Raw genomic sequence first — 100,391 nt, forward strand, 5'->3', positions numbered from 1 at the left:
AGCGGGCGCCCTCGTAGGCGGCGATGCCCTTGCGCATGAGCGCGCGGGCCTCGGCGCCGGGCTGGCCCTGCCCGCGAGCGGCGTGCGCGGAGGGGACGGCGAGGAGGAGGAGGAGCAGGGGAATCATTCGATCACCTTGGGGACCTTGAAGTACGGGCCGTCGCGCTCGGGCGCGGCGGCGAGGAGCTCCTCGGAGAGGCCCGAGGGCTTCGGGTCATCGGCGCGGAAGACGTCCTCGAGCTCGAGGGCGTGCGCGGTCGGCTCCACGCGGGAAAGGTCGAGGGAGCGCAGGGCGTCCACGTGCGCCAGGATGCGCTCGAGCTCCGACGCGCGGCGCGCGGCCTCGCCGGGCTCGAGCGCGAGGCGGGCGAGGGCGGCGGCCTTGAGCACGTCTTCTTCGGTGATCATGCGGGGCTCAGGGGCGCGTAGCGCAGGAGGAGCTTCTTGGTGACGCCGCTGTCGAAGCGGACGGTGACCTTGAGCATCTCTCCGGCGCCGCTCTTCTCGACGATCTCGCCTCGCCCGAACTCGGGGTGCTTCACCCGCAGGCCCACGCGCACGCGCAGGGCGGGCTTGGGCGCCGCGGCCGGGACCGGGGGCGGCGCGGAGCCGTCGGCCGGGACGGCGGCCGGCTCCTCGCGGCGGCCGAGGAGGCCCGCCTCGAAGACGAAGCGCGAGGGCAGGTTCGAGTAGAGGCGGCCGAAGAGGTGGCGCGTCGCCGCATGGGTGAGCACGAGGCGCTCGCGCGCCCGCGTCATGCCGACGTAGCAGAGGCGGCGCTCCTCCTCGAGCGAGTCGGGGTCGCCGTCGCTGGAGGTGATGGGGAAGAGGCCTTCCTCGAGGCCGGTCAGGAAGACGGCCGGGAACTCGAGCCCCTTGGCCAGGTGCACGGTCATCAGCGTCACGGAAGGGCGGTCGGCGTCGTAGCCGTCGGCGCCGGTCTGCAGCGCGGCGCTCTCGAGGAAGTCGGTGAGGCGGGGCGCGGACGGAGCGGCGCCTTCCGCGGCGGGCGGCGGGGCGGCGTGCTCCTCGAACTCGCGGACGGCGTTGAGGAGCTCCTGGACGTTGTCGAGCCGCGCGGCCTCCTCGGGGTCGTTCTCCGCCTCGGCCTCGAGCCACGCCCAGTAGCCGCTGCGGCGGATGACCTGCTCGACGGCCTCGGTCGGCCCGAGGTTCTGGAAGTCGCGGTGGAGCGCTTCGATGAGCGCGACGAGCTCGGCGGCGGCGCGGCGCGCGGAGGGCTTGAGCTTCTCGATGCGCGCGGCGCCGCGGAAGGCCTCGAAGAGCGAGCATTCGCCCAGGCGCGCGTGCTCTTTGAAGAGCTCCACGCTGGCGTCGCCGAGTCCCCGCGGAGGCAGGTTCAGGATGCGCCCGAAGGAGATCGAGTCGTCGGGGTTGATCGCGACCCGCGCGTAGGCGAGCACGTCCTTGACCTCGCGGCGCTCGTAGAAGCGCACGGCCCCGACGACGCGGTGCGGGACCTGTGAGAGGGTCAGCGCCTCCTCGAAGGAGCGGCTCTGGGCGTTGGTGCGGTAGAAGACGGCGACATCCTTCGGCGAGAGCCCCGCGGAGAGCAGGCGCACGATGCGCCGGGTCACGACGCGGGCCTCCTCGCGCTCGTCGGGGGCCTCCTCCACCTCGACCGGGAGCCCCGAGGGCTTCTGGGGGAGCAGGTTCTTCTCGTAGCGCTGGCGGTTATGGACGATGACGCAGGAGGCGGCCTTCAGGATCTCCGGGGTGGAGCGGTAATTGCGCTCGAGGCGCACCGTCTTCGCCCCGGAGAAGTCCGTCTCGAACTCCATGATGTTGCGCATGTGCGCGCCGCGCCAGGAGTAGACGAGCTGGTCGGGGTCGCCCACGACGCAGAGCTCGCGGTGCTTCGCCGCCAGCGCCTTCGTCATCATGTACTGCGCGTGGTTGGTGTCCTGGTACTCGTCGACGAGGACGTGGAGGAAGCGCTCCTGGTAGTAGGTCCGCACGTCCTCGTGGTCGCGCAGGAGCTCGACGCCCTTCATGAGCAGGTCGCCGAAGTCGAGCGCGCCGGCCACGTCGAGCTTGCGCTGGTAGCCCTCGTAGACCCGGGCCGCGGTCTCGCGGTGCGGGTCGCGCTGGGCCATCGCGTAGATCCCGTAGGAGCCGGGGTCGAGGAGGTCGTCCTTCGCCCGGGAGATGCGGTTGACGTAGATCGAGGCCTTGTTCTTCTCCTTCTCGAGCCCGAGCTCCTTGAGGACCTCGACGACGAGCTTCTTCTGGTCGTCGGAGTCGTAGATGGTGAAGTGCTTCGGAAGCTTGAGCTTCTCGGCGTGGATGCGCAGGAGCTTGGCCGAGAAGGCGTGGAAGGTGTGAGCCCAGACGCGGCCGCCGCTGCCGGGGGCGAGGAGGTCGATGCGCCGGCGCATCTCGTCGGCGGCCTTGTTCGTGAAGGTGACCGCGAGGATGCGCTCGGGCGGCACGCCGTCGCGGATGAGCGCGGCCACGCGGTGCACGATGACGCGGGTCTTGCCGGTTCCGGCGCCGGCGAGGACGAGCAGGGGACCGCCGCGGTGGGCGACGGCTTCCTGCTGTTCGGGGTTGAGGGTGTCGACTTCGGACATGCTCGGCGCGTCGAACGCGTACTCAGGATTCTAACACAAAGGTCGTGGACCCGCCATAGGCCCCCTATCCCCCCCTCCCTCTCGAGAGTGCGCCCGATTGACGGCCCCCCGCGGACTTGATAACTTATGCCCATACGACGTCCCGCAGGGGGCCCTCATGGCGAAACTTCTTCTCGTCGACGACGACCTGGACGTGATGACCCAATACAAGGCCGCGCTCGCGAACACCGGGCACGAGCTCACCATCGCCGCCTCGGCCACAGAGGCCCGCGGCCTCCTCAAGAACTTCATCCCCGACCTCGCGGTCGTGGACATCATGATGGAGGACGGCATCCCGGGCTTCGACCTCGCCCGCGAGATCCATCAGAAGGCGCCCGACTGTCCCATCCTCATGGTCTCCAGCCTCAACCAGGAGCTCAAGAGCCCGGCGGACATGACGCCCGACGAGAAGCTCCCCATCCACAAGTTCCTCGACAAGCCGCTCACCGGGAAGATCCTCGTCCAGGAGATCGAGAAGGCCCTCGCCTCCCGCAAGAAGAAATAAAAAGAGGAGCCCCCCGGTCCCTCACGGGACCGGGGGGCTCTTTTTTTGTGTCTAGAGGACGGAGTCCGAGACCGCGCGGCCCCGGCGCGAGCCGGGGCCTGTCCCGGGGACGCGGCCGAGGCTCCGGATGCGCTGGAGCAGACAGGCGTGGCAGGAATCGGCGGTCTCGTAGACGCAGGCCTTGGCGGGGTAGATCTCGTAGAGCGGCCGGCAGCGCACGGGCGTGAGGTTGGGCATGACCACGTTGGCGCCCCGGCGCAGGCCGTGCTCTCGCCCTCCGGCGCGGTTGAGCGTCGCGAGCGCGGTGGTGCTCGGGATGTTGGCGTCCGGGCGCAGGAGCCGGGCCAGCGCGACGACCTTGTACGTCATGAGCTCCGTCGCCGGGACCTGCTCGCGCGCGGAGATATCCCGCGGCAGGACTCCGCGGCCCAGCGGGGTGCCGGGGTGCGCGAGGTAGGGGCCGACGCCGATCATGTCGAGGTCGAGTTCCCGGAAGAGCAGGAGGTCGTCGGCGACGCTCGCGAAGGTCTGTCCGGGGAGGCCGAGCATGACGCCGCTGCCGGTCTCGTAGCCGAGGCCCTTGAGGACGCGCAGCAGAGCGATGCGGTCGCTCGGGCGGCCCGGCAAGGACGGATGGACGAGGCGGTAGAGCTCGGGGTCCGAGGTCTCGAAGCGCAGAAGGTAGCGGTCCGCTCCGGCCGCGCGCCAGGCCGCGAGGTCCCCCTCGTCGCGCTCCCCCAGAGAGAGCGTCACGGCCAGCGGGGTCTCGGCCTTGATGCGCCGCACGAGGGTCTCCACGTCGGCGCGGTCCAGGGAAGGATCCTCGCCGGCCTGCAGGACGAGCGTCCCGTAGCCGTAGGCGACGGCCTCTCGCGCGCAGGAGAGCACCTCGTCCTCGCTCAAGCGGTAGCGCTCGACGGAGGCGCCGGCGCGGATGCCGCAGTAGCCGCAGGAGCGCACGCAGCGATTGGAGAGCTCGACGAGTCCGCGGAGGTGGACCTCGTCGCCCGCGTGCGCGCGGCGCGCCTCGTCGGCGCGCGCCCAGAGCTCCTCGAGGCGCCCGGGATCCTCCTCTCTCAGCCAGCTCAGGACGCGGCTTCGTTCCATGTCGGGCTCAGAGGTAGAGGTCCCGCTCGCCGTTGCGCACGCGGCGCAGCAGCTCGCCGACCTTCACGCGCAGGGGCTCGCTGACGACCTCGCGCTCGAGCATGACCCGGATGACGTCGAAGCCCTTCTGGCTCAGGTCGGGGTCGGCGAAGTCGTAGAGGTACTCGGCGAAGGTCAGCATCGCGTTGGGAAGGCAGTGCTGCTTGATGAGGCCGGGCTTGGCGAGGTCCATGAAGTCCTTGCCCACGCGCCCGCGACGGTAGCAGCCCGTGCAGAAGGACGGGATGTGCCCCATCTTCAGCACGTCGTAGACGACCTCGTTGAGCGGCCGCGTGTCGCCGAGGGAGAACTGCGCTCCGCTCCCCCCCTCCCCGTAGCCGCCGGGAGCCGTGCGCGAGCCCGCCGAGATCTGCGAGACCCCCAGGTCGAGCGCCGCCCGCCGCATGGGGATGCTCTCCCGCGTGCTGAGGATGATCCCCGTATAGGGCACGGCCATGCGGAAGATGGCGATGATCTTCTTGAACTCCGCGTCGGTGACCGCGTAGGGCGGCCGCGCGCTCAGCGCCGAGCCCTCGGCGGGCTCGATGCGCGGCACCGAGATCGTGTGCGGCCCCAGGCCGTGGCTCTTCTCGAGCGCGCGCACGTGACCCAGCAGCGCGAGGACCTCGTAGCGCCAGTCGTAGAGCCCGAAGAGCACGCCGACGCCCACGTCGGCGATCCCCGCCTCGAAGGCGCGGCCCACCGTCTCCAGACGATACCGGTAGTCGGCCTTCGGCCCGCGCGGGTGCAGGCCGCGGTAGCTCACCTCGTGGTAGGTCTCCTGGAAGATCTGATAGGTGCCGATCTTGTGCTCGTTGAGCCGCTGGAACTCGGGGAGCGTGAGGGGCGCGATGTTGACGTTGACGCGGCGGATGCTCCCCTTCGGGGTGCGCACGGAATAGATCGCGTCGATCGCGTCGAAGACGTACTGGAGCCCGCCTTCCGGGTAGTCCTCGCCCGAGACGAGGAGCACGCGCTTGTGCCCCTGCTCGATGAGCGACTCGGTCTCGCGCAGGATCTCGTCCTTGCTCAGGGCCTTGCGCTTGAGGCCGCGGTTCTCGGCGCGGAAGGCGCAGTAGGCGCAGTCGTTCTTGCAGAGGTTCGAGACGTAGAGCGGGGCGAAGTAGACGATGCGGTTGCCGTAGATCTCGCGCTTGACGAAGCGCGCGGTCTCGTAGCAGGCGTGCACGAGCTCCCGGTCGGTCGTGCGCATGAGGACGGCGACGTCGGGAAGGTCGAGCCCCTTGAGCTCGCGCGCCTTCGCCAGGACCTCGCGGACCCGCGCGGGGTCCGGCTTCGAGGTCTCCTTCAGTTCCTCCACGATCCGCCCGTGGTCGATGCTCATCTCCGGCCTCCCGCGTCCGCCCGAGCCGACGCGAACCCCTCTTCCTGCTCGTACGCCCGCCGCGCCTGCGGGAACGGCTCCAGCACCCGGCGCGCGACGCCCTGGAGCGCCGCGATGGCCACTCCGTAGTTCGTGACGCTCGTCCCCGCGCTGCGCGCGGCCTCCACGCGGGAGAGCATCTCCCGGCGGTTCAAGGTGCAGCCGCCGCAGTGGATGACCGCCCGATAGCCGCCCAGCTCCGCGGGGAAGTCCTTCCCGCTGACGACGTCGACGAGGACCTCTCCGCCCGCCGCCTCGCGCAGCCAGCGCGGGAGCTTCACGCGGCCGATGTCGCCGTCGACGGCGTGGTGCGTGCAGCCCTCGGCGATGAGCACGCGCTCGCCCGGCCGGATGAAGCGCAGGCGCGCGCCGCCGCGGGCGGCCTCGACGAGGTCGCCCTTCGCCCGCGCGAAGAGGATGGAGAAGGTCGTGGCGGCGACCCCGGGAGGGGTGTCGTCGAGGACCTGGCGCACCGCCTGCGAGTCGCAGACCACGAGGTCCGGCCGGCGCGAGAAGGAGGCGAAGGCGGCCTTCAGGCCGCTCTCCTTGACGGTCAGGCACATCGCGTCGGCGTCGAGCGCCTCGCGGATGCTCTGCACCTGGGGAAGGATGAGCCGTCCCTTGGGCGCCTCGAGGTCGATGGGGACGACGAAGACGACGAGGCCGCCCGCGGCGACGAGGTCGGAGAGCAGAGGCGGCGGCTGGACGAAGTCGGCCGGGACGAGGTCGATGAGCGCCCCCTTGAAAGCGTGCAGGAAGGCGTCGCGGCCGCCCTTCCCGACGCTCGAGACCGTCAGCACCTTCGCCGCCTTCGCGCGCACGGCCTCCAGGAAGGCGGGCTCCGGCGGCCGCAGGTCGGTCTTGTTCACCACGGCGACCAGCGGCAGCTTCCGCCCGGCGCAGGCGCGCACGACCTCCTCCTCGGGCTCCCCCCAGACGCCGCTCTCGACGACGAGCACGGCGAGGTGGGCGCGCGAGAAGATCCGGGCCGTGCGCTCGACGCGGCGCGCGGCGAGCTCGGAGCGGTCGTCGACGCCGGCGGTGTCGAGCAGGAGCACGGGGCCCAGCGGCAGGAGCTCCATGGCTTTCTCGACGACGTCGGTGGTCGTGCCGGGGACCTCGGAGACGATGGAGACGTCCTGGCCGGCGATGAGGTTGAGCAGGCTCGATTTCCCGGCGTTGACGCGGCCGAAGAGGCCGAGCGCGAGGCGGTCGCCCTTGGGGGTCTCCCTCACGGGCGCCTCCCGGGCAGGGCGCGCGGGGCGGACATGGGACGGACGGGGGACACCCGCCCCCTCCCCGCGCGCGCGACAGTACGGCGTTTCACGGCTCCTCCAAGAGGCGTACGGCCGGCCTCTCACGGCATCCGACGGACGACGGCGGCTACTTCGCGGTGAACTTTCGGACCAGCTCGAGCAGGCGCTCCTTCTTGACCGGCTTCTCGATGAACTCGCTGACCGGGAGCCAGGACGGGTCGACGTCCGCGCCGCTGAAGCCGAGCTTCCCGTGCTCGTTGACCGAGGTGACCATGACGATCGGAAGCTTCTCGTACTTCGAATGGATGTCCCGCGCCAGCTCGAAGCCGGCGGTGTCGTTGCCGGGGAACATCACGTCGAGCACGACGACGTCGGGCTTCACCTGCCCGACGCGCTCGACGGCTTTCTTCTCGTTGAGCTCGATCTCGGCCTTGTGGCCGCCCGCCTCGAGCATCATCGCCGTGGCCTTTGCGATGTCCTGATCGTCGTCAATGACGAGTACTCGCGCCATGAGCGTCCCCCCGTGCGGCGGTTTCGGCCGTGCTTTCGGCCGGAGCGTCTTTCAAGATGACGGTGAAGGTGCTGCCCTCGCCGGGACGGCTCTCCACGGTCGCGTCGCCTCCGTACATTCTAGCGAGTTTTCGCACCGTGGATAAGCCGAGACCGCTGCCGAGGATGCGGGCGGTGTGCTCGTTGCGGATCCGCGTGAACTCCTTGAAGAGCTTCGCGGCGTCCTCCGGCGAGAGCCCGATGCCGGTGTCGCGCACGGAGAAGGTCAGCGCGTCGCCCGAGCGCTTGAGGACGATGTCGACGCGCCCGCCGTCGCGGTTGTACTTGACGGCGTTGGAGACGAGGTTGTTGGCGACGATCTCCAGCTCGCTCGCGTCGGCGATGAGCGCCGTCCCGGGGCCGGCGTCGAGGTGGAGGACGATGCCGCGCCCCTGCGCCTCGCGCTCGACGGCCTCCATCGCGTTCTTCACGACCTCGGCGAGGTCGACGGTCTTGAGGTCGCGCTTCTTGTGGCCCGACTCGATGCGGGTCATGTCGAGCAGGTCGTAGATGAGCTTCTTCATCCCGGAGAGCCGCGTGAGGCTGCGCTCGACCATGAAGAGCTCGTCGCCCTTCGTGCGCTCCTTGAGGATCTCCATGTAGCCTTCGACCGCGTTGAGCGGAGCCTTGAGCTCGTGGGAGAGCACGGAGATGAACTCGAAGCGGATCTTGCGCTTCTCGGCCTCGAGCACCCGGGCCTTGCGGCTCAGGACGACGTGCGTCGTCGCCTTGCGCAGGGCGTAGCGCAGCTCGTCGGGCGTGAAGGGCTTGGCGAGGAAGTCGTAGGCGCCGAGCTTCGTGGCGCGCACCGCGGTCTCCAGCGACGCGTAGGCGGTCGCCATGATGACGAGGATGTCCTTCTGCGCCGGCGTCGCGCGGTGAAGGATGTCGAGCCCGGTCATGTCGGGGAGCTTGTAGTCGAGCACGAGCACGTCGGGGCGGTCGGCCTCCAGCGCCTTGAGGCACTCCGCCCCGTTGCCGACGGTCTTCACCTCGAAGGTCGCCTCGACGCCGGCATCCTTCACCTCGATCTTCAGGGGCTCGAGGATGCGCCGAACGCCGGTGCAGAGCACCGCCTCGTCGTCGACCACCAGGACCTTCAGCCGCTCGCTCGTCACGACTTCGCCTGCCGCTTGCGCGCGAGCAGCATCTCGACCTCGCGCCGGAGCTGCTCGAAGCGCACCGGCTTGGCCAGCACCTTGTCCACCTTGAGCCAGGCCTTCTCGTCGGGCCCCGCGACGTCGAAGACGAGGCCCGTCTCCCGGGTGACGCCGGTGACGAGGATGACGGGGCGCTCGGGGCGCGCCTTCTTGAACTCGTGCGCGAGCACGATCCCCGCGTCCATCTGCCCCATCATGAGGTCCACGAGCACGAGGTCGGGGTCGACCTCGAGGATCATCGCCCGGCCTTTGTCCGGCCCCTCGGCCGCGTGCACCTCGTAGCCGGCCGCCTCGAAGCGGATGCGCTGCTGGGCGAGGAAGTCCACGTCGTCGTCGATGAGGAGGATGCGCGCCTTCTTGTCGCTCATAATCCGTCTCCTTGCTACGGCTCCCGTCTCGGCAGGGTGATCGTGAACGTCGTCCCCGTCGGTCCGGCCGCGGGGTTCGCGTTGGAGTCCGCCCGGATCTGTCCGCAGTGCATCTTCACGATGCCGTGGCACATCGCCAGGCCGAGGCCGGTCCCCTTGCCCACCTGCTTGGTCGTGAAGAAGGGCTCGAAGACCTTCTTCATGTTCTCCTTGGGGATCCCGACGCCGGTGTCGGCGACCGCGAGCTCGACGTTCGCGGCGTCGCCCGCCGCGCGCAGGGTCAGCGTCCCCCCTCCCGGCATCGCGGCCACGGCGTTGGAGATCATGTTCGTGAGCACCTGCATCATCTGGTCGGGGTCGAGGTCCGCCGAAGGGTCCTCGGCGTCGGTGCGCAGGACGACGCGGATGCTCTCGGGGACCTGGACCGAGCCGACGGCCTTCTCGAGGAGGCGGCCGACGTCCGTCGGCTGCCGGAAGACCTTGTTCTGGCGCGCGAAGTTGAGCAGGCCGGCGACGATCTTCTTGCAGCGCTCGGCGTGCTCGACGATGAGGGAGAGGTCCTCCTTCATGTCGACGCGCTCGGAGCACTTCTCGAGGAGGAGGTTCGTATAGAGGAGCACGACGCCGAGGGGGTTGTTGACCTCGTGGGCGATGCCGGCGGCGACCTGCCCCATGCTGGCGAGCTTCTCGCTCTGAGTCAGCGCCTCCTTGGCGGCGCTGAGGTCCTGGTGCGAGCGCTCGAGCGCCTGCACCGTCGTGCGCAGGTGCTCGATGGCGTAGGGCAGGCACATCTCGACCTCCGCGAGGCCGCGGTAGACCGCGGTCGCGTGCTTGCGGCAGGTGGCGTAGCCGCAGGCGCCGCAGTTGAGCTCGTCCTCGGGCTTCGTCTTGCCCATGAGCGCGAGGATGCAGGCCATCTCGGTGTCGGAGGGGCGCTCGATGCGCTGGTCGAAGGCCGTGAAGCCGCGGCGCAGCGAGATATCGCCGTGGAGGCGCAGGTCCTCGGCGTAGCGCGCCTTGTCGAGGACCGCCTGCCCCTTCTTCACCGCCTGCGTGACGCGGTGGCGGCGCTCGAGGATGGGCTCCTCGCGGCTGAAGCCGGGGCCCATGATGCAGCCGTGGCAGGAGAGGACCTCCATGAGCCGGACGTCGCCCGGGTCCTTGCGGAACTCCCGGATGGCGGCCCAGAAGTTCACCTTCCCGTCGACGACCATGAGGTCGCCGCGCAGCAGGTCCTCCTCCATCCGTGCGGCCTGGAGCAGGCCGCGCGAGACCGGGAAGAGTCCGCCGAGCCCCCCGTGCGGGGGGTCGAAGGCTCCGCGCTCGACGCGGGAGGAGTCGACGGCATGCTCGACGATCATCTGGCGCAGCTCGCCGAAGGTCAGCGCCGCGTGGACCTCGCCGGCGACCTCCTCGTCGACGGCCTCCCCCTTCTTGGCGATGCAGGGGCCGACGAAGACGACGGAGACGTCCCCTCCCCGCAGGCGGCGCACGACGCGGGCGGTGGCGATCATGGGCGAGACCACGGGGATCATCGCCGGCAGGAGGTCGGGGACGTACTTCTCGATGTAGGAGACCACCGCCGGGCAGGTCGTCGCGATGTAGCGGCCGTCGGTCTCCGAGAGCAGGCGCGAGTACTCCTTCGCGACGAGGTCCGCGCCGAAGGAGACCTCGTGGACGCCGGCGAAGCCGAGCGCGCGCAGGGTCCCGGCGAAGGCCTCGTCGTCGAGCTCGGAGAACTCGGCCGGCCAGCTCGGGGCGACGATCGCCACCGTGGGACGGCCGCCGCGCAGGAGGAGCTCCGCCCCCTCGATGGAGGAGTAGACCTTCTTCGCCTTCTGCCCGCAGACCCGGATGCAGTTGCCGCAGCCGATGCAGCGCTGCGCCACGATGCTGGCCTGGCCGTAGGCGACCTGGATGGCCTTGGCGGGGCACTCCCGGACGCAGGTGTAGCACATCCGGCACTTCTCCTTGATCGTGCTGACCAGCGGGGCGTCGCCGATGCGCATGGGAGTCTCTCGTTCCTCTCTAGACCGCCGCCGTCCGCGGCGCGTAGGTCGTGTGGAGCAGCTCGTGGCTCCTGTGCCCGAGCGGCTCTCCCAGGAACTCCTTGTAGACCCGCTGCACCATCGGATTGCGGTGCGAGACGCGCAGGGTCTCCTTGCGGTCGATCTCGTAGAGCGCGGCCGCGCGCGCCTTCACGCGCTCGGGGTTCGTGAAGTAGGGCTGGCCTCCGCCCGCGATGCAGCCGCCGGGGCAGGTCATGACCTCGATGAAGTGGTAGTGGCGCAGGCCCTTCTCCATGTCCTCGAGCAGCCGGCGGGCGTTGCCCAGGCCGCTGGCGACCGCGGCGCGGACGGTCAGCTCGCCGATGCGCAGCGTCGCCTCCTTGATCCCCTCCAGGCCGCGGACCTCCTTGACCTCGAGCTGCGCCATCTCCTCGCCGGTGAGCATCCAGTGGGCGGTGCGCAGCGCGGCCTCCATGACCCCGCCGGAGGCGCCGAAGATCTTGCCGGCCGAGCTGCGGGCGCCGAGCAGGGTGTCGGCCGTCTCGGGCTCGAGGGAGTCGAAGTCGAGGCCCTGCGTCCGGATCATCCGCGCGAGCTCGCGCGTCGTGAGCACCGCGTCCACGTCGGGCATCCCCTCGCGCAGCATCTGCTCGCGGGAGGCCTCCCCCTTCTTCGCCGTGCAGGGCATGACGCTGACGCTGAAGATCGTCTCGGGAGCGATCTTCTCCCGTTCGGCGTAGAAGGTCTTGATGAGCGCGCCCAGCATCTGCTGCGGGCTCTTGCAGGAGGAGAGGTTGGGCAGGTACTTCGGGAAGAAGGCCTCGACGAAGTTGATCCAGCCCGGCGAGCAGCTCGTCATCATGGGCAGGGGCTTCTTCTTCGTCACCCGGTCGACGAGCTCGGAGGCCTCCTCCATGATCGTGAGGTCGGCGGCGAAGCCGGTGTCGAAGACGCGGGCGAAGCCCATGCGCCGCAGCGCGGCGACGAGGAGACCGTCGACGTCCTTGCCGGGCTTCACGCCGAAGTACTCGCCGAGGGTCACCGAGACGCTGGGAGCGTGCTGGACGACGACGTGCTTCGCGGGGTCGCCGAGCGCGGCGAGGACCGCCTTGAGATGGTCCTGCTCGCGCAGCGCGCCGGTGGGGCAGACCACGACGCACTGCCCGCAGCTCACGCACTTGGAGAGGTTGAGGCCGGAATCGAAGGCGGAGGCCACGCGCGCGCGGCTGCCGCGCGCGACGAAGTCGATCGCCGAGACCCCCATGACTTCCTCGCAGACGCGCACGCAGCGCCCGCAGAGGATGCACTTCGACTGCTCGCGCACGATGGCCTCGCTCGAGTTGTCGATCTCGGGCTCGCGCACCGGCTTCGCGTAGCGGCGCTGGCGCACGCCGTTCTCCTCGGCGAGGGCCTGGAGCTCGCAGTCGTTGTTGCGCACGCAGTAGAGGCAGTCGTCGGGATGGCTGGCGAGCAGGAGCTCGACGATGGTCTGGCGCGCGCGGAGCACGCGCGGGGAGTGGGTCTTCACCTTCATGCCGTCGGCGGCGGGGAACGCGCAGCTCGGCACGAGGTTCGCCTGGCCCTCGCACTCGACGACGCACATCCGGCAGGCGCCGCTCGGGAAGCGGTCGCGCAGGTTGCACAGCGTCGGGACCTTCACCCCGGCGCGCTCGAGCGTCTTGAGGAGCATCTCTCCGGGCTTCGCCTCGACCGTCTTTCCGTTGACCGTGATCGTCGCCATGATCCTCTCCCTATGCGACCAGGACCGCGTCCTTCCTGCAGGCGTCCAGACAGCCGCCGCATCCGATGCACTTCTCGGCCACGACGTAGTGCGGGGACTTCAGCGCCCCCTTGATGGCCCCGGCCGGGCACTTCTTGGCGCAGAGGGTGCACCCGATGCACTTCGCCTCGTCGATGCGGAAGGTCAGCAGGTCCTTGCACACCTTCGAAGGGCAGCGCCGCTCGTAGACGTGGGCCTCGTACTCGTCCATGAACCAGCGCAGGGTGCTCAGCACGGGGTTGGGGGCCGTCTGCCCGAGTCCGCAGAGGCTCGTCTCCTTGATGACCTCGGCGAGCCGATGCAGGGCCATGACGCTCTGCATGCGGCTCAGGGCGTCGGTGCCGTGCTCCTGGCGGGGCCCGCGGGTGATCTGCTTGAGGGTCTCGAGCATCTGCTTGGTGCCCTCGCGGCAGCTGATGCACTTGCCGCAGCTCTCGCGCTGGGTGAAGTCCATGAAGAACTTCGCCACGTCCACCATGCAGGTGTCCTCGTCCATGACCACCATGCCGCCGGAGCCCATGATGGCCCCGACCTTCTTGAGCGACTCGTAGTCGATCTCGATGTCGAGATGCTGTTCGGCGATGCAGCCGCCCGAGGGGCCGCCCATCTGCACGGCCTTGAAGCGCTTGCCGCCGATGCAGCCGCCGCCCACGGTATGGATGATCTCGCGCACCTTCGTGCCCATCGCGACCTCGACGAGGCCGGTGTTGACGATCTTCCCCGAGAGCGCGAAGACCTTGGTGCCCTTGCTCGTCGCCGTGCCGACCGAGGAGTACCAGGCCGCGCCGCGGGTCAGGATGGAGGGCAGGTTCGCGAGGGTCTCGACGTTGTTGATGACCGTCGGCTTCCCGAAGAGCCCGCTGACCGCCGGGAAAGGCGGGCGCGGGCGCGGCATGCCGCGGCGCCCCTCGATGCTGTGCATGAGCGCCGTCTCCTCGCCGCAGACGAAGGCGCCGGCGCCCTGCTTGATGACGACCTTGAGGCTGAAGCCGCTGTCGAAGACGTTCTTGCCGAGGAGGCCCCAGCGCCCGGCGTCGGCGATGGCCTTCTTGAGGTGCGCGATGGCCAGCGGGTACTCGGCGCGGATGTAGACGTAGGCGGTCGAGGCGCCGATGGCGTAGGCGCCGATGGCGAGGCCTTCGAGCACCCGGTGCGGGTCGCCCTCGATGACCGCCCGGTCCATGAAGGCGCCCGGGTCGCCCTCGTCGGCGTTGCAGATGAAGTACTTCTGGTCGGCGGGGGTGTTCAGCGCGAACTTCCACTTCTTCCCCGTCGGGAAGCCGCCGCCCCCGCGGCCGCGCACCCCGCTCTTCTCCACCTCGTCGCAGACCTCTTCGCGCGTCATCGAGCCGACGGCCTTGGCGAGCGCCCGGTAGCCGCCGCGCGCGAGATACTCCTCGAGGTTCTTCGGGTCCAGGAGGCCGCAGTTCTCGAGGACCCAGCGCATCTGCGGCTTGAAGAAGGGGTGCTCGTCGAGAAGGCGCCGCACCCCCGGCCAGGCCTCGGCGCCGGCGACGGGGAGCTGCCCGAGGACGTCCTCCGCCTGCGCGACCTTCCCGGCGAGCGCCGCGTCCAGCAGCGCGGGGACCGCCTCCGGCTGGACGTTCTTATAGGAGACGCGCCAGCGGCCGGGAAGCTGGACGTCCACGATGGGCTCGGCGACGCAGTAGCCGATGCAGCCGACCTCGACGACGTCGGCCTCGACCCCCTTCGCCTTCAGATGCCCGCGCACGGCGTCCAGCACCTTGCCGGCGCCCGCGCCGAGACCGCAGGTCCCGGCGCCGACGTAGACGACGGGCCGCGAGAGCCCCTCGCGCCGGTTCGCGGCGACGAAGCGCTCGCGCTTCGCGCGGCACTCGGCGCTCGGATGGCAGAGCGGTCCCTCGGTGATGCAGGCCGCGTACTTGGGGCAGGGCTTCTCGTCGCCGTGCCAGCACTTCTCGCAGCAGAGCTCCCGGAGCGGGGTGTTCATTGGACGGCCCTCTTGCGGTACTCGTCGATGAGCCGGGGGAGGCGGGCCTTCGTCATCGCCGCGTGGAACTCCCCGTTGACGGCGACGACGGGCGCCAGGCCGCAGGCGCCGATGCAGGCGACGACCTCGATGCTGAAGAGTCCGTCGCGGGTCGTCTGCCCGGGCTCGATCTTGAGCTCGCGCTGCAGCGCCTCGAGCAGGGGCAGCGAGCCCTTCACGTGGCAGGCCGTGCCGCGGCAGAGCTGGACGAGGTACTTGCCCGGCTTGTAGAAGCGGAACTGGTTGTAGAAGCTCGCGACGCCGTAGACCTTGGCCGACGAGATGTTGAGGTGCCGCGCGATGCGCTCCATGTTCGCCCGGGAGAGGTAGCCTTCGACCTCCTGCACCTCCTGGAGCAGCGGGATGAGCGCGTCGCGTCCCGCCTTGGGATGCGCCTCGAGAACCTGCTCGACCGTCCGAGCCATAGACCCTCCCGGATTACGACTTCACGCGCAGGCGCGAGAAGAACGAGACCTTCTCGATGGCCAGCGCGATATCGATGTCTTCGACGAAGACCTTCGGCGGCACGCGCAGACGCGCGGGCGCCATGTTCATGAGCCCGCGCACCCCGGCGGCCACGAGGAGGTCCGCCACGGCCTGCGCCTCGGCCGCGGGCACGGCGATGATGCCGACCTGCACCGGCGCGGCCGCGAGCACCGCGGGGAGCTCGGAGACGGCGTGACAGCGCACGCCGTTGATGGTGCGGCCCGTCTTCCCCGGGTCCCGGTCGAACGCCGCGTTCACGGAGATGTGGTCCTTGCCGCCCGAGAAGTAGCCGAGGATGGCGCGCCCGAGATTGCCGATGCCGACGAGCGCCATCGGGATGCCGGCGGGCATGCCGAAGTAGCCGTCGAGCTGGCGCAGGAGCACGTCCACCTCGTAGCCGTGGCGCGGGTGCCCGAGCGTGCCGACTTCCATGAGGTCCCGGCGCACCTGAACGGGGCTGGCGCAGGAGGCGGCGGCGATCTCATGGGAGAAGATGGTCTTCTTTCCGTCGTCGCGCGCGTAGCCCAGGAGGCGCCGGTAGAGGGCCAGACGCTCGACGCTTTTCTCGGGGGCGCTCGCCCCCTCCGCGTCCTGCTCCAGCTGGTTTCCTGCCTCGGTATTCATTTTTTATGTTTAGCTGTTATACTATTAACGCTGTTACTTATTTCACAACTGAAGTAATGATACAGGCAATCCGATGTTTTGTCAAGGCCTATTCCTTCTTTTTATTGAAACCGAGGGATTCGCCGAGGAAGTGGCCGATGATCCCGCCGACGAGGCCGCCGATGATGCTTCCGATGGGTCCGCCCAGGAGGCTTCCCGCGATGCTGCCGATTGCGGTCCCGAGCGCCCCGCCGTAGTCGCCTTTGACCATCAAGTAGGCGGCTCCGAGACCGATGGCTCCCCAGATGATGCCGCCCATCATGCCGTCATCGGCGAAGCCGATGAGGCCGGAGAGGACCCCGCCCCCGACGACCTTGGCGGTGTCGCCTTTGGTCCACCCGCTCCCGCTCTTCTTTCCGGGTGCGGGAACCGCGTCCGTCTTCACCTTCTTCTCGCCTTCCGCGGCGGGCGCGAGCCGCGGACGGCCCGAGGAGTCTCGCCCTTCGACGACGGCTCCGTCGGCCCGCCCGTTGTCGACGGTCTGCCCGGCCAGCGCGGCGGAGTCCTCGATGCGCCCGGAGGAACGGGCGCTCTGTCCCTGACTCTCGACGGCGGCCGCCTGTCCGAACGCGGCGCTGCCTCCGATGGGGAGCTCGGCCCGGGCAGGAGGACTGCCCGCGAGCACGCTCAGGAGGAAGAGGACCGTCGCCGCCTTTGCCGTCATGTTTAAAGGATACCAGACCCCCCCGCCCACGCATAGGTGCGAATGGGGCATGATAAGGTAGGCCCTTGGGCCCAATCGGAGCCTAAAGAGCGTTTAAACGCGTTTATTCGGAGAGGACTTCTTCTTTGGGAAAGGTCCAGCGTTCGAAGCGCAGCAGCATGAGCAGGGCGGGGATGCCGGTGAAGACGCAGAGCAGGAAGAAGTTCTCCCAGCCGAGCCCTTTGACCAGGAAGCCGGAGGGCGCGCTGCCCGCGTAGCGCGAGAGAGCCATGAAGCTCGTGATGAGCGCGAACTGGGTCGCGGTGTAGCGCTTGTCGCAGAGACTCATCAGGAGCGCGGTCAGCGCGGCGTTGGCCATGCCGCCGCAGAGGTTCTCCAGCGTGATGGCCGTCACCATCATCGGGTAGCTGTGTCCGATGTGGGCGAGCCAGGTATAGGCGAGGCCCGTGGCCGCCTGCGCGACCCCGAAGGACACGAGCGCCCGCTTGAGGCCGATGCGCAGCATCAGCACGCCGCCGAGCAGGCCGCCCGCGATGGTGGCGGCCATGCCGATGCCCTTGGTCACGACGCCCACGTCCGTCTTCGTGAAGCCGGCGTCGAGCACGAAGGGCGTCGTCATGTTCCAGATCATGTTGTAGTCGACGCGGTAGAGGACGATGAAGAGCAGGATCTCCCAGGCGCCGGGACGCCGGAAGAACTCGGCGAGCGGGGCGACGATGGCCTCGGAGAGCGCGGCCGGCGGCTTCACGGAGAGCCGGGGCTCCGGCGCGAGAAAGGAGGCGGCGACCCCGAAGAGCATCGCGGCCGCCATGAGGAGGTAGACGACCTTCCAGGGCAGGTGGTCGGCGAGGATGAGCGCGAGCGAGCCCGAGACCACCATGGCGACCCGGTAGCCGGTCGCGTACACCGTCGAACCCAGGCCGTACTCCGAGCGGTGCAGGAGCTCGGTGTTGTAGGCGTCGACCGCGACGTCCTGGCTCGCGCTGAAGAACGCCACGGCCAGCACGAGCGCCGCGACGGCCGAGGGCCGCGCGGCGGGGTCGCTGAAGCCGACCGCCGCGATGGCCGCCATGAGCGCGAGCTGGGCCGTCAGCATCCAGCCGCGCCGGCGCCCGAGGAAGGGCGGCACGAAGCGGTCCATGAGCGGCGCCCAGAGGAACTTGAGGGTGTAGGGCAGTCCGACCAGCGAGAAGAGGCCGATGACCGTGATGTCCACCTTCGCGTCGACCATCCACGCCTGCAGCGTGGAGGCGGTGAGCAGGAGCGGCAGGCCGCTGGAGAAGCCGAAGGAGAAGACGGCGGCGAAGCGGGTGAAGGCCTTCCGGGGGCTAGCGTCGTTCGTCATAGGCGGTAGACGAAGATGGAGCCTCCGACGACGTCGACGAGGCGGGCGTCCTTCAGGAAGCGCGCCCACTCGGCGCGCAGCTCCGGTGAGAGGTAGACGCCCTGCAGGTGCGTCGCGCTGACGGCGAGGTAGCCCGGACGCGGCGCCCGGTCGAAGCCCTTCTGCTCCTCGAAAGGATAACCGCAGGGGAGATTGACGTGCGCGATGCGATGCCAGCGCGGGTCCGCCATGCCGAAATAGCAGAGGCCGATCGGCTCCGTGACGCCGCGCGCCTCGAGCCAGCGGCCGAGCCCGCCGAGGTCCTGGCCCCAGTCGAGGTTCGAGTCCACGAGGACCTTCCAACCGCGGCGCGGGCCTCCGGCCAGCTCGTTGAAGTAGGAGAGGAAGTGCGGAGCGACGACGGCCGGTCGCCACGGAGGCGCGAAGACGACCGACGAGGACAGCGCGACGAGCGCGAGAGCCGCGGCGGCCGTCGGGCGGCGCAGCGCCGGCCGCCAGCGCGACCACGGCTCCGCCAAAGCCCCCGCCGCGACGTGGAGGAACGGATAGACCGGGAGGATGTGGCGGAGTCCGATGTTCAGGTGAGAAGACATCGCCGCCGCCATGTAGACGAGGATCGGCCCCAGCAGGAACGTAAGAGCCGGTCTGCGGGCGAGCAGGAGGAGTCCCGCCGCCGCCGCGAGCATCGCAAGGAGCGGCGTCTTGAAGAGGAAGGCCGCGGGGAAGTAGTACCACCAGCCGCGCTCGGAGCGTCTCCCGAGCAGGAAGGCGCCTCGCGCGCCGGCGCTGCGGTCCGCATACGCCATCCCGTAGAGGTAGGCCTCGGGGAGGAGCCGCCGCGCGCTCGCCCAGCGCGCCGCGCGCGCCTTCAATGACGAGACGGCGAGCACGGCGCGCAGGCCGGTCTCCTCTCGCGCCGCACTTGCGCCGCTCGGGCCCGGCGCAAGTACCGATTCGAGCGGGAGCGGTTCGCTCCCGGGGCCCTTCATCGCCGAGAAGCGGAAGCCGTAGGCGGCCCAGAGCGCGGCGTACGCGCAGAGGGCCCCGGCGAGGAGGAGTCCCAGCAGGACCAGCGCCTTGCGGCCGCGGCCCGCGAACGCCCGCGCGCCCGCCCCGACGGGCCAGGGCTCGGCCGAAAGGACGCGGCCGGCGCCGGCGGCGGCGCACAGCAGCGGCAGGAGCACGGCGGTGTGCTTCGTCGCGAAGGAGAGGGCGAAGCAGGCGAGGAAGCCGGCAACGGAGGGGAGGTCGAGGCGCCGGGCGCTCCGCCAGAAGAAGTAGAGCGCGCCGAAGAGGAACGCGGCGGCCCCGGCGTCCGTGGTCGCCAGCGCGCCGTGCGCGAGGAGGTTCGGGTCGAAGGCGGCGAGCGCGAGGGCGAACACCCCCCCTGCCCCGCCGTGGAGCTCGCGCGCCCAAAGAAAGACGAAGAGGACGAGCAGGAGCCAGAACGCCGAGCACGCGAGCCGGGCGCGCAGGAGCATCCGGTCCGGGTCGTTGAGGAAGTCCCCCTTCTCCAGCCGCCGGGTCGTCGGGATGTCCGCGACGCGCTCCACGCCGAGGCGGCGAAGGGCCTCGGGGCGGAGCCCATAGAGGAAGTGATGGCCGAAGAGACACTGAGCCTGGACGTCCGTCTTCGCCGCGAGCCAGGCCCGCTTGAGCGCCGCGACGCTCCCCGGCGCCTCCGTGCGCTCGCCCGGACCGAACGCGGGACTTTCGGGGAGGAGCCCCATGGAGAGCAGCGGCAGCGCCGCCAGGAGCTTCGTGAGCGGAGGATGCTCCGGGTTCAGCCGGCGGTCGCCCCAGCGCAGGTAGCTGTAGCCCGCGGGAAGGTAGCCGGTCTCGTCGTAGACCGCCGAGGAGGAGCGCATCCCGGAGACGAGCAGACCGTAGCCCGCGGCGCAGAGGAGGCCGGCGAGGAGGAGCGTCCAGGAGGTCGTCTTCGGTCGGTCCGCGGCGGGAGGGGCGTCCGTCGTCATGCCCCGGGACCGTTCAGAACGTGCGTCGCAGGAGCGCCACGCTCTCGACGTGGTCGGTGTGCGGGAAGAGGTCCACGGCCTCGACGCGGAGGATGTCGTAGATCTCCTGGAGGCGGCCGATGTCCTCGCACTGCGACTTCGGGTTGCAGGAGACGTAGAGCACGTGCTTGGGCGCGAGCTCCTTGAGCGCCTTCACCGCGGCGGGGTGCAGGCCGGCGCGCGAGGGGTCGGTGACGACGGTGTCCACGTCGATGCCCTGCGCGGCGAGGCCGGGGAGGAACTCCTCGACCTTCGCGGCGAGGAACTGCGCGTTGCGCACGCCGTTGAGCTCGGCGTTGTGGCGCGCGTCCGTGACGGCGGACTCGACGACCTCGACGCCCATGACCTGCTCGCAGGAGGAGGCGGCCGAGAGCGCGATGCCGCCGCAGCCCGAGTAGAGGTCGAGGAGGTTCTTCGCCCCGAGGTCCTGGAGCCACTCGACGAGCAGGCCGTAGAGCAGCTCCGCGCCGCGGGTGTTCGTCTGCATGAAGGAGTAGGGCGAGACGCGGAAGCGCTTGCCGAGCAGCGAGTCGTGGATGAAGCCGGGCCCGTAGAGGAGCTCGACGTTCTGCGACTGCGCGGTATCGGACTTCCCGCCGTTGATCCCGCGCAGGATCGTCGTCGCGGGATAGCAGGCGCGCACGGCCTCGACGAAGGACTGCGCCGGGAAGGCCCCGGGGGAGGTGACGAGCATGACGAGCCGCTCGCCGGTGTTCTTGCCCTCGCGCACGACGAGGTGGCGCAGGAAGCCGGTGTGCTTGTGCAGGTTGAAGGGGTCGAGGTTCTCGCGCCGCGCCCAGCCGTGGACGCCGGCGAGGAGCTCGTTGGACTCCGGGGAGAGCAGGAAGCACTCCTGCAGCGTCATCACCTTGTCCCACCGGTTCTTGCGCTTGAGCCCGAGCAGGACGCGGTCCTCGCCGGGCGGCGGCGGCGGGAAGACGTCCTGGAAGGAGTACTCCATCTTGTTGCGGTAGAAGAAGGTCTCGGGGGAGGGGTGCACCGGGATGGCCTGCGTCCAGCCGCGCGGCTCGAAGAGGCGCTGGAGTTCGGCGCCCTTCTTCGCGCGCTGGTCGTCGTAGGCGAGGTCCTGGATGCGGCAGCCGCCGCAGTCGCCGAAATGGCGGCAGCGCGGCTTCACCAGCTCCACGGCCGGCGGAGCGCTAGGAGCTGAACTTGAAGAAACAGACGTCGCCGTCTTGGACGACATACTCCTTCCCCTCCGAGCGGATCAGTCCCCGCGCGCGCAGTTCGGCCTCCGAGGCGTACTTGTCGATGTCCCCGTAGGAATAGACCTCGGCGCGGATGAAGCCCTTCTCGAAATCGGTGTGGATGACCCCGGCCGCCTGGGGAGCGCGGGAGCCGGAGACGACGGTCCAGGCGCGCACCTCGTCCTCGCCGCCGGTGAAGAAGCTCTGCAGGCCGAGCAGCTTGTAGGCCGAGAGGATGACGCGCTCGAGGCCCGTCTGCGCGAGCCCGAGGTCCGCGAGGAACGGTCCGCGGTCCTCCTCGGAGAGCTGGGCGATCTCGGCCTCGAGCTTGCCGCAGAGGGTCAGGCAGGGCACCCCGCGCGCCTTCGCGGCCGCCTCGAAGCGGGCGATGTCCTCGGCCCTCGGCTTCTCGTCGGTGTTGCCCACGAAGATCAGCGGCTTGGCGGTGAGCAGGAAGAGCTCGCGCAGGTCGGCCTCGGGGAGGCCGAGCGCGGAGGCGGGCTTGCCCGCCTCGAGCCCCTTCTTCACCTTCTCCAGGGCGACCAGCGCGAGCGCCGCCTTCTTGTCGCCGGTGCGGGCCTTTCCCTGGACCTTGTCGAACTGACGCTCGAGGCTGGCGAGGTCGGCGAGGATGAGCTCGGTCTCGATGACCTCGATGTCGCGCACCGGGTCGACGCCGCCCATCGTGTGCACGACGTCGGGGTCCTGGAAGAGCCGCACGAGGTGGGCGATGGCGTCCACCTCGCGGATGTGGGAGAGGAACTGGTTCCCGAGCCCCTCGCCCTGAGAGGCCCCCTTCACGAGCCCGGCGATGTCCACGAAGCGGACGTAGGCGGGCGTCGTCTTCTTGGGCTTGAAGATCTCGGTGAGCCGCGCGAGGCGCGCGTCGGGGACCTGGACGACCCCGACGTTGGGGTCGATGGTGGTGAAGGGATAGTTGGAACTGGCGGCGTGGCCGGAGGTGAGGGCGTTGAAAAGGGTGGACTTCCCGACGTTCGGCAAACCGACGATGCCAATCTGCATTTGCCCCTGCCGCCGAGGCCCCGTTTCGGCGAATCCGGGGCCCGCGAACAGGGGCCATCATATCATATCGCCCGGCCCTCCTCCGGGGGCGTATGATAGAATGCGCGCTCCCGTGAACGACCGACGCCCTTCCGTCGAACGCACCGCGCTCCTCCTGATGCTCTTCTCGGGAGCGGCCGCCCTCGTCTTCGAGACCGTCTGGCTGCGGGGACTGGAGCGGACCTTCGGCGTCACCGTCCACGCGGTCAGCGCGCTCGTCGCCCTCTACATGGCGGGGCTGGTGCTGGGCTCGTTGGCCGGCGCCCGCTGGGCGCGGGGCCGGCACGACTGGCTGCGCCTCTACGCGCTCCTCGAGCTCGCCGCCTGCGCCGCGGCGCTCGCCGGGAGCTTCGCGATGCGCCGCATGCCCGCCGTCGTCGCCGCGTTCGGCGGAGCGGAGACGCCGGACCTCCTGCTCGAGACCCTGCTGCGTCTCTCGCTCGCCGGACCGCCGCTGCTCCTGCCGACCTTCTTCCTCGGCGCGACCCTCCCGGTGCTCTGCCAGGCCGCGCCCGGCCGCGTCGGCCGGCTCTACGCGGCGAACACGCTCGGCGCGGCCCTCGGCGCCCTGGGGACGGCCTTCTGGATGCTCGGAGAATGGGGTGAGACCGCGACGCTCGCCTTCGGCGCGGCCCTGCAGGTCGCGGCGGCGGCGCTCGCCCTCGCCGCCTCGCGGCGGCCGGCGGAGAACGCGGCTCCGGCGCCGACGGCTCCCGTCCCCCCGAGCCCGATCTACCCCCTCTTCGCGCTCTCCGGCTTCGCGGCCCTCGGCTACGAGGTCCTCTGGTCCCGCCAGCTCATCCCCCTGCTCGGCAACTCGGTCTACGCGTTCAGCCTCCTGCTCGTCGCCTATCTCGTCGGCATCGCGGCGGGCTCGGCGCTCGAGGAGCGTCTGAAGGAGGAGGACCCCTGGCGCTCCTTCGCCCGGCTCGAGCTCCTGCTCGCCGCCGCCGCCTTCCTGAGTCTCTGGAGCACGGACGTCCTCTCGCTCCTGCTCGACTCCCCGGACTACCTCTATTCGCCGCTGACCCGCCTGGGGGATTTCCCGGCGCTCGCCGGACGGGCGCTGCTCGCGGTGTTCCCGGCGGCCTTCGTCATGGGGCTCCTCTTCCCCGCCGCCGCGCGGGTCGTGAGTCCGGCCGGCGCGGGCGGACCGGTCGGCGTGCTCTACGCCGCGAACACCGCCGGAGGGATCCTGGGCTCGCTGGTCGCCGGCTTCGCCCTCATCCGCCTCTTCGGCTGCCACGGCGCCTTCTGGGGACTCTCGGCCCTCTCCGCTTTCGTCGGCCTGCTCGCGCTCGCGCGCGCCCGGGGACCGCGCCTGCGCCGCGCGGAGCTCCTCCTCCTGCTCGCCGTCGCCGCCGCCGGCGCCGGCGCCTGGCGCGACCGCGGCCCGCAGGCCCTGCTCCAGCGCCTGCGTCATGCCGTCGGCCCCTCGTCCCTCCTCTTCCACGACGAGTCCCCCGCCGGGACCGCGACCGGCGTCGACGCCCGCGGCGAGCGCTACCTGCTCATCAACGGGATCCTGACCTCGGGGGTGGGGCTCAACGGGGCGCTCATGGCCGTGCTGCCGGACGTGATGCTCGAGCGCCCGCGCGCGGTCCTCGTCATCTGCCTGGGGACCGGGACGACGCTGCGCGCCGCCCTGCGCCTGGGCGCCGAGACGGTGCACGCCGTCGAGCTCGTGGACGCCGTGGCCCGCAACGTCGTCCGCTTCCAGCCCGACCTCCCCTCCCTGCTCGCCGGACCGGGCCGGAAGGTCTTCGTCGAGGACGGGCGGAGCTTCCTCCTGCGCGCCGGACGCCGCTACGACGTCATCATCGTGGACGCCTCGCCGCCCCTCTACAGCGCGGGCGCCGTCAACCTCTACAGCCGCGACTTCATGGAGATGGCCCGCGGGCGCCTCTCCGAGGAGGGCGTCTTCACGCTCTGGCTCCCCCTCTTCTCCTTCGAGGAGGACTACTGGCGCATCCTGAGCGCCGCGGCCGCCTCCTTCCCGCACATCGCGGTCTGGAACCATCCGAACATCCGCGGCGTGCTGGTCTTCGGCTCGCGGCGCCCCTTCGAGTGGCCGAAAGGCGCGATCGACCGCCGCCTGAAGGCGCGCGTGGAGGGCCGGGTGTTCGGGGGGCTGTCGGAGGCGGACGTGCGCTCGGGCTTCCGGGTGAGCGAGGCCGAGCTCCGGGACTACCTGAAGCGCTGGCCGCCGGTCACCGACGAACGGCCGTCCGTCGAGTTCCCCCTGCGCCGCTTCCTGCGTAGGGAGCCCTTCCAAAAGAGCACCGACTTCCTTTTGAAGGCGTCCGAAAAGGCGCGCTAAGCTCGGCCCCGAATCGAGCGGTGCCTACAAGATGCGGCGGCATGGCCCGCCGCACCTTAGTGGAGGGTGACAGCCGTCCTGGGACGCGTAGGCGGCCCGACGGCGCCAGAGGGTAGGGGAGGGGCCGGCGGCCCCTCCCACTACGGTGCCGTGGCCGGTCGGGTGGGGTCCGGGAACCCCCCATGGGGAGCACCCGAGCGAGCAACCTTCCTCTCTCGCGAGGGCTTCAGCCCCGCACTCGTGAGTGCGGGGTGCGACAGACGGGTGTGCCGGGTGTCACACCTTCGGCAGGCCTTAGCGCCGAAGGTGCGGCGCGAGAGGAGAACATCACGCGCGCCGGGCACCGAGAGGACGGGGCCGAGCCTTCTTCCCCTTAGCCTTCTTCTGCGCGGGGATCCGGACGATCGCGCGGCGGAACTCCTCGGCGCAGCCGAAGACCTGCGCGGCGAGGGCCCCCACCTCGGTGAGTCCTTCCCCGGTCCCCGGGACCAGCCCGCCGAGGTCCGCGCCGGCGCCGATGCGCTCGGCCAGCAGCGGCAGCGGCTCGTTGTTGTGGTAGCCGTAGTCGGAGCCGTGGAGCATGCCGTGGTCGGCGGTGATCATCAGCAGGTCCCCGGGCTTCAGCGCCCGCTCGAAGAGCGGCAGGATGCGGTCGAACTCCGCCAGGCAGCGCAGGGAGCCCTCGACGTCGCGGGTGTGCCCGTAGAGGCTGTCGGTGTCGACGAGGTTGGCGAAGACGAAGGTCCCCTCGGGGCGGTAGGCGGCGCGCGCGCAGGCGAGCGCGTTGAGGATCCCCTGCACGGTGAAGGGGTTGGTGTCCTTGCGCTTGGGGTGCGTGAAGCGCAGCCCGAGCGCGGGGTCCACGAAGGCCGGGTCGGTGATCTTGATCTTCTCGTGGTACGCGGTGTTCACGAGGTCGCTGGTCTTGCCGACCGCGGCGGTCCACACCCGGCGCTCGCGCAGGATGTCGATGAGCGTCCGGCCCTCCAGCGGCAGCACCGTGTCGTGGCGGTTCGCCGTGCGCACGACCTCCCCGTCCGCTCCCCGCACGTAGGCGCGCGCGATGGCGCGCGTCACGGGGATCCCCATCTCGCCGGCGAGCGCGAAGGCCGCGTCGGCGATGCGGTGCTGCTCGGGCACGGAGATGACCGACTCGTTCATCGCGATCTGGATGAGCGGGTCGCACTTGCTCGCGTAGACGATGGGCCGGCCGCTGCGCTCGTGCTCCTCCGCGTTGAGCTCGATGGCCTCCAGCCCTCCGGCCATGCGGTTGAAGATCGTCCGGCGCCCGATGCGCTCCTCGAGGGCCGCGATGTAGTCCGCCCGGAAGCCTTCGGGGAAGAGGCTGTAGGTCCGCGCGTCGATGACGCCGCACATCTCGCGGTGCCCGATGACGCTGTCGGCGGAGGCCGAGGCCTGCTCCAGGCGCGCGGCGTACGCGTTCCCCTGCGCCGGCCCCACGCGCCCCCGATGCCGGGGGTCGAGCAGGGGCCCGAGGCCGAGGCGCGCGAGGTTGGGCAGCGCCACCGGGCCGGGGAAGCGGTCGAAGAGACCCTCGAGCGTCGAGACGCCGACGGCGTCGACGACGAGAAGGAGGACGGTCGGCTTCTCCGGAGAGGACCTCATCGCCGGTCTCCGCTCAGAGCTTGCCGACCAGCGGCGGAGGGACGGCGAAGGCGCGGGTCCCTGCGTCCTTGTCGAAGAGGAAGAGCGCGCTGCCCTCGCCGATGCGCCGGAGCTGGGCGAGCATGTTCTGCGCCGTGGCCTCCTCCTCGACCTGCTCCTTCACGAACCACTCGAGGAACTGCCTCGTCGCGTGGTCGTTCTCCTTGATCGCGACGTCGACGAGGCCGTGGATGGCGGCGGAGACCTCGCGCTCGTGGGCGAGGGTCTTCTCGAAGACCTCGACCGGCGACTTGAAGTCGGCGGGCGGCGCCGCCACGACTCCGAGGACGAGCTTCCCTCCCTGGTCGACGACGTAGTTGAAGAAGATGAGGGAGTGGCAGCTCTCCTCCTGCGCCTGCACGCGCATCCACTTCGAGAGTCCGGGGAGGTCCTGGCGGCCCAACCAGGCGCACATGGACATGTAGAGGTAGGCGGAATAGGACTCCCGCGTGATGTGCTTGTTGAGCGCGTCGAGCATCTTCTCGTTGATCATGGATCCTCCCTGTTCAGTCCTTCTTCTCCAGCGTCGCGAACGGCAGGCGTGCGGAGAACTCGGCCCACGCCCCCGGCTCCGAGGCGGCGGTCAGCGCCCCGCCGTGCTTCTGGCAGATCCACCAGCAGAGGTAGAGGCCGAGGCCGCTGCCTTTGCGGTCCTCGACGCCCTTCTGCATGAGCCGCGAGAAGCGCTTGAAGAGCTTCCCCGCCTGCTCCTCCGTGAAGCCCACGCCGGCGTTGCGCACGGCGATCGTGGCGCGGCCGCCCTCGACGGAGACCCGGACGAGGACCTCGATGCCGTCGAAGCCGTATTTGACGGCGTTGTCGACGAGGTTCGCGAAAAGGATGCGCAGCAGCTCGGGGTCGCCGCGCAGGACGGTCTGCGCGGCGGGCCCCTCGACGCGGACGCTGGAGCCGCGCTGAGCGGCCCAGACGGCGGAGTTCTCGACGGCGAACCCGAGGAGCTCCGAGAGCCGCTGCCCTTCTTTGGGCTCATAGCGCAGCTCGCCGTTCTCGAGCCGGGTGAGGTCGAGGTAGTCGCGCACCATGTTCGACATGTAGCCGGCGATGCGCACGACGCTTCCCAGCGTCTCTCCGGCCTTGGGGTCGACCGGGCCGAGGTAGCCGCCGAGATAGGTCTCCGCGCGCGCGACGATGGCCGCCAGCGGGCTCTTCATCTCATGGGCGATGAAGCCGAGCATGGAGAAGTACGCCTCTTTGGACTCGGAGAGGCGCTTGAGCAGCCAGGCCTTCTCGACGGCCTGGGAGAGACGGTTGCGGACCGCCAGGAGGAGGCGCGCGTGAGCGTCATCGAAGGCGCCGGGGCGGCGCGAGGAGAGGAAGAGGAAGCCCACCGACCGTTCCCCGACCAGGAGCGGCAGCGTGAGGTTGCTGCGTACCCCTTCCTTGAGGAGGAGCCGGGTGGAAATGGAGTCGGGGCGGCGGCGGAGGTAGTCCTCGAGGTCGGCGATGACGCGGGCCCGACCGGTCTCGAGGATGGGGGCCAGGCTCGAGCCCGCGAGGCCCGCCGAGTAGCCGAGGCGCAGCGCCACGAGAGGGTAGTCGGCGTGCTCCCAGCGCGAGACGACCCGCGCCCCGTCCTCGTCGAGGAAGGCGAGGCCGATGCGGTCGCGGGGCAGGAGGGCGGCCGTCTCCTTCCAGACGAAGGTCATCGTCTCCTCGAGCGAGCGGCCGGCCCCGACCTCCTCGAGGATGCGGGAAAGGGCGACGCGCGTCCCCGCGGGGAGGTCCCCCTCCTCGGCAGACAGGTCGATGTAGCGCACGCCGGGCACGGACTCCATCCCAGGCACTCTCAGATGATACCAATTGCCCGGGGGAGCGAATAAGTGTTAAAATGGCTTTCCGCTTCGACGGAGGGTCGTACGAGTCCGGGGAGGCGTGGCGCGTTCGTCTAGCGGCCTAGGACGCTGCCCTCTCAAGGCAGAGATCACGGGTTCAAATCCCGTACGCGCCACCCCTCCCCGGAACATTTTCATGGTGAAGACAGCCCCCCTCGCCGTCGGCCTCCTGCTCCTCCTCGGCTGCGCGCAGGCCTTCGCGCCCGCCCGGCTCCGCTGGCCGAAGCCCTCCGAAGAAGCGCGCTTCCTCCTCTCCGGCGACATGCTGCAGATCACCGGCGTCGCCCGCGCCGACCTCGAGCTCAAGACCGAGACCCAGCGGCGCTCCGACGCGCGCGACCGCGCTCTCATCGACGCCTGGTCGCGCCTGCGCGCCTACGTCGAGGCCCTGCCGGTCGGAGATTCGACCGTCGGGGAGCTCTCCGAGAAAGACCCCGCGCTCAAGGACCGCCTCGAGCGGCTCGTCTACTCCGCCCGCCCCGTTCACACCCGCTTCGACGAAGGCGGGCTCGCCGCCGCGTCCGTCGAACTCGAGCGGGCCGCGATCAACAAGGCCCTCGGCACGGACTTTCGTTGAGCGCGCCGGTCCCCCTCGAACTCCTCTTCGGCAACCCCGAGAAGAGCTCCCCGCGCGTCTCGCCCGACGGGCGCCGTCTCGCCTTCCTCGCTCCGGAGGAGGGCGTCCTCAACCTCTGGGTCGCCGACGGCCTCGACCCCTCCCGCGCCCGGCCCGTCACGCGCGACCGGCGACGCGGCGTGCGCAGCTGGTTCTGGGCCTGCGACTCCCGGACCCTCCTCTACCTCCAGGACAAGGACGGCGACGAGGACTGGCATCTCTGGCGCGCCGACGCCGACACGGGCGCCGCCGCCGACCTCACCCCCTTCCCGAAGGTCCAGGCCCAGCCGCTCGCCACCGACCCCCGCCGCCCCCACGAGGTCCTCGTCGCGCTCAACCGGCGCGACCCGCGCCTGCACGACGTCCACCGATTGGATCTGCGCGCGGGGACCTGCGTCCTCGAGGAGGAGAACCCGGGCGACGCCGTCGGCTGGCTCGCCGACCCGGAGCTCCGCGTGCGCGCCCACAGGGCCGCCACGCCCGACGGCGGCGGAGCGCTGCGCGTGCGCGAGCCGGGCGGCCCCTGGCGGGAGCTCCTGCGCTGGGGCCCCGACGAGGCCGTCGGCGCGGTCGGCTTCACCCCGGACGGGCGCGGGCTCTACCTGGAGTCCTCGCTCGGCTCCGACGCGACGCGGCTCGTGGAGCAGCCGCTCGACGGGTCGAGCCCGCGCGTCCTCGCCGCCGACTCCGCCGCCGACTGCGGGCCCGTCCTGCTCCATCCGACCGACTACCGCCTCCAGGCCGTCGGCTTCGAGACCGACCGCCTGCGCTGGACCGTCCTCGACGAGGACCTCCGCGCGGACTTCTCCGCGCTCGAGGCGCTCGGAGAGGGCGACGCGCGCGTCTACAGCCGCGACGACGCCGACCGGATCTGGACCGTGCTTTTCACGCGCGACCGGCGGCCGCCGGCCTACTGGCTCTACGAGCGAGGGCCCCGCAAGGCGCGCTTCCTCTTCAGCACCCAACCCGCGCTCGACGCGCGGCCGCTGGCCGCGATGCGCCCGGTCACGGTCCCTGCGCGCGACGGACTGCGCCTGCCCTGCTACCTGACGCTCCCCGAGGGCGTCGAACCGAAGGACCTTCCCCTCGTCCTGCGCGTCCACGGCGGGCCCTGGGCGCGGGACTCCTGGTGCTTCCACAACGAGGTGCAGTGGCTCGCGGACCGCGGCTACGCGGTGCTCCAGGCCAACTATCGCGGCTCCAGCGGCTTCGGCAAGCGCTTCCTGCACGCCGGCGACCGGGAATGGGGCGGGAAGATGCAGGACGACCTGACCGACGCCGCGCGCTGGGCCGTGCGGGAAGGCATCGCCGACCCGCGCCGTCTCGCGATCTTCGGCGGCTCCTTCGGCGGCTACGCCGCGCTCTGCGGCGCCGCCTTCACGCCGGACCTCTACGCCTGCGCGGTGGACCTCGTCGGACCCTCGAACATCCTCACCCTCATCCGCTCCATCCCCCCCTACTGGGAACCCCTTCTGCGCTCCTTCGCCGTGCGCGTCGGGGACCCCGACGCCGAGCCGGAGTTCCTGCTCGAGCGCTCGCCGCTCACGCGCGCGCGCGACATCCGCATCCCCCTGCTCATCGCGCAGGGCGCCAACGACCCGAGGGTCAAGCGCGCGGAGAGCGAGCAGATCGTCGCCGCCCTCCGGGAGAGCGGCCGCCCGGTGGAGTATCTGCTCTTCGAGGACGAGGGGCACGGACTGACGCGGCCGGAGAACCGCCTGAAGTTCTACGCCGCCGCCGAGCGCTTCCTCGCGAAGCACCTGGGCGGACGCGCGTCGTCCTGATCTATTTCTTGGTGAGCAGGTAGCCGGCGGCCGCTCCGACGAGCAGGCCGGCGAGGAGCCCGAACGGTCCGCCGAGGAAGAAGCCCGCCAGCCCGCCGAGAACGGCCCCCGCGGCGGCGGGGACGATCCTCTCCATGATGACCTTCCCCGGGCTCGATCGGACGACGCTGTCGCGGCTCGCGAACGGAGTCGGAGGGGCGTTGACCACGAAGCCGCCGCCCTGCGAGGCGCCCGGTTCCGGCGCGGCGAGCAGACCGGCGTTGGGGAGCGGCCTCGCGAGCCCCATCGAGGCGTCGGTCGGGGCCGCGACGCTCCCTCCCATCGGAGCGGCGCCGCCGAAGGCCTTCCCGGCCTGGCGCGACGCGGTCTCGGCCTCGCTCGCGGCGGAAGCCGCCCGGGCCTCGGCCTCGGCCCGGCGGAGCTCCTCGAGCGCGGCCGCGTCGACGGCCGGCGGCTCGGGCTCCGTCCCGGCCCGGACCTCCGGCTTAGCGGCCGGCTTGGGCGGGGGCTTGGCCGCGACCACCGGCGGCTTCTCCGCGACGACGGGCGGCTTGACGGTCTCCGGCGGCTTGGGCGGCGGCGGCACGTAGGCGAGCGCCTCGCGCGCCGGCGCGGTGAGAAGGTACTTCCCGATCGTCTGGGCGGCGGCCTTGCGCTTCGCCCGCACCCTCTTCTCCACCGTGCCGCGGAAGAGGCCCAGGACCGCGTTCCCGTCGGCGATGTCCTTGAGCGCCGCTTCCTGGACCGCCTTGGGCTGGGCCATCAGCCAGTGGTTGGTGACGTTGAACTCGTACTCCGTGATCATCTTCTCCACGCTGGGAGCGTCGGGCAGGATGTCGTGGGTCGTGAGGTGGCGATGGTACTGCTCGGCGAAACCGACGAGCTTCTTGCGCCAGCGCAGCTCGAAATCGCGCTGGGCGGCCTCGTCGCCCCGGGACGCGGCGCCTCCCTCCTTCACGAACGCCTGGAGCTGGCGCCCGTCGCTGAGGATGGCGTCGAGCATCCAGGATTCGTCCTCGCCGGCGAAGCGGCGTCGCAGGGCCGACTCGAGTTCGTCGGCCGCGAGCAGGGGCGCGGGCAGGACGAGCGGGACGAGGGCGAGGAGCGTCAGGAAGAGCCGCGGCACGGCGATAGTATGGACGAGGCGCATCTTCCGGAAAAGCGTCCGGCGGCCCATCCGCCTATGGGTCCTTCGGACCGATGACGCCCAAAGGAGGCGCGGGAGGGGCGGCGCGCACCGGGGAGGATTCCTCCCCGTTCTCGTCGAGCCGGAGGACCGTGGACGGGGAGAGCGCGGAGAGCGCGGGGAGGATCCCCTGGCCGTCGCCGACCACCGTCAGAAGCAGCCGGTCGGGGTGGAGGTAGGCCTTCGCGGCGGCGAGAGCGTCCTCCGCCGTCACCGCCTCGATGCGCTGGACGTAGGCGTCGAGGCGGTCCTCGGGAAGGTCGAGCGCCCAGTCCTGCGCGAGTGCGTCCGCGAGGCCCGCCTGGGTCTCGAAACCGCGCACGAAGCCGCCGATCAGGGTGTTCTTCGCCTGCTCGAGCTCCTGCGCCGTGACCGGCTCCCGGCGCAGGCGTTCGACGTGCTCGAGGACCGCCTTCAGCGCGTCGCCGGTGACCTCCCCGCGCACCTGAGTGCGCACGACGAAGGCGCCGGCGCTGCGGGCCGAGTGCAGCGAGGAGTAGATCCCGTAGGTGTAGCCGCGCTTCTCGCGCAGGTCGCTCATGAGGCGCGAGGCGAAGGACCCGCCGAGCACCTGGTTGGCGACGAGCAGCTTGTAGTGGTCGGGGTGGCTGTCGGGGACCGCGAGGTTGCCGAGCATCAGCATGGACTGGGCCGAACCGGGGCGGTCCACGAGGGCGACGCGCCGGGCGCGGAGGGGACCCTCCTGCGGCGCGGGCAGGGGAGGGCGGGCGGCCTCGACGACGGGCGCCCACGACGCGAACGCCCGCTCGAGTTCCGCCTCGAGCGGCGCGCGCTCGACGTCGCCGACGACGACGAGCAGGGCGTTGCCGGGAGTGAAGAGGGAGCGGTGGAAGGCCTGGAGCTTCTCTCGGTCGATGCGCGCGATGGAATCCTCGGTCGGGGCGACCACCGCATAGGGGTGTCGTCCGTAAAGCTGCTTGAAGAAGGCGACCGAGGCCAGGAACGCCGGCTGGGAGCGCTCGACCTTGAGCTCGGAGAGCATGTTCTTCCTGCGCAGCTCGACCTCCTCGGGAGGGAAGGAGGGGTCGCGCGCGGCTTCGGCGAGCAGCGCGAACATCCGCGCGGCGCGGTCGCTGAGCGCGTAGGCCGAGAGCTCGACGTAGTCCTTGTGCGCCGACGCCGACAGGGCCCCGCCGAAGGCGTCGGCCTCGAAGGAGATCTCCCGCGCGCTGTGAACGGAGGTCCCGGCGCTCAGGAGCTCGGCCATCGCGTCCACGATCCCCGCGTCGCGCCGTCCGGCGAGCGCCGCGCCGCCGCGGACGACGAGGCGCGCGCTGACGAGCGGCGAGCGGGCGTCGCGCGCGAAGAGGACGGCGAGGCCGTTGGAGAGGGTGAAGCGTTCGCGCTTCGGCGGGCGATAGGACGGTGCGGGACCGAGGACCGGCGGCTTGGACATGTCCGGCTTGCCCGGGAGGACCGCGGCGGCCGGCTTCCGGTCCGCGGCCTTCCTCGAGGCGGGGCGCTTCGCCTCGGCGGCGTGGACGCAGAACAGGAGGGCGAGGAGGAGGGCGGCCGGCTTCACTTGCGGGCCTCCGCGAGCTTCAGCTCGAAGACGTTCGCCGCCCCGCGCACGAGGTACTTCGCGGCGGCTGCGCGGACGTCGGCCGGGGTCACGGCCATGAAGCGCTCGAGTTCGCCCTGCGCGGCGGCGGGGTCGCCGTCGAGCACGGCGGCGCGCAGGAGGGCGGCGGCGCGTCCGCGCGAGGTCTCGCGCTCGAGGACCCAGTCCGAGCGGAACTTGGTCTTCACGCGCTCGAGCTCCTCCTCGGAGACTCCGGCGGAGGCGATGCGCTCGACCTCGGCGTAGACGAGGTCGCGCACCTCGGAGGCCTTCGCCTCCGCCTTGTGGAGGACGAAGCCGCCGAAGAGCCCCGGCGCCTTGTACTCCTCCGGGTCGGAGAGCGGGAAGCCGAGCCCTCCCCCCTCGATGGAGACCGCGACCTTCCGCTCCTTGACGAGGAGCTGGTAGAGCCGCGCGCTCTTGCCTTGGAAGAGCAGGCGGCCGAGCAGACCGAGCGCGTAGTAGTCGGGCTGGGCGCGGCGCGCGGGAAGGTTGTTCCAGACCAGCGCGACGCCGGGCACCTGCGCGTGCGGGTCGGCGACGGAGTGGACGCGCTCCCGCTCCTGGCGGGGCTCGTCGTCGTCCGGGAAGACCGGCTCGCCGCGGTTGGGGATCCAGGCGAAGTAGCGCTCGAGCAGGCGCTTCACCGCCGCGGGGTCGAAGTCGCCGACGACCGCCATCCAGGCGTTCTTCGGCGCGTAGTAGTCCTGGAAGAAGCCGCGCACGTCCTTGAGCGTGGCCGCCTCGAGATCCTCGAAGGAGCCGATCACGGGATGCGCGTTCGTGAAGTTGGAGAAGGTGCGGGAAGCGATCTCGACCCAGAGCAGGGGCGCGTAGGCCTCGTTGTCCACCCGCATGCGCTTCTCCTCCTTGACGACGGAGACCTGGGTGCGCAGGCTCTCGGCGCTCACGTCGAGCGCGCTCAGGCGGTCGGCGTCGAGCCAGACCGCCAGCGGGAGGGCGTTGGAGGGCAGGACCTCGTAGTAGAAGGTGAAATCCTCGTGCGTCGAGGCGTTGTTGTCCGCGCCGCGACTCTCGAGAAGACGGTCGAAGCGGCCCTTCGGGACGTGCGCCGAGCCCTCGAACATCAGGTGCTCGAAGAGATGCGCGAAACCGGAGCGCCCGCGGACCTCCTGACGGCCGCCGACCTCGAAGATCGTGGCGAGCGTGACGACGGGGACCGAACGGTCGGGCACGAGGAGGACGCGCAGTCCGTTGGGGAGCTCGAAGGAGGTGAAAGAGGCGGCGGGAGCGGTCGAGACCTCGACGGGAGCCGGGACGTCGGCCGCGGCCGCGGCCGCGGGCAGCGCGGCGGCCAGGAGCGCCGCGAGGATCACCGGCCCCGCCCCTTGATGCGGATGGCGCGGGCGAAGCCGTCGTCGCGGCGGACGGCCCGGGCGACGGTGATCTTCTCCGCGAGCACGATCATGCGCATGGAGTCGAGTCCGAAGGGCTCCCCGTCCCAGCCGCCGTAGGCGCGCAGAAGCTTGAAGGAGGACTGCTCCAGCAGGCGGGCGAGCTCCGTCAGCGTGTAGACGCGCATCGCCCCGCCGGACTCCTGGAAGAGGCCGGTGCGCAGGTCGAAGGAAGGATGCTCGCCCGTCGCGGCGCGCTCGTCGAGGCGGCGCGCCAGCCAGTCGCGGCTGGGGAGGTCGAGCAGGAGACGCCCGCCGGGCTTCAGGGCCTTGTGCACCGCCTGCAGGCAGCGCAGGTCGTAGGCGTCGCCGCGGCCCAGAGGATGATGGAGGTTCACCGCGACGTTGAACTCCTCGGTATAGCCGATGTGGCGCAGGTCCTTGCGCGTGAAGTGCACCCACAGGGACTTGTCCGCCGAGATGCGGGCCTCGCTGAGGCGCGGAGCATCCGAGTCCACGCCGAGGACCCGGCACCCGCGGCCGGCGAGCTCCACCGTCTGTCGCCCGTTGCCGCAGCCGAAGTCGAGAACGCGGGCGCGGTCCCCGAGGTCCACGTAGCGCGCGACGCCGTCGACCATCGCGCGCACGAACGGCTCGCTGCGGCGCGGCGGGATGTAGGAGTAGTAGAGCTCACGCCAGTCCTGCGCGTCATGGGCCCGTCGGGACGAGGCCGTCGAGGTCGTCATCCTCTCATCCTATCAAATCGTCCGCCGCGCGCCGACGGGGGCCTCGAGGGAGAGGAGGCGGCTCTTGTCCACGCGCCGGCCCTCGAGGTGCCGCTTGAGCTTGGCCAGGAGGTCCTCCCAGCGCGCGCGGTAGAAGGCGAGGAGCTCGTCGTCGGCCGCGAAGCCCGCGTGCAGGACCGTGGCCTGCGTCCCGCGACCCTGAGGGTCGAGGAAGACGCTCACCAGCGCGGGGATCCGCCCGCCTCGGCGGCAGCGCGCGTCGAGCAGCCAGGCCACCTTGCGCCCGGGCTCGAGGTCGACGAAGACGCCCGAGGCCTCGTCCTTGCGTCGCCCCTGCGCGGCCCAGACCATGCGGAGGCGGCCGAGGCTGCGCGCGTCGGTCTCGGCGCGCTCGAGCCAGAAGAGGCAGAGCTCGCGGGCGGAGGTGAGCGCCTGGTAGGCCCGCTCCGGCGCGGCCTTGATGGCGACGGCGACGCGCACGTCGCGGGTTCGGGAAGGGGGCATCGCGCATATTCTACCAATCTGCGGACCTCCCCCGCCGCACCCCTCCCGCCGTCCGCATGCGAATATAGGTCTTTGGACCCATCGAAGTGCCGGGCCCTCGGCCCATGACTCCTTACCCTCATATGCTCAGACTATGGCGATGACCCGTCTCCGCCCGTTCCTGGCCTGCGTCCTCCTCCTCGGAGCCGGCGCCGCCCGCGCCCAGAACGTCCGGATCATGCCCGTCCCCATCGTGCCGGTCGCGCCGATCGTCCCGGGAGTCGCCGTTCAGCCGATGATCCAGCCGGCCCTGCCGGTCCTCGCCGCCCCCCAGCTCCGCCTCTCGCCGGTCCCGCTCGCGCAGGCGCCGCAGGTCCAGCCGCACCCGGCCGCGGCGCGGCCTCACGTCGAGTCGGCTCCCCAGCAGGGACGCGGCCTGCTCTCGGCGCTCAGCAGGGCCATCGGCGCGAACTATCGCGAGCACACCTACGGCGAAGCCGGGAACTTCCTCTTCTCGCAGGCGGACAGCGTCGTGCGCAACGGCGTGCAGGGCGTCGTGGACGCCTACTCCGGCGTCTTCGTCCCCGGGACGAGCACCGAGGGCTCCGACTACAAGGAGAAAGGCGACCAGAACGGCGACGGCTTCGTGGACAGCGGGGGGATGAACGTCGAGCACGTCTGGCCCCAGTCCTTCTTCGCCAAGCGCCTGCCCATGAAGTCCGACCTCCATCATCTGATGGCCACCTTCATCCATCCCAACGGCGTGCGCTCGAGCATGCCCTTCGGCGAAGTGCGCGGACCCGGAGAGTACTCGAACAAGGGCGGGGCCAAGGCGGGGCAGGGCGTCTTCGAGCCGCCGGACGCGACCAAGGGCCGCGTCGCGAGAGCTCTGCTCTACTTCTACACCCGCTACTACGACCGCAACATCTACAACGCCGGCTACAGCCAGGACTTCTGGAACGCCCGCATCGAGATCTTCCTGCGCTGGAACCGCGACTTCCCCCCCGACGAGATGGAGCTCCGGCGCAACGACCTCGTCGAGCGGTTCCAGGGCAACCGCAACCCCTACGTGGACGACCCCTCGCTCGCCGACCGCATCGGCGTCGAGGGCTTCATGCGCGCCGGCCGCTACGACGACCTCCAGCGCCAGCTCGATGAGCGCTGGAAGGGCGTCCGCCTTCCCTGACCCCCTTCCCCCCCCAGGGTTTGTAAAATAGCTCCCGCATGAACGCCCTCTGGCTCCTTCTCGTCGCCCTCGCCGTCTTCGCCCTCGCCTACCGGTATTACGCCGTCTTCCTCGTCGCGAAGGTCCTCGCCTTCGACCCGGAGCGGACGACCCCGGCCTTCACGAAGAGCAACGGCTACGACTACAAGCCGACCAACCGCTGGGTGCTCTTCGGCCATCACTTCGCCGCCATCGCCGGCGCGGGCCCCCTCGTCGGCCCGGTGCTCGCCGCGCAGTTCGGCTGGGCGCCCGGCTTCCTCTGGATCGTGCTGGGCAGCGTCCTCGCCGGAGCCGTGCACGACACCGTCCTCCTCTTCGCCTCCGTGCGCTACGACGGCCTCTCCCTGACCGAGATCGCCCGCCGCGAGATCGGACCGGTGACCGGCGGGGCGACCGCCGCGGCGGTGCTCTTCATCATCATCACGGCGCTCGCCGGGCTGAGCATGGTCGTCGTCAACGCCCTCAGCGAGAGCGCCTGGGCCACCTTCTCCATCGCGGCCACCATCCCCATCGCGATGTTCGTCGGCTGGCACATGGACCGCCTGCGCCCGGGCCGCGTGCGCGAGGCCTCGCTCATCGGCGTGACGCTCGTCCTCGCGGCCGTGGTCTTCGGCGAGCCGCTCGCCCGCAGTTCGCTGGCGCACGCGTTCATCTTCCCGCGAGCCCAGCTCTCCGTCCTGCTCGCGCTCTACGGCTTCGCGGCCTCGGTGCTCCCGGTCTGGCTCCTGCTCGCCCCGCGCGACTACCTGAGCTCGTACATGAAGATCGGGACGGTCCTCATGCTCGCGCTCGGCATCCTCTGGGTGCGGCCGGAGCTGCAGTCCCCCGCCTTCTCCGCCTTCACCTCCGGCGGCGGACCCATCGTCCCCGGCAAGGTCTGGCCGTACGTCTGCATCACCATCGCCTGCGGGGCCATCTCCGGCTTCCACTCCCTCATCAGCTCGGGAACGACGCCGAAGATGATCTCCAGCGAGCGCGACATCCGACTCATCGGCTACGGGGCGATGCTCACCGAGGGCTTCGTCTCCATCATGGCGCTGATCGCCGCGGCCGTGCTCGTGCCGGGAGACTACTACGCCATCAACGTACCCCCCGCGCTCTTCGCGAAGCTCGGGCTGGCGCCGGTGCACCTGGCCGACATGTCGGCGGCGGTCGGGGAGACGCTCGCCGGGCGCACCGGCGGAGCCGTCTCGCTGGCGGTCGGGATGGCGCAGATCTTCTCCGCCGTCCCGGGGATGAAGGGTCTGCTCTCCTACTGGTACCACTTCGCCATCATGTTCGAGGCGCTCTTCATCCTCACGACCATCGACGCCGGCACGCGCGTCGCCCGCTACATCCTCCAGGAGGTGCTCGGGCACGCCTGGGCGCCCTTCGCGCGGACCGACTGGTGGCCGGGGACCCTGCTCACGAGCGCGCTCGTCAGCGGCGCGTGGTGCGCGATGCTGCTCATGGGGAACGTGACGACGATCTGGCCGATGTTCGGGGTCGCGAACCAGCTGCTCTCGGCCATCGCGCTCGCGGTGGGGACGACTTTCATCCTCAAGCGCGCGGCGAAGCCGGTCTACGCGCTGACGACCTTCCTGCCCTGCCTGTTCATGCTCGCCACCACGACCTGCGCCGGGATCCTGAACATCCGCAACGTCTATCTGCCGCGGGGAGACTTCCAGGGCCGGCTCAACGTGGCTCTGACCGTCGTGATGCTCGCGCTGGTCGCCGTCATCGCGACGACCTCGGCGCTGAGCTGGAAAGAAGAGCTTCGGAAGCGGTCCGAAGGACACCGCGTTCCCGCATCCCAATAAGAGATCGGCAGAACTTCCTCGGCCGGTGTTCTTCGGAGGGGTTTCGGAGGCCGAACGGGCTTTTTTTAGCCCTGCCGGGAATCGGCGTCGGCGATTCCCGACTCGCAGGCCGCGCGGAGCTTCGCGGCGACGTCTTCGGGCGGAGCGTGGGGCTCCATCTCCCGGTTCACGCAGACCAGCGTCGTCTTCGCCTTCGAGACGAGTCGGCCGTCGCCCTTGCGGATCTCGTAGTGGAAGTCCAGGCGCACCCCGGAGAAGTCCCGGACCCAGGTCTTCACCTCGAGGACGTCCCCGTAGACGGCCGGGTGCTTGTAGTCGATCTCCTGGCGATAGACCACGAACTGCACGCCGCGGCCGATGAGCTCGCGGATGGAGACCCCGAGACCGGCGAGGAGATCGGCGCGCGCCTCCTCGAGAAACTCCAGATACTTCGCGTAGTAGACCACCCCGCCGCAGTCGGTGTGGTGATAGTGGACCTGGACCTTCATGCGCCGGGGAGGAGCTTCTGGACCGCCTGGAGGATGGCCCCGGGCTCGGCGGGCTTCTGGAGGATGCCCGTCTCCGGTCCGGACGGGATCTTCGCCTGGATCTGGTCGAGCGGCATCGCCGAGTAGACGAGCACCGGAAGGTTCATGGTGCCGACCATCTGGCGCAGGCGCTCGAAGACCGAGAAGCCGCCGCCGGCCGGCATCATGATGTCGAGGATGACGAGGTCCGGCTTGAAGCTCCGGGCCATCATCGTGCCCTGCATCCCGTCGACCGCCGCCGCGACCTGGTAGCCGGCCTTCTCCAGCACCATCTTCAGGAGGCCCTGAAGGGTCCGGTCGTCGTCGACGACGAGGATGCGCTGCCTCTCGGCCATCACTCTCCCACGCGCCAGGGCGGGCGATCGCCGTTGGGCTCGCGTCGCCCGGCGCGGTCGCGCAGCACGCCCTTGAGGTACTCCATGTCGAAGGGCTTGGTGATGTACTCGTCGGCACCCAGCTCGAGGCTGCGGCGAGCGGCCTCGAGGTCCTCGATCCCCGTGAGCATGATGACGAAGGCGTCGCTGCCGGCCGCCTTCAGCGCCTCCAGGAGCTCGATGCCGTCGCAGTCGGGGAGATTGAGGTCCAGCAGGATGATGCCGGGCTTCGCGTCGCGGAAGGCGGCCAGCGCGCTGGCCTTGTCCCAGGCCTCGAAGACGCTGTAGTCGGCGGCGAGGCCCAGGCGGATGATGCGCCGGATCTCGGGGTCGTCGTCGACGGTGAGGAGGGGTCGCATCCGAGGTCTCCCGGGCTCAGCGGAAACCGGGGCCCGCGGGCCCGTCCCGGTAGACCTTGAAGGTGTTCACGAGGGCGTTGAAGAGGACCTCGTGCTTCTTGAAGCCGACGCGCGTGGCCGGGTAGGTGAGCACGTAGAAGCCGTTGTCCATCGGGAGGACGATGTAGGCGTGCTGGCGGAGCACGGCGACGTTCCCCTCGGCGTCGCGCGCGGCGCCGTAGACGGTGTCCCGGCCGACGGCCATCGGGGAGGAGACCACGAAGTGCTTCGCCACGAAGCCGGAGACCTGGACGTCCCGCACCGGGACCTCGAGGAAGGCCTGCTCGCCGTAGAGCTCGGAGAGCGTCTTCGCGATGAAATCGTCGGCGTCGCGGTAGCTCTCCTCGCCGCCCAGCGGCAGCGGATGGACGCTGTCGCGGGCGTACCAGCGCACGCTCAGGCTCGGCGCGCCCCGGTAGAAGTCGGGATCGAAGGGTCCGACGAAGGTGTAGTTGTTGTAGTCCGAACCGGCCTCGTCGTAGAAGACCTGCCAGGCGTAGGGCACGTCGCAGGAGAAGTCCCCGGCGGCGGAGCGGTACTCGATGTACTTCGGGGGCTTGCAGGCGGCGAAAGCCAGGGCGAAGACGGCGGCCAAAGGAAGGAATCTTTTAACCATCTTTCGCGATTATAACGCCCTTCAGGACTCCTGTAAAGCGCGCAGTTCGGCGTCGGTGACCCGCAGGCGCAGGGCGAGGGCGTGGGCGAGCCGCGCGAAGAGCCGGATGCCCAGGATGGGCTCCCGGTGGACGGCCTCGTTGAAGCGCGCACGAGAGAGGACGAAGAGCTCGGTGGGGGCCGTCGCGACCGCGTCCGCGGAGCGGACCCCGCGGTCCATGAAGGCCATCTCGCCGAAGAAGTCTCCGCGACCGAAGCTGACGAGGTGATGGCTCCGTCCCCCTCCGAGCGGAAGCTCGATGCGCACGAGTCCCCGGCGCACGACGAAGACCTCGTCGCCCCCCTCCCCGGCGCGGAAGATGCGCTCGCCGAGCCCGGCGGAGCGTTCGACGAGGCAGCCCTCGAGGGCGGCGCGAAGCTCCGGGCCGAGCTCGCGGAAGAGGTCCACTCCCGCGACGTCCAGCGGACGCTCCTCCCCGTCCGCGGCGCCCCGGACCTCCTCGAGGACCCGGTCCTCGGCCCAGGTCAGAGCGTCGTCGAGGGCGTCGAAGACGAGGGCCCCGCGTTGGGGGGCCACGAGGCCGACCTCGTCGAAGTACGCTTTGAGGTCCTGCCCGGTGGGCAGGCTCGGCGGCAGCGAGCTCAGCAGCAGGCGGCCGCCGCCGTCCTTGAGCTGGGCCTCGACCTGCTGGAGCATGTGCGCGCCCGTGAAATCGATGGACTGCACCCGGCGCAGGTCGAGGACGACGAAGCGGCAGGTCTTGAGGTCGCCTTCGAGCTCCGTGAGGAGCTGGTCGGTGGTCCCGAAGAAGAGGCTCCCCTGCAGTTCGCAGACGACCGTCCGCTCGCCTTCGCGCTCCAGGACCTCCATCAGCGCGGGCGGCCGGCGCTGCTTGGAGAACACCCGGCTGCCGTAGCTCTTGCGGCGCAGGACCGAGCCGCGGATCTGCTCGCGCATGAAGAGGAGGATGGAGAAGGCCAGACCGATGCCGGCGGCGGTCATGAGGTCGCTGACCACGGCGGCGGCGACGACGCTGGCCATCACCAGGAAGTCGAAGATGGTCGAGGGCTTGCGCAGGAGGCGGAAGCTCTTGCGGTCGAACATGCGCCAGCCGACCACGATGAGGATCCCGGCGAGCGCGGCGATGGGGACCCAGGCGATGAGGCCGCCGATGGCGAGGATGGCGACCAGCGCGAAGAGCCCCTCGAGGGTGCCGGAGACCCGCGTGCTCCCGCCGCTCTGCATGTTCACGAGGCTCGCCCCCAGCGTGCCGGCGCCCGGCAGGCCTCCGAGGACCGCGCTCGCCGCGTTGCCGAAGCCCTGCGCCATGAGCTCCCGGTCGGACTTGTGCCGCGAGCGCGTGAGCGCATCGAGCACGACGCAGGTCTTGAGCGTGTCCATCGAGAGCAGCACCGAGAGGGTCAGCGCGGGAACGAGCACGGAGTGGAGGTCCATCAGCGAGAGGCGGGGGAAGGAGGACCAGCGGGCGAACGCCGCGCCGAAGGAGGAGGCCTTCTCGAAGAGCGGGCCGATGACGAGCGGGTTGCCCGCCGCGACCCGCAGCTCCGGGTGCGCCAAGGTCATGAGGAGGTAGGCGCCGAGGCCTCCGGCGAGCCCGAGGATGGGGGCCGGGAGCTTCTTGAAGCGGCGGCCGCCGAAGGACATCGCCGCGATCGCCGCCAGCCCCACGGGGATGGCGTGCCAGTTCCACAGCCCGGGAGAGAGGGCCGCGGCCCACAGTTTCGTGCCCGCGGGGACGCCGAGCAGGCGCGGGACCTGTCCGAGGAAGATGAGCACCGCGACGCCGCTCAGGTAGCCGTTGACCACCGGATAGGGGATGTACTTGATGAGGCGCCCGCCGCCGATGAGCCCATAGAAGAGCTGGAGCGCTCCGGCGATGAGAGCCGTGAGCGTCAGGAGCAGGGCGAGGCGCGCCGGGTCTCCGTGGGCCGGCCCGCTCGCGAGCGAGGCGCCGAGCGCGGCGAGGACCGCGGCCGCCGGCGCGCAGGGCGCCGAGATCAGGCGCGGGGTCCCGCCGAAGACCGGGGCGATGACGCCGAGGACGGCCGTGCCGACGATGCCGGCCAGCGCGCCGGCCGCGGCGTCGCCGCTGCCCAGCGAGGAGTAGACGACCACGCCGAAGGCGATGGCCTGCGGCATGGCGACGAGCATGGCCGCGAAGCCGCCGAGGGCTTCGGTGGACCAGTCGATGACGGCTTCTTTGCGCGCGTTCGCGTTCATCTCTTCCCGCTCGAAAAGGCAGCCCCCGCCCGGAATCGAACCGAGGTAGGCAGTTTACAAAACTGCTGCTCTGCCACTGAGCTACGGGGGCGAGGGGCCGATTCTACCAGTTTTTCCGACGGAGCACGGCGGCGGCCGCGAGGAGCAGCCCCGCGCCGGCGCCCAGGGCGAGCGCGAGCGCGCGGGCCCAGCCGGGACCCGAGCGCCAGAGCGGGCGCTCGCGGACCCGGAAGGCCGCCAGGAAGTCCGCGGCGGTCCGTTCGAAGCGGGAACGGTCGCGGCGGTCGCCGATGAACTTGAGCACATAGGAGCGCCCGGAACCGGGAAGGACGACGAGTTCGCCCGCGGCCTCCAGCAAGGGATCGGTCCGGGACGCGCGGGACGCTCCGCCCGCGGGGAGGACGGCATGTCCGCCGGAAACCCGCAGGCGCAGGGCCTCGAGCCGGTCGACCTCCAGCCGGTCGGTCCCTTCCAGGCGGGCGTCCATCCCGTTGAACTCCGAGGAGGCCAGCCGCTCGGCGCCGGCCGGCGAGACCGCCTCCTGCCAGAGCGAGGGCGGGCCCACGAGGATCTGGATGCGCGCTCCCTCCGCGCTCAGCGACGCGGCCTCGGAGAGGGCCCCTTCGCGCTCCGACGATCCGTCGAGGCGCCACCCCGGCGGAGGGACGAAGGAGAAGCCGCGGGCCGAGTCTTCCTGCGCCCCCGCGGCGGGCGGGAGCCCGGCAGGCGAGAGGCCGAGAAGGAGCGCGGCGGCGGCCGCGAGCGCGGCGCCGCCCAGCAGCCACGGCGTCGCGCGGTGGCCGGCCCCGAGCGCGGCGAGCGCGGCGCGCGAGCGGGCCGCGACGCCGCGGTTCGCGCGGGCCAGCAGCCATTCCATGAAGACGATGCCGCAGGCGGAGCAGCGCTCCTCGCCGGGGAAGTGAGCATGGCCGCACTTGGGGCAGTCGAGCATGCGCTCAGAACCGGGAGAGCAGGAACTTCCCGACGATGGCCTTCTTCGGGTTCGTGAGCGCGTCCAAGCCGCAGATCAGCCCCATGTTGGTCATGATGGCGGAGGTCGTGCCGAAACTGAAGCGCGCCTGCCGAAGTCGATGCATGGTCATCATCATCCCCGAGGGTCCGTATTATAGCTCGTTGACGAGGAGGACTTTGAAGGCGAACGGCGGAGTCTCGCGCGACCACTGCGCGGAGAGGTCCGTCATCAGAGAGAGGAAGGCCGGCGCCTCGGCGCCGAGCCCGCGTTCGACGAGCGGGAAATCCGAGACCTCGATGAGGCAGCCGGGGCCCTTCCCGAGGATGTCGGGCTCCCGCAGACATTCCTCGAGCGCGTCCCAGTTGCGCCCGAAGTAGTCGGGCAGCGGCACGACTTTCGCGAAGGCCTCCAGCAGCGAGTCCTTGTCCCGCGCCGCGCTTCCCTGGATGCGCACGCAGCGCCAGCCCCGCCCCTCCGCCGCCGCGCGCAGACGCGCGGCCTCCGCGGCGTCCGCGCGCCGAGGCTCCGAGGGGACGTCCAGCCAGCCGAGGTCGCTCAACGCAGGATCGTCAGGGGGATGAAGGTCTTGTAGTGGTCGGGCGTGTAGTAGGCGAGCTCGCCGCCGCCGATGATGACGCGCTCGACGCCGCGGTTGCCGGTGGGCGGCGGGACCGTGAACTCGCGGTCGCCGACCTTGAAGGTCCGGGGGCTGCCCTTAGGCGGCATCACGGTGTACTCGTGGTAGTAGTCGGCGGCCTGGGCGGGGAGTCGGCCTTCGCGGTTGGCGAAGACGACGCCGTCCTTCGGGTACTGGAGCGGCCGGCCGTAGTAGACGTCCGCGATGAGCTTGAGGATCGTCTCGACCCGCGAGGGGTCGCTGAAGACCGGGGAGAGCCCGGTCCCCGGCTCGATGCGCCGCACCCCGAGCAGCGGATGCGCGCGGACGGCGACGAGCGCCTGGGCCTGAACGACGGGATATTGGCGGTTCTCGGGGTCCGTCCGGCGCTCGCCGGAAAGGGCGAGGGGGACGGTCAGGAAGGACAGGAAAAGCCACGCGAACGCGGCGACGGCCGGTCTTCTCATGGGAGCCACCTCCGCCCCATCATAGCACGGAATCGGCCGTCCGGAAGGCGAAGGTCAGCCCTTGAAGACGACGTATTTGCGGCAGACGTAGTTGATGGCCAGCGAGGCGACGCCGTTGGCGAGGTACGCGTAGGTGGTGGGCAGGCCGAGCCCGCTGATGAGGACCCAGCCGAGCGCGGTGCCGAGGACGAAGCTCGTGGCGGAGACGAGGAAGAAGAGAGTGAACTCGAGGACGCGGCTGTGCCGGCCGGGGGTGAACACCCAGAGCACGTTGGCGACGTAGGCGGTCAGGTTCGAGAAGAGGAAGGCGATGACCTTGTCCCAGACGTAGTGGTCCGAACGCACGCTCTCGAGGAGCGGCGCGAGCTGGAGGCCGAGCAGGCGCGCGACCGGATCGTCGGGCGTCAGCGCGGGAAGCAGGACGATGGCGCAGAGGTAGAAGACGAGGACGTCGACCGCGGTGGCGACGCCGCCGGCGATGGCGTACTTGACGAACTGGACGACGGGGTGGGCATCGCGGCGCGTGAACTGGACGAGGATCCTCTTCATGGGAAGCGGGAGCGGACGAAGCCGCGGGCGAAGTCGGGGACCGCGAGCTCCTCTTCGCGGCCGCCGGGATGGCGGACGCGCACGAGCGGCCCGCCGCGGGCGCGCCGGGCGCCGACGAGGGCGCAGGGCGCCCCGAAGATCAGGCGCTGGGGCGGCGGGGCGTCGTGGCGCAGCGGCAGGAGCAGGATGGGCGTACCGCGCGCGACGACTCGCGAGACGATGAAGCGGAAGAGGTTCTCGCGGTAGGGGGTCTCGTGGGCGAACTCCTCGGCGAAGGAGTCGAGACGGGCCTTCGCCTCCGCTTCGTCGTAGCCCAGCGCCTTCGCGCAGGAGAGAAGCGCGCTGCGCGCTTCGTCGGGGAGCTCCCCCTGGTCCACGCGTCCCAGGGCCGCGCTCGCGCCTCCCGCGCTCGTGAGCTTCGCGATGACCCAGGACTCCTCCATGCGCCGGGCGCTCTTGCGCAGGGCGCCGAGGACTTCCTCGGAGCCGAGGAAGTCGGAGAACTCCCGGTCGCCGCAGTGGCGCGCGGCGACCTCCGCGCTGGAGGCGCGGGCGGGCCGTTCCTTGTAGAGGCGGGTGAGGAACTCGCGGGCGGCATAGTACACGCGGCCCGTCGTCGGCACCCCGCCGCCCAGCGCGAGCACGAGCTCTCGGCCCTCGGCGAGCGCGGAGGCGATGCGGAAGGAGACGGTGTCCCAGGAGGCCTCGCCGAGGAGGAGGCGCTCGAGCGGCCCGCGCAGGTGCTCCTGGCGGTCGAAGCCAACGTGGTAGTGCGCCATGAAGCCGGCGTAGATCCCTTCCATGGGGAGGCTGAAGGTGTCGAGCGCGTAGGGGTCCACCGCGGCGACGACCTGCGGCCGGCAGGGCCGTCCGCGCAGACGGCGCAGCGCCCAGATCGCGTGGCGCATCATCTCGACGCCGAGATGCGTCTCTTCGTCGTTGACCAGGGGGTGCGAGGTCAGGCAGAAGAGGGCCGGCGTCTTGCCCCCGCCGAGCCCGGCGAGGAGCTCCGCGGCGCGCCGGAGGTTCTCCCCGTCGTCAGGACCGTGGAGATGGTCGCCGACGAGGCCCTGGATGATGCGGTCGTGAAGGACCCCGAAGCGGTCGGCCGGCAGCGCCCGGCCGGCGGCGGCGATGGCCCGGCCGGCGACGATGAAGGCGGAGATGAGCGCCCGCGCGGCCTTGGACTTGCGCGGCAGCTCCAGCAGCGCGCGCTCGTGCTCGGCGCGCGCGAGCCGGGCGAGGATGTCGTCGTGGGTCCCGGTGAGCGCGAAGGTCTGCGGCGCGCCGGCGCCGGCCGAGGGAGTCAGGGCCGCGCGTCCCGCGCCGGGATGTCCGATGGGAAGGCGAAGAAAGGCGTGAGGAGACTCATCGGCGAGGGGATTCTAGCAATTCGCCCGGTCCTCAGCCGGCGATGAGCCGGTGGTAGCGCTCGATGCGCTTGAGGACGCGCCGGGAGAAGGCGCGATAGCGTTCGGCCCCCGCGGGGTCGCGCAGGATCGCGAGGTCGCGCTCGATCCACTCGAGCAGGGTCCGCGCGGAGCGGATCTTCTCGCGCAGCGGCGCGAGCTGGTCGTGGTCGTAGCTCTCCAGGACCTTCGCCGGATGCCCCGCCGCGCGCAGGTCCGCGAGCACGGCCTCGCGCCGCGCGACGAGCTTCTCGGTCTTGGCGACGTCCTTGAGCCGGAGCTTCCGACGCTTCTCCAAAGTCGAGATGTACTTCTCGACGCTGCCGTCGTTGAGGAGGCCGATGTTCTCGCCGTACTGGCCGGCCAGCCATTCGATCACCTCGGGCGCTCCTCCGCGCAGGAGCGCCTGCTCGAACCCGTATGAGAAGGAGGCCCTCGGGACCTTCGCGCCCAGCTGACGGAAGACCTGGAGCGTCACGATGTGCGCCTCGAGCTCCATCTCCAGAGCATCGGAGGGCAGGCCGATGTCGCGCTGGACGAAGTGGAGCAGCTCGTGCACGATGATGGCCGCCGCCTCGGGGGCGTCGTCGCGCACGAGGCTGCGCGCGAGCTGGAGCACCTCCCAGTCATAGACGAAGCTGCCGTTCTCCGAACGCAGCTCCTCGACCTGCACCGGGACCGGCCGGCCTCGCCGGGCGGCGACGGCCGCCGCGCGGCGCAGCACGCTGCGCCCGACCCGGGTCCGCGCGGCCTTCCCCAGGGTCTTCGCCAGCCAGGCGCGGTCGTCGGGGTCCGCGACGGTCAGAAACGGCGGGATGCCCTCGATCTCGACGAAATGCTCGGCCGGGACCCCCGCGTCAAGGGCCGCGTCGACGACGGCCTGCGCGCGCGGGGTGAGGTCGAAGGCCCGGTCGGAAAGCGTTTTCCCCTCGGACGCCTCGGCGTGCAGCGCGGGGACGAGCATGCGCGCCATGGACTCGAGGCTCGCGCGCGCTCTCGCAGCCGGCTCCGCCGCCTTCGCAGCCGCCGCGGGAAGAGCATGGATCGGGGCGGGCGCGGCCGCCGCGGGATACGCGGCGGCGACCGCGGCGGCGATGGGACGAAGCGCGGCCCCGGGGACGGCGGGAAGCAGTCGGATCGGCGCCGTCTCGAGCCGGACAGGGAGCAGGAGGGCCGTCCCCGCGAGCGGGGAGGTCTGCAGGAGCGGGACGGCGAGCACGGGGAGCTGCGGCCCGAGCACGAGGGGGACCGCGGCGGTCTTGACCTGCGCGAGCGCGGGCGCGCCGAGCAGAGATAGAAAAACCGTCAGCCGAAGGAACGGCGGCATATGGATAGTGTGCCGCGCGGACGCACGTCCGGGTTGGGCCATGGGGGCAGGAATTCGACGGGATTCGGCCCGCCGCCTCCCCCCCCATAAGACCCAGATAGGGGAGGCGCCCCGCTGACTCGCCCGTCTTTCCTCAACTCCCTTCCCCTCGGGGGAGGGGCAGGGGAGAGGAGTGGAGGAATAACGTCTACTCGTACCGCAGCGCCTCGATGGGCGAGAGCAGGGAGGCCTTTCGCGCGGGCCAGAGGCCGAAGACGACCCCGACCCCGGCGGAGAAGACGAAGCTCAGGATCACCGCCTGCGGCGCGACGATGGCGGCCCAGCCGGCGAGAAGGGAGACGGCCAGCGAGACCGCCGCGCCGAGCAGGATGCCGAGGATGCCTCCGCAGCTCGACATGATGGCGGCCTCGATGAGGAACTGCACGAGGATGGCCCGACGCGCGGCGCCGACCGCCTTGCGCAGACCGATCTCGCGGGTGCGCTCGCTGACGGAGACGAGCATGATGTTCATGATGCCGATGCCGCCGACGAGGAGCGAGATCGCGGCGACGATGCCCAGCAGCATCGAGAAGGTCTTCGAGGTGCCGGAGAGCGCCGCCTGGATGTCGGCCATGTTGCGCAGCGAGAAGTCGTCGTCCTTGTAGGCCGGCAGATGGTGGCGGCGGCGCATGAGCGCCGTCACGGCCTCCATCGACGCGGGCATGACGTCGGCGGAGGAACACTCGATGGCGATCATGTTGAGGTACTTCTTGCCGAGCACGCGCTTCATGGCGGTGTTCAGCGGGATGATGGCCATGTCGTCCTGGTCGCGGAAGCCCCCCGCGCCCTTGAGGGGCAGGATGCCGATGACCTTGAAGCTCACCCGGTTGATCTTCACCATCTTGCCGACGGGGTTCTCGCTGCCGAAGAGGTTGTTGACGGTCGACTGACCGAGCAGCGCGACCCGCGCGAGCGCGGCGTCCTCCGCGTCCGTGAAGAAGCGGCCGTAGTAGGGCTGGGCGTTGCGCATCGGCGCGTAGAACGGGGTCGCGCCGGTCACCTGCGTGTTCGTGTTCTTGTCCCGATAGACGATCTGAGCGCTGCCGCTCACGTTCCCTTCGACGCGCAGGATGCCGGGGTCGGCCTTGCGCAGCGCCGCGACGTCGTCGAGCGTGAGGCGGCTGACGCTGCCTTCGGCCATATGGACGCCCCCGGCGCTGTGCCCTCCGGGCTGGAGCATCAGGAGGTTCGAGCCCAGGCTCGAGAGCCGCGCCTCGATGGACTTCTGCGCGCCGCGCCCGATGGCGAGCATGGCGATGACCGCGGCCACGCCGATGAGGATGCCGAGCATGGAAAGGGCGCTGCGGACCTTGTTGGCCGTTATGGCGCGCAGGGCGGAGGCGGCATACTCCCCGCACTCGGCCAGACCCAGGGGAGGATGCGAGAGGTCGACCTTCATCTCCGAGCGCGTCGCCGCCGTCTTCACGGCCGCCCCTCCCCGGAGAAGCCCCTCCTCCCCCTCCCCGGTGCGCTCGTCGGCCACGACGCTGCCGTCCTTGATGCGGATGATGCGCCGGGCGTGGGCCGCGATGTCGGGCTCATGCGTGACCATGATGACCGTGATGCCGCCGCGGTTGAGGAGCTGGAGCTGTCGGAGGATGTCCTCGGCCTGGTCGGAGGCGAGGTTGCCGGTGGGCTCGTCGGCGAAGATGATGCGCGGGTGATTGACCAGGGAGCGGGCGATGGCGACGCGCTGCTGCTGGCCGCCGGAGAGCTCGTTGGGCCGGTGGTGGACGCGGTCGGAGAGTCCGACCTGCTCGAGCACGTCGAGCGCCCGCTCCTGCCGGTCCTTGGCGCCGGAGTAGAGCATGGGCAGGATGACGTTGTCGAGCGCGGAGGTCCGGGAGAGCAGATTGAACATCTGGAAGATGAAGCCGATGGTGCGCGAACGCAGGATGGCGCCCTCGTCGTCGGAGAGACGCGACACGTCGTGCCCGAGCAGGCGGTACCTGCCCGAGGTCGGCCGGTCCAGCAGGCCGAGGATCTGCATGAGCGTGGACTTCCCCGAGCCGGAGGGCCCCATGATGGCGACGAACTCGCCTTCCTCGATGCAGAGGGTGATCCCCTTGAGGACCTTGAGCTCGCTCCCGCCGACCGTGTAGGAGCGCGTTATGCTGTCGAGCTCGATGAGGGCCATACGCTCAGGGGGGCGGGGGCGGACCGCCGGAAGAGGACGCGGACGACTTCCGGCTCCCGCCGTTCCCCGTCGCGCGCGAGGAGCCGCCGCCCATCTTCGGCGGGCCGAAGGAGAGCGGGCTCGAGGCCATCGCCTTCTGCGGGGTGTACTTCCCCTGCGAGACGAGCACCTGCTCTCCCGCCTCGAGGCCGGAGACGATCTCGACGTTCTCGCCGCTCTCGATGCCGGTCTTCACCTCTCGCAGCGCGCTCGTCCCGTCCGGAGCGAGCACGCGCACCTGTTTGGGGCCGACCCCGGAGTCGCGCACGGCGCTGGAGACGAGCAGGACCGCCTTGTCCTTGCGGGCCACGATGAAGCGCACGTTCGCCGTCATCTGAGAGCGGAACCAGGGAGGAACGGACGCGGGCCGCACCTTCACGCCGTAGGTGATGACGTTGGAGACGTTCTTCCCTTCATAGAGCACGTCGAAGACCTTCCCCTCCACGGTGCGTTCGGAGTAGGCGTCGAGCGTGATGCTCGTCGTCATGCCGGCATGGACCCTGCCGATGTCCGACTCGTCGACCTGCGCGAGCACGATGAGTTCGTCGGACATGGCGTAGAGCACGGTCCCGGCATCCACGGTCTGACCGACGACGACGTTCTTCAGGATGAGCACCCCGGAGAGCGGGGCGACGATGGGCGTGGGCTTGTAGGAGTCCTCCCACTTCTTGAGCTCCTCGGGACCCTGCGCGCGCGCGGCGTCGAGGATGGCCGCGCGGTCGCTCGAGCTCATCCAGGCGAGGATCTGCCCGACCTTCACCCGGTCGCCCTCTTCGACGAGCAGCTTCTCGATGCGGCCGGCGATGGGGGGTTTGATCTCGACGCGGTTGAGCGGGGAGACGGCGCCGGTGGCTTCGACGGCCTCCTCGATGGGACCCTCCATGGCGCTCACCGTCTGCGCTTCGCCGCCCCTCTTCGAGCGCTTCTTGCACGCCGTCCAGGCGCCGCCCGCGACGATGATCGCGGCGCCCACGATGAGCCATCTCTTGAGATTCATCCTAGTCCCCCAAAGTGCGGCCCAGGGCCTTTTCCCAGACGGCCAGGGCGTTCCACGCGTTCAACCTCGCCTGCAGCGCCTGGCGCTCGGAGGAGACGCGGTCGGTGACGATGAGCTCCCAGTTGTCGTAGCTGAGCAGGCCGCTCGCGTAGCGCACGTCGGCCTCGTCGTTGCGCTGGCGGGAGGCCTCCAGCAGCGCCGCCTGCACGCCCACCTGCTCGAGCGCTCCCGCGTAATCGGCCCAGGCGCCCTCGATCTCCGCGACCGCCGCGTTGCGGGCCGCGCGCAGGGCCTGCGTCGACTTCTCCAGCGACCTCTGCGCCGAGGAGACCGAGAAGAAGGCGGCGGTCGGTCCTCCGCCGAAGACGGGGATGCTGAGCGTCCCCGAGAAGCTCCAGTTGTAGCGCGAGGCCGGGAACTCGTCGCGGCCGCTGCGCGAGCGCGCGTAGCTGGCGGAGACGCTGGGCCAGAGCGCGCTGCGCGACTGCGCGAGCGCCGCCTCCGCCGAGCGCACGGAGGCCTCCTGGAGCGCCACATCGGGACGGCCGGAGAGCAGGGACCGGGCGTCGCGCGGGTACTCGGGGAGCCCCTGGACGTCGAGCGTCCCGGTGACCGCCACCGCGTCGAAGGCGTCGCGACCGAGCTGGCGGTCGAGGACCTTCTGCGCCACCCCGAGGTCGCGCAGCGCCTGCGAGAGCTGTGCGTCGGCCTGCAGGGACTCGGCCTTCGCGCGCAGCATGTTCCCCTTCGACTCGCGGCCGGAGTCGTAGCGGAGGCTCACCAGCCGCGCGTTACGTTCACGAAGGCCTCGGATGACCCGGGAGACCTCGACGCTCTGCTGCTGATAGAGGAGCTGGCCGAAGGCCCGGCGCAGGTCGCTGAGCAGGTTCGCCCCGGCCTGGCGCAGGCCGGCCTCGGAGGAGGCGAGCGCGGCGGAAGCCGAGCGCACTCGGGCGATGTCGGAAGCGCTGAGCAGGTTCATGCTGAGCGAGGCCTGCGCCCCCCAGCGGGAAGAGCCGTCCGAGCCCTTGGAGTCGCCGTAGGAGTTCGAGAGGCTCAGCTGGGGGAGCAGGCCGTTGTAGCTTCCGTAGTAGGTCGCGCGGCTTGCCTCGAGCGCGCGCCGGGAGGCGGCGAGGTCCGGGTTCTCGCGCAGCGCGGCCGCGACGCAGTCCTTCCACTCCAGCGCGAGCGAGGCCTGCGCGGCGCGCACGGAGGGCGCGAGGAGCGAGAGGACGCAGAACAGCGCGGCGCTCGTCATCGCGGGGGAAAGCCCTCGCGGTGCGGGCCGCGGTCGTCCTCCTCTCGGCCAGTGCCGCGGGGTCCGAAGGGGTCCCCGCGGCGCATGCGGCGCTCGCGGCGCGCGGCGAGCTCGTCGAAGCGGGCGAGCTGTTCGGGCCGCAGGACCTTCGCGAGCTCGGCGCGGACCTCGACGCGGATGACCTCGAAGCGGGCCTCGTTGTCCCGGCGCATCTTCTCGGCCTGGCCGCGGCGCGCCTCGAAGACGGCGCGCACGGCCTCCTGCTGCTCGGCGTCGAGCTTGAGCTCGCGCGAAAGATGATCGATCATGCGCCCGGGCTCGGGCGGACGCATGAAGCGGTGGACCGCCGCGCGATGCCCCCAGGAGCCGAGCGCGGCGCCCAGGAGCAGGCCGAGGATGAACAAGGGGATGGAATGGCGGCAGAAGAGCTTCATTTTCCCTCCAGCAGCTGACGGACCACGTCGATGGGCTCCCCGGACGGAGCGGCGGAGCCCGCGTCGGCGAGCAGCACGCCGGAGAGCGGGTCCGCCTGCGTCGAACTCAGGGGATAGAACGAGAAAAGAAGGGCGGCGAAGCTGAACCCGAGCGCCGGCATGAGCCAGCGGTAGTCGAGCGGCGCCTCCTCCCCGGCCTCCTCCTCGGGCAGCCGGGCCATGAGCCGACGCACGAAGACCTCGGTCTCGGCCGCCGCCGGTCGCGCCGGGACCTGGAAGAGCTTTCCGCGCAGGAGCGTCCACTCCCGGACCTCCTCGCGGCAGGAAGGGCACCCGGTGAGATGGGCCTCGACGGCGCTCCTCTCCGCTTCCGGGAGCTCGCCGTCCAGGTACTCCGAGAGCCGCGCCTTCAGATCGTCGTGTTCCATGGCCTTCCCCATTTTAGACGTTGTCCGGCTTCATGATGTGTCGCAGGGATTCACGCAGACTGGCCCGCGCGCGGCGCAGGCGCGCCTTGACCGCGTCCATGGAGCAGTCCAGCGTCCCCATGAGTTCCTTATATGAGAGTCCCTGCACCTCGCGCAGGGTCAGGATGAGCCGGTACTCCTCGGGCAGCGCCGCCAGGACCCGCGCGGCGAGGTCGGCGTCCTCCAGCGGGTCCCGGGACGAGCCGCCCGCGAGGAGCGCCTCCACCCGCGGGGCCTCCGCCTCGAGCAGGGCGTCGAGCGAACTCTCGGCGCGGCGGGCGCGGCGCCGGCGCAGGTCGAGGCAGTGGTTGACGGCGATGCGGTGCAGCCAGGTCGTGAAGGCCGAGTCGGAGCGGAAATCGACGAGGGCGCCGTAGGCCTTGAGGAAGACCTCCTGCGCGGCGTCGTCGGCCGCGGTCCGGTCCCCGAGGACCGAGGCGCAGAGGCCCAGCACCGCCGCGTGGTGGCGGCGGACGAGCTCGGCGAAGTCCTCGCGGCATCCGGCGAGGACCCCACCGACGAGCTCCGCGTCGCGGGCGGCTTCTTTCATCTCAACGGCATGATAGCAATGTCGCGCGCATGCCGTTCTTTAGACGCTCCCCGCGCCTCCCGTGTGTCGCCGGTTTGCATGCCTTCCTGCTATTTTGTGAAATGCCGGACGAGAGTACGCCGGAAGGAGAGCCCATGCCCACGAAGAAGGACGCCCTGACCTACGAACGGAAGAACGGCTACGAGCGCATGACGCCCGCGGACCTGAAGCGGATGGAGGAGCTCTCCAAGGAGTACATGTCCTTCCTCGGGACCTGCAAGACCGAGCGGGAGGCCTACGAGGAGGCCGTGCGCCTCCTCGAGGCCGCCGACTTCGAGGACCTCGACGCCCTCCCGGCGGGCGCGACCCTCAAGGCGGGCGACAAAGTCTATCGCGGCGCCAACGGGAAGACCCTCTTCGCGGCGGTCCTCGGCAAACGGCCGCTCGAGAAGGGCCTGCACATCGTCGGCGGGCACATCGACTCCCCCCGCATCGACGTCAAGCAGAACCCCCTCTACGAGAGCGGCGAGATGGCCCTGCTCGACACCCACTACTACGGCGGCATCAAGAAATACCAGTGGGTCTCGCTGCCGCTCGCGCTCCACGGCGTCTTCGTCAAGCCCGACGGCAAGAAGGTGTCCGTCCGCATCGGAGAGGACCCCGGCGACCCGGTCTTCTGCATCACGGACCTCCTCCCCCACATGGCCGCCGACCAGATGAAGAAGTCGCTCGCCGAGGGCATCGAGGGCGAGGGCCTCGACGTGCTCGTCGGCTCGGCCCCTTCGAAGGACAAGAAGGCCAAGGAGAAGATCAAGCACCGCGTTCTCGAGCTCCTCAAGGAGCGCTGCGGCGTCACGGAGCACGACTTCCTCTCGGCCGAGCTCGAGTTCGTCCCCGCGGGCCAGCCGCGCGAGGCGGGCTTCGACCGCTCGATGATCCTCGGCTACGGCCACGACGACCGTTCCTGCGCCTGGAGCGGCCTGAAGGCCCTGCTCGAGCTGGGGAAGACCCCTGAGTTCACCGCCTGCGCGCTGCTCGCGGACAAGGAGGAGATCGGTTCCTACGGGAACACCGGGATGGAGTCCTCCTTCCTGGAGAACACGACGGCCGAGCTCATGTCCCGCGCCGAAGGCGGCTACGACGGACTCCGCCTGCGCCGAGCGCTGGCCAACTCCTGGGCGCTCTCGGCCGACGTCAACGCCCTCTTCGACCCGCTCTACCCCGGGGTCTCGGAGAAGAAGAACGCCGCCCTGCTCAACGGCGGCGTCATCATGACCAAGTTCACGGGTGCGCGCGGGAAGTCCGGCGCAAGCGACGCCCATGCGGAGATCGTCGCCGAGGTCCGCCGCATCTTCGACAAGGCCGGCGTGGTCTGGCAGGCGGCCGAGCTGGGCAAGGTCGACCAGGGCGGCGGCGGCACCATCGCCTTCCTGCTGGCGCGCTACGGGATGCAGGTGCTCGACTGCGGCGTGGGCGTGCTCGCGATGCACGCCCCCTGGGAGCTCATCGGCAAGCTCGACCTCCACATGGCCGTGAAGGCCTACAAGGCGTTCATGCTGGACGCCCGGAGGTCTTGATGCGCCTGCGCGTCATCGTCACCGGCGGGACCTTCGACAAGGAGTACAACGAGCTCGACGGCTCTCTCTTCTTCCGCACGAGCCACCTCGGCGAGATGCTCAAGCTCGGCCGCTGCCGCATCCCGGTCAAGGTCCAGACGCTGCTGATGATCGACTCCCTCGAGATGACCGCCCGGCACCGCCGGAAGGTCCTCGACGCGGTCCAGAAATGTCCGGAGAAGAGGATCGTCGTCACCCACGGCACCGACACGATGGCGGAGACCGCCGCCGTGCTCGGGAAGTCCGTCCAGGGCAAGACGGTCGTCCTGACCGGCGCGATGGTCCCCTACAAGTTCGGCAGCTCGGACGGGATGTTCAACCTCGGCAGCGCGCTCTCCTTCGCCCAGAGCCTCCCCGCCGGGGTCTACGTCGCCATGAACGGCCGCTTCTTCCCCTGGGACGACGTCCGCAAGAACCGCAAGAAGGGCGAGTTTGAGTCCATAAGGTAGACGTTCTTCCCTACTGCCTTCCCCCGCGGGGAAGGGCGGGGAAGGGGGCGAACCCCCAAAAGAGGAAGGCCCGCTTTCGCGGGCCTTCTTCTTTCATTGCCCCCACCCTGCCCTCCCCGTGGGGGAGGACAGTAAGGAAGGGTTTACGCCCTGACCTTCTGGTCTTTCATGAACGAGGCCAAGGCGATCGAGTAGGCCTTCGTCTGCGGCGGGTCGGTGCGCGAGGGAAGGATGACCGGCACGCTCGCCCCGGCCACCAGGGCCGCGGACTTCATCCCCTCGGCGAAGTAGGTGATGCTCTTGTAGACGGGGTTCGCCGCGTCGAGGTCGGGCAGGACGATGGCGTCCACGTCGCCCGGGACCAGGCCGCCCTTGATGCCCTTCTCGTCGGCCAGCTTGCGGTCGAAGGAGATGTAGATGTCGTAGGGTCCCTCGACGATCGCGTTCGTGATGCGGCCGTCCTCGCTCATCTTCTTGAGCTCGGCGGCGTCCACGGTGCTCTGGACCTTGGGATTGACCTTCTCGATGGGGCAGACGATGGAGATCTTCGGCTTCTCCACGCCGAGCTGGCGCAGGATGTTGACCGTGTTCTGCACGATCTTGCGCTTGTGCTCGAGGTCGGGGGAGATGAGGATGGCGGCGTCGGTGACCGCGAAGAGCTTCTTGTAGTGGGAGGTCTCGAAGAGCACGAAGTGGCTGAGCGTCGTGCCCGGCTCCACCATGCCGGCGTCCTTGGCGAGGATGGCCTTCAGGTAGAGCGCGGTGTCCACGAGGCCCTTCACGAGGAAGTCGCCCTTGCCCTCTTTGACGAACTTCACGGCGAGCTTGCACATCTCGGCGGCGTCCTTGCAGTCGACGAGCTCGAACTTCTTGAGGTCGAGGCCGACCTTCGCGGTGATGTCGCGGATCTGCGCGGTGTCGCCGATGAGGATCCCGCCCGAGATGAGGCCGTTGTCGTCGGCGATCTTGCAGGCCTCCATCGCCTCGGGGTTGTTCGCCCCGGGGACGACGATGCGGTTGGACTTGCCCTTCACCATCCGCATCAACTCGTCCATGTTCTTAAATTTCATGCTTTTCTCTCCTTGGTCAATAATCGCGGATGCTGCCCGGCTCCTTCAGCGCGCGAACGGCCGCGTCGCGCAGCGCGCGCATCTCGTCGCCGCCGGGGAAGAGCATCAGGGGAGCGATCCACGACACGCTCTCCCGGATGAACGGGACGATGAAGTCCTCGTCGTAGACGATGCCGCCCGACAGGACGACCGCGTCCACCTTCCCCTTGAGCACCGCGGCCATGGCCGCGATCTCCTTCGAGATCTGGTAGGCCATCGCGAGCAGGCACTCCTTCGCCTTCTCCGGCGTGACCTTGGACTTGTCGAGCCCCGCCTTCTCCGGCACGGGCTCGCCCTTGATGTATTTCTTCAAAGCGACGATGTCGGCCGTCCCGGTATAGGCGACGAGGCCGCCGCGGCCCTTGATCTTGAGCTTCATCTCGGCGACGGGGATCTTCCCCGCGTAGCAGAGCTTCGCGAGCCCGCCCGTCGGCACTCCGCCGGAACGCTGGGGCGTGAAAGGGCCGTCGCCGTCGAGGGCGTTGTTGACGTCCACGACCCGGCCGCCCAGGTGGGCCCCGACCGAGACGCCGCCGCCGCCGTGCAGGACGACGAGACGGCAGTCCTCGTACTTCCGGCCGAGCTTCTCCGCGGCCAGGCGGGCCACGCGCTTCTGGTTCAAGGCGTGGAAGATGGAGATGCGCGGGTTCTCCGGCATGCCGGAGTAGCGGGCCAGCGGTCCGAGCTCGTCGACGACCACGGGGTCGGCGATGAAGGAGGGGATCTTGAGCGGTTCGGCGACCTCGTGGGCGATGAGCCCGCCGAGGTTCGAGGCGTGGTCGCCCAGGACGCCCTCGCGCAGGTCCGCCAGGAGCTTCTCCTCGACGCGGAAGACTCCGCTCGGAACGGGCTTGATGAGCCCGCCGCGGCCGACGACCGCGCTCAGCTCCGTGAGGGCGATCCCCTTCTCCTTGAGGGTCTTCACCACCAGATCGCGCCGGAAGTGGAACTGCGCGGTGATCTTCTCACCCTCGAAGGGTTTGAGGTCCTCGGAGGAGTAGCGGACGACGGTGTGGAACACCTCTTCGTCGCCGCGGAAGAACGCGATCTCATCGGAAGTGGAGCCGGGATTGATGACGAGGACGTTGCAGGACATGACTTGCTCAGTATAGCAAATCATCTATAATCGCCCGGAACGGCGCTCCCGGGCGCCCTTGGAGGAATCATGAAGAACCTGACGCTCGTCCTGTTCTCCTCGCTCCTGCTCTCCGCCGCGCTCCACGCAGCGCCGCCCTCGGCCAAGCCGGCTGCAAAGCCCGCGCCCGCCGCCGCGGTCGTCTACGACATCGACCCCCAGCACAGCAGCGTCGGCTTCTCCGTCCGCCACATGACCGTGAGCAAGGTCCGCGGACGCTTCACCCAGTTCACCGGCGACTTCGTCTACCTCAAGGGCAAGCCCGCGCTCTGGAAGGCCCAGGCCGCCATCGACACCATGAGCGTCGACACCGACATCGAGGCGCGCGACAAGCACCTGCGCTCGGCCGACTTCTTCAACTGCGACAAGTTCCCGCAGATGGTCTTCAAGAGCACGAAGGCGACGGACCTCAAGGGCGAGAAGGCGAAGCTCCACGGCGAGCTCACCCTCCTCGGCGTCACCAAGCCCGTCGTCCTCGACCTCGAGATCGGCGGCGAAGCGAAGGACCCCTGGGGCGGCGAGCGAGCCGGCTTCTCGGCGCACGGGAAGATCAACCGAAAGGACTTCGGGATGGTCTGGAACAAGACCCTCGACGCCGGCGGCGTCATGGTCGGCGAGGACGTCGAGCTCTTCCTCGAGGTCGAAGGCGTCCGCCGCAAGAGCTGATCCGCCCTTCCACCGACGCGAAGGCCGCCCCTTCGGGGCGGCCTTCCTTTATAGGTGCGGACGCACCGGACCCTTGACGGACGCGTGAGGAGGAGGCAAACTTCTGGGGTGCGATCCCCCATGAAGACCCTGCTCCGCGGCCTGCGCCTGAGCGTCCTCCCCGTCCTCTGCGCCGGGACGGCCCTCGCCGGGTCGGTGACCCACTCTCCCACCCGGACCAAGACCTTCGTCAACTCGAACTGCGAGGCCGACCAGACCTGCGACCTGCTCAGCTTCTCGCTCCATCAGTATGAATATAAAGTGGATTTCGCCGGCGGCACGGAACAGAGCTACGGCACCACCGTAAACTTCGAGTACACGACGAAGTCCCCCGGGTCGCTGGAGGACTTCGCGCTCGTGAACTTCATCCGCGGCTGCCAATTCGACTCGACGTCCAGGAACGGACGGGTCGCGCGCGCCTACGCCGTCAAGGTCGAGTCGTTCGGGCGGATGGTGCCGTACCGCTTCCCCGATTGGAGCATCGACTCCTTCGACGCCAACCCGATGTACAACAACTGGCCCGAGGAGGAGGTCGCGGCGGGCGCTTCGCTCCACGGCTCCTACCGCTGGAACAAGGTCCCGGGCTCCTTCGACGAGAAGACCGAGGTGTACTTCGTCCAGGAGCGCCCGAGGACGGGACGCCTCTACGTCTCCGACCGCCCCGGCACGGCGTTCGTCTTCGACGGAGGCGCGAGCGCCAAGAACATCTCGGTGCAGTTCCGCGTCTGCATCTACCGCACACGCGACATCCCGCGCTCCACGAGCCCCGACAACCTCGCCTTCGCCTCCCCCATCGCCTGTCACGAGTGGGCGAGCTCCTACGTCTGGGACTTCGAAAAGGGAGAGATGACCCGCCCCAAGGAGCTCGACTGCGGCGACTGATCGGGAATCCCCCACTGGGGATTCCGGTCTAGTTGATGGCGCCCGACCGGGTTCCCGTGGCTCCCCAGGTGATGTTGATGTTCCCGGTGACGGCTGCGCCTGCCGCGCCGCCGGCGCCGCCGCTCCCTCCGCCTCCGTTGAAAGTCGCGTTCTGCCCCGCGGCGCCGCTCGCGCCCAGGTCGCCCCCGGCCCCACCGGCTCCGCCCACATCGAGGAATGTGCCGTTATCGCAATACCCGCCCGCTCCGCCGCCGCCCGGCGCCCCGAGCGTGCCCGCGCTTCCGTTGCCGCCCGCTTCGCCGTCGCTGGCGTAGTAGGGCCCGCCGGCGCCCGCGGCGCCGGAGATCCGGCCTCCCCCTCCGCCTCCTCCTCCGGTCTGATCGTTCGTGCAGTCCATTCCCCGATCCTGCCAGCCGCCGCCCCCGCCGCCCCCGCCGCCCCCGCCGCCGATCGTGCCGTTGTTGGTGATGAAGACGGAGACGGAGACGACCAGCGCGGACCCGCCGTCCCCGCCGGCACCGGCATTGAGGACCCCCGCGGCGGTGCTGCCGCCGGCGCCGCCGGCGCCGCCTTTCCCCAGGATGGCGCCGTCGTTGATGATGCTGACGTTCGTGCCGGCCGGGAAGGTGTTCACGGTCAGCGCCGCCGAGCCCGTCGAATTCGAGCCGACCTTGACGCCTCCGTTGATGGTCAGCACGACGGACTGCCCGCTCGTCCACCCGCCGGACACGGCGTTCGTGTAGACGTCATAGTTCTGAGTATCGGCGCTGATCACGAGGTCGATGCCCCCGGTGTTCACCGCGCCCTTCACTCGGGTCGAGTTGTAGCCGCCGAGCCAGGTGATGGCGTTGCCGTTGAGCTTGAGCGAGGAACCGCCGGAACCGGGAGCGGTGAGGGTATAGTAGCCCGCATCCGTGCGCCAGGCGCTCCCGCCGCTCGATCCGTACCCTCCTCCTCCGCCTCCGCCGCTTCCGCCGTAGTCCACGCCGCCGTCCGCGTAGTAGCCGGTGCCGCCGGCGTCGCCGGACGCGCCGCCGGCCCCGCCGACGGAGGTGTCCCAGAAGTTTCCGGGGCAGGTGCTCTCATGGTAGCCGTCATTGGCTCCTCCCCCGCCGCCGGCGGCGCCGCCGGTCGCGACCTGCTCGCAGGGCGTCTGCGCCGTGATCGCGCCGTCGCCGCCGAAGCCGTTGATGATGCGGCCTCCTCCTCCTCCGCTGGAGTACCAGCCGGCGACCCCGTCGCAGGAGCCGTCCGCGGCGCCGTTCCCTCCGACATCCCATACCACGCCGCCGGCTCCGCCCGACGCGACGCTGCCGCCCGGGCACTTGGCGCCGCCGCCCGCGCCGCCGCCGGCTCCTCCTCCACCTCCCGTATAAGAAAGGTCCGTGGCGTACGCATGTCCGCCGCCGCCGCCGCCGGCCACGATGTAGCCGTCGGTGTTGTCGATGGTGAGCGCGACGCTCGTCTCCACCGCCGGACCGCCGTTCTGCGGCGCGGAGTTGTACGCCGCGGCGCCGCCGCCCGCCCCGCCCTTGCCCATGATGATGCCGTGGTTGATGATCTTCAAAGTCGAGCCCGCGGGCAGGTTCCCCGAGGTCAGCGCCGGCTTGGAGACGTCGTCGGACCACACGTAGATGCTGGTGTCGATGGTCAGCTCCACGGCGACCGGAGCGGAAGGGCTCCCCAGCGCCGTGAAGACGTTGTACTCCTGCGTGTCCGCGCTGAGAGTCAGCGTCTGGACCGGGAGGCTGTTCCGCTTCCAGAACGCTCCCAGGTTGAAGACGACCGCGCTCGCGCTCCCCGCGTCGAGCAGGAGCAGGAGCGACAGGAACGCGGAGACCGCCCTCTTCATCTCAATACCCCGGGATCCACGCCGCGTAGACGTGCGTGCCCAGCACGATGAAAGTATACACCGTGTGCTTGCCCGTCGTCGTCGCCCCGTGGTCCGGCGGCAGGTGCATCGTCAGAGCGGTGGAGCCGCTGTCGCTGTAGGCGTTGAAGCCGCAGGTCCCCACGCCCGTGCCCTGCACCGCCAGCGAGTAGCTCGCCCCATCCTTCATGTGGTACAGGTTCCAGCCCGCGCTGCAGCTCTGGTTCGTGTACTGGAGGTTGCCGCTCAGGAAGTTGATGCTCGTCCCCGTGTTCGAGGTCGTCTTCCCGACGATCTGCCCGCTGGCCACGTGCAGGACCCCGAGCGGGGTCGTCGTCCCGATGCCGACGTAGCCCTGGCTGCTGATCGTCACCCTCTCCGCACCGTCGGCGTAGAAGTGATGCTGGTCGACGTTGCCGTTCGAGGAGCCGTAGTACAGGTGCGTCGCGTTGTCCCCGACCAGGGTGTCCAGGAACATGCCGTTCATGCTCCAACTCCCGGTGATCGACCCGCCCCTCGTCCCCGCCCCGGAGGTGTCCTGCAAGATGAGCCGCGCCTCGCCGGCCGTACTCGACGAAACATGGAGCTTGGAGGTCGGGTTCGTCGTCCCGATGCCGACGTTGCCGGACCCGCCGATGATGCTCAGCAGGTCGTTCGACTGCCCGTTCCAGACGTGCAGGTCCCGCGCGACGCCCGACTCCCGGTTCAGGTAGATCGTGCTGTCGGTCCCGGGATTGATCCGGATGATGCCGTCCTGGCCGTAGGAGCTCAGTCTCAGGAAGCGGGTGGACGCATTGAGTCCGTCCGTGTTGATCTTCAGGGCGCCCTGAAGCGCCGTGTTCCCGTTGTTGTCGACGACGAAGCTCCCGGAGGTCCCGGCCGAGTCCGAGCTCACGAACAGGACGTTGCTTGTCCCCGTCCCCTGCACGCTCAGCCTCCCGCCGGGGTTCGGCGTCCCGATCCCGACCTTGCCGTCCCCCTTGACGACCAGCAGCTCCTGCCCCGCCGCCGTGCCGCTCGAGACCTGCAGCACCGCGTCCGTCGCGACCGCGTTCGCGCTCGAGACGTGCAGGCGCGCGGCGGCCCGCTGGACTCCGAGACCGACGGCGACGCGGCCGCTGTTTTCGACGGCCATCTGGTTCGCGCCGAAGTTCTCCTTGAACCCGATGTCCTGACCCGTCTGCCTGTTCACGACCAGCGTATAGCCGCCGCGGTTGAACAGGCCGTTCCCATCGTTCCCAAGGGAGCCGTTCATGCTCACGCCGCCGAACGCCGTATCGCTCGTCCACGCCCCGACCATCACGTGCCCTGCGCCGCTGCCTTTCACGTCCAACGCCGCCGCCGGGCTCGGCGTACCGATGCCGACCCACCCGTTCGCGACGACGAGCGTGCTCCCGCCCACCGAGAACGCATCGCCCCGCACCGTGATCGTCGAGTTCCCCAGCATCGTCAGCGGGCCGGTCATCCCGTCGCCGGCCCTGTCGACCTTGCCGGAGCCGCCCGAGATGCCGGTCAGCGCGGACCCGTCCCCGTAGAGCTTGTTCGCATAGACCTCTCCCTGCCCGGTCACGCGGAACACGTTCGAGGACCCCGTCGAGACGATGAGGATGTCGCCGGCCTCGCCCGTCCCGCTCGAGACGTGCAGGCGCGCAGCCGGAGCCGTCGTCCCGATCCCGGCGCTGCCGCCGGGCGCCAGGGTCATGCGGGTGTTGTAGGCCGAGCCGTTGTACTCCTCAAAGAACAGCTTGTTGACGTCGCCGCCGTCCTTGCGGTGCATCATGGCCCAGTACCTGGTCCAATCGTTGTTCCAGAACACCATGTTCGTGTAGTTGAAGGCGTCTCCGAGGCCCTGGAGCTCGAACTGGGTCTTGCCGGTACTGTTGCTGAAGTCCACCGTGCCGTCCGGACTCATCACCATGCGCTGTTTATAGTTCGTGCCGTCGAACTCCTCGAGGAGCAGGTTGTTCGTCTCTCCGCCGACTTTCCGGTGGTACCAGCCCCAGTACTTCGGCGTCGCGTCGTTCGATAGGAGGCTCAAGCCGGAATAGTTCCAGGCGTTGCCCGGGCCCGAGATGTCGATCCTGCCCATCGTGTCGGGACTGCGCACGGTCAGCGTCGTGGTCGCGTCCCCGGGCCCCACGATGACCTTGCCGTCGCCCTTGACCTGGAAGAGCTCCTGCCCCCAGGCGGGCCCGCTGGAGACCTGGAACACCGTGTCCGTGGCGACCGCGTTCGCGCTCGAGACGTGCAGGCGCGCGGCGGCCCGCTGGACTCCGAGACCGACGGCGACGCGTCCGCTGTTTTCGACGGCCATCTGGTTCGCGCCGAAGTTCTCCTTGAACCCGATGTCCTGGCCGGTCTGCCTGTTAACGACCAGCGCATAGCCGCCGCGATTGAACAGACCGTTCCCATCGTTCCCAAGGGAGCCGTTCATGCTCACGCCGCCGAACGCCGTATCGCTCGTCCATGCGCCGATCATCACGTGCCCTGCGCCGCTGCCTTTCACGTCCAACGCCGCCGCCGGGCTCGGCGTACCGATGCCGACCCACCCGTTCGAGACGACGAGCGTGCTCCCTCCCACCGAGAACGCGTCGCCCAGCACCGTGATCGTCGAGTTCCCCAGCATCGTCAGCGGACCGGTCATCCCGTCCCCGGCTTTCGCGACCTTGTCCGCGCCGTCGCTCACTCCCGTCAGGGCGGACCCGTCGCCGTAGTACTTGTTCGCGCGCACCTCGCCCTGGCCGTTGACACGGAAGACGTCCGAAGTCCCCGTGGAGACGGCCAGAAGGTCGCCGGGCTCCCCCGCCCCGCTCGAGACGTGCAGCAGATAGTACGGCAGGGTCGTCCCGACGCCGACGGCCCCGCCCGAGCTGATGAAGAGGTCTCCCTCGCGTCCCGCGGTGCCGAGGCCGAGGCCGCGGGGCCCCGAAGCCTGTCCGGCGCCGCCTCCGTTGTGGCTGATGGCGAACCCCGAGGCGTTGTACGTGAAGCGCGTGTTCCCATCCCATGACGGCTGACCGATCCCGTTCGCCCCCGTGAAGGTCAGGACCGGCACCTGAGCTGCGGCCTGACCGGCCCCGGCGGTCATGCTCGAGACCACGATGTTCGTGTTGCCGCCCCTCACGTGCAGGAACCCGTCGGGAGCCGTCGTCCCGATGCCGGTCCGGCCGTCGCCCATGACGGCGACGAGTTCCTGCCCCGCCGCCGCGCCGCTCGAGACGAGCAGCACCGTATCGGCCGCGACCGCGCTCTCGCTGCTCACGTGCAAACGCGCGGCCGGGGTCTGCGTTCCCACTCCAAACTGTCCCGAGGGGTCGAGTCGTGCACGCTCGACGTTGCGGCTGAAGAGCGCGGTATAGTCGTGTACGCCTGCGGCGCCCTTCTGGAACTTCATCACGTTGTGAAGCGCGGTCCCCGCGTCGTCGACCGTCCGGAGATACAGCCCCGCCCCACCGCTGAAGAGGTCGAAGTTCTTGGCGTCGGCGCCGCCGGAGGCATCCGTCATGAGCAGGCGCGGCCCCGCTGCGCTCAAGGTCAGCAGGGCGAGAGGATCCGCTGTCCCGATTCCAAGTCGGCCGTTCCTGACCGCCAGCGTCGAGCCGCCGACAGAGAACGCATCGCCTTTGACGGTGACCGTGGAGTTGCCCAGCATCGTCAGCGGACCGGTCATCCCGTCGCCGGCTTTTGCAACCTTGTCGTCGAGCCCCGCGCCGAGGGTGCCGGTCGCGATGTCCACGAAGCCGCTGCCGATATGCAGACGCAGCCGGTTGTTCGTCGAATTATAGTAGAGCGCGCCCGCGGAACCGGCCGGGTCGCCCGCGGCCGCCGTGAAGAGCATCGGCGCCGGCACCGTCAGCGCGCCGGTGAAGGTCTTGTCGCCGCTGAAGGTCTGCGCTCCGGTGAGCTTCGCCACGTTGCTCGAAAGCGCGCCGTCGACGATGCCGGTGAAGTTGGTCCCCGACAGGGCGGGAGCGGCGTTCCACGTCGGCACGGAGCCGTTGGACGTCAGGACGGCGTTCGCTCCCCCGATGGACAGGAACGTCGTATGGTCCGCGGAGGACTGGTAGGGCAGCGCACCGGCAGTACCGCCGCCCAGGTTCGCCGTCGTGTCGACCGACTGCCCCGAGGCGCTCGATTGGCACGCGCCCGGCCCCGTGCACTGGCACACGAGGTATTGGATGTACGGCGCGTTGGTGCCGGCGACGGAGCCCGCGTTGTTGACCGTGACCCCCGTGACATGTGAGGCGACGTTCCCCGCATAGCTCCCGTTATGGGTGGCGGCTCCGTTGTCGGCCCCCACGGTGACGTCCGCACCCGAGGCATCGCCCAGGAGGTCGTGCACATGCCCTGGATCGGTGATGGCGTGATCGTGCTGTCCCACCGCCCGGTTCTCGAGGTTGCTCAACGCCGACCCCGCGGTTCCCGCCAGAGTGCCGCTCGGCGGCAATCCGACCACGTATCGGCCCTGGGCGCCGGAGACTTCGTTCCATCCGCTCGGACAGCTCGCCAGATTGAAGAACATCACTGCGCCCGCCGGCACGCCGCCTCCGGAAAGGTCCAGCCAATCCGCCGTGAGCGTCCCCGTCGAGAGCCGCAGCTTCTTCGCGGCGGAATCATAATAGACGCGTCCGGGCGCGGCCGCCGGCTGGGAGATGCCGGCGAACGTGTAGTAGCCGGCGGCGGCGATCGTGCTGGCCGTGAGGTCCCCCACCTGGACATCCCCCGACACATGGAGCTTCGACCCCGGATCCGCCGTCCCGACGCCGACGTTGCCGCCGGTCGGCTGCAGAGAGATGTTCTGCGCCGATTGCAGCATGGCCGTCGAAGTCGCATCCAGCCGGGTCAATTTGAGCCACTCCGTGCCCGCGGAGGTGAAGCGCAGGAGCTTCCCCTGGCTGTCCGCCAGGGGACTCTGGATGTCGAGCACCGCCGCCGGGGTTCCCGTCCCGATCCCGACCTTCCCGTCGGCCTTGACGACGAAGACGTCGGTGGCCCCTCCCGCGTCCCCGTCGCTGTCGTTGAGGGCGCGAAGGATGAAGCGCGTCGAGTTGACCGTGGAATCCCCGAGCTTCAAGGTCGAATCGACGTTCGCGCCGCGGTTGTCGAAGTAGGCGACCCCGTCCGGAAGGACGCCCGGCAGGGTGTAGACCGACTGCAGCTGCGCGCCGGGGCTCGTCGAGCCGATCCCGACCCGACCGGTCGCATCGACGTTGACCCAGTCCTTCCAGGTCGAGCCGTTCCACATCGAAAGACTGAAGAATCCGTTGGCCGGCGCGAGCTGCCAGAGGTTCGTGCTCCCGGTGGACATCCGCAGCCCGTGGTTGTGGTAGTCCGTGACGCCGAGCGATTCGACGCGAGAGCCCGAGGTCCGGATGACGCCGGCAACGTCCAGCGTCGTCCCGGGATCGGACTTACCGACGCCCACCTTCCCGTCCCCTTTGACGACGAGCAGCTCCTGTCCCTGGCCCGTCCCGCTGGAGACCTGGAAGACCGTTTCCGTCGCGAGCGCGCTCGCGCTCGAGACGTGCAGACGCGCGGCGGGATAGACCACGCCGATCCCCACGCTGCCGTTCGGCTCGATGGTCAGCTGGCTGTTGGATTGCTGCCAGACGCCCCTCCCCAGCAGAAGCTGGCCGAGGGAGTTCTGACCGATGAAGGAGTTCGTGTTCCCGGGATACTCCATGAACAGGGTGCCGCCGTTCGTGCTCCTCAGATGCAGCAGGCTCCCCGGGCTGGACGCCCCGATGCCGACGTTGCCGGCCGCGCGATAGACGTCCGCGCCCGAGACCGTCCAGTTCGAGCCGGTGCCGGGAGTAAGGATGGTGCCGTTGACGCGGATCTCCGTGGCGTTCAGCGAACCGGCCACGTTGACCTTGTAGCTTCCGGGATCCGTCATGCCGATGCCGACGTTGCCGTTGACCACGAGGGCGGCGTTGGTGTAGTTCGCGTCGGCGTAGCCGATGTTGAGGCGCGGATTGTCCCCCCCGACCGCGAGGCCATAGGAGCTTCCACGCAGCCGCACCTGGTCGGCGGCATACGTGCGCCACAGGATGTCGCCGTAGACGTTCGAGTCGGTCTCCAGCATGAGGCTGGGACCGCCGCTGCCGGCGCTCAGATTGTGCCCAAAACGGAGATTCGAGACGGAGTCCTTCACGTGCAGACGCGCGTTCGGCGTCGTCGTGCCGATCGCGACGCTCCCTCCGCTCGGCTGCAGGACCATGTGCGGGAAAACGCCGTCGTCGGCGTCCGTCTGCGCCGAGATGTACTTCGTCCCGGTCTCCGTGTTCTGGGACACGACGTTGAGCCGTGGGTTGCGGCCGGTCTGCTCCGCGACGAGCTGCAGCAGGTTCCGCGTCTCGCCCGCTCCGGTCGGAGTGTTGACGCTCAGGCGGTAGACCGGGTTCATCGTGCCGATGCCGACGCTCCCGCCCGCGGGGTTGAGCAGGATCGGAAGCGAGGGAGCGTCGTTGATCATCCCCTGGAGCCAGGCATAGCCGCCCGTCAGATTGCCCATCGCGAGACCGTAGCCGTTGTCCGAGCCGCGCAGATAGAGCGACGCGCTGCTGACGCCGACCCCCAGCGGGATCGGCCGGTTCACGTTCAGCTTCGCAAGCGGGCTCGGCACCCCGATACCGACGTCCCCGAGTACGTTGACGACGACGCGCTCCGTCGCGTTCGTGCGCAGGGAGATCCCGCTCTGGGCGTGGATCGCGAGACCGTCGAAGTCGGAACCCGTGTTATAGACGAAGGCGCCGACGCCGCCCGCCGCCGCGGCATCCGCGTCGCGGAAGCGGAGTTGTCGGGCGGCGTTGTTGAAGCCGTCGACCAGCAGACTCGCCTTGACCGTGACCGACGACCCGTCCTGCATGGTCAACGGACCGGTCATGCCGTCGCCGGCCCTGTCGACCTTGCTGGAGAGGTTGATTCCCGTGAGCGAAGAGCCGTCGCCGTAGAGCTTGTTCGCATACACTTCGCCCTGCCCGGTCACCCGGAACACGTTCGAGGTCCCGGTCGAAACGACGACGATGTCGCCCGCCTCGAGCGCCCCGGTCGCGACGTGCAGCCGATACTGGGGATCGCTCGTCCCTATGCCCACCGCACCGATCGAACTGACGAACAGGTCGTCTTCCCGACCGCCGGCCCCGAGGCCGAAGCCGAGCGGACCCAGGTTCGGCCCGCTCGTGCCCCCGTTGTGACTGATCGAGAAGCCTGCGTCGTTGTAGGTGAACCGCGTACTTCCATCCCAGGAACTCGGCCCGCCGCCCGTATAGCCGAAGAACGTCATCACGGGGACCTGCGCTATGTTCGGGCCGGACCCCGCACTCGCGCTGGACACGACGACGTTCACGTTCCCCTGTTTGAGGTGGAGGATCCCCGTCGGATCCGCCGTCCCGAAACCCACCCAGCCGTTCGCCACGACGAGCGTGCTGCCGCCGACCGAAAACGCGTCGCCCTTCACCGTGACCGTCGAGTTCCCGAGCATCGTCAGGGGGCCCGTCATCCCGTCGCCGGCCCTCGCGACCCTTCCGTCGAGCGCCGTCGTCACCGTCGAGAGGTCGATGAAGCCCGAGGGCACCGCGCCGGAGGTCAGCTTCAAATTCAGCGCCGTCGTGACCGTCGAGAGGTTCACGGAACCCGGCGGGATCGCGGCCCCCGCGTCCAGCTTCAGCGCCAGCGCGTCCGTCACCGTCGAGAGATCCACGAAGTCCGTCGGCACCGCGCCGCTCGTCAGCTTCAGGCTCAGCGCCGTCGTGACCGTCGAGAGGTTCACCGAACCCGGAGGGATCGCGGCCCCCGCGTCGAGCTTCAGCGCCAGCGCGTCCGTCACCGTCGAGAGATCCACGAAGTCCGTCGGCACCGCGCCGCTCGTCAGCTTCAGGCTCAGCGCCGTCGTGACCGTCGAGAGGTCGACATACTGCGGCGCGACCGCAGCCGAGGCCGCGGGGAGGTTCGTCAACAGCGAGGCGTTGACCGCGGGGAGGCGATTCGAACCATCGAGCTTGACGAGCCGGTCCGCCGCGTTGAAAACGTTGCCTTGCAGCGTGACGGAGGAGGACTGCAGCGTCAGAGGGCTGACCCCGGTGCCGAGCCCGGTGAACTGGGCCCCGTCGGCGTTGACGGAGCTCAGGCCCGCGCCCGCCGAGCCCGTGGCGATCGCGACGAAGCCGCCGGAGTTGAGACGGAGCATGAGGGCGCCCTCTCCGGCGATGTCGTAGTACAGCCGTCCGGGCGCCGCGGCCGGAGCGGCGCTCAGATTCGCAAGGGTGACATATCCTGCCGCGGCGATGGTGCTCGCGGTCTGCTCTCCGACCTGAAGATCTCCGCCCGCGACGTGCAGGCGGGTGACCGGCGCCTGCGTACCGATCCCGATGCGGCCGGAGGCCACCGCAAAGGTCGCTCCCCCCACCGAGAACGCGTCGCCCTTCACCGTGACCGTCGAGTTCCCGAGCATCGTCAGCGGCCCCGTCATCCCGTCGCCGGAGCGGTCCACCTTGCCGAGGAGCGCCGCCGTCACGGTCGAGAGGTCGATGAAGTCGGCCGGCACCGCCCCGCTCGTCAGCTTGAGGCCGAGAGCGGCCGTCACCGTCGAAAGGTCGACGAAGTCCGAGGGAACGGCGCCGCTCGTCAGCTTCAGATTCAAAGCCGCCGTCACCGTCGAGAGGTCGACGTACTGCGGCGCGATGGGGCCCGACGCCGCGGGCAGGTTCGTGAGCAGCGAGGCGTTGACCGCGGGCAGGCGGCCGGAGGAGTCGAGCTTCACGAGCCGGTCCGCCGCGTTGAAGCTGTTGCCCTGCAGGGTCACGGAGGAGGAGAGCGCGGAGAACTGACCGCCCGCCAGGTGCAGCGAGAGCTCGTCGGCGGTGTAGGTCGCGCCGCCCGCGCCGGCGGTGCCGGTCGCGATGTCGACGAAGCCGCTGCCGATGTGCAGGCGCAGCTTGTTGCTCGCCGAGTTGTAGTAGAGCGCGCCGGCGGAGCCGGCAGGGTCGCCCGCGGCGCCCGCGAAGAGCGTCGGCGCAGGAACGCTCAGCGCCCCCGTGAAGGTCTTGGCGCCGGCGATGCTCTGCGCCGTCGTGTCGGTCGAGACGAACGAGAGGTAGCCGCGCCCGTCGAGCGCGCCCGCGTTGAGAGCGTAGGGCGCGGCGGCGAGCTTCTCACGCGGGGTCAGCGGGGTGCCGTCGACGGTGACCTGCAGCCAGCGCTCGGAGCCGTAGAAGTAGAGCGGTGAGAGCGGCGTCGCCGCGCCGAGCTGCACGGCGAACACGCCGTTGACGACGCTCACGCCGCTCTGCGTCTCGGACCAGAGCGGAGTCCCGCCCGAGGAGGCGTCATAGAGCGCAAAGGCGAGGTTGTGTCCGCCGGAAAGGGGGTTGTTCGACGCGTCGGTGAGGCGGCCCTGGAAGTTCATCGCGGCCGGGAAAGTCTGCGCCCGGACACACGTCACCCCTACCCACGGGAGGATGAGGAAGGCAGCCACCAGGACGACCCGGACGGGGGCGACGGTCAGGACCCCCCTCCGGATGTCGTGGATGCGCCGGCCTTCTCTCTGGTTCATACGGCCTCCCTGCTACGCTTTGGGCAGGACGACGGTGAAAGTCGAGCCTTTTCCGAGGACGCTCTCGACGGCGACGGTGCCGCCCAGCGCCTCGACGGCGGAACGGACGATGTGCAGTCCCAGACCCGCGCCGGGGATGCGCGACTCGCCGGCGCGGTCGAACTTCTCGAAGATCTTCGGCAGGTGTTCCGGAGCGATGCCGCGGCCGGTGTCGGCCACGCGAAAGAAGACGCGGCGCGCGTCGACCTCGACGCTCACGCGGATCTCGCCGCCCTCGGGAGTGTACTTCACGGCGTTGGAGACCAGGTTCGCGGCGACGCGGCGCAGCGGCTCCTCATCGCCGCGCAGGCTCGCCTGCGCGAGCTTGCCGACGAGCAGGCGCACGCCCTTGGCCTCGGCCGCGGGCGTGAAGAGTCGGACGGTCTCGGCGACGATGTCGTCGATCCGGGCGAGCCCGCCGGGCGCCTCGGCGCGGGGACGTCCGGCGCGGAAGAGCGCGAGCGCGTTGGCCAGCGAGGCCTCCATGCGCCGCACGGCGGAGCCCATGGTCCGCACCGCCTCCTCCCCCCTCTCCCCCGAGGGGAAGCGGCCCTCTTCGAGAAGACCGATGTAGGCCTTGAGCCCGCCGAGGGGATTGTTGAGTTCGTGGGTGAGGGTGTGGAGCATGTCCTCGCGGAACTGCATGAGGTCGCGCAGGCTCCCCGTCATCGCGTTGAAGCGCACGGCGAGAAGGCGGACCTCCTCGGGGCCGCGCACCGCGGCCGAGGCGTCGAGCCGCCCGCGGCCGACCTCGTCGGCGGCGGCGGCGAGCGCGCTCAGCGGCCGGCTCAGGCGCCAGGCGAAGAGGAGCGCGGCGAGGATGCCGAGGAAGCCGAAGAACGCTCCGAGCCCCAAGGTGCGCAGGAGCAGCGGCCGCAGGGCGCGGGAGATCGCGGCGTCGAGCGCCGCGGCGTCGAAGCCGAGCCTCAGCTCGGCGCCGAGGGGACCCGCCGCACCCCCCGGCACGGGCCGAGAGGAGGCCGACTCGCGGCCCGCGCCGAGGGGACCCGCCGCACCCCCCGGCACGGGCCGAGAGGAGGCCGACTCGCGGCCCGCTCCCTGCTCGATGCCGCGGACCTCGATCGCCTTGCCCGTCATGCGCAGGCCCGGACTCGGCTCACCGATGCGCGCGGAGTGCGAGCCCCAGAGCGCCTCGGCGTAGACGAGCTCCGGGTGCTCGCGCTTGAGGAACATGAGATAGCTGACGGCCATGAGCTCGTCGCGGGCGGCGACGGCCTCGCCGGTGACGCGGGCCGCGCCCTCGAGCAGGGCGGTGAGGCGTTCGTCGGACTGGCGTTCGAGCGCCCTGCGCTGGACGCGCAGGACGGAGAGGACGGTGCCGGCGAGCAGCGCGACGACGAGCGCGCCGACGCCGAGCGCGAGCTGGATCCTCAGCTTCAACGCGCCTCCTCCAGGACGCGGCGCAGGGCGTTGGCCGCTTCCACGTTGCCGGGGTCGCCGCGCAGGATCTCCTCGAAGGCCGCCTTGGCCTCGGCGAAGTCGCGGCGGGTGAAGGCGTCGACGCCGCGCTGGTAGAGGGCGCGGGCTTCGGCCTCGGTGATGGTCGCCGGTGCCGCGGAGGAAGCGGGAGCAGGCGCCGGAGCGGGAGCCGCGGCGGCCCGGCGTCGTTCGGGCACGCTCAGCCCGCGCCGGCGCAGGACGAGCTCGATGGTGTTCATGTAGCCCTTGATCTCGTCGCGCACGCTCGGGCTCTTCTCGTACTCGTGAGCGTTGCGCCAGGCTTCGTAAGCGCGCGGATAGTCCTTCATCGCGAAGTAGGCGGTACCGAGGTCCTCCCAGGCCGCCGCGTCGCTCGGGTTCTCGGCGAGCGCGCCCCGCGCCGCCTCGACGGCGTCGTCGTAGCGGCGCTCGCGGATGGCCCGCTCGGCCTGCGCGAGCCAGCCGGCCTCGACGACGGGCTTCGTCTCCTCCGAGACGGGCATGCGCTTGCGGCCGGTGACGCGCTCGAGCTGGGTCAGGAAGGCGTCGAGCTCCTTGTCCTTCGGCTCGAGCCGGACCGCCTCGGCGGCCCCCTCGACCGCCTTCTGGTCCTCGCCTGCGAGGTAGGCGAGCAGACCGCGATGCAGGGCGGCCTGCGCCGGCTTCGTCTGGTAGTCGGTGAGCTCGGGGTACTGCTGGGCGATGAAGTTGAGGCGGCTGAAGTGCCCGAGCACGGCCGGGTCCGAGGGTGCGATGGCGAGCGCCGAGGTCATCTTCTCGGAGGCCTCGCGGAAGCGGGCGACGCGCTCGAGCCCGTTGGTCTGCGCGAGCCGCTCGTCGAGCACCGCCCTCTGGGTCAGCGAGAGACCTCTCGCGTCCGCCTGGATCACCGCGGGCGCCGTGCCGCTCTTGAGCTGGCGCATCGCCTCGAGCACCATCTCGAGCGACTCCTCCTGGTCGGTCGTGCGGCCGAAGCGGAAGCCCACGGCGACCCGGTGGCTGCCGGAGGTCGAGGACACCGTGCGCAGCGGGATTCCGAAGCCGTAGTCGACCGTCAGCCGCCGCGTCCGGAATGAGACGCCCATGCAGAGCTGGGCGAAATCGCGCGAACCCAGGTCGAGGCCGCCGCGCAGGCCGAACTCGCCGACGAAGAGCTTGGGGAACCAGCGCTCGGCGCCGACCGCGAGGCTCTGGTCGCGCGTGCCGGTGGGCGCGCGGCGCGTCTCGATCTGCGCGCTGAGGTGCGAGACGAGGCTGCCGTAGTCGAGACCCACGCGCAGGGCCATGGGCACGGTATCGCGGTCCGAAGAACTGAAGGCGACGTTCGGCTGCAGCACATGCGCGAGCTGCGCGCCGAGCGTGAAGTGGCGGGCGAAGCGGTAGAGCGCGCCCAGGTCGGCGTCGAGCGCCCCGCGGCTGCGGGTCCCGCTCAGGACGGGGTCGGGCCGGCCGGAGCGGCCGATGTCGTTGGCGATGACCGCGTTCGACGCCTCCGGGAAGGAGCCGAAGGAGCGCTGGAGGTACCTGGGCGCGGCGCCGAGGAAGAGCTCGCCTCCGGCGTCGGGCTTCCAGGCGCTGCGGCCGTAGGCGAGGGCGAAGCTCTGCTCCCGGTAGAGGGAGCTGTTCAGGGAGAAGCTCTCCCAGGCGGCGGCGAGCGTGCCCCGGCGGCCCTCCTCGAGCGGGTGCGCGTAGCCGAGGAAGGAGCTGCCGAGCTGGGAGTTGTCGGTCAGTCCGACGAAGTGCGCGGTGTAGGCGGCCCCGAACTGGGGCCGCTCCAGGCGGCCCAGCCCCGCCGGGTTGTAGTGCACGGCATAGACGTCGTCGGCGATGGCGACGAAAGCGTCGCCCATGCCCGGGGCGCGGCCGCCGGCGCCGAGGTCCTCGAAAGCGGCGCGCGCGGTCGCGGCGAGCGCGCAGACGAGCAGGGCGGCGAGCCATGCGCTCACTCCGGGGGCCCACCCAGGACCCCGGAGTGCGGCGCGAAAGGAGAACGCCGGCGCGCTCGTCACCGGATCACCACCACCGTGCCGTTGAAGACCTTCCCCTCGGCGCGGATCTGATAGACGTAGACGCCCCCGTCGACGACGCGGCCGCCGGCCCTGCCGTCCCAGAGCAGGCTGTTGGCGACGGGACCGGAGCGCATCTCGGAGACGAAGGCGCCTCGCATGTCGAAGACCTTGCCCTCATAGCCCGAGTCGCGCGGATTATCGAAGACGAAGACGACGGTGTCGTTGAGGCCGTCCCCGTTGGGAGTGAGCGCCTTGTTCGTGATGTTGGAAACGTCGAAGCTGAACGCGGCGTCGCGCACGATGGTGCGCACCTGGTAGCCGCCCGGCATCGAGGAGAGCACGCGCACCGTCTGCTCGGCGGGGTCGACGGACCCGTAAAGCTTCACGAAGTCGCGCCCGTCGTCCCAGTAGGCGCCCAGCCGGCTCGTCGCATCCTGCGCCGAGACCGCGGGGCCGGGCGTCGGCAGGGCGAGCGCGCCCGCGGCGCTCGGCACGACCACGCCGCCGGCGACCTCATAGCGCAGGCTCACCTCGGTGCGCGTCTCGGGCAGGCGGAAGTTCGGCAGGGAGGTCTTCGCCGGCGTCGTGAAGGCGTCGAAGCGCACCGACTTGACCACGCGGCCGCCCAGGTCGCCGGGCTGCTCGTCGGCCCGCACGAGGACCGGCTTCCCCCCCGCGACGAGGGAAGCGGCGATGTCGGCGGGGACGCGCAGGCGCGACACCCCGTCCGGCGCGACCGCGTAGAGGTCCCCGCGCGTGTCCACGGCCATCGCATAGCCGTTGGGCCCGCTGTACCCGTCGACCGGCACGACCTTGAAGAAATACGGCGTGTCGGCGAGGGGGAGCGCGACGTCGAGGTGCTCGGCGGCCGCGTTCGTCGATCCGACGAGCGTCCAGCCGGCGCGCACGATGCCCGTGGCGCGGTAGACGTCGTAGCGCAGGAGCTCCCAGCCGTCCGGGGGCGCGCTCCGGAAGGAGGAGCCGTCGTCGCTCGAGAGCACCGGGGACCAGCGCACGCGCGCGGACACCGGCCCGAGGAGCTCGAGGCCCAGTCCGGCCGCGGTGAGCGGCGGAAGGTCGAGCACCACGGCCGTGCCGACCCCCACCGAGTAGGTCTCCCCGTTCGAGCGGGCGAAGAGCTGGAAGTACTGGGTCGCGTCGAGCGCCAGCCCGCCCTCCGCGTGCGCGGAGAAGGCCGCGCTCGAGCGCGAGAGGGCGCCGCCCGCGAGGACCGCGCCGGCCGGATAGCCCGCGCCGTCGGCCGGCGCGTCCGTGATGGGGTTCGTGCTCATGAGCACGAGCACGCCCGCGAAGTCCGCGAAGACGGGGTCGTCCCAGGTGAGCGCGACGCGGTGCGCCCAGGGGTCGGCGCTGGCGACGAGGTTGGAGACGGGCATGACGCCGCCGGAACCCCGCGTGCGCGTAGCCAGAAGGGTCGTGAAGTTGAAGTCGTCCTGCCAGTTCAGGCTGCCGAGCCGGAAGTAGTAGGTCGTGGCCGGCACGAGGTTGCGCACGGTCAGCGTCACGGCCGTGCCGCCGGGCGTCGAGGTCGAGTACAGCGTCCCGCCCGGGAGCGCGGCGCCGAAGTCGGTCGAGGAGGCGTGCAGGCGGTAGCCCTCGGCGCCGGAGGCGGGCAGCGCCCAGGTGATGGTGATGCTCGTCGCGTAGACGGCGCTGAGCACGGGCGAGGCCGGGGTGTCGGCCCAGGTCGAGGAGTCCTCCTGGTCGGAGGTCTCGGCCAGGGCCTTGCGCACGTCGCCGAGATAGACGCGGGCGAAGTAGGTGGTGTTGGCCTCCAGGCCCGTGAGGACCAGGCCCTGCGGCGAGCCGGCCGCGCAGGCCGTGGGGATCTCGAGCTTGAAGACGGTCGGGTCGAAGGCGTGCGCGGGCTCGGAGGAGTAGTCGACGCGCCAGACCCCCGCGACGACGTCGCCGAGGAGGCCGTCGATCCCCGGCGCCGTCCAGGAGAGCTCGAGCGTCCCGGTGGACTTCGTGACGACGGCGAGCGCGGTGACGCTGCCGGGCTGGGGGACGAGCGGGACGAGGCCGGTCTGCAGGCGGAAGCCGCCGCCGCTGAAGGTCGAGACGGAGGTCTCGCCGACGGCGTTGGCGAGGCCGAACCCGGCGGAGGCGAGCAGCGTTCCGCCGCCGGTCGCCGCGGAGCGCGGGATCGCGAGCGTCCCGCCGTCGAGCTTGCCGCCGGCCGAGGCGGAGAGGGCGCAGAAGACCCCGAGGAGGGCCGAGAGCAGCGCCTTCCCCGGGAGGCTCTTCATGTCAGGAGGGCTTCGCCGAGATGCGCAGGAGCGCGCGGATGCGCGCGACGAGGACCTTGGAGGCGATGGGCTTGAGCAGGTAGTCGTCGGCGCCGAGGTCCAGCCCCGAGACGCGGTCCGCGGTCTCGCGCGCCTGCCCGCTCAGGATGACGACCGGGATGTGGCGCGTCGTCCCGCCGCTCTTCAGGACTCGGCAGACTTCGAAGCCGGTGGTGTCGGGCAGGTGGATGTCGAGCAGGACGAGGTCGGGCTTCTCCGCGGCGGCCAGCGCGAGGCCCCGGGCGCCGTCGCCGGCCTGCAGCAGCTCGAAGCCCTCCTGCCGGAGGACCTCCTGCAGGGCGCTCTGGATGATGGGGTCGTCTTCGATGAGCAGGATCCGGTACATTTTCCCTCCGGTTCTTATCGCGCGAACGTCCAACACTTACCTCATAAGTGTACCCTCGGCATGTAACAAGAATTATTCATATAGGTAATGCCTATGTAACATCAATTAATTAAAATTATTTATTGTTATAATGGTTTTATCGAGCTTGTATTATTAAATGGCACATAGAATCCTATTGGTTGGAGAAGCTATTTTATGGGCCGAGACCCTCTCGGCGGAATATTCCGCCTGGAACCTCATCGTGGACCGGGCGGAGACCGGCAACGAAGCGCTTGCCGCGCTTAAAGACCCGCCCGACCTCGTCCTGCTGGGCCTCGACCTCCCGGACATGAGCGGCCTCGCCTGCCTCAAGGCCCTGCGGCAGACCGAACCCGGCCGCGAGCTGCCCGTCATCATGGTCGCCGCGCGCCGCGGCGAGGCCGAGACCGCCGAGGCCTTCGACTGGGGCGCCGACGACTTCGCGGCGCTCGACTGCGAGCCGACCGAGCGCGTCGCGCGCGTGCGCGCCGTGCTGCGCCGCCGCTTCGAGCGCGAGGAATCCGTCGGGCGGGCCATGTCGGTCGGGCCGGTGTCCCTCGACCCCGCGCGCCACGAATGCCGGGTGCGCGGCCGCCTCGTCGCGCTGCGGCCCCGCGAGTTCGAGCTGCTCGAGATCCTCATGCGCAAGGCGGGCCGCGTCCTCAGCCGCTCCTACCTCCTCGAGACGGTCTGGGGCATGAGCCGCCGGGCGGAGACCCGCGCGGTGGACGTCGGCGTCAGCCGCCTGCGCGCGGCCCTCGGCCGCCGTGCGGGGACCTGGCTGGAGACCGTCGAGCGCTTCGGGTACCGCTTCAGGACCGAATAGGGGCGCCCGCCGCCGCTCCACTCGGCGCCTGACACCCGGCACCCCGGGCGTGTCTGGCACCGCCGTCGATGGGCGGCGGACGCATTCCCACCTCTCGATTCCCCCTTTCCCCTCCAAGAGGTATAATCCCCTCACTATGAACGTCCTCGTCCTGAATTGCGGCTCTTCCTCCCTTAAATTCCAGATCATCCAGACCGACGACAAGCTCGTCGCCTCGGATTCCGACCGCTGCTTCGCCCGCGGTCTCGTCGAGCTCGCCGGCCAGCGCACCATGGTGACGCTGCAGGCCGAGGACAAGCCGGCGACGAAGGAGAACGTCCCCCTCAACGACCATCACGCGGCCATCGAACACATCCTCAAGTGGGTGGTCGCGCCCCAGACGGGCCTCTCCGAGATCAAGTCCCTCTCCGACCTGCACGCCGTCGGCCACCGCGTGGTCCACGGCGGCGAGGAGTTCCAGGCCTCCGCCCTCATCGACGCCGCCGTGGTCAAGGCCATCGAGGCCTGCATCGACATCGCTCCGCTGCACAACCCGCCGAACCTCAAGGGCATCCGCGCCGCCCAGGACGCCCTCGGCCCCACGATCCCGCAGGTCGCGGTCTTCGACACGGCCTTCCACGCGACGATGCCCGAGACCTCGTACATCTACGCCATCCCCTACGACTTCTACGTGCGCCACAAGATCCGCCGCTACGGCTTCCACGGGACCTCGCACCGCTACGTGGCCTGGCGCTACCAGAAGCTCATGAACCTGCCCGAGGACAAGGTCAACATCATCACCCTCCACCTCGGCAACGGCTGTTCGGCCTGCGCGATCAAGGGCGGGAAGTCCTACACCACCTCGATGGGCCTCACCCCGCTCGAGGGCCTCGTCATGGGCACGCGCTCGGGCGACATCGACCCCTCGATCTGCGCCTTCATCGCCGACAAGGAAGGGCTCAACCACTCCGAGATCGACACGATCCTCAACAAGAAATCCGGCCTGCTCGGCGTCTCCGGCTTCAGCAACGACATGCGCGAGCTCCTGTCGAAGGAGTCCTCCGCCGACGGCAAGCGCGCGCGCCTGGCCGTCGACCTCTTCTGCCACCGCATCAAGCGCTACATCGGCTCCTACTTCGCCGAGATGGGCGGGGCCGACGCGGTGGTCTTCACCGGCGGCATCGGCGAGCGCTCGGCGCCCGTGCGCAAGCGCATCCTCGAGGGCCTCGAGTGCCTCGACCTGCTGCTCGACACGAGCGCCAACGACCACGTCTCCCCCGGGGAAGCGGTCCGCATCACGCGCCCCGACGCGAAGCTCCACGCGTGGGTCATCCCCACCAACGAGGAGCTCATGATCGCGCGCGACACCTATCACGTCGTGCGCGAGCGCCACCCCAGCGCCGCGCGGTGAGTTCCGACCGGGCGGGGAGCTGCTGGCGCTGCGGCCGCGCGCTCGAAGGGAGCGACTTCGCGCGCAGCGAGCTCTGCCCCGGCTGCCGCAGCGAGACGCGCTGCTGCCGCAATTGCGAGCTGCACGCGCCGAACCTGAACAACGAGTGCCGGGAGCCGCAGACCGAGCAGCTCGCCGACCGGGAGAAAGCCAACTTCTGCGAGTTCTTCAAGCCGCGCGCGAACGCCCCGGCCGGGACGGCGGCTCGGGGGTACGCGCGCAAGGACGCTCCGGCCAAGGCGAAGTTCGAGGACCTTTTCCGCAAACGCCCCGCATCACAAGGAGACCAACCATGACGCGTGCCGCCCTGCTGACCCTCATCCTCGCCGTCCCGGCCCTCGCCCAGGGCCCCGACGCCGCGACCCCCCCGCTGGCGGGCCTTCCGCCGCAGGTCTCGGCCCAGCCCGCCGCGAAGAAGCCCGTGAAGAAGGCCCCCGCGCTCGCGACCGAGGCGGACAAGACGCTCTACGCGCTCGGCCAGATCCTGGGTCGCAACCTCGTGCAGTTCGGCATCACGGCCAGGGAGTACGCGGTCGTCGAGAAGGGCGTCGCCGACGGCGCGCTCCAGCGCCCGTCCGCGGTCGACCTCAACGACTACGGCCCCCGCGTCGAGCCCTTCCGCCGCCAGCGCGTGCAGGCCAAGGCGAAGGAGTTCCTCGACCGCGAGTCCAAGCTCCCCGGCGCGACGGCGACGCCGAGCGGGATGATCTTCCGCGTCATCGAGGCCGGCGCCGGCGCCGTCCCGCAGGAGAGCGACAAGCTGCTCGTGAACTACCAGGGCACGCTCGCCGACGGACAGCCCTTCGACAGCGCCCTCGAGGCCCCCGCGACGATGTCGCTGAAGGGCGTCATCCCCTGCCTCGCCGAGGCCCTGCTCAAGATGAAGGTCGGCGGCAAGGCGCGCGCGGTCTGCCCCGCCGCCATCGCCTACGGCGACCGCGGCGCCCCGCCCGCCGTCCCCGGCGGCGCCCCCGTGGCCTACGACCTCTCCCTCGTCGGCATCGCCAAGAAGGACGAGTACCCCGAGAAGGCGTCGAAGGAGCCCGGCGCGGTCCGCACGCCGAGCGGGCTCGTCTACAAGAGCCTCGTGGAGGGCAAGGGCTCCTCGCCCAAGGCGACCGACACCGTGAAGGTGCACTACCACGGCACGCTGACCGACGGGAAGGTCTTCGACAGCTCGGTCGAGCGCAAGCAGCCGCTCGAGTTCGCCCTCAACGGCGTCATCCCGTGCTGGACCGAGGGTGTCCAGAAGATGCGGGTCGGCGGAAAGGCCCGGCTGGTCTGCCCTTCCGACATCGCCTACGGCGAGCGCGGCTATCCCCCGGACATCCCCGGTGGAGCCACGCTCATATTCGAAGTCCAGCTCCTGGACATCATCAAGAAGTAACCCTTCCTCACTGTCTCCCCCCACGGGGGAGGCAGGAGGGGGGCGAGCAAGAAAGAAGAAGGCCCGCTCACGCGGGCCTTCTCTTTTTCCGGCGTCCCCCACCCCGCCCTCCCCCGCGGGGGGAGGCAATGAGGAAAACTAGTCCGTCCAAGTGACGTGCTTAAAGCGCCTATGCAGCCACAGCCACTGCTCGGGGTGCGCGCGCACCCAGCGCTCGACGCGCGCGGCGATGGCGGTCGTGACCTTCACGGGGTCCTTGAGGTCCTCTCCGAACTCGAGCGCCGGCTCGATGCGCACCTGCATGACGCCGTTCTCGTCGCGCCAGCCCCAGCCGGGAAGGATGGCGGCGCCGGTGCGCTGCGCGATGGTCGCGACGGCGCCGAGGGTATGGACCTCCACCCCGAAGAACGGGATGGGGATCCCCATCGGCGGTCGGGCGTACTGGTCGTTCATGAAGGCGACGGCCTCGTTGCGGCGCAGCGCGCGCAGGATGGCCGGGATGGAGCCGGGATGGAAGGCAGCGCCCACCCCCAGAGAAAGCCGCCCGTCGGTGACGCGCCGGTGCAGCCACGGCGGCTTCACGATCTTGGTCACGGCGGTCACGGGACGACCGGTGCCGAGCGCGGCATAGCCGCCCACCGCCTCCCAGAAGCCCATATGCAGCGAGACGAAGAGCACCCCTTTGCCCCGCGCCCGCGCCCGGTCCCAGTTCTCCAGGCCCTCGAGACGACTCTTGCCCGCGATGTAGCGCCGGTAGTGCCCCGCGATGGGCGTGAAGAAGTGCAGGAACTCGAGCGTGAGGATCCCGTAGTGCTCGAAGTTGCGCCGCAGAAGCTCCTCGCGCTGCGCGGGCCCGAGTTCGGGGAGGCAACGCCGGATGTTCTCGCGGGCGATGCCGTGACGGAAGAGGCGCGTGGCGAGGAGGAAGCGGCCGAGCAGGCGCCCGACGACGAGCTCCGCGCGCAGGGACAGCGGCGCGACCAGGAGCCCCAGGGCGTTGAGGAGGAGCCAGAGCGGCGCGGAGAGGAAGAACGGCATCAGTGCACGCGGCGGCCGGCGACCCAGGTCTCACGCACGGCCGAGCGGGAGGCGCGGTAGACGAGCCGTGAGACCACGGCGCCGGCGCTCTCATCGGCGCAGAAACCGGGGTCCCACGCCGCGGGGTCGAGGACGACGAAGTCCGCCGCCTTGCCCGTTTCGAGCGTCCCCAGCGAATCGGCGAGGCCGAGAGCCTTCGCGGCGTCGAGCGTGGCGAGGCGGAAGGCGTCGGCCGCGTGCACCGTGCCGCCTCCCTTGAAGAGCCGATGGGCGAACGCCCAGCGCTGGCCGAACACGGTCTGGCGCATGACCTCGAAGAGGTCGAGCGAGGGGCCGGCGCCGACGTCGCTGCCGAGCGCGAGCCCGGCGCCGGCCCGACGGGCGCGGGCCAGGTCGAGTATCCCGCTCCCCAGGAAGGCGTTCGAGGTCGGGCAATGGACGATCGTCGAGCCGGAGGAGGCGACCTTCCGCAGCTCGGCGTCCGAGAGCCATACGCAGTGCGCCAGCAGCGTCCGGGGACCGAGCAGACCGGCGCGCGCGTAGACGTCGGCGTAGGAGCGGCAGGACGGGAACGCGCGGCGGACCGCGGCGACCTCGTCGCGATTCTCCGAGAGATGGGTCTGGACCCAGGCGCCGTAGCGGCGCGCGAGGCGGCCGGCCTCGCGCATGAGCTCCATGGAGCAGCTCAGGGCGAAGCGCGGGGTGAACGCGTACTGCAGGCGGCCTCCGGCCCGACCGTGCCAGCGCTCGCAGAGCTCGCAGCTCTGCCGGATGGAGACCTCGGTCAGGTTCTCGCCCTTGAGGGTCGTCGAGCGGGTCCCGTAGGAGTGCCGGTCCATCATCACCTTGCCCATGACGACGCGCAAGCCGCTGCGCTCGGCTTCCTCGAAGCAGGCGTCGGTGCTGTCCTGCCAGATGCTCGTGTAGAGCGCGGCGAAGGTGGTCCCGTGGGCGGCGAGCTCGCGGAAGAAGCGGCGGATGCGCGCTCGGGCGGCGGGGCCGCGAAAGCGCTCCTCGAGCGGGAAGATGTGCCGAGCGAGCCAAGGCAGCAGCGGCAGGCCGTCGCAGGCGACGGCGGGATACTGGCTCACGTGGCAGTGCGCGTCGATGAGCCCGGGGATGAGCAGGCGGGAGGGCTTTCGCGCACCCTTCGCCTTGAGCGGGCGCAGCGCGGCGATGCGTCCGCGCGCGTCCGTGCGGAGCTCCGCGTGCGGCCAGTAGCGCAGCTTCCCGCGTCGGTCGAAGGTCAGCACGGCGCCGAGATGCCTCATTTCTCCTCCTGGACGGCCGAGGGACACAGCTTCGCGAGCGGACAGCGCGCGCAGTCGGGCCGGAGCGCGCGGCAGAGGGCGCGGCCGTGATGGATGAGCCGGTGAGAGAGCAGGATCCACTCGTCTTTCGGGAAGAGCGCGACGAGGTCGCGCTCGACGCCCGCGGGGTCCTTCGCGCGGCTCCAGCCGAGGCGCCGGCTCAGGCGGAAGACGTGGGTGTCCACGACGACGCCCTCGGCCTTCCCGAACCAGGTCCCGAGCACGACGTTGGCCGTCTTGCGGGCGACGCCGGGGAGCTCGAGCAGCTCCTCCATCGTCCCCGGGACCCGCCCGCCGTGCCGCTCGACGAGGAGGCGGCACGCCTCGCGGATGTTGCGCGCCTTGTTTCGGAAGAAGCCGGTGCTGCGCACCTCGCGCTCGAGGACGGCCTGCGGGGCCCGCGCGTAGTCCTCGGCCCGGCGGTAGCGCTTGAAGAGGTCCTTCGTGACGCGGTTGACGCGCTCGTCGGTGCACTGCGCGGAGAGGATGGTGGCCACCAGGAGGTCGAGCGCGCTGGTGCGCTCGAGGGCGCAGCCGGCCTCCGGATAGGTCCGGGCGAGGATCGCCATGACGCGCCGAGCCCGGCGGCGAAGGTCTTCACGAGATTCGCGCATCGGTGAAAGTTTAGCAGAAACACGAGATGCAGGTGCCTGCCATATAACGTTTATCCCGCCGGCCCTGTCGAGCCGCAACGAACGGGGGTCGGGTTAAACGTTATATGGCAGGCACCACCATACAAAGCGGGGGAAGGTGGCGGCATAAGATATAATCGCCGCATGCTCCGCGACATCCGCGACCGGCTCGCCGTCGCCTTCGTCATCGTCATCGTCGCGCTCGTGGTCGGCACGCTCGGCTACAGGCTCATCGAGGGCTGGGGCCTCCTCGACGCGCTCTACATGACGGTCATCACCGTGGCGACCATCGGCTACGGAGAGACCCATCCCCTCTCGAACGCCGGCCGGGTGTTCACCATCTTCCTCATCTTCGGCGGCCTCGGCGCCGTCGGCTACGCGTTCTCGTCGGTCACCGCCTTCATCGTCGAAGGCGAGCTCAAGGACGTCCTCCGGAGGCGCAGGATGAAGGCGAAGATCTCGGCCCTCAAGAACCACTACATCGTCTGCGGCGGCGGGAGCACCGGCCGCACCATCATGGAGGAGCTCTCGAAGACCGGACGCCCCTTCGTGGTCATCGACCGCGACCCGCAGAAGGCCGCCCACTGCGAGGAGAAGGGCTGGCTCGTCGTACAGGGCGACGCCCTGAGCGACGAAGCCCTCCGGGAGGCCGGAGCCGAGCGCGCCCAGGGAGTGTTCTGCGCGCTCACCGACGACCGGGACAACTCCTTCGTGGCCCTCTCGGCCCGCGGGCTCAAAGCCGACCTGCGCATCGTCAGCCAGCTCCACGACCAGACCGTCCGCGAGAAGCTCCTGCGCAGCGGCGCCGACGCGGCCGTGAGCTCGAGCTTCATCGGCGGACTGCGCATGTGCTCGGAGATGGTGCGCCCGATGGCCGTCGGCTTCATGGACTCCATGATCCGCGAGCGGGAGAACACCTCCCGCTTCGAGGACGTCCCCATCCCCACCGGCTCGCGCCTGGCCGGCAAGCCGGTCGGAAAGGTGAAGGGCGCCGAGGGCGGCGCGGCGCTCGTGCTCGCCGTACGCTCCGCCACGGGCTACGAGATCAACCCTCCCCCGGACCGGGCCCTGCACCCCGGCGAGACCCTCGTCGTCCTCGGCACCGTCGAGCAGATCCACGCCCTGAAGGAACAGCTCGCCGCGTAGTCTCGGAAAAGAGCGGGGCCGGGCTCCTGAGGAGCCCGGCCCCGCTCTTTTCCGTCCGCCGCTATTCGGAAAACTGCCGGCGGAAGTCGATGTAGTTGCGCAGGACCTTCACGACGTAGCCCTGCGTCTCACGATAAGGCGGGACGCCCCCGTACTTCATGACGGCCCCGGGGCCCGCGTTGTAGGCGGCCACGGCCTTCTTCACGTCCGCGTGGGCGAAGGGGTTGAGCGCCTGCAGGTGCGACCATGAGAAATCGGTGAACCGAGTCCAGAGCTGCTTGAGGAAACGGATTCCGGCGCGGACATTGGTCTCGACGTTGTAGAGGGAGTCCGGATCGCTCACCCCGAGCCCCCGACCCGTGTCCGGCATGATCTGCATGAGGCCGCGGGCGCCGACCCCGCTGGTCGCGTTCGGGTCGAAGGCCGACTCCGCCTGGATGACCGCGAGCACGAGCCGATAATCGACGCCCTGCCGGTTCGACTCGCGCACGACCGTGCGCACGATGCCCGCCGGGATGCCGAGCTTCCCGGCCACGGCGACGGCCTTGGCCTCGTCGGCCGGCGCGAGCGGGGCGCTTACGGGCACCTCCATCGAGCCGCGCGCGCTCAGCCCGGCGGGAAGCTGCGCGCGCGGAAGGTTCTGCTGCTCCAGCGCACCCGCTAGTTCGTCCACGGCTTTCGCCGAGACGATAGGGGAGTCACCCGGACCGTAGGTCCGGATGCGGTCGTAGAGCACCGCGAGCGCCGCGGGATCGTCCGAGGACATCACCTGCCCCCGTACGAAGTCCAGCCGCTTCTGCTGCGCGGAGTCCAGACGAACGCGGGTGCGCTGGAGCGAGATCAGGACGGCTTTCTTGCTTTCGATATTGATGTAGGCGGCCTGGAGCTGGATGTCGCTCATCTTCTCCGAGCCGGGGGTGAGCGCGCCGCGCAGCTCGGCCTCGAGCGCGAGCAGGCGGGGAGCCATCGCCTCCAGCCCGGCGCGGTCGCCCGCGGCGACGGCCTCGTCGCGCAGGGCCTTGAACCGGGGAAGGAACTCCCCGGCGAGCGGAGAGTCCTGCGGCAGGAGCACGTTCCAGCCGTCCACGCGAAGGAGGAGCGTGTTCTTGGCGCCGATGAGCTGGAGCTGCTCGGGGCTCATCTGAGCCATGGAGGGAGCGGCGGCGTTCTCCGCCGTCGCGACCGGGACCAGGGCCAGCCAGAGCGCCAAGACAGGACTCATAGACTCTCTCAGGATAGGCCGGAAGGCCCCATCATTCCAGAATCGATGGACCTGCAGCGCCGTAGGCCGAAAGGCCTATTTTTCGACGAACCCGCAATGACAGCCGCGCGGAGTCAGGAGGGGTACGGGCGCCAGCATATGGCACCGGCACCGGGGGCGCTGAGCCGTTTGTGCGGCTTTCTCCCCCTGGAAGAGGGTGGAGAAGAGCTTGATCGCGTGGTAGGGATACATAGGCGTCCTTTTCTCGTTATCTATAGGTATAAGACGCATGAAGAGGCCCCCTTTCGGGGGCCCCTATGCGTCTTGGGGGTGTGCTAAATGGTGCCGGACGTTTCGACGGCGCAGGTGTTCGGCCAGACGCAAGGCTTGAACTGCGCGAGCTGCGGGGTCGGCTTCGCGCAGGTGTTCGGCCAGACGCACGGCCGGAACTGCGCGATCTCGACGGTCTGCTGATGGCAGATGGCGGGGAACTGGCACGGCTTGAAATCGGCGGCCTGCAGCGACTGCTGCGGGACCAGGGGGCTCAGGCTGAGGAGCATCAGAATCTCGATCATGGGTCTAGTATAGTCCGCCTGGTCTCCCGCCCGAGAGGACCCCCATCAACCCCGTTCATTGATGTTTGTTATTGAGCGCGGACATTGACCGTGGTCAAGTCTGAGAAAAGAGCAGGGGAGGCCCGTTTCCAGGCCTCCCCGGACCGGCTGTTCACCCTCCCGAGGGTGAACGAATGGGCGTTTAAAACTCCACCTTGACGGCCTTCTTGGCCTCTTTCTCGGCCTCGAAGTACTCCTCGTTCTTCTGGAAGCCGAACATCCCCGCGATCAGGACGGTCGGGAAGCGGCGGACCGCCACGTTGTACTCGCGCAGGGTCTCGTTGTAGCTGCGCCGCTCGACCGCGATGCGGTTCTCGGTCCCGGAGAGCTCATCTTGCAGCGCCATGAAGTTCTGGTTGGCCTTCAGGTCCGGATATCTCTCGATGACGACCATCAGCCGCGAGAGCACCCCGTCGAGCTCGCCGGCGGTCTTCATCTTGTCGGTCCGGCTCTTGGCTTCGCCCCACTGGCTGCGCAGGCGCGTCACCTCTTCCAGGACGCCCTTCTCGTGCTTCGCGTAGCCCTTCACGGTGTTCACGAGGTTCGGGATGAGGTCGAAGCGCCGCTGGAGCACGTTCTCGACCTGGCCCCACGCGCTCTTGACGCCTTCCTGCCGGGCGACGAGCCCGTTGTAGGCCCCGGCCGCCCACACCCCGACCGCGAGGATGAGCGCGCAGATGCTTCCGAGCACGATCCATGTCGTCTTATTCATAGTCTCCCTCCTTGGATATCCTTTCTTGACCCGCGAGGATGCGCGTCATCCCTCGCCTACCAGCTCGCGGAGGCGCCTCCGCCTCCGGAACTCCCGCCGCCGAAACCGCCGAAACCGCCTCCGCCCGAGAATCCTCCGCCGCCCCAGCCGCCGCCGCCGTATCCTCCGCCGTAGAAACCGCCTCGCCGTCCGAACCCGGAGGCGCGTCCGGAGCGAGAGCCGAAGAGGACGACCGCGCATATCACGGGAATGATGAAAAGCAGGATGCCCATGGGCCGCGGCCCCTCCCCCTCCGGCGCGCGCGGTAGAGTCTGTCCCGAGAGAACCGTCAGCACTCCCTCGACGGCGTCGCTCACGCCCGGGCCGTAGCGCCCTTCCCTCAGATGAGGGACCAGGCGCTCGCGCAGGATGCGCCCGCAGAGCGCGTCGGGGAGCATCCCCTCGGCCCCGTAGCCGGCCTCGATGCGCGCCTTGCGGTCCTTGACCGCGAGGAGCAGCAGCACGCCCGTGTCGCCCTTGCGCCCCACCCCCCACTTGCGGAAGAGGAGGTTGGCGAAGGTCTCTACGTCGTAGCCCTGAAGGTCGCCGACGACGGCGACGGAGACCTGGAAGCCGCGTTCGCGGTCGAAGGCCTTCAGCCGGGCCTCGAGCCGGGCGGAGGTCTCCCCATCCAGGACCCCCGCGAAATCGCTGACGAAGCCGCGCGGCTCAGGCAGGTCGGGCCCCGCGCCGGACGCGGGAAGCGCGGCGAGGAGGGCGAGCAGGGCGGCGCGGAAGAGGCCTCTCATGGGCTCGGATTATAGCGAATGCGGCCGTGCTATACTTTCCTCGACGGGAGCCCGACGACGAGGGCTCGAACGATGAGCGATCGGAAGGTCCACATGCCCACCGGGAAAGTGAAGTGGTTCAACGACCAGAAGGGGTTCGGCTTCATCACCCCCGACGACGGGTCCCGCGACCTGTTCGTGCATTACACGGCCGTCACGGCGGAGGGCTTCAAGTCCCTGGCCGAGAACATGGCCGTGGAGTACGAGGTCGAGCAGTCCGACAAAGGACCGCGCGCCGCCAAAGTCCGAAAGATATAACCCGAAAATCGGCGCACGTTCTTTCCCCCCGAAAAGGGGAGCGCTCCTTTGCGCCGATTTTCAGGTTCTCCGTCTGCTTGCCGGATGATATTTGCAGCAGACCCCGGTCCGGGAATCCCCGTCAGGGATTCCCGGACAGAGCCGCGAGGATGCTGCGGGCGAAGTCGCTCAGGCTCGGGTCCCGCGCGCCCATGACCAGCACGAGGTCCCCCTCCAGGGCCTCGGCGGCGACGGCCGCCGGGATGTCGGCGCGCTCGGGGACGAAGGCGGCCGTGCGGCCGCGCGCGGCGACGGCCTTCACGATATGCTCCGAGGAGATGTCCTTCACCGCGGTGCCGCCGGCGTAGTAGATCTCCGGCATCCAGAGCCGGTCCTCCGGGCCCAGCGCGCTCGCAAAGACCTCGATGAGCTCGTCCTTGACGAAGCGGGTCGGGGCGAAGCCGTGGGGCTGATAGACGGCGAGCACGCGGCGGCCGCCGAGCTTGGCCGCCGTGATGGCGGCGCGCGCCTTGTCGGGGTTGTGCGCGTAATCATCGACGACGCTCACCCCGCGCGCGGTCCCCAGGCGCTCGAAACGGCGCTGGACCCCGCGATAGCCGGCGAGCGCGGCGGCCGCGTCCTTGAGCTGGATGCCCGCCTCGAGACAGACGGCGGCGGCGGCGAGCGCGTTCTCGGCGTTGTGTCGGCCGTCGACGGGAAGTTCGAAGGAGGCCCCGCCGGCCTTGAAGGCGACGCGCCCGGGCTCGAGGACGAGGTCCGTCGCGCGCACCGCGCAGCCCTCCGAGAAGCCGAAGGTCGTCGCGTGCGGGCGGAACTCGGCGAGCAGCGGCGCGTCGCCGTGGACGACGAAGCGGGCGCAGGAGGCCCGGAAGGTCCGGAACATCTCGAGGAGCACGGAGAGCTCCTTGTGGTCGCGGCCGACGCTGAGCAGCGCGCCGAGCCAGGGCTTGTAGCGCACCAGCGAGCCGTCGCTCTCGTCGGCCTCGAGGACGAGGAGGTCGGAGCTCCCCCGCGCCGCGTTGCCGACGAACCCGCGGCTCTCGAGCAGGCGCAGGCCGCCGCCGGTGATGACCGAGGGAGAGCGCTTGCAGCCGTCGAGGATCTCGAAGACCATCGCGACGACCGAGGACTTCCCGCTCGTCCCGGTCACGGCGAGCGCGCGATGGGCGCTGACCTGCTCGGAGAGGAAGTCGGCCCGGTGGATGACCGGAAGGCCGAGCGCGCGGGCCCGGGCCAGGTCGGGGTTGCTCTCCTCGATGGCCGTCGAGAGCACCACCCGCGCGGTGCGCTCGTCGATGCCGCTGCCGTCCTGGGGGAAGAGCCGGATGCCGAGGGCCTCGAACTTCAGGCGCGTCGCGGCGAGCTGGCCCTGGTCGAGGTAGCGGTCGGAACCGGTGGCCGTGCCGTCGCCGAACGCGTGGAACTGCGCCAACGCGCTCATGCCCTGGCCCAGCGCCCCGACGAAATGGATCTTCTCGCTCATTTGCGCGCCGCGCATTCTATCATTGAACCACTTCGATCTCGAAGCCGGCCGAGTGCGCGGCGAACTCGGGAGCGTACATGGATTGCAGCTGCGCCGCCCCGACGCGGTAGCGCCCGGGCGTCGTGGGCCGCATGCGGTACTTGAGGATGTACTCCCCGTGCGGCAGCCAGGAGATGAAGAAGTTGGTCAGCGAGTCCCGCGGCTCTTCATAGCGGGAAAGCCCGTCCCACTTCCACCCGGAGAGCAGCTCCTCTCCCTCGAAGCCGGCGCCGCGCGGGTCCTTGAGGTGGACGTACTCGAACTGCGAGCGCGTCTCGATCTTCAGCTGCACCTCGATGTCGTCGCCCACGCGCACGGCCTCGCCGCTCTTGAGCGGAGTCAGCCGCCACTTCCCCCCCTCCGGGGACCCGCCCGACACCCCGGAGGACGGCGCGAGAGGAGCACGACCCGCGCGACCGCCCTCGCGCACGCGCCGATAGAAGGTCCGGCGTACGTTGAGCATCCCGGGTTCGGATTCCGCCGAGAGGGCCTCGGTGGTGTAGACGGCCGTCAGCGAGGCGAAGGCCAGCCCGGGGCCCTTCTTGCGGACCTCGGGGATCCCCGCCTTCGCCGCCTCGTCGCCGGCGCGCGACCAGCGCAGCGGGGTCTCGAGCCAGTCCTCCGGACCGACCTGGACCTCCTCGCGCACGGCTCCCCAGCGGATGGAGTAGACGTCGCCCCCGTCGAGCGCGCCGCGGGTCTTGAGCACGTCGAGCAGCGCGAAGACGGCGGCGGCGGCGGCCTTCGTGGACTTCCACTCCGTGCCCTTGCGGTTGAAGAGCATCCACTGCACGAGGCCCGGGATGCGCGGGTCCTTCGGCTTGAGCAGCTGCAGCGTGCGGAGCATGAAGGCGTGGGTCTCCAGCGTGTCGTGGTACCAGAGCCATGACTGCTTCTCGGGCTGCCAGTAGGCGCCCGCGACCGGGTCCTCTCGGACGCCGTCCATCGCGCGCGCCAGCAGGCTTCGGGCCTTCTCCTTCTCGCCGAGGCGGTGCCAGGCCTGGGCGGCGTACGCCTTGCCCAGCTGCGTCATGGCCGCCGCATGCTTGTCGGCGAACTCGAGCCAGGCGCGCGCCATCTTCGCCGCCTGCAGGGAGGAGGGCAGGGCCCTGAGTTTCTGCGGGAAGGAGGTGACGACGTAGGACGCGTAGAGGAGCAGGGAGACCTCCCCTTCCTCGGGCTTGAGGTGCCGCGGCAGTTCGCTCATGGCGTAGCGCAGCGCGCGGTCCACGACGTCCTGCGGGGCCTCCACGCCGTAGCGCTGGGCCTCGGCGAAGCCGGAGAGCACGAGCAGGGTGATGTAGGGGTCGGAGCGTCCTCCCGCGAACCAGGGGAAGCCGCCGTCGCCGTTCTGCGCGGCCTTCAGGCGGTCGAGCGCGTCGGCGCGCTGGACGGCCACGACCGAGGGCTCCAGCAGGTCGATGACGGGCAGGGAGGTCCGGCGGCCCTCCGCCTCGGCCATCCACGGGCTCTCCATGAGCCGCGTCACGCGCTTGGCGTCGTCCTTCTCCCAGGCCGGGCTCAGCGTCGAGCGCTTGGGGACCTTCGCTGCGGCCTTCGCGAGCGCCGGATGCCTCCGGTAGACGGCGTTCACGATGGCGAGCGGGACGTAGCGGTCGAGCGTCTGTTCGACGCACTCGTAGGGATAGCGCACGAGGTGCGGGATGCTGTTGAGCACCGCGAGCGCGAGCTGGGGGTCCACCTGGAGCTGGAGGAGCTCGTAGCGGCGCGAGGGGTCCTTCTCGGCGAGGACCTTGAGCGCGAGGAGCTTCGTCGCGTCGCCGTCGAGTGCGGCGACGACGCTGTCGACGAGGCGCTGGCGCGAAGGCAGGACCGGCAGCTCGCGCTCCTCGGCGTCGGTCCGTCCCGGCGCGCGCGCCGTGGCTTTCACCTTGAAGTCCTTGAGCTCGCGCGGGGCCTTCACCTTCCACGCGAAGGCGCTGACGCCGTGCGCGGCGGCCTTGAAGGACCGCTCGAGCTCGGCGGGCTTGAGCCCGAAGAGCGCCTCGGCGGGCCCCTCGGGTCCCTCGAGCGCGAGCGCGACGGTCCCGACGAGCTCTCCTTCGGTCTCGTTATGGACGACGGCCTTGAGCTCGGCGTCGTCGCCCTCGCGCAGGAAGCGCGGCATCTCGACGCGGACCATGAGCTCCTTGCGGGTCACGGTCGTCGCGCTCACGCGGCCCGACTTCACGTCGCGCGTGAGCACGCTCGCGACCGCCTTCCAGGAGGTCAGGCGCTCGGGCGCCTTGAAGGAGAACGACCCCTTCCCGGCCGCAAGGCGCAGCTGGGGCTTGTAGAAGGCCGTCTCGGAGAAGTCCTTGCGGGCGGCCACGGGAGCCGGGGAGGGCGCCGCGTCGGCGTCCGCCTTCGACTTCGACATCTCCCGATGGAGGGCGCGGCCCTCCATGGGCGCGGCGGCCGGCGCGGCCAGTTGAGGCGCCCCGCCCATCGCGGAGTCCATCTCCTGGAGCATCATGCCCTTCGCCATGCCCCCGCCGCCGCCGATGAAGCGCCCGCGATAGCCCTCGAGCCGGGCGCCGCTGAGGCGCAATCCCGGCGGGAGCGCCTCGCGCGTCGCGCGGCCGAAAAGGTCGAGCAGGGCTTTGATCCAGCCCTTGTCGATGGGCAGCTCGACGGCGTGGCGGGTCAGCACCGAGCCCTGGGCGCCGCCGGGCGAACCGCGCCGGGCGTAGAGCTCCGAAGGATCGACGCCTTCGTCCTTGACGTAGTACTCGAGCGAGCGGTCGAACATGCGCACGCTGGCCTCGGCCTCGACGGGGCGTCCGTTCGCGTCCTTCGCCTCGAGCGACCAGCGCGCGCTCTGCCCCGGCTCGAGCGCCTCATCGTGGCGCAGCCGGACGCTCAGTCGCTTGTCCTTCCACGGCACGCCGAGAGCCAGGGAACCCGCGCGGGGCTTGAAGTCCTTCACGCCGAACCAGCGCACGCTCGCGCCGCCCTTGTGCGCGGCTCCCAGCGGGAGTTCGACGAGGCGCACCCCGCCTTCGGGGAAGACCTGACGGGAGAGGAGGCTCGAGCCGCCCCAGACCTCGACGTGGAGCGCTCCCTGGAGCGCGTCGGAGCCGAGGAGCATGCGGACGGTCTCGCCGGCCGCGTACTCCGAACGCTCGGGCAGGGAGACGCCCGCGAGCTTGAAGGGTTGGCGCCTGGCGCGGGGATCGGCGCAGAGCAGGACCACTGACTGGCGGATCTCGCCGCCCCAGGGGTCCTCGGCGCGCAGCTTGAGCCGGTAGGCCCCCGGCTCGAGCGCTTTGAGCGCGAGGCGGACCTCTCCGGCGCCCTCGAAGCGGAGCGTCCCCTTCTGGACTTCGGCGCCGTCGGGCACGTCGCGGTAGAGCCCCTCGAGCGAAGGGCTCTCCGGGAAGCCGCCCCAGGACTCGCCGGGGTCGGCCATCGCGGGGGTCTTCTCCAGACGGACCACCGAGTAGCTCCCGCGGCCGGCGGCGTCCTTCTCATTGAGGTCGAGCAGGCGCGCGGCGACCCTGAGGGCCCGGCCGGCCGTGGCGAAGGCCGACTCGGGCGCGATGGAGAAGAGGAGCGCCGTCGCGCCCGCGGTGTACGTCCGCTCGGCGTTCAGCGTCCGCCCGCCCGCGTCGCGGGCCTCGACGCGCACGACGAAGCGCGCGGGCATGGGGTCCTTCTCGTCGGCGGAGCGCGGCTGGGGCGTGAAGGAGAAGCGGAAGCGTCCCGACGGGTCGGTCCGGGCCTGTCCGCGCAGGACCTCGGAGCGGTCCGAGCCGGAGAAGCGCCAGCTCCACCACCAGCAGAACCAGGGCCGCCAGGTCTCGCGGCTGACGACGTAGGTCACGGGCGCGTCCGGGACGGGCCCGCCGAAGTAGTACTTCGCCGCTCCCTCCACCTCGACCTCGCGGCCGAAGCGCCAGGGCCCCTTGGGGTCCGCGAGCGTCACCTCGAACTCGGGACGCTTGTACTCCTCGACGGAGAGGACGGCCCCGCCGCTGAAGGACGTCCCCTGCTCCTGGACGACCGCGGAGAGGCGCCAGTTCCCGAGCATGCGCCCGGTCGGCAGCGCGAACTCGCCGGCGAGCGTGCCGAACGAGCCGGGCTTCTTCGTGAGCGCGGCGACCTCGACCCCGTTGCCGTCGAAGAGCTGCACGCGCGCCTCGGCCGGGCCGGCGTAGGCCTTGAAGCCCTGCGGGACGCGCTGGAGCACGACGACGCGGAACTGCACCTTCTGGCCCGGGCGATAGACCGGGCGCTCCGTCTCCACGAGGAGCTGGAGGAAGGGCGGCGGAGAGAAGCCCTGCGAGACCTGATTCTGGAAGTAGGCGAAGGCCTCTCCGCTCTTGAGCAGCGGATCGACGTTCGCCCAGCTGTGCTCGTTGGGGCGCAGGCGGACGGTCATCGGCAGGGAGGCGCGGCCCGCCTCGTCGGTGCGCAGGGAGCGCCGCTCGGAGCGGTTGGCGTCGTGCGTGCGCATGAACACGTCGAGCTCGGCGCCCGTCAGCGCGCGCCCGTCGCGGCCGTCGAGCGCGTAGAGCCAGAAGGCGTCGGCGCTGCGCTCGGAGGGTCCTTCGGGACGGACGACGAGCTCTCCCTCGGGCACGGAGAGGCCCGCCGAACCGAAGAGCACGGCGTCGGTGAGGTTGAGGAAGGCGCCGACGATGAGCGCGGCGCCCCGCTCGCACGACTTCTCCGAGCAGGCGACGGCCGCGTAGAGACCGAGGCCCGCGTCGGACGCGTCCGCCTCGGTGGCCACGCTCTCGTGAAGATCGGGCGCCTGGACGGGGACGCTCCAGGCCCGCACGGGCTTGCGGGAGGCGACGAGGTCGACGAGGAGGTCCTGCGGGAGCCAGTTGAGGACGCCGGACCAGGTCGCGTCCCCTCCCTCGAAGCGCGCGCGGGAGAGGAGGTCCTCGGGAGCGAGTCGGTAGAGCCGCAGGTGGACGGCCTTCAGGTTGCGCGTCTGGAGCCGGAACGCTCCCTTGCCCGGCGGCGGGGCCGTCCGCGTCTGCAGGGCGAGCTCGGGCCGGCGGATCTCGGCGGAGAGCCGGGCGCAGTCGTCGGCCCCCCGGCTGCGCGGAGCCAGCTTCGCGGTCTCGGCGCAGACGCGAAGGGCGTCGTCGTTGCGCCGCAGCTCGCGCAGCAGGCCGGCGGCTTCGGCACCGGCGAGGCCCTTCGCCTCGGGCGCGCGGAACTCGCGCAGCCAGCGCTCGAGCTGGGCCGCGGCCGCCGCGCGCGCGGCGGAGGGGTCGCGGAAGGGCCCGACGAGGTCGGGGTGCCGGAAGGGGATGAGGAGGCGCTCGAGACGCCAGCTCTCGGCGGCCTCCGCGCGTCCCTCGCCGCCCAGCCGCCAGGCCTCCTCGAAGAGCGCGCCGGCCTGGACGGCGGGCGCGTCGGCCGGCGAGTAGTCGGAGGGGAAATCCGTCTTGAGGAAAGGCATCGGGTCGGGCCGCGACCCTTCTTCCTGCGCCTCATCCTCGAGCAGCCAGGTGCCGAAGCGGTACGCGTAGACGTCGAGAAGGGTCGGGTAGCGGCCGCGGTCGGCGCCCTTGGCGTCGAGCCAGTACGCCTCCTCGTCGACCGTGCGTCCGGCCATGCCTTTGCGGGACATCCACAGCGCGCGGTAGGACTCCACGATCTCCGCGCGGACCTCGGAGGGAGGACGGCGGAAGGCCTCCGTCTCGCCGATGACCTCATCCTCCGGCATCGTCCCGCCGTACTGCCCGAGGAACTCCCGACCGAGCTCGGCGCGCAGCAGCCGCAGGCGCAGGCGCGAGAGGGGGTCGGCGGGCGCCTCGGCCTTGCGCAGGCGCTCGAAGGCCTCGGCCCAGCGGAAGAGCAGCGCCTCGGACTCGCAGGCGCGGTAGAGGCCCTTGAAGGCGGCCTCGCCCTCCCCTTTGGAGAGCCCGTCATAGAGCTTCAGCGCCTCCTGGTACTGTCCCGACTCGAAGAGCTTGTCGGCCTGGGCGAGGCCGCCGGGCGCGGCGGCGGCGGGAGCGGCGAGGACGGCGAACAGCGCGGCGAGGAGGGGTTTTCTCATGGTCGTGGGACTCCGCGGGGGACGGCGCGCCGACGCTTCAGGTCAGCAGCCGTCGGAGGGATTCGGCGTTGACGATGACGATCATGCAGCATTCGGCCGACAGGTCCTGAGAATACATGTCCACGTGGGACATCATCAGGAGGTCCTGGCGCCCGTCGTAGTCCTCGAGGACCTTCCCGAGGATCTCGGTCTTCGTCCCCTCGTGGATCTCGGGGACGGAGAGGATGATCGTGGTGTCGAACTCGTCGGCGAGCGAGCCGACGACGCCCTGGGCGAGGATGTTGGAGACCTCGCCGATGGTGAGCTTCACGAGGTTCTTGAGGCGCGCCATCTTCTCGGCGAAGGGCCGGGTGACGGCGGCGGCGACGGACTTCGAGCTCGTGTCGGTGAAGAGGACCAGGAACTCCAGGGGAACGTCGGCGCGGGCGCGGAAGCGCGCGCCGATGCAGTGCCCCTGCTCGCGCTGGAACCAGGAGAGCAGCCGCACGACCGGGATCTCGTTGATGCTGGAGGCGGCGATGCCCCACTGCGTGTGGGACATCTTCGCGAGCAGCTGCGTGCTGCGCACGACGCCGGCCTCGAGCAGGCGGGTGACCGTCTCCTTCTGGGCGAGCGTGAGGTTCATTTGTTCATGGAGGGAGCGATCTTCTCGAGCAGGGCGCCGAGCTGTTCGACGTCGAAGGGTTTGCGCAGGATCCCCAGAGCCTTCAAAGCGGCGGCCTGCTCCTGCAGCTTGCGCTGGTCGTTGCCCGTGATGATGATGGCCCGGACCTGCGGGTCGAGCTTGCGAAGCTCCTTGAGCACGCTCAGGCCGTCCTGATCGGGCAGGGAGATGTCGAGGGTCACGAGGTCCGGCTTCGTTTCCCTATAAGACTGGATGCCCGCCGCGCCCGTGTCGGCCTGCGCAACGACCTCATGCCCGAACGACTCGAGCATCTCCTGCAGCATGAGCCGCAGGACCGGAGAATCGTCGACGACGAGGATGCGATAGCCCATGGGTGTCCCGTCCCGTCCCCCGACCGTATTCTGGGGGACCGTACATCGGCCGTAGTGTAGCAGGGGAGGACCCCCTCCGCAAGTAAGCGGAGGGTCAACGCTCGGGGGAGGAGCGGATCTCCGGCTTCTTCTTGCGCACGAGCTCGAGGACGGCCGCCACGAGCTTCTCGGCGTCCGCCGCGAGCTCCGAGATCCGCGGAGAGAGCATGTAGGCGGGCGTGCTGACCAGCGCGTTGCGGGAATCCACGACCACCCCGCCGATGCCGCAGCGCTCGTGCTTGGCGCCCATGGCCTCGAGGGCCTTCGCGGTGCCGGCGTCGTCGCCGATGGTGAGCAGGGGCTTCTCGTCGCCGAGAGCCCGGGCGACGACCGCCGGCGCGATGCAAAGCGCCCCGATGGGCTTTCCGGCCGCGTGCAGCTCCTTGAGCAGGCGCTCGAGGTCCGGCAGGACCTTGCAGGCGGGTCCGTCGGCGGCGAAGGTGGAGAGGTTCTTGGCGGCCCCGTACCCGCCGGGAAGGATCAGCGCGTCGAGGTCCGAGACGCGGGCGGTCCGGAGGTCCTGCACCGCGCCGCGGGCGATGCGGGCGGCCTCGGCGAGGACGTTGCGCTTCTCCGTGACGGGCTTGCCGCTGCGGTGGTCGACGACGTCGGCCTGGACGGCGTCGGGCGCGAAGCAGACGGCCTCCGCGCCGAGCCGATCGACGGCCAGCAGGACGAGCACGGACTCGTGGATCTCGGCCCCGTCGAGGTGGCCGCAGCCGGAGAGGACGACGCCGATCTTCGCTTTCGCCATGGTGCCTCTATTCTATAATTTTCGGCGCTCCCGCGTTTGCCGTGGTTCCACCCGGGAGAGCCGACCTCCCGCGCTTGCCGCCGTGCGGGAAATAGGGGAGAATCCCGGGAGCGCACGGAGAGGACCCATGGCCTACGAGTTCAAGCTGCCGGAGATCGGGGAAGGGCTCACCGAGGGGGAGATCGTCCGCTGGCACGTGAAGGAAGGCCAGACGGTCCGCGACAACGACCCCCTGGTCAGCATCCTCACCGACAAGGCCGAGGTCGAGATCCCGACGCCGGTGGCCGGCAAGGTCCTCAAGCTCTCCGGCAAGCCCGGGGAGAAGGTCCTCGTCGGCGCCGTCATCGCCGTGCTCGACGCCGGCGGGGACGAGAAAAGCGCGCGCGCGGAGTCCTCGCCCGCCGCGTCCGCCGGCGCCCCCCGCGAGAAGGCCCCGCGCGTCGACGAGAAGCCCGGCAAGAAGGCCGTCGAACCGACGGCGTCGCCCGCCGTGCGCCGGCTCGCCCGCGAGCGCGGAGTCGACCTCTCCGCGGTGAAGCCGACGGGGCCCGGAGGACGCGTCACGGAAGCCGACCTCCGCTCGCTGCGGGCGTCGCCGAAGGAGACGGGCCCCGCGGAAGCGGTCCCGGTCCCCGACGGCGGCGAGGAGCGCCTCCCCTTCGTCGGCATCCGGCGCCGCACCGCCGAGAAGATGACGCGCTCGGCCGCGATCCCCACGGTCGCGCACCTCGACGAGGCCGACGTCACCGCGCTCATGCGCCTGCGCTCGGAGCTCAAGGACGAGGCCGCTCGCCGGGGAGTGAAGCTCAGCGTGCTCCCCTTCGTCATCCGGGCCCTCAGCCGTGCCCTCGCGCTCCACCCGTCCCTCAACAGCGTCCTCGACGAGGACGGCGGCGTCATCATCGTGAAGCGCTACCACAACATCGGCTTCGCGACCCAGGCCGCGCAGGGACTCCTCGTGCCCGTCCTCCACGGCGCCCACGCGCTCGGCGTCTGGGAGATCGCGGAGGGCGTCCAGCGCCTGGCCGCGAAGGTCCGCGCGGGCAAGGCGGAGACCGCCGACCTGCAGGGCGGGACGGTCTCCGTGACCAACATCGGTCCGCTCGGCGGCATCGCCGCCACCCCGCTCCTGAACCCGCCGGAGAGCGCCATCCTGGCGATCATGAAGGTCCAGGCGCGTCCCGTCGTGCGCGAGGGAGGCATCCACGTCCGCGACATGCTCAACCTGGTGCTGGTGTTCGACCACCGCGTCGTCGACGGGGCGGAGGCGGCCGCCTTCATGAACGCGGTGGTCCGCGGCCTCGAGAACCCGCGGACGCTCCTGTGACCGCGGACGAGCTGGTCCGGCTGCTGGAGCTCAAGCCCCACCCCGAGGGCGGCTTCTACCGGGAGACCTACCGCGCCCCCGGCGTCATCGCGCGCATCGCTCTGCCGGGGGCCTTCGACGGGCCCCGCCCCTACAGCACCTCCATCCTCTACCTGCTCCCGGAGGGGAGCGTCTCGCGCCTGCACCGCCTGCGCTCCGACGAGCTCTGGCATTACCACCTCGGCGGGCCGCTGACGGTCTGCGAATTCTGTCCCGACGGACGGGTCCTGCGCACGGCTCTCGGCCCCGACCCGCGCGCGGGCCAGCGCCTCCAGCACGCGGTGGAGGCGGGACGCTGGTTCGGCGCCGAGCCCGCCCGGGGGGCGGGCTTCTGTCTGGTGGGAGCGACGGTGTCGCCGGGCTTCGACTTCCGGGACTTCGAGATGGCGCGCCGCGAGGAGCTCCTCGCGCGCCATCCCTCCGAACGCGATCTCGTCCTGAGATTGACCTAGGAGTCCGTCCGAGTAATAGCGTGCGTTTTGGCCGGGCGATTTCGAGCCGAGGCAAGGCGCGAGGAGCGAGGATAGCTTGAGCTATCTGAGCGACGAGCAACGCAGCCGCAGGCCGAAAGCGC

General features: G+C 70.3%; 84 protein-coding genes and 2 tRNA genes (1 of these 86 only partly in view). 20 read left to right on the forward strand and 66 right to left on the reverse strand.

What is annotated here, in order from left to right; all coding sequences use genetic code 11:
- The 3 genes in view from WC969_11280 to WC969_11290 are tightly spaced (each overlapping or abutting the next) and all read right to left on the reverse strand, a layout consistent with a single transcriptional unit that may run on beyond the window.
- A protein-coding gene (locus WC969_11280; protein MFA6030428.1) for a tetratricopeptide repeat protein crosses the window boundary here: on the reverse strand, positions 1–127 show its 5' end (the start). It extends 1,064 nt beyond the left edge of the window; only the first 127 of its 1,191 coding nucleotides appear in the window; the start codon lies at positions 125–127; the stop codon falls past the left edge of the window.
- Complete coding sequence (gene gatC, locus WC969_11285) at positions 124–408, reverse strand: Asp-tRNA(Asn)/Glu-tRNA(Gln) amidotransferase subunit GatC (protein MFA6030429.1); 285 nt, start codon at positions 406–408, stop codon at positions 124–126. The genes WC969_11280 and gatC overlap by 4 nt, the downstream gene beginning before the upstream one ends.
- Positions 405–2,594 (reverse strand): UvrD-helicase domain-containing protein, encoded by a 2,190-nt coding sequence (locus WC969_11290; protein MFA6030430.1) that lies wholly within the window; start codon positions 2,592–2,594, stop codon positions 405–407. Before WC969_11290 ends, gatC begins: the two co-directional genes overlap by 4 nt.
- 157 nt (positions 2,595–2,751) lie before the next feature.
- Between WC969_11290 and WC969_11295 the strand changes: the two genes are divergently transcribed.
- The gene (locus WC969_11295; protein MFA6030431.1) at positions 2,752–3,138 is read left to right on the forward strand and encodes a response regulator; all 387 of its coding nucleotides are present in this window, start codon (positions 2,752–2,754) and stop codon (positions 3,136–3,138) included.
- Between the two features lie 51 nt (positions 3,139–3,189).
- Here WC969_11295 and hydE read toward each other — a convergent pair whose 3' ends face one another.
- From hydE to ychF, 16 genes are all read right to left on the reverse strand, one after another.
- Positions 3,190–4,245 carry a [FeFe] hydrogenase H-cluster radical SAM maturase HydE gene (hydE, locus tag WC969_11300; GenBank protein MFA6030432.1) on the reverse strand — a complete coding sequence of 352 codons (1,056 nt, stop codon included), beginning with the start codon at positions 4,243–4,245 and terminating at the stop codon, positions 3,190–3,192.
- A gap of 7 nt (positions 4,246–4,252) precedes the next feature.
- Entirely contained in the window at positions 4,253–5,629 is a 1,377-nt protein-coding gene (hydG, locus tag WC969_11305; GenBank protein MFA6030433.1) for a [FeFe] hydrogenase H-cluster radical SAM maturase HydG, read from the reverse strand.
- Positions 5,626–6,903 carry a [FeFe] hydrogenase H-cluster maturation GTPase HydF gene (hydF, locus tag WC969_11310; GenBank protein ID MFA6030434.1) on the reverse strand — a complete coding sequence of 426 codons (1,278 nt, stop codon included), beginning with the start codon at positions 6,901–6,903 and terminating at the stop codon, positions 5,626–5,628. Before hydF ends, hydG begins: the two co-directional genes overlap by 4 nt.
- Before the next feature lie 148 nt (positions 6,904–7,051).
- Positions 7,052–7,435 (reverse strand): response regulator, encoded by a 384-nt coding sequence (locus tag WC969_11315; protein ID MFA6030435.1) that lies wholly within the window; start codon positions 7,433–7,435, stop codon positions 7,052–7,054.
- Entirely contained in the window at positions 7,413–8,591 is a 1,179-nt protein-coding gene (locus WC969_11320; GenBank protein ID MFA6030436.1) for a hybrid sensor histidine kinase/response regulator, read from the reverse strand. Before WC969_11320 ends, WC969_11315 begins: the two co-directional genes overlap by 23 nt.
- The gene (locus tag WC969_11325; protein MFA6030437.1) at positions 8,588–9,001 is read right to left on the reverse strand and encodes a response regulator; all 414 of its coding nucleotides are present in this window, start codon (positions 8,999–9,001) and stop codon (positions 8,588–8,590) included. Before WC969_11325 ends, WC969_11320 begins: the two co-directional genes overlap by 4 nt.
- Before the next feature lie 14 nt (positions 9,002–9,015).
- The gene (locus tag WC969_11330) at positions 9,016–11,010 is read right to left on the reverse strand and encodes a [Fe-Fe] hydrogenase large subunit C-terminal domain-containing protein (protein MFA6030438.1); all 1,995 of its coding nucleotides are present in this window, start codon (positions 11,008–11,010) and stop codon (positions 9,016–9,018) included.
- A gap of 19 nt (positions 11,011–11,029) precedes the next feature.
- Positions 11,030–12,751 (reverse strand): NADH-dependent [FeFe] hydrogenase, group A6, encoded by a 1,722-nt coding sequence (locus WC969_11335; protein ID MFA6030439.1) that lies wholly within the window; start codon positions 12,749–12,751, stop codon positions 11,030–11,032.
- A gap of 10 nt (positions 12,752–12,761) precedes the next feature.
- On the reverse strand, positions 12,762–14,762 hold the full coding sequence (locus WC969_11340) for an NADH-ubiquinone oxidoreductase-F iron-sulfur binding region domain-containing protein (GenBank protein ID MFA6030440.1): 2,001 nt from the start codon (positions 14,760–14,762) through the stop codon (positions 12,762–12,764).
- On the reverse strand, positions 14,759–15,226 hold the full coding sequence (locus WC969_11345; protein MFA6030441.1) for an NAD(P)H-dependent oxidoreductase subunit E: 468 nt from the start codon (positions 15,224–15,226) through the stop codon (positions 14,759–14,761). Before WC969_11345 ends, WC969_11340 begins: the two co-directional genes overlap by 4 nt.
- 13 nt (positions 15,227–15,239) lie before the next feature.
- A complete protein-coding gene (locus WC969_11350) occupies positions 15,240–15,911 on the reverse strand; it encodes a redox-sensing transcriptional repressor Rex (protein MFA6030442.1) in 672 nt (223 codons plus the stop codon).
- Between the two features lie 88 nt (positions 15,912–15,999).
- Positions 16,000–16,614, reverse strand: a complete 615-nt coding sequence (locus WC969_11355; GenBank protein MFA6030443.1) for a hypothetical protein — start codon at positions 16,612–16,614, stop codon at positions 16,000–16,002.
- A gap of 103 nt (positions 16,615–16,717) precedes the next feature.
- Positions 16,718–17,959 (reverse strand): AmpG family muropeptide MFS transporter, encoded by a 1,242-nt coding sequence (locus tag WC969_11360; GenBank protein ID MFA6030444.1) that lies wholly within the window; start codon positions 17,957–17,959, stop codon positions 16,718–16,720.
- Complete coding sequence (locus tag WC969_11365; protein ID MFA6030445.1) at positions 17,956–19,935, reverse strand: glycosyltransferase family 39 protein; 1,980 nt, start codon at positions 19,933–19,935, stop codon at positions 17,956–17,958. The genes WC969_11360 and WC969_11365 overlap by 4 nt, the downstream gene beginning before the upstream one ends.
- Positions 19,936–19,948: 13 nt before the next feature.
- A complete protein-coding gene (gene rlmD, locus WC969_11370) occupies positions 19,949–21,112 on the reverse strand; it encodes a 23S rRNA (uracil(1939)-C(5))-methyltransferase RlmD (GenBank protein MFA6030446.1) in 1,164 nt (387 codons plus the stop codon).
- Positions 21,113–21,134: 22 nt separating this feature from the next.
- Positions 21,135–22,205 carry a redox-regulated ATPase YchF gene (gene ychF, locus WC969_11375; GenBank protein ID MFA6030447.1) on the reverse strand — a complete coding sequence of 357 codons (1,071 nt, stop codon included), beginning with the start codon at positions 22,203–22,205 and terminating at the stop codon, positions 21,135–21,137.
- Positions 22,206–22,317: 112 nt separating this feature from the next.
- Here ychF and WC969_11380 point away from each other — a divergent pair, with 112 nt between their 5' ends.
- Positions 22,318–24,564 (forward strand): fused MFS/spermidine synthase, encoded by a 2,247-nt coding sequence (locus tag WC969_11380; GenBank protein ID MFA6030448.1) that lies wholly within the window; start codon positions 22,318–22,320, stop codon positions 24,562–24,564.
- A gap of 327 nt (positions 24,565–24,891) precedes the next feature.
- Here WC969_11380 and WC969_11385 read toward each other — a convergent pair whose 3' ends face one another.
- From WC969_11385 to WC969_11395, 3 genes are read right to left on the reverse strand one after another with little or no spacing between them, the layout of a single operon-like run.
- Positions 24,892–26,190 carry a hypothetical protein gene (locus WC969_11385; GenBank protein MFA6030449.1) on the reverse strand — a complete coding sequence of 433 codons (1,299 nt, stop codon included), beginning with the start codon at positions 26,188–26,190 and terminating at the stop codon, positions 24,892–24,894.
- A 13-nt stretch (positions 26,191–26,203) separates the two neighbouring features.
- Entirely contained in the window at positions 26,204–26,722 is a 519-nt protein-coding gene (locus tag WC969_11390; GenBank protein ID MFA6030450.1) for a ferritin, read from the reverse strand.
- Positions 26,723–26,735: 13 nt separating this feature from the next.
- Positions 26,736–28,025 carry a GAF domain-containing sensor histidine kinase gene (locus WC969_11395; protein MFA6030451.1) on the reverse strand — a complete coding sequence of 430 codons (1,290 nt, stop codon included), beginning with the start codon at positions 28,023–28,025 and terminating at the stop codon, positions 26,736–26,738.
- A gap of 99 nt (positions 28,026–28,124) precedes the next feature.
- On the opposite strand from WC969_11395, the gene WC969_11400 reads away from it, so the two are divergent.
- The 3 genes from WC969_11400 (at position 28,125) to WC969_11410 (ending at position 30,482) form a co-directional block, all read left to right on the forward strand.
- Positions 28,125–28,198 (forward strand) — tRNA-Glu (locus tag WC969_11400).
- Between the two features lie 23 nt (positions 28,199–28,221).
- Complete coding sequence (locus tag WC969_11405) at positions 28,222–28,659, forward strand: hypothetical protein (protein ID MFA6030452.1); 438 nt, start codon at positions 28,222–28,224, stop codon at positions 28,657–28,659.
- On the forward strand, positions 28,656–30,482 hold the full coding sequence (locus WC969_11410; protein ID MFA6030453.1) for a S9 family peptidase: 1,827 nt from the start codon (positions 28,656–28,658) through the stop codon (positions 30,480–30,482). Before WC969_11405 ends, WC969_11410 begins: the two co-directional genes overlap by 4 nt.
- Position 30,483: 1 nt before the next feature.
- Here the strand turns inward: WC969_11410 and WC969_11415 are convergent, their stop codons facing one another.
- The 5 genes from WC969_11415 to WC969_11435 are packed head-to-tail and all read right to left on the reverse strand — an operon-like array spanning position 30,484 to position 35,855.
- Entirely contained in the window at positions 30,484–31,608 is a 1,125-nt protein-coding gene (locus WC969_11415) for a hypothetical protein (GenBank protein MFA6030454.1), read from the reverse strand.
- A gap of 55 nt (positions 31,609–31,663) precedes the next feature.
- Positions 31,664–33,211 (reverse strand): pitrilysin family protein, encoded by a 1,548-nt coding sequence (locus WC969_11420; GenBank protein MFA6030455.1) that lies wholly within the window; start codon positions 33,209–33,211, stop codon positions 31,664–31,666.
- Positions 33,208–34,587: a pitrilysin family protein gene (locus WC969_11425; GenBank protein MFA6030456.1), complete on the reverse strand. Its 1,380-nt coding sequence runs from the start codon at positions 34,585–34,587 to the stop codon at positions 33,208–33,210. Before WC969_11425 ends, WC969_11420 begins: the two co-directional genes overlap by 4 nt.
- Positions 34,584–35,351, reverse strand: a complete 768-nt coding sequence (locus tag WC969_11430; GenBank protein ID MFA6030457.1) for a class I SAM-dependent methyltransferase — start codon at positions 35,349–35,351, stop codon at positions 34,584–34,586. The genes WC969_11425 and WC969_11430 overlap by 4 nt, the downstream gene beginning before the upstream one ends.
- 12 nt (positions 35,352–35,363) lie before the next feature.
- The gene (locus WC969_11435) at positions 35,364–35,855 is read right to left on the reverse strand and encodes an SRPBCC domain-containing protein (protein MFA6030458.1); all 492 of its coding nucleotides are present in this window, start codon (positions 35,853–35,855) and stop codon (positions 35,364–35,366) included.
- A gap of 139 nt (positions 35,856–35,994) precedes the next feature.
- Here WC969_11435 and WC969_11440 point away from each other — a divergent pair, with 139 nt between their 5' ends.
- Positions 35,995–37,020 (forward strand): endonuclease, encoded by a 1,026-nt coding sequence (locus WC969_11440; protein ID MFA6030459.1) that lies wholly within the window; start codon positions 35,995–35,997, stop codon positions 37,018–37,020.
- Between the two features lie 38 nt (positions 37,021–37,058).
- Positions 37,059–38,858 (forward strand): carbon starvation protein A, encoded by a 1,800-nt coding sequence (locus tag WC969_11445; GenBank protein ID MFA6030460.1) that lies wholly within the window; start codon positions 37,059–37,061, stop codon positions 38,856–38,858.
- Positions 38,859–38,923: 65 nt separating this feature from the next.
- Here WC969_11445 and WC969_11450 read toward each other — a convergent pair whose 3' ends face one another.
- From WC969_11450 to WC969_11505, 12 genes are all read right to left on the reverse strand, one after another.
- Positions 38,924–39,346, reverse strand: coding sequence for a thioesterase family protein (locus tag WC969_11450; protein ID MFA6030461.1), 423 nt, complete (start codon positions 39,344–39,346; stop codon positions 38,924–38,926).
- On the reverse strand, positions 39,343–39,720 hold the full coding sequence (locus WC969_11455; protein MFA6030462.1) for a response regulator: 378 nt from the start codon (positions 39,718–39,720) through the stop codon (positions 39,343–39,345). Before WC969_11455 ends, WC969_11450 begins: the two co-directional genes overlap by 4 nt.
- On the reverse strand, positions 39,720–40,118 hold the full coding sequence (locus WC969_11460; protein ID MFA6030463.1) for a response regulator: 399 nt from the start codon (positions 40,116–40,118) through the stop codon (positions 39,720–39,722). The genes WC969_11455 and WC969_11460 overlap by 1 nt, the downstream gene beginning before the upstream one ends.
- Before the next feature lie 16 nt (positions 40,119–40,134).
- The gene (locus WC969_11465) at positions 40,135–40,773 is read right to left on the reverse strand and encodes a hypothetical protein (protein ID MFA6030464.1); all 639 of its coding nucleotides are present in this window, start codon (positions 40,771–40,773) and stop codon (positions 40,135–40,137) included.
- Between the two features lie 21 nt (positions 40,774–40,794).
- Positions 40,795–43,014, reverse strand: a complete 2,220-nt coding sequence (locus WC969_11470; protein MFA6030465.1) for a SulP family inorganic anion transporter — start codon at positions 43,012–43,014, stop codon at positions 40,795–40,797.
- Positions 43,015–43,034: 20 nt separating this feature from the next.
- Positions 43,035–43,105, reverse strand: a tRNA-Thr gene (locus WC969_11475).
- A gap of 12 nt (positions 43,106–43,117) precedes the next feature.
- On the reverse strand, positions 43,118–43,966 hold the full coding sequence (locus tag WC969_11480) for a hypothetical protein (protein ID MFA6030466.1): 849 nt from the start codon (positions 43,964–43,966) through the stop codon (positions 43,118–43,120).
- 4 nt (positions 43,967–43,970) lie between these two features.
- A complete protein-coding gene (locus tag WC969_11485; GenBank protein ID MFA6030467.1) occupies positions 43,971–44,123 on the reverse strand; it encodes a hypothetical protein in 153 nt (50 codons plus the stop codon).
- Positions 44,124–44,138: 15 nt separating this feature from the next.
- Positions 44,139–44,546 carry a barstar family protein gene (locus WC969_11490; GenBank protein ID MFA6030468.1) on the reverse strand — a complete coding sequence of 136 codons (408 nt, stop codon included), beginning with the start codon at positions 44,544–44,546 and terminating at the stop codon, positions 44,139–44,141.
- The gene (locus tag WC969_11495) at positions 44,543–45,070 is read right to left on the reverse strand and encodes a ribonuclease domain-containing protein (protein MFA6030469.1); all 528 of its coding nucleotides are present in this window, start codon (positions 45,068–45,070) and stop codon (positions 44,543–44,545) included. Before WC969_11495 ends, WC969_11490 begins: the two co-directional genes overlap by 4 nt.
- A 54-nt stretch (positions 45,071–45,124) precedes the next feature.
- Positions 45,125–45,619: a GtrA family protein gene (locus WC969_11500; protein MFA6030470.1), complete on the reverse strand. Its 495-nt coding sequence runs from the start codon at positions 45,617–45,619 to the stop codon at positions 45,125–45,127.
- Positions 45,616–46,527 carry a hypothetical protein gene (locus WC969_11505; protein ID MFA6030471.1) on the reverse strand — a complete coding sequence of 304 codons (912 nt, stop codon included), beginning with the start codon at positions 46,525–46,527 and terminating at the stop codon, positions 45,616–45,618. Before WC969_11505 ends, WC969_11500 begins: the two co-directional genes overlap by 4 nt.
- Between WC969_11505 and WC969_11510 the strand changes: the two genes are divergently transcribed.
- Positions 46,519–47,037 (forward strand): hypothetical protein, encoded by a 519-nt coding sequence (locus WC969_11510; GenBank protein ID MFA6030472.1) that lies wholly within the window; start codon positions 46,519–46,521, stop codon positions 47,035–47,037. The genes WC969_11505 and WC969_11510 overlap by 9 nt on opposite strands.
- Here the strand turns inward: WC969_11510 and WC969_11515 are convergent.
- The 7 genes from WC969_11515 to WC969_11545 all read right to left on the reverse strand — a co-directional run bounded on the left by WC969_11515 (position 47,024) and on the right by WC969_11545 (position 54,276).
- A complete protein-coding gene (locus WC969_11515) occupies positions 47,024–48,355 on the reverse strand; it encodes a hypothetical protein (GenBank protein ID MFA6030473.1) in 1,332 nt (443 codons plus the stop codon). The two genes, WC969_11510 and WC969_11515, sit on opposite strands and share 14 nt — an antisense overlap.
- A 187-nt stretch (positions 48,356–48,542) precedes the next feature.
- Positions 48,543–50,531 carry an ABC transporter permease gene (locus tag WC969_11520; protein ID MFA6030474.1) on the reverse strand — a complete coding sequence of 663 codons (1,989 nt, stop codon included), beginning with the start codon at positions 50,529–50,531 and terminating at the stop codon, positions 48,543–48,545.
- Between the two features lie 4 nt (positions 50,532–50,535).
- Positions 50,536–51,567 carry an efflux RND transporter periplasmic adaptor subunit gene (locus tag WC969_11525; protein MFA6030475.1) on the reverse strand — a complete coding sequence of 344 codons (1,032 nt, stop codon included), beginning with the start codon at positions 51,565–51,567 and terminating at the stop codon, positions 50,536–50,538.
- 1 nt (position 51,568) lies between these two features.
- Positions 51,569–52,825 (reverse strand): TolC family protein, encoded by a 1,257-nt coding sequence (locus tag WC969_11530; protein MFA6030476.1) that lies wholly within the window; start codon positions 52,823–52,825, stop codon positions 51,569–51,571.
- Positions 52,822–53,259 (reverse strand): hypothetical protein, encoded by a 438-nt coding sequence (locus WC969_11535; protein MFA6030477.1) that lies wholly within the window; start codon positions 53,257–53,259, stop codon positions 52,822–52,824. Before WC969_11535 ends, WC969_11530 begins: the two co-directional genes overlap by 4 nt.
- Positions 53,256–53,687 carry a zf-HC2 domain-containing protein gene (locus WC969_11540; protein MFA6030478.1) on the reverse strand — a complete coding sequence of 144 codons (432 nt, stop codon included), beginning with the start codon at positions 53,685–53,687 and terminating at the stop codon, positions 53,256–53,258. The genes WC969_11535 and WC969_11540 overlap by 4 nt, the downstream gene beginning before the upstream one ends.
- Positions 53,688–53,700: 13 nt before the next feature.
- A complete protein-coding gene (locus tag WC969_11545; protein ID MFA6030479.1) occupies positions 53,701–54,276 on the reverse strand; it encodes an RNA polymerase sigma factor in 576 nt (191 codons plus the stop codon).
- 134 nt (positions 54,277–54,410) lie between these two features.
- On the opposite strand from WC969_11545, the gene WC969_11550 reads away from it, so the two are divergent.
- A complete protein-coding gene (locus WC969_11550; protein MFA6030480.1) occupies positions 54,411–55,832 on the forward strand; it encodes an aminopeptidase in 1,422 nt (473 codons plus the stop codon).
- Positions 55,832–56,320 carry an asparaginase domain-containing protein gene (locus WC969_11555; GenBank protein ID MFA6030481.1) on the forward strand — a complete coding sequence of 163 codons (489 nt, stop codon included), beginning with the start codon at positions 55,832–55,834 and terminating at the stop codon, positions 56,318–56,320. Before WC969_11550 ends, WC969_11555 begins: the two co-directional genes overlap by 1 nt.
- A 143-nt stretch (positions 56,321–56,463) precedes the next feature.
- Here the strand turns inward: WC969_11555 and WC969_11560 are convergent, their stop codons facing one another.
- Positions 56,464–57,390, reverse strand: coding sequence for a phosphate acyltransferase (locus tag WC969_11560; GenBank protein ID MFA6030482.1), 927 nt, complete (start codon positions 57,388–57,390; stop codon positions 56,464–56,466).
- 16 nt (positions 57,391–57,406) lie between these two features.
- On the reverse strand, positions 57,407–58,525 hold the full coding sequence (gene buk, locus WC969_11565) for a butyrate kinase (protein MFA6030483.1): 1,119 nt from the start codon (positions 58,523–58,525) through the stop codon (positions 57,407–57,409).
- Positions 58,526–58,594: 69 nt separating this feature from the next.
- Between buk and WC969_11570 the strand changes: the two genes are divergently transcribed.
- Entirely contained in the window at positions 58,595–59,230 is a 636-nt protein-coding gene (locus WC969_11570) for a YceI family protein (GenBank protein ID MFA6030484.1), read from the forward strand.
- A 120-nt stretch (positions 59,231–59,350) separates the two neighbouring features.
- Positions 59,351–60,151: a hypothetical protein gene (locus WC969_11575; protein ID MFA6030485.1), complete on the forward strand. Its 801-nt coding sequence runs from the start codon at positions 59,351–59,353 to the stop codon at positions 60,149–60,151.
- Positions 60,152–60,179: 28 nt separating this feature from the next.
- On the opposite strand, the gene WC969_11580 is transcribed toward WC969_11575, so the two are convergent.
- Genes WC969_11580 through WC969_11605 form a run of 6 tightly spaced genes read right to left on the reverse strand, consistent with a single transcriptional unit; the run spans position 60,180 to position 77,720 of the window.
- Positions 60,180–62,003 (reverse strand): hypothetical protein, encoded by a 1,824-nt coding sequence (locus WC969_11580; protein ID MFA6030486.1) that lies wholly within the window; start codon positions 62,001–62,003, stop codon positions 60,180–60,182.
- 1 nt (position 62,004) lies between these two features.
- A complete protein-coding gene (locus tag WC969_11585; protein MFA6030487.1) occupies positions 62,005–71,574 on the reverse strand; it encodes a hypothetical protein in 9,570 nt (3,189 codons plus the stop codon).
- A 12-nt stretch (positions 71,575–71,586) separates the two neighbouring features.
- Positions 71,587–73,014, reverse strand: coding sequence for a HAMP domain-containing sensor histidine kinase (locus WC969_11590; protein ID MFA6030488.1), 1,428 nt, complete (start codon positions 73,012–73,014; stop codon positions 71,587–71,589).
- Complete coding sequence (locus tag WC969_11595) at positions 73,011–74,999, reverse strand: tetratricopeptide repeat protein (protein ID MFA6030489.1); 1,989 nt, start codon at positions 74,997–74,999, stop codon at positions 73,011–73,013. The genes WC969_11590 and WC969_11595 overlap by 4 nt, the downstream gene beginning before the upstream one ends.
- A 59-nt stretch (positions 75,000–75,058) precedes the next feature.
- Positions 75,059–77,335 carry a fibronectin type III domain-containing protein gene (locus WC969_11600; GenBank protein ID MFA6030490.1) on the reverse strand — a complete coding sequence of 759 codons (2,277 nt, stop codon included), beginning with the start codon at positions 77,333–77,335 and terminating at the stop codon, positions 75,059–75,061.
- 1 nt (position 77,336) lies between these two features.
- Positions 77,337–77,720 carry a response regulator gene (locus tag WC969_11605; GenBank protein MFA6030491.1) on the reverse strand — a complete coding sequence of 128 codons (384 nt, stop codon included), beginning with the start codon at positions 77,718–77,720 and terminating at the stop codon, positions 77,337–77,339.
- Positions 77,721–77,877: 157 nt separating this feature from the next.
- Between WC969_11605 and WC969_11610 the strand changes: the two genes are divergently transcribed.
- The 4 genes from WC969_11610 to WC969_11625 all read left to right on the forward strand — a co-directional run bounded on the left by WC969_11610 (position 77,878) and on the right by WC969_11625 (position 81,380).
- The gene (locus WC969_11610) at positions 77,878–78,564 is read left to right on the forward strand and encodes a response regulator transcription factor (GenBank protein MFA6030492.1); all 687 of its coding nucleotides are present in this window, start codon (positions 77,878–77,880) and stop codon (positions 78,562–78,564) included.
- Positions 78,565–78,700: 136 nt separating this feature from the next.
- On the forward strand, positions 78,701–79,954 hold the full coding sequence (locus WC969_11615; GenBank protein ID MFA6030493.1) for an acetate kinase: 1,254 nt from the start codon (positions 78,701–78,703) through the stop codon (positions 79,952–79,954).
- Positions 79,951–80,289 (forward strand): hypothetical protein, encoded by a 339-nt coding sequence (locus tag WC969_11620; GenBank protein ID MFA6030494.1) that lies wholly within the window; start codon positions 79,951–79,953, stop codon positions 80,287–80,289. Before WC969_11615 ends, WC969_11620 begins: the two co-directional genes overlap by 4 nt.
- Positions 80,286–81,380, forward strand: coding sequence for an FKBP-type peptidyl-prolyl cis-trans isomerase (locus tag WC969_11625; GenBank protein MFA6030495.1), 1,095 nt, complete (start codon positions 80,286–80,288; stop codon positions 81,378–81,380). Before WC969_11620 ends, WC969_11625 begins: the two co-directional genes overlap by 4 nt.
- 138 nt (positions 81,381–81,518) lie before the next feature.
- Here the strand turns inward: WC969_11625 and WC969_11630 are convergent, their stop codons facing one another.
- Genes WC969_11630 through nth form a run of 3 tightly spaced genes read right to left on the reverse strand, consistent with a single transcriptional unit; the run spans position 81,519 to position 84,342 of the window.
- Complete coding sequence (locus WC969_11630; GenBank protein MFA6030496.1) at positions 81,519–82,418, reverse strand: hypothetical protein; 900 nt, start codon at positions 82,416–82,418, stop codon at positions 81,519–81,521.
- Entirely contained in the window at positions 82,418–83,689 is a 1,272-nt protein-coding gene (locus WC969_11635) for a guanine deaminase (protein MFA6030497.1), read from the reverse strand. Before WC969_11635 ends, WC969_11630 begins: the two co-directional genes overlap by 1 nt.
- Positions 83,686–84,342 carry an endonuclease III gene (gene nth, locus WC969_11640; protein MFA6030498.1) on the reverse strand — a complete coding sequence of 219 codons (657 nt, stop codon included), beginning with the start codon at positions 84,340–84,342 and terminating at the stop codon, positions 83,686–83,688. The genes WC969_11635 and nth overlap by 4 nt, the downstream gene beginning before the upstream one ends.
- Positions 84,343–84,504: 162 nt before the next feature.
- Here nth and WC969_11645 point away from each other — a divergent pair, with 162 nt between their 5' ends.
- Complete coding sequence (locus WC969_11645) at positions 84,505–85,506, forward strand: potassium channel protein (GenBank protein ID MFA6030499.1); 1,002 nt, start codon at positions 84,505–84,507, stop codon at positions 85,504–85,506.
- A 61-nt stretch (positions 85,507–85,567) separates the two neighbouring features.
- Here the strand turns inward: WC969_11645 and WC969_11650 are convergent, their stop codons facing one another.
- From WC969_11650 to WC969_11665, 4 genes are all read right to left on the reverse strand, one after another.
- Complete coding sequence (locus tag WC969_11650) at positions 85,568–86,728, reverse strand: transglycosylase SLT domain-containing protein (GenBank protein MFA6030500.1); 1,161 nt, start codon at positions 86,726–86,728, stop codon at positions 85,568–85,570.
- A gap of 314 nt (positions 86,729–87,042) precedes the next feature.
- Positions 87,043–87,282: a hypothetical protein gene (locus WC969_11655; protein ID MFA6030501.1), complete on the reverse strand. Its 240-nt coding sequence runs from the start codon at positions 87,280–87,282 to the stop codon at positions 87,043–87,045.
- A gap of 181 nt (positions 87,283–87,463) precedes the next feature.
- Positions 87,464–88,033 carry a LemA family protein gene (locus WC969_11660; protein MFA6030502.1) on the reverse strand — a complete coding sequence of 190 codons (570 nt, stop codon included), beginning with the start codon at positions 88,031–88,033 and terminating at the stop codon, positions 87,464–87,466.
- A 56-nt stretch (positions 88,034–88,089) separates the two neighbouring features.
- Positions 88,090–88,821: a TPM domain-containing protein gene (locus tag WC969_11665; protein ID MFA6030503.1), complete on the reverse strand. Its 732-nt coding sequence runs from the start codon at positions 88,819–88,821 to the stop codon at positions 88,090–88,092.
- Positions 88,822–88,914: 93 nt separating this feature from the next.
- On the opposite strand from WC969_11665, the gene WC969_11670 reads away from it, so the two are divergent.
- Entirely contained in the window at positions 88,915–89,118 is a 204-nt protein-coding gene (locus WC969_11670) for a cold-shock protein (protein MFA6030504.1), read from the forward strand.
- Between the two features lie 121 nt (positions 89,119–89,239).
- On the opposite strand, the gene WC969_11675 is transcribed toward WC969_11670, so the two are convergent.
- From WC969_11675 to elbB, 5 genes are all read right to left on the reverse strand, one after another.
- Positions 89,240–90,601 carry a Mur ligase domain-containing protein gene (locus WC969_11675; protein ID MFA6030505.1) on the reverse strand — a complete coding sequence of 454 codons (1,362 nt, stop codon included), beginning with the start codon at positions 90,599–90,601 and terminating at the stop codon, positions 89,240–89,242.
- 19 nt (positions 90,602–90,620) lie between these two features.
- Positions 90,621–96,662 carry an alpha-2-macroglobulin family protein gene (locus WC969_11680; GenBank protein MFA6030506.1) on the reverse strand — a complete coding sequence of 2,014 codons (6,042 nt, stop codon included), beginning with the start codon at positions 96,660–96,662 and terminating at the stop codon, positions 90,621–90,623.
- A 37-nt stretch (positions 96,663–96,699) separates the two neighbouring features.
- Positions 96,700–97,287: a hypothetical protein gene (locus tag WC969_11685; protein ID MFA6030507.1), complete on the reverse strand. Its 588-nt coding sequence runs from the start codon at positions 97,285–97,287 to the stop codon at positions 96,700–96,702.
- Positions 97,284–97,658 (reverse strand): response regulator, encoded by a 375-nt coding sequence (locus WC969_11690; protein MFA6030508.1) that lies wholly within the window; start codon positions 97,656–97,658, stop codon positions 97,284–97,286. The genes WC969_11685 and WC969_11690 overlap by 4 nt, the downstream gene beginning before the upstream one ends.
- 94 nt (positions 97,659–97,752) lie before the next feature.
- Entirely contained in the window at positions 97,753–98,451 is a 699-nt protein-coding gene (gene elbB, locus WC969_11695) for an isoprenoid biosynthesis glyoxalase ElbB (GenBank protein ID MFA6030509.1), read from the reverse strand.
- Between the two features lie 127 nt (positions 98,452–98,578).
- Here elbB and WC969_11700 point away from each other — a divergent pair, with 127 nt between their 5' ends.
- On the forward strand, positions 98,579–99,778 hold the full coding sequence (locus WC969_11700) for a dihydrolipoamide acetyltransferase family protein (protein MFA6030510.1): 1,200 nt from the start codon (positions 98,579–98,581) through the stop codon (positions 99,776–99,778).
- Positions 99,775–100,269: a cupin domain-containing protein gene (locus WC969_11705; GenBank protein MFA6030511.1), complete on the forward strand. Its 495-nt coding sequence runs from the start codon at positions 99,775–99,777 to the stop codon at positions 100,267–100,269. The genes WC969_11700 and WC969_11705 overlap by 4 nt, the downstream gene beginning before the upstream one ends.
- Positions 100,270–100,391 lie beyond the last annotated feature (122 nt).

This window comes from Elusimicrobiota bacterium, assembly GCA_041660925.1.
Taxonomy (GTDB): Bacteria; Elusimicrobiota; Elusimicrobia; order UBA1565; family UBA1565; genus JBAZUV01.

Bases quoted from the DNA above. Each gene is read 5' to 3' on its own strand.
- WC969_11610 (MFA6030492.1), top strand. From the start codon at position 77,878: ATGGCACATAGAATCCTATTGGTTGGAGAAGCTATTTTATGGGCCGAG.
- WC969_11655 (MFA6030501.1), bottom strand. From the start codon at position 87,282: ATGATCGAGATTCTGATGCTCCTCAGCCTGAGCCCCCTGGTCCCGCAG.
- WC969_11550 (MFA6030480.1), top strand. From the start codon at position 54,411: ATGCCCACGAAGAAGGACGCCCTGACCTACGAACGGAAGAACGGCTAC.
- hydE (MFA6030432.1), bottom strand. From the start codon at position 4,245: ATGGAACGAAGCCGCGTCCTGAGCTGGCTGAGAGAGGAGGATCCCGGG.
- WC969_11495 (MFA6030469.1), bottom strand. From the start codon at position 45,070: ATGAGAAGACCGGCCGTCGCCGCGTTCGCGTGGCTTTTCCTGTCCTTC.
- WC969_11690 (MFA6030508.1), bottom strand. From the start codon at position 97,658: ATGGGCTATCGCATCCTCGTCGTCGACGATTCTCCGGTCCTGCGGCTC.
- WC969_11560 (MFA6030482.1), bottom strand. From the start codon at position 57,390: ATGAAATTTAAGAACATGGACGAGTTGATGCGGATGGTGAAGGGCAAG.
- WC969_11670 (MFA6030504.1), top strand. From the start codon at position 88,915: ATGCCCACCGGGAAAGTGAAGTGGTTCAACGACCAGAAGGGGTTCGGC.
- WC969_11470 (MFA6030465.1), bottom strand. From the start codon at position 43,014: ATGAACGCGAACGCGCGCAAAGAAGCCGTCATCGACTGGTCCACCGAA.
- WC969_11350 (MFA6030442.1), bottom strand. From the start codon at position 15,911: ATGAATACCGAGGCAGGAAACCAGCTGGAGCAGGACGCGGAGGGGGCG.
- WC969_11555 (MFA6030481.1), top strand. From the start codon at position 55,832: ATGCGCCTGCGCGTCATCGTCACCGGCGGGACCTTCGACAAGGAGTAC.
- WC969_11525 (MFA6030475.1), bottom strand. From the start codon at position 51,567: ATGAATCTCAAGAGATGGCTCATCGTGGGCGCCGCGATCATCGTCGCG.
- WC969_11605 (MFA6030491.1), bottom strand. From the start codon at position 77,720: ATGTACCGGATCCTGCTCATCGAAGACGACCCCATCATCCAGAGCGCC.
- WC969_11540 (MFA6030478.1), bottom strand. From the start codon at position 53,687: ATGGAACACGACGATCTGAAGGCGCGGCTCTCGGAGTACCTGGACGGC.
- WC969_11580 (MFA6030486.1), bottom strand. From the start codon at position 62,003: ATGAAGAGGGCGGTCTCCGCGTTCCTGTCGCTCCTGCTCCTGCTCGAC.
- WC969_11600 (MFA6030490.1), bottom strand. From the start codon at position 77,335: ATGAAGAGCCTCCCGGGGAAGGCGCTGCTCTCGGCCCTCCTCGGGGTC.
- WC969_11390 (MFA6030450.1), bottom strand. From the start codon at position 26,722: ATGATCAACGAGAAGATGCTCGACGCGCTCAACAAGCACATCACGCGG.
- WC969_11480 (MFA6030466.1), bottom strand. From the start codon at position 43,966: ATGCTCGACTGCCCCAAGTGCGGCCATGCTCACTTCCCCGGCGAGGAG.
- WC969_11660 (MFA6030502.1), bottom strand. From the start codon at position 88,033: ATGAATAAGACGACATGGATCGTGCTCGGAAGCATCTGCGCGCTCATC.
- WC969_11335 (MFA6030439.1), bottom strand. From the start codon at position 12,751: ATGGCGACGATCACGGTCAACGGAAAGACGGTCGAGGCGAAGCCCGGA.
- WC969_11365 (MFA6030445.1), bottom strand. From the start codon at position 19,935: ATGACGACGGACGCCCCTCCCGCCGCGGACCGACCGAAGACGACCTCC.
- WC969_11435 (MFA6030458.1), bottom strand. From the start codon at position 35,855: ATGCCCCCTTCCCGAACCCGCGACGTGCGCGTCGCCGTCGCCATCAAG.
- WC969_11645 (MFA6030499.1), top strand. From the start codon at position 84,505: ATGCTCCGCGACATCCGCGACCGGCTCGCCGTCGCCTTCGTCATCGTC.
- WC969_11585 (MFA6030487.1), bottom strand. From the start codon at position 71,574: ATGAACCAGAGAGAAGGCCGGCGCATCCACGACATCCGGAGGGGGGTC.
- gatC (MFA6030429.1), bottom strand. From the start codon at position 408: ATGATCACCGAAGAAGACGTGCTCAAGGCCGCCGCCCTCGCCCGCCTC.
- WC969_11315 (MFA6030435.1), bottom strand. From the start codon at position 7,435: ATGGCGCGAGTACTCGTCATTGACGACGATCAGGACATCGCAAAGGCC.
- WC969_11630 (MFA6030496.1), bottom strand. From the start codon at position 82,418: ATGCCGTTCTTCCTCTCCGCGCCGCTCTGGCTCCTCCTCAACGCCCTG.
- WC969_11570 (MFA6030484.1), top strand. From the start codon at position 58,595: ATGAAGAACCTGACGCTCGTCCTGTTCTCCTCGCTCCTGCTCTCCGCC.
- WC969_11355 (MFA6030443.1), bottom strand. From the start codon at position 16,614: ATGACGGCAAAGGCGGCGACGGTCCTCTTCCTCCTGAGCGTGCTCGCG.
- WC969_11330 (MFA6030438.1), bottom strand. From the start codon at position 11,010: ATGCGCATCGGCGACGCCCCGCTGGTCAGCACGATCAAGGAGAAGTGC.
- hydG (MFA6030433.1), bottom strand. From the start codon at position 5,629: ATGAGCATCGACCACGGGCGGATCGTGGAGGAACTGAAGGAGACCTCG.
- WC969_11465 (MFA6030464.1), bottom strand. From the start codon at position 40,773: ATGGTTAAAAGATTCCTTCCTTTGGCCGCCGTCTTCGCCCTGGCTTTC.
- WC969_11295 (MFA6030431.1), top strand. From the start codon at position 2,752: ATGGCGAAACTTCTTCTCGTCGACGACGACCTGGACGTGATGACCCAA.
- WC969_11290 (MFA6030430.1), bottom strand. From the start codon at position 2,594: ATGTCCGAAGTCGACACCCTCAACCCCGAACAGCAGGAAGCCGTCGCC.
- buk (MFA6030483.1), bottom strand. From the start codon at position 58,525: ATGTCCTGCAACGTCCTCGTCATCAATCCCGGCTCCACTTCCGATGAG.
- WC969_11445 (MFA6030460.1), top strand. From the start codon at position 37,059: ATGAACGCCCTCTGGCTCCTTCTCGTCGCCCTCGCCGTCTTCGCCCTC.
- WC969_11535 (MFA6030477.1), bottom strand. From the start codon at position 53,259: ATGAAGCTCTTCTGCCGCCATTCCATCCCCTTGTTCATCCTCGGCCTG.
- WC969_11625 (MFA6030495.1), top strand. From the start codon at position 80,286: ATGACGCGTGCCGCCCTGCTGACCCTCATCCTCGCCGTCCCGGCCCTC.
- WC969_11360 (MFA6030444.1), bottom strand. From the start codon at position 17,959: ATGACGAACGACGCTAGCCCCCGGAAGGCCTTCACCCGCTTCGCCGCC.
- WC969_11395 (MFA6030451.1), bottom strand. From the start codon at position 28,025: ATGGAGTCCGTGCCCGGCGTGCGCTACATCGACCTGTCTGCCGAGGAG.
- WC969_11500 (MFA6030470.1), bottom strand. From the start codon at position 45,619: ATGAAGAGGATCCTCGTCCAGTTCACGCGCCGCGATGCCCACCCCGTC.
- WC969_11675 (MFA6030505.1), bottom strand. From the start codon at position 90,601: ATGAGCGAGAAGATCCATTTCGTCGGGGCGCTGGGCCAGGGCATGAGC.
- WC969_11700 (MFA6030510.1), top strand. From the start codon at position 98,579: ATGGCCTACGAGTTCAAGCTGCCGGAGATCGGGGAAGGGCTCACCGAG.
- nth (MFA6030498.1), bottom strand. From the start codon at position 84,342: ATGCGCGAATCTCGTGAAGACCTTCGCCGCCGGGCTCGGCGCGTCATG.
- WC969_11460 (MFA6030463.1), bottom strand. From the start codon at position 40,118: ATGCGACCCCTCCTCACCGTCGACGACGACCCCGAGATCCGGCGCATC.
- WC969_11530 (MFA6030476.1), bottom strand. From the start codon at position 52,825: ATGACGAGCGCCGCGCTGTTCTGCGTCCTCTCGCTCCTCGCGCCCTCC.
- WC969_11635 (MFA6030497.1), bottom strand. From the start codon at position 83,689: ATGAGGCATCTCGGCGCCGTGCTGACCTTCGACCGACGCGGGAAGCTG.
- WC969_11345 (MFA6030441.1), bottom strand. From the start codon at position 15,226: ATGGCTCGGACGGTCGAGCAGGTTCTCGAGGCGCATCCCAAGGCGGGA.
- WC969_11685 (MFA6030507.1), bottom strand. From the start codon at position 97,287: ATGAACCTCACGCTCGCCCAGAAGGAGACGGTCACCCGCCTGCTCGAG.
- WC969_11680 (MFA6030506.1), bottom strand. From the start codon at position 96,662: ATGAGAAAACCCCTCCTCGCCGCGCTGTTCGCCGTCCTCGCCGCTCCC.
- WC969_11575 (MFA6030485.1), top strand. From the start codon at position 59,351: ATGAAGACCCTGCTCCGCGGCCTGCGCCTGAGCGTCCTCCCCGTCCTC.
- WC969_11385 (MFA6030449.1), bottom strand. From the start codon at position 26,190: ATGAGGTCCTCTCCGGAGAAGCCGACCGTCCTCCTTCTCGTCGTCGAC.
- ychF (MFA6030447.1), bottom strand. From the start codon at position 22,205: ATGCAGATTGGCATCGTCGGTTTGCCGAACGTCGGGAAGTCCACCCTT.
- WC969_11615 (MFA6030493.1), top strand. From the start codon at position 78,701: ATGAACGTCCTCGTCCTGAATTGCGGCTCTTCCTCCCTTAAATTCCAG.
- WC969_11455 (MFA6030462.1), bottom strand. From the start codon at position 39,720: ATGGCCGAGAGGCAGCGCATCCTCGTCGTCGACGACGACCGGACCCTT.
- WC969_11520 (MFA6030474.1), bottom strand. From the start codon at position 50,531: ATGGCCCTCATCGAGCTCGACAGCATAACGCGCTCCTACACGGTCGGC.
- WC969_11430 (MFA6030457.1), bottom strand. From the start codon at position 35,351: ATGACGACCTCGACGGCCTCGTCCCGACGGGCCCATGACGCGCAGGAC.
- WC969_11650 (MFA6030500.1), bottom strand. From the start codon at position 86,728: ATGAGTCCTGTCTTGGCGCTCTGGCTGGCCCTGGTCCCGGTCGCGACG.
- WC969_11665 (MFA6030503.1), bottom strand. From the start codon at position 88,821: ATGAGAGGCCTCTTCCGCGCCGCCCTGCTCGCCCTCCTCGCCGCGCTT.
- WC969_11440 (MFA6030459.1), top strand. From the start codon at position 35,995: ATGACCCGTCTCCGCCCGTTCCTGGCCTGCGTCCTCCTCCTCGGAGCC.
- WC969_11450 (MFA6030461.1), bottom strand. From the start codon at position 39,346: ATGAAGGTCCAGGTCCACTATCACCACACCGACTGCGGCGGGGTGGTC.
- elbB (MFA6030509.1), bottom strand. From the start codon at position 98,451: ATGGCGAAAGCGAAGATCGGCGTCGTCCTCTCCGGCTGCGGCCACCTC.
- WC969_11545 (MFA6030479.1), bottom strand. From the start codon at position 54,276: ATGAAAGAAGCCGCCCGCGACGCGGAGCTCGTCGGTGGGGTCCTCGCC.
- WC969_11515 (MFA6030473.1), bottom strand. From the start codon at position 48,355: ATGCCGCCGTTCCTTCGGCTGACGGTTTTTCTATCTCTGCTCGGCGCG.
- WC969_11340 (MFA6030440.1), bottom strand. From the start codon at position 14,762: ATGAACACCCCGCTCCGGGAGCTCTGCTGCGAGAAGTGCTGGCACGGC.
- WC969_11505 (MFA6030471.1), bottom strand. From the start codon at position 46,527: ATGCGCCACGCGATCTGGGCGCTGCGCCGTCTGCGCGGACGGCCCTGC.
- WC969_11485 (MFA6030467.1), bottom strand. From the start codon at position 44,123: ATGATGATGACCATGCATCGACTTCGGCAGGCGCGCTTCAGTTTCGGC.
- WC969_11325 (MFA6030437.1), bottom strand. From the start codon at position 9,001: ATGAGCGACAAGAAGGCGCGCATCCTCCTCATCGACGACGACGTGGAC.